General features: G+C 53.4%; 69 protein-coding genes and 1 riboswitch (1 of these 70 only partly in view). Of the genes, 46 read left to right on the forward strand and 23 right to left on the reverse strand.

The window, feature by feature from the left end; genetic code table 11:
• The 3 genes in view from secB to cysE are tightly spaced (at most 52 nt apart) and all read left to right on the forward strand, a layout consistent with a single transcriptional unit that may run on beyond the window.
• Nucleotides 1–276 carry the 3' portion of a protein-export chaperone SecB gene (secB, locus tag HB631_RS17610; RefSeq protein WP_213992481.1) on the forward strand. It extends 195 nt beyond the left edge of the window, so only the last 276 of its 471 coding nucleotides appear in the window; its start codon lies off the left edge, out of view; it ends in the stop codon at nt 274–276.
• Nucleotides 276–1295: an NAD(P)H-dependent glycerol-3-phosphate dehydrogenase gene (gene gpsA / locus HB631_RS17615; protein ID WP_213992482.1), complete on the forward strand. Its 1020-nt coding sequence runs from the start codon at nt 276–278 to the stop codon at nt 1293–1295. The genes secB and gpsA overlap by 1 nt, the downstream gene beginning before the upstream one ends.
• A gap of 52 nt (nt 1296–1347) precedes the next feature.
• Nucleotides 1348–2163 carry a serine O-acetyltransferase gene (gene cysE / locus HB631_RS17620; RefSeq protein ID WP_213992483.1) on the forward strand — a complete coding sequence of 272 codons (816 nt, stop codon included), beginning with the start codon at nt 1348–1350 and terminating at the stop codon, nt 2161–2163.
• Between the two features lie 4 nt (nt 2164–2167).
• Here cysE and trmL read toward each other — a convergent pair whose 3' ends face one another.
• The 3 genes from trmL to cpxR all read right to left on the reverse strand — a co-directional run bounded on the left by trmL (nt 2168) and on the right by cpxR (nt 4850).
• On the reverse strand, nt 2168–2635 hold the full coding sequence (trmL, locus tag HB631_RS17625; RefSeq protein ID WP_213992484.1) for a tRNA (uridine(34)/cytosine(34)/5-carboxymethylaminomethyluridine(34)-2'-O)-methyltransferase TrmL: 468 nt from the start codon (nt 2633–2635) through the stop codon (nt 2168–2170).
• 149 nt (nt 2636–2784) lie between these two features.
• Entirely contained in the window at nt 2785–4155 is a 1371-nt protein-coding gene (gene cpxA / locus HB631_RS17630) for an envelope stress sensor histidine kinase CpxA (protein ID WP_213992485.1), read from the reverse strand.
• Nucleotides 4152–4850, reverse strand: coding sequence for an envelope stress response regulator transcription factor CpxR (gene cpxR / locus HB631_RS17635; protein ID WP_213992486.1), 699 nt, complete (start codon nt 4848–4850; stop codon nt 4152–4154). Before cpxR ends, cpxA begins: the two co-directional genes overlap by 4 nt.
• A 147-nt stretch (nt 4851–4997) precedes the next feature.
• Here cpxR and cpxP point away from each other — a divergent pair, with 147 nt between their 5' ends.
• The 9 genes from cpxP to rbsR all read left to right on the forward strand — a co-directional run bounded on the left by cpxP (nt 4998) and on the right by rbsR (nt 14443).
• A complete protein-coding gene (cpxP, locus tag HB631_RS17640; protein ID WP_213992487.1) occupies nt 4998–5495 on the forward strand; it encodes a cell-envelope stress modulator CpxP in 498 nt (165 codons plus the stop codon).
• Nucleotides 5496–6255: 760 nt separating this feature from the next.
• Complete coding sequence (gene pfkA, locus HB631_RS17645; protein WP_213992488.1) at nt 6256–7218, forward strand: 6-phosphofructokinase; 963 nt, start codon at nt 6256–6258, stop codon at nt 7216–7218.
• 177 nt (nt 7219–7395) lie between these two features.
• Entirely contained in the window at nt 7396–8385 is a 990-nt protein-coding gene (locus HB631_RS17650; RefSeq protein WP_213992489.1) for a sulfate ABC transporter substrate-binding protein, read from the forward strand.
• Nucleotides 8386–8613: 228 nt separating this feature from the next.
• A complete protein-coding gene (rbsD, locus tag HB631_RS17655) occupies nt 8614–9033 on the forward strand; it encodes a D-ribose pyranase (RefSeq protein ID WP_213992490.1) in 420 nt (139 codons plus the stop codon).
• 7 nt (nt 9034–9040) lie between these two features.
• Nucleotides 9041–10552 carry a ribose ABC transporter ATP-binding protein RbsA gene (gene rbsA, locus HB631_RS17660; protein ID WP_213992491.1) on the forward strand — a complete coding sequence of 504 codons (1512 nt, stop codon included), beginning with the start codon at nt 9041–9043 and terminating at the stop codon, nt 10550–10552.
• Nucleotides 10552–11520: a ribose ABC transporter permease gene (gene rbsC / locus HB631_RS17665; protein WP_213992548.1), complete on the forward strand. Its 969-nt coding sequence runs from the start codon at nt 10552–10554 to the stop codon at nt 11518–11520. Before rbsA ends, rbsC begins: the two co-directional genes overlap by 1 nt.
• A 23-nt stretch (nt 11521–11543) precedes the next feature.
• Nucleotides 11544–12431: a ribose ABC transporter substrate-binding protein RbsB gene (gene rbsB, locus HB631_RS17670; RefSeq protein WP_213992492.1), complete on the forward strand. Its 888-nt coding sequence runs from the start codon at nt 11544–11546 to the stop codon at nt 12429–12431.
• Nucleotides 12432–12514: 83 nt separating this feature from the next.
• Nucleotides 12515–13441, forward strand: a complete 927-nt coding sequence (gene rbsK, locus HB631_RS17675) for a ribokinase (RefSeq protein WP_213992493.1) — start codon at nt 12515–12517, stop codon at nt 13439–13441.
• Nucleotides 13442–14443: a ribose operon transcriptional repressor RbsR gene (gene rbsR / locus HB631_RS17680; protein WP_213992494.1), complete on the forward strand. Its 1002-nt coding sequence runs from the start codon at nt 13442–13444 to the stop codon at nt 14441–14443.
• 213 nt (nt 14444–14656) lie between these two features.
• Here the strand turns inward: rbsR and tpiA are convergent, their stop codons facing one another.
• The 6 genes from tpiA to HB631_RS17710 form a co-directional block, all read right to left on the reverse strand.
• Complete coding sequence (gene tpiA / locus HB631_RS17685; protein WP_213992495.1) at nt 14657–15424, reverse strand: triose-phosphate isomerase; 768 nt, start codon at nt 15422–15424, stop codon at nt 14657–14659.
• A 125-nt stretch (nt 15425–15549) separates the two neighbouring features.
• Nucleotides 15550–16140, reverse strand: a complete 591-nt coding sequence (locus HB631_RS17690; RefSeq protein ID WP_213992496.1) for a DUF1454 family protein — start codon at nt 16138–16140, stop codon at nt 15550–15552.
• Between the two features lie 88 nt (nt 16141–16228).
• A complete protein-coding gene (fpr, locus tag HB631_RS17695) occupies nt 16229–16975 on the reverse strand; it encodes a ferredoxin--NADP(+) reductase (RefSeq protein ID WP_213992497.1) in 747 nt (248 codons plus the stop codon).
• Nucleotides 16976–17280: 305 nt separating this feature from the next.
• Nucleotides 17281–18291 carry a class II fructose-bisphosphatase gene (gene glpX / locus HB631_RS17700; protein ID WP_213992498.1) on the reverse strand — a complete coding sequence of 337 codons (1011 nt, stop codon included), beginning with the start codon at nt 18289–18291 and terminating at the stop codon, nt 17281–17283.
• Nucleotides 18292–18417: 126 nt separating this feature from the next.
• Nucleotides 18418–19938: a glycerol kinase GlpK gene (gene glpK / locus HB631_RS17705; RefSeq protein ID WP_213992499.1), complete on the reverse strand. Its 1521-nt coding sequence runs from the start codon at nt 19936–19938 to the stop codon at nt 18418–18420.
• 49 nt (nt 19939–19987) lie between these two features.
• Entirely contained in the window at nt 19988–20836 is an 849-nt protein-coding gene (locus HB631_RS17710; RefSeq protein WP_213992500.1) for an MIP/aquaporin family protein, read from the reverse strand.
• Between the two features lie 517 nt (nt 20837–21353).
• On the opposite strand from HB631_RS17710, the gene zapB reads away from it, so the two are divergent.
• Nucleotides 21354–21593 carry a cell division protein ZapB gene (gene zapB, locus HB631_RS17715; RefSeq protein ID WP_213992501.1) on the forward strand — a complete coding sequence of 80 codons (240 nt, stop codon included), beginning with the start codon at nt 21354–21356 and terminating at the stop codon, nt 21591–21593.
• A 66-nt stretch (nt 21594–21659) separates the two neighbouring features.
• On the opposite strand, the gene rraA is transcribed toward zapB, so the two are convergent.
• From rraA to priA, 7 genes are all read right to left on the reverse strand, one after another.
• The gene (gene rraA, locus HB631_RS17720; RefSeq protein WP_213992502.1) at nt 21660–22145 is read right to left on the reverse strand and encodes a ribonuclease E activity regulator RraA; all 486 of its coding nucleotides are present in this window, start codon (nt 22143–22145) and stop codon (nt 21660–21662) included.
• A gap of 112 nt (nt 22146–22257) precedes the next feature.
• Entirely contained in the window at nt 22258–23175 is a 918-nt protein-coding gene (locus tag HB631_RS17725) for a 1,4-dihydroxy-2-naphthoate polyprenyltransferase (RefSeq protein ID WP_213992503.1), read from the reverse strand.
• Between the two features lie 91 nt (nt 23176–23266).
• Nucleotides 23267–24598 carry an HslU--HslV peptidase ATPase subunit gene (hslU, locus tag HB631_RS17730; RefSeq protein WP_213992504.1) on the reverse strand — a complete coding sequence of 444 codons (1332 nt, stop codon included), beginning with the start codon at nt 24596–24598 and terminating at the stop codon, nt 23267–23269.
• Entirely contained in the window at nt 24586–25140 is a 555-nt protein-coding gene (gene hslV, locus HB631_RS17735) for an ATP-dependent protease subunit HslV (RefSeq protein ID WP_213992505.1), read from the reverse strand. The genes hslU and hslV overlap by 13 nt, the downstream gene beginning before the upstream one ends.
• Nucleotides 25141–25225: 85 nt before the next feature.
• Complete coding sequence (ftsN, locus tag HB631_RS17740) at nt 25226–26272, reverse strand: cell division protein FtsN (RefSeq protein ID WP_213992506.1); 1047 nt, start codon at nt 26270–26272, stop codon at nt 25226–25228.
• A 288-nt stretch (nt 26273–26560) separates the two neighbouring features.
• Nucleotides 26561–27598, reverse strand: coding sequence for a DNA-binding transcriptional regulator CytR (gene cytR, locus HB631_RS17745; protein ID WP_213992507.1), 1038 nt, complete (start codon nt 27596–27598; stop codon nt 26561–26563).
• Between the two features lie 236 nt (nt 27599–27834).
• Nucleotides 27835–30030: a primosomal protein N' gene (gene priA, locus HB631_RS17750; RefSeq protein ID WP_213992508.1), complete on the reverse strand. Its 2196-nt coding sequence runs from the start codon at nt 30028–30030 to the stop codon at nt 27835–27837.
• Between the two features lie 200 nt (nt 30031–30230).
• Between priA and rpmE the strand changes: the two genes are divergently transcribed.
• From rpmE to HB631_RS17855, 21 genes are all read left to right on the forward strand, one after another.
• On the forward strand, nt 30231–30446 hold the full coding sequence (rpmE, locus tag HB631_RS17755; protein WP_213992509.1) for a 50S ribosomal protein L31: 216 nt from the start codon (nt 30231–30233) through the stop codon (nt 30444–30446).
• A 946-nt stretch (nt 30447–31392) separates the two neighbouring features.
• On the forward strand, nt 31393–31887 hold the full coding sequence (gene tssB / locus HB631_RS17760) for a type VI secretion system contractile sheath small subunit (RefSeq protein ID WP_213992510.1): 495 nt from the start codon (nt 31393–31395) through the stop codon (nt 31885–31887).
• 28 nt (nt 31888–31915) lie between these two features.
• Nucleotides 31916–33466 (forward strand): type VI secretion system contractile sheath large subunit, encoded by a 1551-nt coding sequence (gene tssC / locus HB631_RS17765; protein WP_213992511.1) that lies wholly within the window; start codon nt 31916–31918, stop codon nt 33464–33466.
• Between the two features lie 14 nt (nt 33467–33480).
• Nucleotides 33481–34830, forward strand: a complete 1350-nt coding sequence (gene tssK, locus HB631_RS17770; protein ID WP_213992512.1) for a type VI secretion system baseplate subunit TssK — start codon at nt 33481–33483, stop codon at nt 34828–34830.
• Nucleotides 34827–35498 carry a type VI secretion system protein TssL, short form gene (gene tssL / locus HB631_RS17775; RefSeq protein ID WP_213992513.1) on the forward strand — a complete coding sequence of 224 codons (672 nt, stop codon included), beginning with the start codon at nt 34827–34829 and terminating at the stop codon, nt 35496–35498. The genes tssK and tssL overlap by 4 nt, the downstream gene beginning before the upstream one ends.
• 22 nt (nt 35499–35520) lie before the next feature.
• The gene (locus HB631_RS17780; RefSeq protein ID WP_213992514.1) at nt 35521–37197 is read left to right on the forward strand and encodes an OmpA family protein; all 1677 of its coding nucleotides are present in this window, start codon (nt 35521–35523) and stop codon (nt 37195–37197) included.
• 32 nt (nt 37198–37229) lie between these two features.
• Nucleotides 37230–37721: an Hcp family type VI secretion system effector gene (locus HB631_RS17785; protein WP_213992515.1), complete on the forward strand. Its 492-nt coding sequence runs from the start codon at nt 37230–37232 to the stop codon at nt 37719–37721.
• 171 nt (nt 37722–37892) lie between these two features.
• Nucleotides 37893–40526, forward strand: coding sequence for a type VI secretion system ATPase TssH (gene tssH, locus HB631_RS17790; RefSeq protein WP_213992516.1), 2634 nt, complete (start codon nt 37893–37895; stop codon nt 40524–40526).
• Nucleotides 40520–43021 (forward strand): type VI secretion system tip protein VgrG, encoded by a 2502-nt coding sequence (gene vgrG, locus HB631_RS17795; RefSeq protein WP_213992517.1) that lies wholly within the window; start codon nt 40520–40522, stop codon nt 43019–43021. Before tssH ends, vgrG begins: the two co-directional genes overlap by 7 nt.
• A 40-nt stretch (nt 43022–43061) precedes the next feature.
• Nucleotides 43062–44720: a DUF2235 domain-containing protein gene (locus HB631_RS17800; protein WP_213992518.1), complete on the forward strand. Its 1659-nt coding sequence runs from the start codon at nt 43062–43064 to the stop codon at nt 44718–44720.
• On the forward strand, nt 44717–45376 hold the full coding sequence (locus tag HB631_RS17805; protein WP_213992519.1) for a DUF2931 family protein: 660 nt from the start codon (nt 44717–44719) through the stop codon (nt 45374–45376). The genes HB631_RS17800 and HB631_RS17805 overlap by 4 nt, the downstream gene beginning before the upstream one ends.
• Nucleotides 45377–45894: 518 nt before the next feature.
• Nucleotides 45895–46191: a PAAR domain-containing protein gene (locus HB631_RS17810; protein WP_213992520.1), complete on the forward strand. Its 297-nt coding sequence runs from the start codon at nt 45895–45897 to the stop codon at nt 46189–46191.
• An 87-nt stretch (nt 46192–46278) separates the two neighbouring features.
• On the forward strand, nt 46279–46551 hold the full coding sequence (locus HB631_RS17815) for a hypothetical protein (RefSeq protein WP_213992521.1): 273 nt from the start codon (nt 46279–46281) through the stop codon (nt 46549–46551).
• 651 nt (nt 46552–47202) lie between these two features.
• Nucleotides 47203–48372, forward strand: a complete 1170-nt coding sequence (locus tag HB631_RS17820; protein WP_213992522.1) for a hypothetical protein — start codon at nt 47203–47205, stop codon at nt 48370–48372.
• A 343-nt stretch (nt 48373–48715) separates the two neighbouring features.
• Complete coding sequence (locus HB631_RS17825) at nt 48716–51733, forward strand: ImcF-related family protein (protein WP_255557089.1); 3018 nt, start codon at nt 48716–48718, stop codon at nt 51731–51733.
• Nucleotides 51733–53322 (forward strand): type VI secretion system protein TssA, encoded by a 1590-nt coding sequence (tssA, locus tag HB631_RS17830; RefSeq protein ID WP_213992524.1) that lies wholly within the window; start codon nt 51733–51735, stop codon nt 53320–53322. The genes HB631_RS17825 and tssA overlap by 1 nt, the downstream gene beginning before the upstream one ends.
• A gap of 30 nt (nt 53323–53352) precedes the next feature.
• The gene (gene tssF / locus HB631_RS17835) at nt 53353–55116 is read left to right on the forward strand and encodes a type VI secretion system baseplate subunit TssF (RefSeq protein ID WP_213992525.1); all 1764 of its coding nucleotides are present in this window, start codon (nt 53353–53355) and stop codon (nt 55114–55116) included.
• 14 nt (nt 55117–55130) lie between these two features.
• Nucleotides 55131–56180 (forward strand): type VI secretion system baseplate subunit TssG, encoded by a 1050-nt coding sequence (gene tssG / locus HB631_RS17840; RefSeq protein WP_255557094.1) that lies wholly within the window; start codon nt 55131–55133, stop codon nt 56178–56180.
• A complete protein-coding gene (gene tssJ, locus HB631_RS17845) occupies nt 56161–56697 on the forward strand; it encodes a type VI secretion system lipoprotein TssJ (protein ID WP_213992527.1) in 537 nt (178 codons plus the stop codon). Before tssG ends, tssJ begins: the two co-directional genes overlap by 20 nt.
• A 2-nt stretch (nt 56698–56699) precedes the next feature.
• A complete protein-coding gene (tssE, locus tag HB631_RS17850) occupies nt 56700–57137 on the forward strand; it encodes a type VI secretion system baseplate subunit TssE (RefSeq protein WP_213992528.1) in 438 nt (145 codons plus the stop codon).
• Nucleotides 57138–57168: 31 nt separating this feature from the next.
• Nucleotides 57169–58539 carry a VasL domain-containing protein gene (locus HB631_RS17855; protein ID WP_213992549.1) on the forward strand — a complete coding sequence of 457 codons (1371 nt, stop codon included), beginning with the start codon at nt 57169–57171 and terminating at the stop codon, nt 58537–58539.
• Between the two features lies 1 nt (nt 58540).
• Here the strand turns inward: HB631_RS17855 and metJ are convergent, their stop codons facing one another.
• The gene (gene metJ, locus HB631_RS17860; protein WP_132924380.1) at nt 58541–58858 is read right to left on the reverse strand and encodes a met regulon transcriptional regulator MetJ; all 318 of its coding nucleotides are present in this window, start codon (nt 58856–58858) and stop codon (nt 58541–58543) included.
• A gap of 324 nt (nt 58859–59182) precedes the next feature.
• Between metJ and metB the strand changes: the two genes are divergently transcribed.
• The 3 genes from metB to metF all read left to right on the forward strand — a co-directional run bounded on the left by metB (nt 59183) and on the right by metF (nt 63980).
• On the forward strand, nt 59183–60343 hold the full coding sequence (metB, locus tag HB631_RS17865; protein WP_213992529.1) for a cystathionine gamma-synthase: 1161 nt from the start codon (nt 59183–59185) through the stop codon (nt 60341–60343).
• Nucleotides 60344–60345: 2 nt separating this feature from the next.
• On the forward strand, nt 60346–62781 hold the full coding sequence (locus HB631_RS17870) for a bifunctional aspartate kinase/homoserine dehydrogenase II (RefSeq protein ID WP_213992530.1): 2436 nt from the start codon (nt 60346–60348) through the stop codon (nt 62779–62781).
• Between the two features lie 275 nt (nt 62782–63056).
• The gene (gene metF / locus HB631_RS17875; protein ID WP_213992531.1) at nt 63057–63980 is read left to right on the forward strand and encodes a methylenetetrahydrofolate reductase; all 924 of its coding nucleotides are present in this window, start codon (nt 63057–63059) and stop codon (nt 63978–63980) included.
• Between the two features lie 187 nt (nt 63981–64167).
• Here the strand turns inward: metF and ppc are convergent, their stop codons facing one another.
• Nucleotides 64168–66807: a phosphoenolpyruvate carboxylase gene (gene ppc / locus HB631_RS17880; protein ID WP_213992532.1), complete on the reverse strand. Its 2640-nt coding sequence runs from the start codon at nt 66805–66807 to the stop codon at nt 64168–64170.
• Nucleotides 66808–67069: 262 nt separating this feature from the next.
• On the reverse strand, nt 67070–68221 hold the full coding sequence (gene argE, locus HB631_RS17885; protein WP_213992533.1) for an acetylornithine deacetylase: 1152 nt from the start codon (nt 68219–68221) through the stop codon (nt 67070–67072).
• A 189-nt stretch (nt 68222–68410) separates the two neighbouring features.
• On the opposite strand from argE, the gene argC reads away from it, so the two are divergent.
• The 4 genes from argC to oxyR all read left to right on the forward strand — a co-directional run bounded on the left by argC (nt 68411) and on the right by oxyR (nt 72969).
• Nucleotides 68411–69418, forward strand: a complete 1008-nt coding sequence (argC, locus tag HB631_RS17890) for an N-acetyl-gamma-glutamyl-phosphate reductase (protein WP_213992534.1) — start codon at nt 68411–68413, stop codon at nt 69416–69418.
• A gap of 25 nt (nt 69419–69443) precedes the next feature.
• The gene (gene argB, locus HB631_RS17895) at nt 69444–70217 is read left to right on the forward strand and encodes an acetylglutamate kinase (protein WP_213992535.1); all 774 of its coding nucleotides are present in this window, start codon (nt 69444–69446) and stop codon (nt 70215–70217) included.
• 159 nt (nt 70218–70376) lie between these two features.
• Nucleotides 70377–71756 carry an argininosuccinate lyase gene (gene argH / locus HB631_RS17900; RefSeq protein ID WP_213992536.1) on the forward strand — a complete coding sequence of 460 codons (1380 nt, stop codon included), beginning with the start codon at nt 70377–70379 and terminating at the stop codon, nt 71754–71756.
• Nucleotides 71757–72048: 292 nt separating this feature from the next.
• Nucleotides 72049–72969, forward strand: coding sequence for a DNA-binding transcriptional regulator OxyR (oxyR, locus tag HB631_RS17905; protein ID WP_213992537.1), 921 nt, complete (start codon nt 72049–72051; stop codon nt 72967–72969).
• Here the strand turns inward: oxyR and sthA are convergent.
• Nucleotides 72952–74352 (reverse strand): Si-specific NAD(P)(+) transhydrogenase, encoded by a 1401-nt coding sequence (gene sthA / locus HB631_RS17910; protein WP_213992538.1) that lies wholly within the window; start codon nt 74350–74352, stop codon nt 72952–72954. The two genes, oxyR and sthA, sit on opposite strands and share 18 nt — an antisense overlap.
• Nucleotides 74353–74559: 207 nt before the next feature.
• Between sthA and fabR the strand changes: the two genes are divergently transcribed.
• The 3 genes from fabR (at nt 74560) to HB631_RS17925 (ending at nt 76312) form a co-directional block, all read left to right on the forward strand.
• Entirely contained in the window at nt 74560–75204 is a 645-nt protein-coding gene (fabR, locus tag HB631_RS17915) for an HTH-type transcriptional repressor FabR (RefSeq protein WP_213992539.1), read from the forward strand.
• Between the two features lie 5 nt (nt 75205–75209).
• Nucleotides 75210–75581 (forward strand): YijD family membrane protein, encoded by a 372-nt coding sequence (locus HB631_RS17920; RefSeq protein WP_213992540.1) that lies wholly within the window; start codon nt 75210–75212, stop codon nt 75579–75581.
• Nucleotides 75582–75841: 260 nt separating this feature from the next.
• Complete coding sequence (locus HB631_RS17925) at nt 75842–76312, forward strand: hypothetical protein (protein WP_213992541.1); 471 nt, start codon at nt 75842–75844, stop codon at nt 76310–76312.
• Nucleotides 76313–76447: 135 nt separating this feature from the next.
• Here the strand turns inward: HB631_RS17925 and HB631_RS17930 are convergent, their stop codons facing one another.
• The 3 genes from HB631_RS17930 to trmA all read right to left on the reverse strand — a co-directional run bounded on the left by HB631_RS17930 (nt 76448) and on the right by trmA (nt 80479).
• Nucleotides 76448–77284, reverse strand: a complete 837-nt coding sequence (locus HB631_RS17930) for an NADPH-dependent oxidoreductase (RefSeq protein ID WP_213992542.1) — start codon at nt 77282–77284, stop codon at nt 76448–76450.
• 372 nt (nt 77285–77656) lie between these two features.
• On the reverse strand, nt 77657–78985 hold the full coding sequence (locus HB631_RS17935; RefSeq protein WP_213992543.1) for an MFS transporter: 1329 nt from the start codon (nt 78983–78985) through the stop codon (nt 77657–77659).
• 387 nt (nt 78986–79372) lie between these two features.
• Entirely contained in the window at nt 79373–80479 is a 1107-nt protein-coding gene (gene trmA, locus HB631_RS17940) for a tRNA (uridine(54)-C5)-methyltransferase TrmA (protein ID WP_213992550.1), read from the reverse strand.
• 132 nt (nt 80480–80611) lie between these two features.
• Nucleotides 80612–80802: riboswitch (cobalamin riboswitch) on the forward strand.
• A gap of 72 nt (nt 80803–80874) precedes the next feature.
• On the opposite strand from trmA, the gene btuB reads away from it, so the two are divergent.
• A complete protein-coding gene (gene btuB / locus HB631_RS17945) occupies nt 80875–82752 on the forward strand; it encodes a TonB-dependent vitamin B12 receptor BtuB (protein ID WP_213992551.1) in 1878 nt (625 codons plus the stop codon).
• A complete protein-coding gene (murI, locus tag HB631_RS17950) occupies nt 82697–83572 on the forward strand; it encodes a glutamate racemase (protein WP_213992544.1) in 876 nt (291 codons plus the stop codon). Before btuB ends, murI begins: the two co-directional genes overlap by 56 nt.
• Nucleotides 83573–83692: the final 120 nt, after the last annotated feature.

The raw sequence follows: 83692 nt of genomic DNA on the forward strand, positions 1-83692 counted from the left end.
GCGTTGCTGGGGGAAGAGACCGCTTTCCTGTGTGAAGTGCAGCAAGCGGGTATCTTTACCATTTCAGGAATCGACGGGACGCAGCTGGCTCACTGTCTGGGCGCCTATTGCCCGAATATTCTTTTCCCTTATGCCCGTGAGTGCATAACCAGCCAGGTATCCCGCGGTACGTTCCCGCAGCTTAACCTGGCGCCGGTGAATTTTGATGCCTTGTTCATGAACTATTTGCAACAGCAGACCGATGGTGAAGGAAACCAAACGACCCAGGAAGCCTGATGATGCCTAAAAGTGCCTCAATGATTGTCATCGGTGCCGGCTCCTACGGTACGGCTCTTGCCATTACCATGGCGCGAAACGGTCATGAGGTGTTGTTATGGGGGCATGAACCAGAGCATATCCATGCCCTGGAGGCGGCACGGTGCAACCAGGCCTTTTTGCCCGATGTGCCGTTTCCGCCTTCACTGCATCTTGAGACGGATTTGTCGCGGACTATGCGGTTCAGCCGCGACGTGCTGATTGTGGTGCCGAGCCATGTGTTCGGCAGCGTGCTGACTCAAATCAAGCCGCATTTGCGTCCCGATGCCCGCGTGGTCTGGGCAACCAAAGGGCTTGAGGCGGATACGGGGCGGTTATTGGCGGATGTCGCCCGCGAGGTATTGGGTGAAGCGATCCCCTTGGCGGTGATATCCGGGCCGACCTTTGCCAAGGAGCTGGCGGCGGGTTTACCCACCGCCATCGCGCTGGCATCCACCGACGCGGACTTTTCGGCCGATTTACAGTATCTGCTGCATTGCGGCAAAAGTTTCCGGGTCTACGGCAACGCTGATTTTATCGGCGTGCAGCTGGGTGGAGCGGTCAAGAATGTCATCGCCATCGGTGCCGGTATGTCGGACGGCATCGGATTCGGCGCCAATGCCCGAACGGCGCTTATCACCCGCGGGCTCGCGGAAATGTCGCGTCTCGGCGCCGCACTGGGGGCGGACCCCGGTACGTTTATGGGCATGGCGGGGCTGGGCGATCTGGTCTTGACCTGCACCGATAACCAATCCCGTAACCGTCGGTTCGGCATACTGCTCGGTCAGGGTGTCGACGTACAGACCGCCCAGGACGCCATCGGCCAGGTGGTGGAGGGTTATCGCAATACCAAGGAAGTGCTGGCGCTGGCGGGACGTTACGGTGTCGAAATGCCGATCACCGAACAGATCTACCAGGTGCTGTACAGGAATAAAAATGCCCACGAAGCGGCGTTAAGCTTGCTCGGACGAGCCCAGAAAGACGAGAAAACCGGTGGCTGACATCGGTGCCCTGTCCGTCAAGAGTGTTTACATCTGCAAAAGGGTCGTGAGTATGTCCACTGAAGAATTGGAAATGGTATGGAATAACATCAAAGCTGAAGCGCGTTTGCTGGCGGAGTGTGAACCCATGCTGGCCAGTTTTTTTCATGCCACGCTGCTTAAGCATGAAAATTTGGGCAGCGCGCTGAGTTATATGCTGGCGAATAAACTGGCCAATCCCATCATGCCGGCCATCGCCATCCGCGAAATAGTGGAAGAAGCGTATAAAAACGACGAACAAATGATTTATTCGGCGGCCTGCGATATCAATGCCGTGCGGCTGCGTGACCCCGCGGTGGATAAATATTCAACGCCGTTGTTATATCTTAAAGGATTTCATGCCCTGCAGGCCTATCGCATCGGCCACTGGTTATGGGGACAAGATCGGCAGGCGATGGCCATCTATTTCCAAAATCAGATCTCGGTCTCTTTTGGCGTCGATATCCATCCGGCCGCTCAAATCGGCTGCGGCATCATGCTTGACCATGCCACCGGTATTGTCATCGGCGAGACGGCCATTGTTGAAAACGACGTTTCCATACTGCAATCGGTGACCTTGGGCGGCACGGGTAAAACCAGCGGCGATCGTCATCCCAAAATTCGTGAAGGGGTCATGATCGGCGCCAATGCGACCATCTTGGGCAACATCGAGGTTGGGCGGGGCGCTAAAATCGGCGCGGGTTCGGTGGTATTACAATCGGTACCGCCCCATACCACCGCGGCCGGCGTTCCCGCCAGGATCGTCGGCAAGCCGGACAGCGATAAACCTTCCATGGATATGGATCAGTTTTTCGGCAGTCATGGTTTTGAGTATGGCGACGGCATTTAACATTTTACCTGCCCGCGCCGGCATAACCCAATTGTCGCCAGGCTTCATACACCACCACCGAAACGGCGTTTGATAAATTCATGCTGCGGCTGCCAGGTTGCATCGGGATACGGATTTTCCGGCCCATGGGCAGATTATCCAAAATAAACGGCGGCAAGCCCCGGGTCTCCGGACCGAACAGCAAATAATCCCCCGTCCGGTATTCCACCTCACTGTGCGCCGGGGTTCCTTTTGTGGTCAACGCAAACAACGTCCCCGGCTTTTCCTGTTCCAGGAACGCCGCGTAATCATGATGGCGTTTTATATGGGCGAATTCATGGTAATCCAGCCCGGCGCGGCGTAAACGTTTATCGTCCCAGGTAAATCCCAAAGGCTCGATAAGATGCAACGCAAAACCGGTATTGGCGCACAGCCGGATAATATTGCCGGTGTTAGGCGGGATTTCCGGTTCGTATAGAACGATATTCAACATACTGCCCCCTTGAAGAGGGCGAAGAATAACAAAAAAAAGCCCGACGTGCCGCAACTCCCCACAGCCTTCGGCTTCGACTGGCTAACGATGCTGCAATTATTGCCACGTCCTCAGATCATCGATGCTGCAATTATCGCCACGTCCTCAAGTCATCGATGCTGCAATGGCAGCCACATTACCAGGCGCAACCCACCTAGCGGACTGTCCTCAGCTTTGACCCAGCCGTGATGTTGCTCCACCGCTTTTTCAACGATAGCCAGGCCCAGGCCGGATCCGCCGGACTCACGATCGCGGGCTTCGTCGGTGCGATAGAAAGGACGGAAAATCTGTTCACGATCCTCTTCGCTTACGCCGGGTCCATCGTCATCCACCTGGATGGTCACGCCTTGAGCATCGGCGCTAAAGGCCACGGCAATGCGCTGATGGGAATAACGCAACGCATTGCGCACGACGTTCTCCAGGGCGCTGTCCAACGCCGCCGGATTACCCACCAATACCCAATTGCCCGGAGGCGCGGTAATTTCCAGGGTTTTCCCCATCTGCTCGGCTTCAAATTTCGCGTCCTCCAGCACATCGTTCCATAACTCGCTGGCCTTGATGAATTCCCGCGTCAATTCGTTCTTATGCTGATTACGCGACAATACCAGCAGGTCGTTAATCATGGAGTCCAGCCGCTGGGCTTCGGTTTCAATGCGCGCCAGTTCGTTGCCTTCGCCATGCTTGCGCCGCATAAGGGCCGTGGCCAACTGCAGACGGGTGAGTGGCGTGCGCAATTCATGGGAGATATCCGACAGCAGCCGTTGCTGCGCGGTGACCATTCTTTCCAGTGCGCTGACCATTTGGTTAAAGCTGACGCCGGTGGCTAAAAATTCCTGCGGACCGGCTTCCAGCTCGGGATGCTGGCGTAAATTACCCCTGGCCACTTCATCCGCGGCGTATTTAAGTTTGCGTGCCGGTTTTGCCAGGCTCCAGGCCAGCCAAAGCAGTAAAGGTATGCTGATAAGCATGGTAACAATCAGCAGTAAAAACGGCCGATCAAACATTAAATTGATGAAATCCGACTGTGAATTGCCTGCCGGCCGGATTTGATAAAGCTGATAATTATCATCCCCGTCTCGCACCGCGAAAGGACCGACCAATTCCATGCGGCCATATTTTTTCTTTTGCGGCTGATCCGAGTTATCGGATTGGCCGATGAAATTGCGGATGACCTGCATTTCGTTACGCTGAGCGCCGATAACCCGCCCCTCGCTGGTCACCAGAATCAAACGTTGTCCCGGCGGCGCCCATTTATCGATGGCGCGAAACAACCGGCGCCACCACATCAGATCGTTGGCCGGATCAGCGGCCAGTTCCGCCTCGACATGCTGTTGCAACATAACGCCTTGACGCTGTTCACTGTCCAGCAATGGGGTCAACTGGCGGGTATCCAGTTTTGGAACCATTAACACCAGCATCAAAACCAGCGCCAGGGTTAGCCAGAAGATGGCGAATATCCTCGCGGTCAAGCTATTAATCATGCGGCGGATACCATTAAATAACCCCGGCCCCGCAGCGTTTTGAACCAGGGATGCCCGTCTTTGCGCTCCGGTAATTTACGCCGCAGGTTGGAGATGTGCATATCGATTGCCCGATCAAACGGCGTCAGGCGCTTGCCCAGGACTTCCTGGCTTAAGTGTTCGCGGGAAACCACCTGGCCTAGATGCTGAGCCAGCAGATAGAGCAGGGTGAATTCCGTTCCGGTCAGCTCCAGAGGGATGCCATCGAAAGTCGCTTCCTGCCGGCCGGGATTGAGGCGCAGAAAGTCGACTTCCAGCGATGGCGTGCCGGTATCGCCGTTTTGCAGCTGTTCCGTCCATTGGGAACGGCGCAATATGGCCCTGATTCTGGCCACCAGCTCCCGATCGTTGAACGGCTTGGGCAGATAGTCATCCGCGCCCAGTTCGAGCCCCAGCACGCGATCCAGCTCGCTGCCGCGGGCGGTGAGCATAATCACCGGCGTCTGGTGTTGCTGGCGTAATTCCTTGAGCGTATCGATACCGTTTTTTCTCGGCATCATCACGTCCAGCAGCAAGAGATCCACCGAGTTGTCCAGCATATTCAACGCCTGTTCGCCGTCATAAGCCACCAGGACGTTAAAGCCTTCCATCTCGAGCAATTCTTTCAACAATGCCGTTAATTCACGATCGTCGTCGACCAAAAGGATTTTATTCATTTTCTCACCTCCAAACGCAAAATACGTCATCAATCACTACCAATCCATGACTTTACGTAGCTTTACATCCCCTGACGCTAGTTTGCAGCGGCATCAGTAGAATGGCTTCATCGTTAAGCAACTTAGTTATGGGTGTAGGGGTTAGGGATGCACAAACTTAACGCCATGTTCGTCGCCGCCACTCTTTTCTCCGTAAACACCGTGGCGGGTGAGAATATTGCAACGGGAAGTTGGCATCAGGATGACATCGCAAACCGATGCGGCGATAGTCATTACAGTATGTTTGAAGGCGTTAGGCTGACGGAACACCAGCGGCAGCAAATGCGCGATTTGATGAGCCAGGCTCGCCTTGATATTCCCCGTATCAATGTGAGTGAAATGGAACAGTTGCATGCATTGGTAACAGCAGAAATTTTTGATGAGCCGGCTGTCAGGGCCCAAATGGAAAAAATGGCCCAACAAAATGTCATTCGTCAGGTGGAAATGGCTAAAGTGCGGAATCAAATGTACAACCTGCTTACGCCGGAGCAAAGACAAATTTTGAATCAGAAACATCAGCAGCGCCTCGCCGAAATGGCGTCGCAAATGACCGAAATGGACCCATCTTCTGCCCAGAAGCCGGTACAGAGTGTGACCCTTAAGTAAAACATCTTCATTTTTCCTTGCCATAGACACCATCCCTGTCTTCCCCCACCGAAAGGTGGGGTTTTTTTTCAAACACTTATACGTCAAATTACCTAAAAGCAGCAGATTAAAAACTGTAAGCCACCGCCGGCAATGACAAGCACGTTAGATGGCGGCCGACTAAGGCTAAATCAACATGCCCGGCAAACTTGGCAATGCTACGATATTATCGCCGTACAGCATAAAATGACTTGCAAAAGTGTGACATAAACCAAAGGATGGCTGCTTGCCGGACAGACCGGCGCAGATCTGGTTTTAGTGACGCTGAGACCTTATGAAAATAAGTCATCCATACGCCGCCGGGCATCATAAAAATGACCAGCAAAAGGCTTATCATCTTTTGAACAACCGGTGGCGCCGATTCGCGGCATTGCATTGGTTTTTGCCGGTTCGCAACATCCATTATCAACTCAGGTGCTGCATGTGCCGATGATTGGCATTATGGTAATTGCGGCATCAAGCCAGAAACATCCCTTTTCCCATCAGGTTACAAATTGTCCCGCTTACCGAGTGGTGAAAAGCTAAGACACTGGCAAATGTAATGCATTATCATTGGGCATAAACGTGACGATAGTGGGAAATTGCCTGACCTGAATCAATTCAGCAAAAGGGATTTGATATACTATTTCCACCATAAGCCATAGGTTCGGATCTCATCCGTTCCTCAAAGTTAACCGGCATAGTGTATTCTACAAATAATAGCTAAAGCTCAGAGGTAGTCATGATTAAGAAAATCGGTGTACTGACAAGCGGTGGTGATTCACCAGGCATGAATGCAGCGATCCGGGGCGTTGTGCGCGCCGGACTTTCCGAAGGATTGGAAGTTTATGGCGTCTATGATGGTTTCCTCGGACTGTTTCAGGATCGAATGAGCAAGCTCGACCGCTATAGCGTATCGGATATGATTAACCGTGGCGGCACCTTTTTGGGTTCGGCTCGTTTCCCTGAGTTCCGTGAAGAGGGAACCCGCGTCATTTCCATTGAGAACATGAAAAAACGCGATTTGGATGCGCTGGTGGTGATTGGCGGCGACGGTTCCTACATGGGGGCCAAGCGCCTCACTGAAATGGGCTTTCCCTGCATCGGTTTGCCCGGCACCATCGATAACGATGTTGCGGGTACCGATTATACCATCGGTTATTTTACCGCGCTGGAAACGGTGGTCGAAGCTATAGACCGGCTACGTGATACCTCTTCCTCACATCAGCGTATTTCCATCGTTGAGGTCATGGGCCGCTACTGCGGCGATCTTACCATGTCGGCGGCCATTGCCGGTGGATGTGAATTTATTGTCTTGCCGGAAGTTGAGTTCAAACCGGAAGATTTGGTTTATGAAATCAAAGCCGGCATCGCCAAAGGTAAAAAACACGCCATCGTCGCCATCACCGAACATATCTGTAATATCGGTGAATTGGCGCAATATATTGAAAAAGAAACCGGCCGTGAAACCCGTGCCACCGTCCTGGGCCATATCCAGCGCGGCGGCAGCCCGGTGGCCTATGACCGCATCCTTGCATCGCGCATGGGGGCCTTTTCAATTGAATTGCTGTTGCAGGGTTATGGCGGACGCTGCGTCGGGGTGCAAAACGATAAATTAGTCCATCACGACATTATCGACGCCATTGAAAACATGAAACGGCCATTCAAAAGCGATCTGCTGGAATGTGCTAAAAAACTCTACTAATCGCCGTCGTTCCCCGCCATTACAAGCCCCCGTTAACGGGGGTTTTTTATACCCCGCTTTGATTAGTTCTTTTACTTATATAAATTACGTTTTTATTCTTTAAAATGTTACATGTTTTCTGACACTCTCTGCTTAAACGATTTTCAAGTGATAAAAAGACTCTTCGGGAGAGCAACGATGTCAAAGTGGCAAGCAGGGCTGTTGTTGATTTTATTGTCGGGAAGCGCGCTGGCAAAGGATATCCAGTTATTGAACGTGTCTTATGACCCGACACGGGAGTTATATCAGGACTACAATCCGGCTTTCAGCAAATACTGGCTGGCGAAGACCGGCGACAAGGTTACCATCCGTCAATCCCACGGCGGTTCGGGGAAGCAGGCCACCTCGGTCATTAACGGCATAGATGCGGACGTGGTGACGCTGGCGCTGGAGTCTGACGTGGATGCCATCGCAGCGCGCGGGCGTATCGATAAAAACTGGATAACCCGGCTGCCCGATAACTCGGCGCCCTATACCTCCACCATCGTTTTCCTGGTGCGCAAAGGCAACCCGAAACAAATTCATGACTGGCCTGATTTAATCAAACCGGGCATCTCGATCATCACGCCGAACCCGAAAACCTCCGGCGGCGCGCGTTGGAATTACCTGGCCGCCTGGGGTTATGCGTTGCATCACAATAACAACGATCAGGCGAAGGCGCAGGACTTTGTCAAAGGGGTATATAAAAACGTCACCGTATTGGATTCCGGCGCCCGCGATTCCACCAACACCTTTGTGGAACGGGGCCTCGGCGACGTGCTGATCGCGTGGGAAAACGAGGCTCTATTGGCGGTGAACAAGGTAGGTAAAGGCCAGTTTGATATCGTTGTCCCCAGCGAGTCGATTGTGGCGGAGCCTACGGTATCGGTAGTCGATAAAGTGGTGGATAAACGGGGAACCCGTGACGTGGCTACCGCTTATTTGCAATATCTCTATTCCCCGGAAGGCCAACGTATCGCGGCCAGAAATTATTATCGCCCCCGTGACCCGGCGGTGGCGAAGGAATTTGCCGATAAATTTCCGCAGCTTAAGCTGTACAGTTTAAAGGATGTGTTCGGAAGCTGGCAGCAGGTGCAAAAAGTGCATTTCTCCGATGGCGGCAGCTTCGATCAAATCAACAAGCGCTAACCGTTATTCCAAACAAAAAGCCGATGGATGATGTCCATCGGCTTTTTTTTCCCCGATTTACTCTTCTCGCTTCACTCTCAAATGCAACTGCTAAAGCGCAGAACCCTTTATGTTGCCAGCGAAACGTTTCGATGGCGATCACAATTCCTTTGGATTGCACTTGTGCAGCTAAGCTTTTTTAACTAATTTCTTGTTCAGCGAAACGTTTCGCTGGTGGAGGCAGGAAAAATGAAGAAAGGTGTATTGCTGAACGCTGAGGTCTCCGCGCTCGTCTCCCGTCTGGGCCATACGGATCAGGTAACGATTGCCGATGCCGGGTTGCCTATACCCTCATCCAGCCAAAGAATCGATCTGGCATTGACCCAGGGGGTGCCGTCCTTTTTACAGGTAGTGAGTGCGGTCACCAGTGAAATGCAGGTGGAAAAGGCCATTCTGGCGAAGGAAATGGCGGAAAATAACCCGCAGCTATACGTGGCGCTGCTGGCGCAGTTGACAGAGCTTGAGCAACGGCAGGGGAATACCATTTCCATCGAATATATCAGCCATCAGGTATTCAAAGCCCAGACTGCATACAGTCGCGGTGTCATTCGCAGCGGGGAATGTTCACCTTTTGCCAATGTCATCCTGTGCTCCGGCGTCACCTTCTGAGGCATCTATGCAACCGTTACTGCAATTGACAGGGATAGATAAATCCTTTCCGGGGGTTAAGGCGCTCACCGGGGCGGCGCTGACGGTTTATCCCGGCCGCGTTATGGCGTTGGTGGGTGAAAACGGCGCCGGTAAGTCCACCATGATGAAAGTGCTGACCGGGATCTACAGCAAGGATGCGGGCACCCTGTCCTACCAGGGGAAGGAAGTGGCGTTCAGCGGGCCTAAGGCGTCCCAGGAAGCCGGTATCGGCATTATCCATCAGGAATTGAATCTTATCCCGCAGTTGACCATTGCGGAAAATATCTTCCTGGGCCGCGAATTCCTCAATCGGTTCGGCGGTATCGATTGGAAACGGATGTATAGCGAAGCTGACCAGCTATTGGCACGGCTCAATCTTCGTTACAGCAGCCACCGCCTTGTGGGGGAGTTATCCATCGGCGATCAGCAGATGGTGGAGATAGCCAAGGTTATCAGCTTCAAGTCCCAGGTTATCATCATGGATGAACCCACCGATGCGCTCACCGATACCGAAACGGCGTCGCTGTTCAGCGTCATAAACGAACTCAGGCATCAGGGCTGCGGCATCGTTTATATTTCCCATCGGTTAAAAGAGATTTTTGAAATTTGCGACGATGTCACGGTGCTGCGCGACGGGCAGTTTATCGCCGAACGCCGGGTAACCGATTTACAGGAGGACGCCCTGATTGAAATGATGGTGGGACGTCGCCTGGAAGAGCAGTATCCACGGATTAATGTCAGTCCCGGCGAGGAACGTTTGGCGGTCAGTCACCTTAGCGGTCCCGGCGTCCAGGATGTCAGCTTTACGCTGCGCCGCAGTGAAATTCTCGGGGTCGCGGGCTTGATGGGCGCGGGGCGCACGGAACTCATGAAAACCCTGTATGGCGCGACGAAGCGCACCGGCGGTACGGTGGTGCTGGACGGGCGCGCCATTATGACCCGCACCCCACAGGATGGACTGGCTAACGGTATTGTCTATATTTCCGAGGATCGTAAGCGGGACGGGCTGGTACTGGGGATGTCGGTGAAAGAGAACATGACTTTGACCGCCCTGCGTTATTTCAGCCGTCAGGGCGGCGGATTGAAACATGCGGAAGAACAGCAGGCGGTGGGGGATTTCATTCGTTTATTCAATATCAAAACGCCTTCAATGGAGCAGCCTATCGGCCTGCTGTCCGGCGGCAATCAGCAAAAGGTCGCCATTGCCCGCGGTTTGATGACCCGGCCGAAGGTATTGATTCTGGATGAACCGACCCGCGGCGTCGATGTGGGCGCCAAGAAAGAAATTTATCAGTTGATTAATCAGTTCAAGGAAGAAGGGCTCAGTATCATTTTGGTTTCCTCTGAGATGCCCGAAGTGCTGGGAATGAGCGACCGCGTCATGGTGATGCATGAGGGACGTTTAAGCGGCATATTCCCCATAGGGCAGGCCACCCAGGAGATACTGATGGCCGCGGCCGTCGGTAAGCAATATCGTACCCAGCAGGAGAATCAATGATGAGTACCCGGACCATTCCCGTTAAACGCGGTTTCAGTAAAACCTGGCTCTTAGAACAAAAATCATTGATTGCGCTGCTGGTGCTTATCGCCGTGGTGTCTTCGATGAGTTCGAATTTCTTCAGTCTCAATAACCTGTTCAATATTCTCCAGCAGACCTCCGTGAACGCCATTATGGCGGTGGGCATGACGCTGGTGATCTTGACCGCGGGTATCGATCTTTCCGTAGGTTCGCTGCTGGCCCTCACCGGTGCGGTGGCGGCGTCGGTGGTGGGTCTTGAAATCAACGTATTCGTGGCGGTGGGCGCCTCGCTGGTACTGGGGGCGGCAATTGGCGCCGTCACCGGGGTTATCGTGGCCAAAGGCAAAGTGCAGGCCTTTATCGCTACCCTGGTGATGATGCTGCTGCTGCGGGGCGTCACCATGGTATATACCAACGGCAGTCCGGTGAATACCGGTTTCAGCGGTGTGGCCGACGCGTTCGGCTATTTCGGCATCGGCCGCCCGCTGGGCGTGCCTACGCCTGTATGGATTATGGCGGTGGTGTTTCTCGCCGCCTGGTACATGCTGCACCACACTCGTTTGGGCCGTTATATCTACGCGTTGGGTGGCAACGAAGCCGCGACGCGCTTGTCCGGTATCAGCGTCGATAAAGTCAAGATTATTGTTTATTCATTGTGCGGGCTGACGGCGGCGCTGGCTGGCGTGATTGAAGTGGCCCGGCTCTCTTCGGCGCAGCCCACCGCCGGTACCGGTTATGAGCTGGATGCCATTGCCGCCGTGGTATTGGGCGGAACCAGTCTGTCCGGCGGTAAGGGACGGATCATGGGAACGCTGATAGGCGCGCTGATCCTTGGATTTTTAAATAACGGACTGAATTTGTTAAGCGTTTCTTCTTACTATCAGATGATTGTAAAGGCTGTCGTCATTTTGTTGGCGGTATTGGTAGATAACAAAAGCGGTAAATAACCTCCCCTGCAGGAATCATAAAGATGAAAATGAAAAAATTGGCTGTTTTGATGTCCGCCGTTGCGTTAAGCGCCACTCTCAGCGCAAACGCCCTGGCAAAAGATACAATTGCGCTGGTGGTTTCCACCCTGAATAATCCGTTCTTTGTTTCGATGAAAGACGGGGCGCAACAGGAAGCGAATAAACTGGGTTATCAATTGGTGGTCCTCGATTCGCAGAATAACCCGGCCAAGGAATTGGCTAACGTACAGGACCTGACGGTTCGCGGCGTCAAGTTGATGATGATCAATCCCACGGACTCCGATGCGGTGGGGAATGCCGTGATCCTGGCCAACCAATCCAAGATTCCGGTGATCACGCTCGATCGTAAAGCGAACAAAGGCCAGATTGTCAGCCATATCGCGTCGGACAACCGGGTCGGCGGCAAGATGGCAGGTGATTTTATCGGGCAAAAACTGGGCAATAACGCCAAGGTTATCGAACTTGAGGGAATTGCCGGTACCTCAGTGGCCCGTGAGCGTGGCGAAGGGTTCAAACAGTCCGCCGATCGGTACAAATTCACCATGTTTGCTAGCCAACCCGCCGATTTCGACCGCACCAAAGGACTTAACGTCATGCAGAACCTGCTGACCGCCCATCCGACGGTTCAGGCGGTGTTCGCTCAAAACGACGAAATGGCGTTAGGGGCGATGCGTGCCTTGCAAACCGTTAATAAAACCGATGTGCTGGTGGTGGGGTTTGATGGCACGGCGGATGGCCTGAAAGCGGTGCAGAGCGGCAGGATGGCCGCCACCGTGGCGCAACAGCCCGATCAGATTGGTATTATCGGTGTTGAAACCGCTGACAAGGTGCTAAAAGGCGGCAAAGTGGATGCCGTTATCCCGGTTGCCCTTAAGTTGGTCACTAAATAACGCCGGTTCACTTTCTACAATGAGGTATTGCGTCATCGCCCCATCGGCATGGGGCGATGACGCATCCAATCAGGATAAATGCGATGGCAACTAATAAGCTGGTGGTGCTGGGCAGTATCAATGCCGATCATATCCTCAACCTTGAGCATTTCCCCCGTCCCGGCGAAACGGTTATCGGGAAGAATTACACGGTCGCTTTCGGCGGTAAAGGTGCCAACCAGGCGGTAGCGGCCGGGCGCAGCGGGGCGAAGATTGATTTTATCGCCTGTGTGGGCGAGGACGATATCGGGCAGCGAATTCGCAGGCAATTGGCGGCGGATAACATCGACATTCAATCGGTGGAAGCCAGCCAGGGAACCACCACCGGCGTCGCGCTGATTTTTGTCAATCGGGACGGCGAAAACGTGATTGCTATCGATCCGGGCGCCAACGCCTCGCTTACGCCGGATTATCTGACCCGACACCAGAAAAAGATTATCGACGCTTCCGTACTGCTGATGCAGCTGGAGTCGCCGCTGGAGACGGTAATTGCCGCCGCTAAACTGGCAAAGCTGCATCAAACACAGGTTATTTTGAATCCGGCCCCGGCCCGTCAGTTGCCGGATACGTTGTTGGAATTGGTGGATATCATTACCCCCAATGAAACCGAAGCGGAACGCCTGACGGGGGTGTCCATCGACGATGACGCCTCCGCCGCCCGCGCCGCGCAAATACTCCATGGCAAAGGTATCTCCACGGTGATGATTACTCTGGGGAGCCGGGGCGTATGGCTTAGCCGGCAGGGCCATGGCAAACTGATACCGGGTTTCAAGGTCGACGCGGTGGATACCATCGCGGCGGGGGATACATTTAATGGCGCGCTGGTCACGGCGTTGCTGGAAGGGGAAGAGATGGATAACGCGGTGAGATTTGCCCATGCCGCCGCCGCTATTGCGGTAACCCGTTCGGGTGCGCAGCCTTCCATTCCCTGGCGCACTGAAATCGACGCCTTTTTGCAAGGGTTAGACTAGTTGTCCACCATGAAAGATGTCGCCCGTTTGGCGGGCGTTTCAACCTCTACCGTCTCCCATGTGATCAATGACAATCGATTTGTCAGCGATGGGGTGCGCGACAAGGTTCTGGCGGCGGTGGAGCAGTTGAATTATGCGCCCTCGGCCCTGGCCCGCAGTTTGAAGATAAACCAGACGCGCACCATCGGGATGTTGATAACCTCCAGTAATAACCCGTTTTATGCGGAAGTGGTGCACGGGGTCGAACGCAGCTGTTATGAGCGCGGTTACAGCCTGATCCTGTGCAATACCGAGGAGGATGCGGATCGCATGAGCCGCAGCATGGAAACGCTGCTGCAAAAACGCGTGGACGGCCTGCTTATCATGTGTACCGAAAATAATCGCCCCTCACGGCTGGCGCTTCGCCGCTATCCGTCGCTGCCTATCGTGATGATGGATTGGACGCCTTTTGAAGACGCTCTGGATATTATCCAGGATAATTCGCTGCTGGGGGGCGAGATGGCCACCCGCTATCTGATTTCCCGCGGCTATCATAAGATTGCCTGCATTGCCGGGCCCCAGGATAAAACCACCGCCCGTCACCGGCTGGAGGGATACCGTCTCGCCATGAGCCGCGCCGGTCTGGTTATCCCGACCGGCTATGAAGTGTTCAGCGATTTCGAATTCGGCGGCGGCGTGGCGGCGATGAAACAGTTGTTGACGCTGCCTGAACCGCCCCATGCGGTTTTTACCGGCAATGACGCGGTGGCGGTAGGCGTTTATCAGGCATTGTTCCAGGCCGGGCTGACAGTGCCGGCGGATATGGCGGTGGTGGGGTATGACGATATCGAGCTGGCGAAATATCTTACCCCGCCGCTGACGACCATTAATCAGCCGAAAGACTCTCTCGGCGAACTGGCCATCGATACCTTGCTCTATCGGCTGCAACATCCTGAGACCGAGCCGCAGGTACTGGTGCTGACCCCGGAACTGGTAGAGCGAGCGTCGGTGGGGCGTCGTTGAGGCTACTTGACACGGTCTCCCTTTAACACGCTCGGTTTAACCGCTGGTGATCGCGGGCCTACCGTGCCATGAGGCACTCGGTCGGCTTTCGCCGATTCGATCCGGTCCTTGGCATGCTCTTTCTTCCCTATGTTCAATAGGGATTGTCCATGGCTTGCGATTGTGCAATAAAAAACGGGAGCGCGAGGCCCCCGTTTTCCGTCCTGATGGCTATCAGGCCTGTTTGGCTTCTGCCGCGGCTTTGACGATAACGGCAAACGCATCGGCTTTCAGCGAAGCGCCGCCCACCAAGGCGCCGTCGATATCCGGCTGGGTGAAGAGTTCAGCGGCGTTGCCGGCGTTAACCGAGCCGCCGTACTGAAGAATAACCTGTTCGGCTATCGCGGCATCCTGCTTGGCGATATGGTCGCGGATAAATTTATGCACGGCTTGTGCCTGGGCCGGCGTGGCGGATTTGCCGGTGCCGATGGCCCAGATAGGCTCATAGGCGATAACGGCGTTTTCGAACGCGCTCGCGCCCAGAGTGGTTAATACGGCATCCAGCTGGCGGGCGCAAACCGCTTCGGTTTGCCCGGCTTCGTTTTCGGCTTCGCTTTCACCGATACAGAGCACCGGAATCAGTCCGGCATCTTTCAGTACCGAGAATTTCTTCGCGATCAGCTCATCGCTTTCTTTATGATAGGTACGGCGTTCGGAATGGCCGATGATGATGTATTTGGCGCCGATGTCTTTAAGCATGGTGGCGGAAACTTCACCGGTAAACGCGCCGGACAGATTGATGTCGACGTTTTGGGCACCTAAAGCCAGGCGGCTGCCGGCAAGCTGGTGTTTGGCCTGATCCAGATACATCACCGGCGGCGCAATAGCCACATCACAGCCGACAACGCCACTCAGTTCACTGCGTAGGGCAGTAATCAGATCATTAACCAAATGTTTGCTGCCATTCAGTTTCCAGTTACCCATCACTAACGGATGTCGCATTGTTATAATCTCCAATCAGGAACGCGAAGCGAAAATTGATTGCCTTTACGGCAGTCTTACCTGTTCCACAGTATAGAGATTTAATATCGTGGTGGCTTTGTTTTTTGTCATCTAACGCGGAGGGATCAAGGCTCGGCTAAAGCGAGTTTAACGGGTTCGATGGCGAAAGTAAGACCCTTAACGCCATCATCCGCCACCACATAACGCAACGGCCCCCAGGATTGCTGAAAAAAATGGGAACCCCGGCCTTTCGCCAACAAATCCGAGACCCGGGCCGAGCTTTGTTCCACGGTTAAACCGGGTTCAAACTCACGCACCAGCGCGGCCATGTAGCTGATGGCGGTGGTGCGGGCGGATTTTTCGCCGCCCACCACCGGCAAATAGGTAAGTTGCAGGGTTTTTATTTTACCGCTGCCTTTTTCCAGGGCGGTGGATGCGTAGAGGGTACTGTTAATCTTGCTGGCGGCGCGGGTCAGATTGATAAGATCATTTCGGTTGTCGATGGATCTGAATTCACCGATAGGCAAGGTGGGATTATGATCGTTATATTGTTCACGAAATTTTACGATGGTTAAATCGAACGTCGGTGCGCCGGCCAACAGATAGGGTGCCACCGGTGCTGACCCGGTGGATGTATCGGCGGCATGGACCTGTGTCCAGAGCGCGCCCAGCAGCAGACCCGTGGCGGCGAAGCGGAGATACCTGTTCTTATCCATTTACCACCCTATGCAATACCCAAGCGGATGAACCTGTCCTTATCCATTTACAAACCTATTAATTCCCATCCAGGCCGCATCCTGCCGTTTACCAGTAGTGCTCGCTGGTGATATGGCCCGGCTTGCGGCGCAGGTGTTTTCGCATCTCGCGCGTTTCTTTCAATAATTGCTGGGTATCCCGCACCATTTGCGGGTTACCGCAGAGCATGACATGGCCGTCTTCCGCGTTCAATTTTACCCCCACCGACTGTTCCAGCGAGCCGTTGGCAATCAACGCCGGAACACGACCGGTGAGTGAACCGGGCACCGTTTCACGACTGACCACGGTCTGAATATGCAGTTTGCCGTTAAGGCGCTGCTGCAGTTCAAGCATCAACGGCAGATAGCTGAGATCGCGGGCATAGCGCGCAGCATGCACCAGAACAATGTTTTTAAAGCGCTCCAGTCCTTCCCCATATTGCAAAATGGACAGGAACGGACCCAGCGCCGTGCCGGTGGCCAGCATCCACAGCGTTTCGCAGGGAGGAATTTCGTCAAGGACGAAGAAACCTGCGGCTTCCTTGGTGACCATCAGGCTGTCGCCCGGTTGCATGGCATGCAGCGGCGGGCTGAGTTTTCCTTCCGGTACCGTCACCAAATAAAATTCAAGAGTGGTGTTATTCGGCGCATTCACATACGAATAGGCGCGCTGGACGCGCTCGCCGTTGATCTCCAGGCCGAGTTTGGCAAACTGGCCTGCGGCGAAGGAATCCACCGGTGCACGAACATACAGGCTGAAAAGACTTTCCGTCCAGTGCTCCACACGTATGATTTCCCCATTAACCCATTCAGCCATAAAGCTTTTCCCCTTGGTCCTTCCAATCTATACCCGTCATAATTCAAGTTGCAGGTGCGTTGGCTTTCCTCGCTCACCCCAGTCACTTACCTGAGTAAGCTCCTGGGAATTCGCTGCGTTGCCGCCTTCCCGCGACTTGAATTATTTAGGGTATATAATTTTACCGATGAATAATATTCCACTCTGTCACAGCGGCTTTTGATCATGGCGATGGCGCCATTATCAGTTAATTTTGTCATTGCATCCAGTCCGGCTCCCGATTCTTGTTAAGAAAAAGTTGCATCCGGAGGGATCCCTTGATGTCGTTAAAGGATAAACGGATGCAGGGCAGGATCTTTACGATCAAGATAATGAGTGGACGCGATGCGTCGGATCGTCCGGCTGTTGCCGCGAATCAGCAGGGTTTCGGTGGTGGCGAGCAGTCCTTTGCGGGTAATGCCGTTTAATAAATCCCCTTTGGTAATGCCGGTGGCGGAAAAGACCACATTATCGTTACGCGCCATATCATTCAGCCGTAGCACGGTATTGGCGGCGATGCCCATGGCTGCGCAACGGGCGAGTTCATCGGCGCCAATGCGCAGGTTCATTTCGTTTTCGCCTTTCACCTGGTGGCGGGGCAGAAGCCGGCCCTGCATATCGCCATCCATGGCGCGGATTGCCGCCGCGGAAATCACTCCCTCCGGCGCACCGCCGATGCCGTACATCACATCCACCTCGCTGTCCGGCATGCAGGTAAGTATGGACGCCGCCACGTCGCCATCGGGAATGGCAAACACCCGTACGCCCAATCGCTGCAAATCGGCGATGGTTTGCTCATGGCGGGGTTTGGCCAGGATGATGACGGTTAACTGTGACAAAGGCTTACCCAGTTTGCGGGCAACGTTGCGTAGATTGTCGTCCAGGGGCAACGCCAGGTCGATGACGCCTTTGGCTGCCGGTCCCACCGCAATTTTTTCCATGTACATATCGGGGGCGTGTAAAAAGCTGTCTTTTTCACCCACCGCCATCACCGTCAGGGCATTGGGCTGGCCCATTGCCGTCATGCGGGTTCCTTCGATGGGATCAACCGCGATATCTACCGCATCGCCCCGGCCGGTGCCCACCGCTTCACCGATATAAAGCATCGGCGCTTCATCGATTTCCCCTTCGCCGATTACGATCCGGCCATCGATGTCCACCTGATTGAGCATGATGCGCATGGCCTGAACCGCGGCGTTGTCGGCGGCATTTTTGTCGCCGCGACCGAGCCAGCAATAGCCCGCCAGCGCGGCGGCTTCCGTTACCCGGGAGAATTCAATGGCTAATTCACGTTTCATGGTTAAACCTTGTGTTGCAACTTTAATTGAAGTTTGCCACAAAGTTTATCACATTCGGCACGCTTTCCGGACAGTACAAGAATCGCCGGAAAAAGTAAGGCCCATTCATTGAATGGGCCTTATGCCTTAGTCCTTCTGTTCCTCATGCTCTTCCCATGAACGGGCGCGCGCCACCGCCTTTTGCCAACCGCGATAGAGGGCATCGCGTTCCGCGGTTTCGATGGCGGGATGGAACTCCCGTTCAATCACTGATTTGCTGCGCACTTCTTCCAGGTCGTTCCAGAAACCCACCGCCAGTCCGGCCAGGTAGGCCGCGCCCAGCGCGGTCACTTCCCGCACTTGCGGCCGTTCCACCTTGGTGCCGAGGATATCCGACTGGAATTGCATCAGGAAGTTATTGGCCACCGCGCCGCCGTCCACCCGCAATGACTTCAGCCGGGCGCCGGAATCCCCCTGCATGGCATCCAGCAAATCACGGGTTTGGTAGGCGATGGATTCCAGGGTGGCGCGGATTATATGGTTGGCGTTAACCCCGCGGGTCAGGCCGAAAATGGCCCCGCGCGCATAGGGGTCCCAGTAGGGGGCGCCCAGGCCGGTAAAGGCCGGCACCACGTAGACGCCGTTGGTGTCGTTCACCTTGCCGGCGAAATAATCGGTGTCGGCGGCGTCGCTGATAAGCTTCATTTCATCACGCAGCCACTGGATAGCCGCGCCGGCGACGAACACCGCCCCTTCCAGCGCATAGTTCACCTCGCCGCGTGGGCCGCAGGCGATGGTGGTCAGCAGGCCGTGTTTCGACCGTACCGCTTCGGTGCCGGTATTCATCAGCAGGAAGCAGCCGGTGCCGTAGGTATTTTTGGCCATGCCCTTCTCGACGCACAGCTGACCGTACAGGGCGGCCTGCTGGTCGCCGGCGATGCCGGCGATGGGAATACGGGTCCCGCCTTTACCGCCGATATTGGTCTGGCCGTAGACTTCCGAGGAGGAGCGCACCGTCGGCAGCATGGAGCGCGGGATATCCAGCGCGTCCAGCATTTTTTCATCCCAGTCCAGGGCATGGATATTGAACAGCATGGTGCGGGAAGCGTTGGTATAGTCGGTTACATGCACCCGGCCCTGGGTCATGCGCCAGATAAGCCACGTATCGATGGTGCCGAACAGCAGCTCGCCGCGTTTGGCCCGTTCCCTGGCGCCTTCCACGTTATCCAGGATCCATTTGACCTTGGTGCCGGAGAAATAGGGGTCGATGACCAGCCCGGTGGTTTCGCGCACATACTCTTCCAGCCCGTCTTTTTTCAATTTTTCGCAAATATCGGCGGTACGGCGGCACTGCCAGACAATGGCGTTATACACGGGTTTGCCGGTTTCCTTATCCCACACCACCGCGGTTTCGCGCTGGTTGGTGATGCCGATGCCGGCAATTTGGTCGGAGCGGATATCGGCCTTGGCCAGGACTTCCACCAGGGTTGAACTTTGCGACGCCCAGATTTCCATCGGGTCATGCTCCACCCAGCCGGGTTTGGGATAGATCTGGGTGAATTCACGCTGTGAAACGCTGACGATATTGGCCTCGTGGTCGAGGATAATGGCCCGGGAACTGGTGGTTCCCTGGTCGAGGGCAACGATGTATTTTTTTTCAGATGGCATAATGTTTTCCTGCAAAAGTTATCGTTCTAATGGTGGATAAGGGTGGTCATTACGCTTTATGCTCGCTGCCGCTGGGGCGCGTCTCTTCCATTCCGTCTTCGATCACCGCGGAAGGCAAATGAGGACCGATAAGCGCACGGTAGCCGAACGCTCCCAGGCAGGCGCCCACCACCGGCGCAATCAGCGGCACCAGGAAGTAGGGGATATCGCGTCCGCCGGTGAAGGCCACCTTGCCCCAGCCGGCCAGATAGGCGAATACCTTGGGTCCGAAATCACGGGCCGGGTTAAGGGCGAAGCCGGTCAGCGGTCCCATGGAGGCGCCAATCACCGCAATGAGCAGGCCGATGAGCAGCGGCGCCAGCGCCCCGCGGGGAATGCCGTTGCCGTCGTCGGTCAGCGCCAGGATCAGGCACAGCAGAATGGCGGCGATAACCGTTTCCACAAAGAACGCCTGCACCACGTTGATATGCGCATTGGGATAGGTGGAAAAAATGCTGGCGAGCTGCAAACTCTGCACGCTTCCCCGCACCATATGGTTCGCCTGTTCGAAATCAAAAAACAGGCTGTAATAAAGAAAATAAACCACCGCCGCGCCGGCAAAGGCGCCAAGCGTTTGCGAGACGATATAGGGCAGCAATTTACGGCCTGCAAAATTGCCGAATAAACACAGGGCAATGGAAACCGCCGGATTCAGGTGGGCGCCGGACACCGCGGCGGTGAGATAGATCGCCATGGCGACGCCCATACCCCAGATAATGCTGATTTCCCATTGTCCGAAGCTGGCTCCCGCCAGTTTCAGTGCGGCGACACAGCCGACTCCGAAGAATATTAACAGCGCTGTTCCAAGGAATTCCGCGATGCATTGGCCTGTTAGCGTTGGCGTTTTTAATTGGCTCATAGACTTTTCCTGCTGGCGAATAGGTGAGGTCATAGCAAAGAGTGGTCTCTGCTTACCGAAATTGATTTAACCTAAAAGCATATGTAGGCATCTTGTAAATTTATCGTTAATGAGCGGAAACGAGAAATATCGAAATCGAAATGTGTGCAGTTCGTCATAAAAATGAGCGAATACGCTTAATATATGATAGAAAGGCATTCATTCAAGCCGATCTATCACTCCGGTGTTCAACTATTAATGTTAAAGATATTGGGAAATTTTAGTAAAAGGAGGTAAATCTTTCAGCGGCATAGAGGTTGTATAGCGTACAATGTCGGACGTATTCGACCTTCTGGACGATAGCGGCTGGACAGCGGGGACCGACCTACTTAAAATCCGTTCTTCGGACTTTCAACATCAACGTTATTTCGACACGCGCCGACCATGGTGTACGGTGCATGGTGCGGATGTTAACAAAGGTTACACATTAGTGTAACGCAAATTTACGATGACACCTTGTAGGCTTAAGGGGGCTGAAATGGCTTTTGAAGTATTTGAAAAATTAGAAGCGAAGGTACAGCAAGCAATTGATACCATAACGCTTTTACAAATGGAAATTGAAGAATTGAAAGAGAAGAACAACAGCCTGACGCAGGAAATCCAACAAGCTTCCAGCAATCGTGAATCATTGATTAACGAAAACGAACAATTGAAGCAGGAACAGGGTGTATGGCAAGAGCGTTTGCGCGCATTGCTCAGCAAAATGGAAGAGGTGTAACTACCTTGACCCAAAGGGCGACGACGAACCGCCCTTTGGTTATAAGAAGGGTTTTATCCGCAGCGGTTATTCCAGGTCGAGTGCCTCTTCCGAGAGGATGATACCGGTATTGTCGGCATATAAATGATCGCCGGAGAAGAAGGTGACACCGCCGAAATTGACCCGTATGTCGCTTTCACCGATACCCTCGCTCGCGGCGCCCGCCGGCGTGGCGGCCATCGCTTGAATGCCCAGATCCAGTTCTTCCAGATCGTCCACCTGGCGCACCGCACCGTACACTACGATACCTTCCCACTGATTCTGCATAGCCAGGTTACCCAGCTCGGCATTGATCAGCGCCCGCCGGACCGAACCGCCGCCATCCACAACCAGCACCCGGCCAAGCCCGTTTTCCTCGAGCACATCGTATAACAAACCATTATCCTCGAAGCATTTCACGGTAATGATTTGCCCGCCAAACGATGTCCTCCCGCCAAAATTACTGAAAAGAGGTTCCACAACATTCACGTCTTCATGATAAATGTCGCACAGTTCTGAGGTATCGTATTTCATAGGATTTACGTCGGTTTGCCGCTGGAGCCCAAAGTATATCGCTTTCTTACTCCAGTTGCCAAAATCATCAATTGCTAAGTTGATACGCATCAGAAAAATGCACGACAAATAATCAACTAAACAGTAAGCCGACAGCAAATAAAATGTTGATTAATAAGGCGCATTTTACGGTTTTTTCCAACATCGGCCGGATGCCCGACGGGTTGGTTTCATGCAAAACATAGCGCGCTTGCATATATAATGCGGGTACGGTCAAGACAAAAAGCCAGCCCACCAGGTTATGCAGTTCCAGCAGGGTAAAAATCGCCAGACAAACCACCGCGCCAGCCAGCAACAGGACGTGATAATAACGCGCACGCATTGGACCGAGCCTCACCGCGAGGGTATTCTTGCCATTGAGGCGGTCGCTTTCAATATCCCGCAAATTGTTGATGTTTAATACCGCCGCGGCTAAAAAACCGCAGGCGGTAGCGGGCAACATCACCACGCTATGAAAAGCGCCGGTTTGCAGGTAATAGCTGCCTCCCACGCTGAGCCAGCCGAAAAAGATCAGCACCGACAGATCGCCAAGCCCCATGTAGCCATAGGGACGGGTGCCCATGGTATAGGTGATGGCGGCGATAATCGACAGCACTCCCAAGACCAGAAAGCCCAGGATATCGGTGGGTTTTTCACAGGCGATCCAGATCAAAACCGCCCCGGATATCAGTGTTGAAAAGATGGCCGCCACCAGGGCGACCTTCATTTGTTCACGGGTAATAATGCCCAATTGCATCCCGCGCAGCGGTCCGATACGGCCTTTTTCGTCACTGCCTTTAACCGCATCGCCGTAATCATTGGCTAAATTGGATAAAATCTGCAGTAGCGCGGCGGTTATCAGCGCCATCAGGGCAACGACGGGTTTGAAATGACCTTGCCAGCCGGCCATGGCCGAGCCGGTGACAATGGAGGCTAACGCCAACGGCAGAGTTCGCAGGCGCAGGCTGACCATCCAGGCTTTGGCAGGGCTTAAGGTGACGGTTTGGCTCATAATTAACGGATCTTTATGTTAATACCCGGTTTTAGTGAAAAAAAAAGGAGGCCGCAGCCTCCCGTTTCGGATGTCATCTATCCCATCGCGATTAGAGAATAAACCGGCTCAAATCTTCATCAGATATTAGCTCATCCAAATGACTACGAACATAATCTGCATCAATTGAAATAGTTTTACCATCCCATTCACTGGCATCATAAGAAATATCCTCCATCAGCCGTTCAAGAACGGTATGCAGCCGACGGGCACCAATATTTTCGGTGCGCTCATTGACCTGCCAGGCCGCTTCCGCGATACGGCGAATACCGTCGCCGGTGAACTCGATGTTCACCCCTTCGGTGGCCATCAACGCTTTGTACTGAATGGTCAGCGACGCGCTCGGTTCGGTAAGGATACGTTCGAAATCATCTGTGGTCAGGGCTTCCAGCTCAACCCGGATGGGTAAACGGCCTTGTAATTCCGGAATCAGATCGGACGGTCTGGACGTCTGGAACGCGCCGGAAGCGATAAAGAGGATATGATCGGTCTTCACCATGCCGTGCTTGGTGGAAACGGTACAGCCTTCCACCAGCGGCAACAGATCCCGTTGCACCCCTTCCCGAGAAACATCCGGTCCGGAGGTTTCTCCACGTTTACAGATTTTATCGATCTCGTCGATAAACACGATCCCATGCTGCTCAACGGCTTCGATGGCCGTCTCTTTCAGCTCTTCCGGGTTTACCAGCTTGGCCGCTTCTTCTTCCACCAACAGTTTCAGCGCTTCTTTGATCTTTATCTTGCGGGGCTTTTGTTTCTGTCCGGCCAGATTTTTAAACATCGATTGCAGCTGATTGGTCATTTCTTCCATGCCGGGGGGCGCCATAATTTCGACCCCCATCGGCGCGGCGGCAAGATTAATCTCTATCTCTTTCTCATCCAGTTCGCCTTCACGCAGTTTTTTGCGGAAATTTTGCCGGGCAGCCGAAGGTTCAGCCGACTCTTCCGGCTGGCCCCAGTTGTTTTTGGCCGGCGGGAGCAGGACGTCAAGCACCCGTTCCTCCGCCAGTTCTTCCGCGCGGTGGCGATTTTTATCCATAGATTGCAAACGCACCATCTTGACGGCGGCATCGGTGAGATCGCGGATAATTGAATCCACTTCCTTGCCGACATAACCCACTTCGGTGAATTTGGTCGCCTCGACCTTAATGAAGGGCGCGTTGGCGAGTTTCGCCAGACGGCGGGCAATTTCCGTTTTCCCGACGCCGGTGGGCCCAATCATTAAAATATTTTTGGGCGTGACTTCGTGGCGCAATGCTTCGTCCAGTTGCATGCGGCGCCAGCGGTTACGTAATGCGATAGCCACCGCTCGTTTCGCATTATGTTGGCCGATGATATAACCATCGAGTTCGCTGACGATTTCGCGTGGGGTCATTTCGGACATATTATGGATCCTTGCGCTTCGTACGTTAATTCTTCAATAGTATGGAATTGGTTGGTATAAATACAGATATCTCCGGCGATGGACAACGCTTTCTCAACGATATCCCGCGCTCCCAGGTCGGTATTATCCAACAAAGCCCGTGCGGCTGCCTGGGCGTAAGGCCCGCCGGAACCGATTGCAATCAGATCGTTTTCCGGCTGGATCACATCGCCGTTGCCGGTAATAATGAGCGAGTGTTTTTTATCCGCTACCGCCAGCAGCGCTTCGAGTTTGCGCAACATCCGATCGGTACGCCAATCCTTGGCCAGCTCCACGGCAGCCTTCATCAGATGGCCCTGGTGCAATTCCAGTTTACGTTCAAATAATTCAAATAGCGTAAAGGCATCGGCGGTGCCGCCGGCAAAGCCCGCGAGCACCTGATCATGATGCAAGCGCCGGACTTTGATAACATTGCCCTTCATTACTGTGTTTCCCAGAGTGGCCTGGCCATCGCCACCAATTACCACATGGCCGTTGCGGCGTACGCTTACGATTGTTGTCACGAGCAACTCTCCGGTAGAGATAGATTGAAGCCCTGACATTCATCCAGGGCATTTGAAGTTATAAATGGGGCGGGATTGGGGTTTTTCAACCCCCGCTAGCAATGGGAATACAATTTGATACCCCGGAGCCACGCAGATTTTGCAGAGATTTGTCTGCGCTGGCGCGGTTGGGATAGGGGCCTAACATCACACGATTCCAACCGCCACTGGTGGCGATGCGGCTTTCAACACCGCCGAACGCCAACTGGGCACGGACAGATTCAGCTTGATCCATCACCTTGTAAGAACCGCATTGAATTACCCAGCGCTGGGATTTTTCCTTCGCCGCGCTCTCCGTCTTGGCCTCGGCTTTCGGCGTTGGCGACGCCTGTACCGGCGGACGGGATTGTGTTAAGGCGGTAATCGGCGCTTGGCGCGGTTGCTCAGAGGCGACGGGCGGTGTCTGGCGCGGTTGCGTGGCGGCGGACGGAGCCTGGCGCGGCGCGGTCAGGGCGGTGGAGGGCGTCTGACGCGGCTGTGGGGTTGCGGATTGCACTTGCCGTGGCGTGACAAGGGTAGTGGCAGGCGCTTGACGCGGCTGCGGGGTAGCGGGTTGCACCTGGCGAGGCGTAATTTGAGTGGCGGAAGGCGCCTGGCGCGGCAATGGCTGTGCCGAGAACGGGTTTGTCGAGGACCGGCCGGTATTGGCCGCGGCGTTCCTGGTTTGATCGTTATAAGGCACTTCATTCAGATGGGTGGGCTGCTGACGCATATCCGCCTGCATTTGTTCAAGCAATTGACGCTGTTCGTCGGTCAATTGCGCCGGCGATTGCACTTCCCCCCCGGCAGTGGGTTCGGTGGGCGTCTGCACGCCTATCTGACGGTTTTCCAGCTCTTTGATATATCGCCAGCGCTCTTCGGGTTTAGGCGGCAGGCCGTTATTGGTGTGATTACCGTGACTCGGTAAAATTACCGCCTCTTCCGTTTTATTGTGTGCAATAAAATAGAGACCGCCAATAAACGTTATCAATACGGCAACCGCCAAAGCGATCATGGTTTTTGAAATGCCGGAAGACGTGCGTTTTTTTCGACTGCTTGGTTTTCTGCGCCGCGTATTGGTCCTTCCACGGCTTACATAGTCTCTTTGTGCCACTATTATTTCGCTAAGTTTGAGAAAGTAACCAGCCCGTCATGTTACTGAAGGCAATATTATTTGACCAGCGCCTGCATTCCTAAAGAAGCATGTTATGTTTTTATCCCCGTCATACTTCAAGTTGCAGATGCGTTGGCTTTCCTCGCTCACCCCAGTCACTTACCTGAGTAAGCTCCTGGAGATGAATGAACCTCTTCCCTGAGGTTCACCCTGCGGGCCAGCGCAAGCGCTGTTCAAATCTGTTCCAGACAGATTTGTCGCTGCGTCGCCGCCTTCCTGCAACTCGAATTATTTTGGGTATATTCGAGGCGCCGCGGTGCTGCCCCTGACGATCAATTTACTGTCCAATAGCAACGAGGTATTCGTCATCTGATGCTGCCGGACCTGCTGCAAGAGCAACAGCGTCGCTTCCCGCCCTATCTGAAAACTCGGTTGCGCCACGGTGGTCAACGGCGGGTCGCAATAATTTGCCAGCGCAATATCATCGAATCCAATCAGGGACAGATCGTTTGGCACATTCAAGCCGATTTTCCTTGCCTGCGACAATGCGCCGAACGCAATGATATCACTGTGACAAAAGATAGCAGTTGGCGGATTGGTTTGCGATATTAATGCATTTAGACCCGCCGCGCCGGTCTGATAACTGATATCACCTCGGAAAACCATGTGTTCACCGGCGGGAATGCCGTGGCGGCGAAGCGCCTGGATAAATCCCTGGACCCGGTATTGGCACAGAGTTAAATCCGACGGACCGCTGATACAGCCAATCCGCCGATGTCCGAGTTTAAACAGATAATCCGCCGCTTCATAGGCCGCGGTAAGATTATCGATATGTACGGTAGCCAACTCAAGCTCGGGCACAAATTCATTTGCCATGACCATCGGCGGCAGATTCTGTTGCTGTGATTTATCAATGGCGAACGGCAGAACGGAACCCAGAAGCAACATACCATCGATTTGCCGGGCAATGATCAAATCACTAAAGCTTTTTTTATCCGGATGTTGATGTGCGCAATCGGCTATGAGAACCAGATATCCTTGTTCATCGGCGGTCTCTTCAATGCCCCGCAGCATTTCGGAAAAAAAGGGATCGCAGATATCAGGCACCATAACCAATAAATTGCGGGTTTCATTGCGTTTAACCTGACGGGACAGGGGTTGCGGATCGTAACCGACAGATTGTACTGCAATCTGGACTCTTTTCCGGGTCTGGGCGGAAACCTTTTCAGGATTCATCAATGCCCTGGAAACCGTGGCTGTAGATACCCCTGCCTTTTCCGCCACATCCTTCATGGTAGCCATGACGGTAGGCCTTTTAAGTTCCACATTTCTCTCCTGATGTCAGGTTAACTCAGACGAATTAACCCACTATCCCATTTTACGTCGCCGGGTCATTGTTGCACCGTCCCGGTCACGGGTAGCTGTTAAAAGAACAAGTAATAATGAATCTTGTCCTTTCTATCAGATTGTGAGGGACTTGGGGTATTTAAAAGGCCGATGATGTCGAATCTTTCAATATTATTCGAATGACAATCACAAAAAATCGGCGAGACAAACCACAGTCAAATGTCGATGGGGTCAACATCCAGCGACCATTTGACTTTTCGCGCCGGGGTCAGAGCGTTCACCAAGGGCAGGCTGGCGGCCACTAATCGCTGTAATTGCGCACGGGAAGGATGCTGAAGCAGTAGCTGCCAGCGAAAGCGCCCGCCGCGTTTAGGCAGGAGCGCGGGTATCGGACCCATCAGCCACAGCGCATCATCCCGCAACGGACTGGCATCAAGGAGTTGACGCAGGCGTTCTAAAAACTGTGCGGCCTGCCGATTATCAAGGTCTTCGGCCCGGAACAGGATATGGCTGGTAAAGGGCGGTAACGACACAGCCTGCCTTTCGGTGAGAGCTTGCTGCGCGAAAGCCATATAGCCTTCATGCAGCAGGACTTGCAGCAGGGGGTGGTCCGGATGGTGGGTTTGCAGGAAAACCTCACCCTGTTTACCCGCCCGTCCCGCCCGGCCGGCAACCTGGGTATACAGCTGGGCGAAGCGTTCCGCGGAGCGGAAGTCCGCCGAAAAAAGCGCGCCGTCCACGTCCAGCAGCGAAACCAGGGTGACATCGCGGAAATGATGCCCTTTCGCCAGCATCTGTGTGCCGATTAAAATGCGGGCCCCTCCTTGATGTACTTGGGCAAGATGGTACTCCAGGGCGCCTTTGCGCGCGGTGGTGTCGCGATCGATACGCGTGATGGGCGTGGAGGGAAACAGCGCGGTCAGCGTCTCCTCAAGCTGTTCAGTGCCCAAACCGACGGGTATCAACTGCGTTGAGCCGCATTGCGGGCATTGATCGGGGATTGGCCGCTGGCTGTCGCAATGATGGCAACGCATCTGCCTTTGCTGCTGGTGGAGGGTATAAAAATGATCGCAGCGTGGGCATTCGGCAATCCAGCCGCATTCATGGCATAACAGCGCCGGCGCGAATCCCCGGCGGTTGAGAAATAACATCACCTGGTTGCCGGCATCCAGATGGATCCGCATTTTCTGCAGCAGAGGTTGCGACATGCCGTTGGTAAGCGACAGGCCCTTTAAATCCTGAAGCTGTTCATGGGCCGGCTTGGCAATGCCGGCGCGTTTGCCAAGCGTGAGATAGCGGTATTTTTTTTGCTGGGCATTATAAAGGGATTCCAGGGCCGGCGTGGCCGAACCCAGAATGATGGGAATATTTTCCTCCCTCGCGCGAAATACCGCCAAATCCCGCGCATGGTAACGCCAGCCTTCATGCTGTTTATAGGAACTATCGTGCTCTTCATCGATAACGATGACGCCAAGCCGGGCAAAAGGGGTAAACAGAGCCGAACGGGTGCCGATAACAATCGCCGTTTCGCCGCTTCCGGCCTTGAGCCAGACCGCAAGGCGTTCGCCGTCGTTCAAACCGGAATGCAACACGTCCACCGGCGCATGGAAACGTTCGCGAAAACGGCTGATGGTCTGCGGCGTCAAACCGATTTCCGGCACCAGGATCAGTGCCTGCTTGCCTTTTGACAAAATATTTTCCAATACGGTCAGGTAAACCTCGGTTTTACCCGAGCCGGTCACGCCGGCCAATAACCAGGCGGCAAACTGCTCATCATCGCCGCGAATAGCCCCCACGGCGGTGGCCTGCTCGGTATTCAACCTGAGCCGCTCGCCCTCCACGCGAAAATCCCGGCGCCAGTCAGCACCGTCGGCCCGGGTGGCCCGAAGATCGCATAAGCCCTTGGTACGCAAGGCCTGCAATGCGCTTTCGGTCAACGCATGTTCAGCCACTTCATGGCGGTAAAGTGGACCAGTCAGCAAGGCCGCCAGCGCCTGCTGCTGTTTCGGTGCCCGTTTAAGGCTATCCAGGGGGGTAACCCGCCCTTGTTCAGTGGCGAACCATTGCCAAAGCGGCGTCATTTCGGCGGCTTTACCCTGGCGAAGTAAAACCGGCAGAGCATGAAACAAGACTTCTCCCGCCGGGTAATGGTAATAGCCGATTGCCCAGTTGAGAATACGCCAAAGGCTGTCGGGAAACAGCGAGTGCTCATCAAGCACCCCGTTGATGGTCTTGAGTTTGTCCGGCGCCAGCGTACTGCTCGCGCTGATGCCCGTGACAATGCCGATGGCGTTACGCTGACCGAAGGGAACGCGAACGCGTCCGCCGATAACCGGACGCGCGTGGGCGGGGTAAAGGTAATCAAACGTGCGTGCCAATGGCACCGGTAGCGCAACGTGAACAACAGGCATCGAATAGTCCAGGGAGAAAATAGCGCTGATAGTGTACACTGTGTCGACTTCAATGCACGGATGTGTTTGCAAAGGGCCGCGACATTCTGTATGATTCGCCGCCTTTGGTATCATCCGATATCAGAGAAACGACACACCCTTCGCGTGGTGTCCGGCGCAAGCAGACCGGATAGCGACGCGGCCTTACGAAGAGGTTTTCCATGAAAAAAGATATACATCCGAAATATGTAGCAATTACTGCAACCTGTTCTTGCGGTAATGTTATCAAGACCCACTCCACGCTGGGCCACGACCTGACTCTAGACGTTTGCGGCGCATGCCATCCGTTCTATACCGGTAAACAACGTGTTGTTGATACCGGCGGACGTGTTGATCGCTTCAACAAACGTTTCAGCATTCCGGTCGCTAAGAAATAGTATTCCCGCTGGATTAGCCTGCGTCCCATGGACATAGGCTACCGTATGGCAAAGCCCCGGCCTGTCGGTCGGGGCTTTGTGTTTTTAACACCGCTAAAACAGTCCATGTCATCTCTTTATTGCCTCTGATAACCCTATCGCTTTTCAGAAAATATTTTTATCCGATACTATCCTGCTTTCCTGCGTTCTCCTTAAAAAAACCAAATTGCTTATGGACTATCTTTTGATGGCATTCTGTCTCGATGCGGAAATAATATCTGAACGGCTGTCCCGCAGGCTGTTAATAAAGCTAGTATGCCTGATGACATCTATAAAGGAATAAGTTTTCGGAAAGTGAGTGACGTCTTTTTTCGATAATAGCGATAGCCTGCTTATTGAGGTTATTGAACCATTGTCTGAAAATTAACTAATAAAGGCTCGTTTGATTTTTTACCCCGTGAAATAATTATCTTACGAAAATAATTACCGCTGCTCTATCTAACAAAAACTAAATAATAGAAGTTAGAGTGTCGTTAGCTTAGTAATTTTTTTTGGAATTAATTGAATGTATTCCCCTGCAATTGTCGGGGCTTCCGCCTATTGGCCTAATGATAGAGTGCAATTTTGTGCATTATCCCGCAAGCTGACAGGGTTGCTTAGAGTGCCTCCTCAATTTTTTAGAACTCACAATAATAACTCGGGTTTTCCCTATTTATTATGGGTGATTAATATCGCTTGATATTTTTTATCTGTGGTTTATATACTCTGAGTACACCTCCAGGAAAATAGTTGTTGCTAGTCTGGCATGTTTATAGTTTGAAGTGGATATATATGAATGAGATTACAAATATCTTGGTTTCATTATTTTATGGATGAGTATCGGCATGGTTCCGTTATTTGTACCCGGCCGAATGTATGTATATAGCTGTTAATTATTTCTTTATTAATAAATTTATAAGGCTGGCTTATGGCTGATAGTTTCCAACATGAAGTACCCAAAGCGCGAATCAATATTAAATTGGATCTCCATACCGGCGGAGCCAGAAAAAACGTTGAACTGCCTCTTAAGCTATTGGTCATGGGGGACTATAGCAATGGCCGGGAGCAGCGCCCGTTGTCAGAACGTAACAAAGTTTCCGTTGATAAAAACAATTTCAACAGCGTACTGGCTGATTTGCATCCAAGCCTAAAGCTCTCCGTGCCTGACGCGCTGGCGGAAAACACCGAGACGGCGGTGGCCCTTACATTCCGGCATATGAAAGATTTCGAACCGGAACAGGTGGCACGCCAGATTCCGCAGCTGCGCGCCCTTTTGGCGATGCGTAACCTGCTACGGGATCTTAAATCTAATTTGCTGGATAACGCCACCTTTCGCCGGGAACTGGAACTCATCCTGAAGGATGAGGCATTAAGCCAAGAACTGCGTATGGAATTAGCCGGTCTGGCCCCGAAATTTATTTAACCGCTACGGAAAAGGAGGGAATACGCTTATGTCAGTACAGGAAAACACCGTTCGGGACCCCGCAACCAGCCTGGCCCAAAACCATCCTGCCCATGGGGAGAAAAGCGTCTATGCGGCCCTGTTTGAGAAAATCAATCTCAGTCCGGTGACCTCCATAACCGGTATCGAGGCATTTCAGAATAGCGATGCCCTATCCGAGGTCTCCACCGATGAACGGGTAACGGCGGCGGTGCGAGTATTAATGGATTTGCTCGGACAGTCCCGTACAAAGGTGGAACGGCTGGATAAAACGCTTTTGGACGGTCATATTGCCGCCCTGGATGACCAAATCAGCCGGCAGTTGGACGTGGTGATGCATCATCCGGACTTCCAACGTATTGAATCCACCTGGCGCGGAGTGAAATCCCTCATCGACCAGACCGATTTTCGCCACAATGTGCGAATCGAGCTTCTGGATATCAGTAAAGATCATCTGGTACAGGATTTTGAAGATGCGCCGGAAATCGTCCAAAGCGGTCTCTACTCCATTACCTATACCCACGAGTATGATACGCCGGGCGGTGAGCCTATAGCCGCCGCCATTTCAAATTTCGAGTTCGATCGCGGTCCGCGGGATATCGCCTTGCTGCGTAATATCTCCAAAGTGGCCGCCGCCGCCCATATGCCGTTTATCGGCTCCGTTGGGCCGGCCTTTTTCGGTAAACAGACCATGGAAGACGTGGCGGCCATCAAAGACATCGGCAATTATTTCGATCGCGCCGAATACCTGAAATGGAAGGCATTCCGAGACAGCGATGACGCCCGCTATATCGGGCTGACCTTGCCGCGCGTGCTGGGCCGGCTGCCCTATGGGCCCGATACCGTACCGGTACGAAGCTTCAACTACATTGAACAGGTAAAAGGGCCGGATCACGACCGTTACCTTTGGACCAATGCGTCTTTTGCCTTTGCCGCCAATATGGTGAAAAGCTTCATCAAAAACGGCTGGTGTGTACAAATCCGCGGGCCGCAGGCAGGTGGGGCGGTGACCGACCTGCCGATCCACCTTTACGATCTCGGCACGGGCAATCAGGTCAAAATCCCTTCGGAAGTCATGATCCCGGAAACCCGGGAGTTCGAGTTCGCCAATCTGGGATTTATCCCGCTTTCCTATTATAAAAATCGGGACTATGCCTGTTTTTTCTCCGCCAATTCGGTACAAAAACCGGCGTTATACGACAGCCAGGCCGCCACCGCCAACAGCCGCATCAATTCCCGTCTGCCCTATATCTTCCTGCTGTCGCGTATCGCCCATTACCTGAAACTTATTCAGCGTGAAAATATCGGGACCACCAAAGATCGCCGCCTGTTAGAGCTGGAGCTGAATAACTGGATCCGCGGTCTGGTAACGGAAATGACCGACCCCGGGGACGATTTACAGGCGTCTCATCCTCTGCGTGATGCAAAGGTGACGGTTGAAGATATTGATGACAACCCGGGTTTCTTTCGGGTCAAGCTCTATGCAGTGCCTCATTTCCAAGTGGAAGGTATGGACGTCAATCTTTCATTGGTATCTCAAATGCCGCGGGCCAAGGTCTGAGACGAGGAGACGCCATGAAAATTTACCGACCTCTCTGGATTGCAGGAGCCTTTCTGGCGCCACAACAATTCCAGCAGCAGGCGCGTTGGGAGGCTTTTCATCGTAGCTGTCTTGATCGCCTGTGCCTGCGGCAACCCTGGGGCATACTGGCCGCCCGGTTCGATATCGATGCGCTAAGGCTGAACCGGTTAAAAGCGGAGCAGCTCCATGTTCGTATGGCCGATGGGACCTTAATCGATACCGATCGCTGCGATACGTTGCCTCCCGCCTGCGACCTTGCGCAAGTTCTTCCCACCGATCTTCGTCGAGTGGAGGTGATGCTGGCATTGCCGCTGGAGCATGCCAACGGCGGTAACTGCCGCCGGCAAGGGGAGGTCACCGGGCATCCGGTCCGGTACCGCCAGGAATGGGCGGAGGTACAGGATGTTTTAGGCGATGACTCGGAATCCATGGCGGTGGAGCGCTATGAACTCTCTCTGCGTTTTGATTTTGACGTTAACGGCGAATATTTGACCTGTCCGGTGGCTCGACTGGTACGTGACGGGCGCGGTGATTGGGAATTGGATCGGCAGTTTATTCCGCCGTTATTATCTTTTGGCGCCAGTGAAGGGATGTTCCGCGCGTTAAGCCTGTTGATGGGCCAGCTCCAGGCCAAGCGTCGCCGCCTGATGGGAATGCGCCGGGAAAGCAACCAGCGGATGGCCGATTTTGCCGTGGCGGATGTGTCGTTGTTCTGGTTGCTCAATGCGCTCAATTCCAGTGAACCGGTGCTGGCGGATTTACTCAGAGACCCGGCCCTGCATCCAGAAATGGTTTATCGCGAACTGATAAAACTGGCCGGTTCGCTGCTGACGTTTTCCCTGGATCAGGATATAGAGGCTATTCCCCCCTATGACCATGGACGTTTGGAGACGGTATTCCCACCGTTGTTCGGCCTTATCGGAACATTGCTTGAAGCCAGCCTGCCTTCGCGGGTGCTGACGCTGGCGCTTGAGAGTATCGGCCCCCACTATTGGAAAGCACCGCTGAATGATGGCCGCCTGCGCGAAGAAGCGGATTTTTATCTTTCGGTACGCTCCGGTGTGCCCGCCCATCGTTTACAAAGCCAGTTTCCCGCCCTATGCAAAATCGGTGCGCCGGACGACGTGAACGAACTGGTGAATACCGCCCTGAACGGCGTCCCCCTGGTCTCCCTAAGCCATGTGCCTGCCGCGATTCCTTTACGGCTGGAAAATCAATACTTTGCCTTGGATTTAAACCATCCCTCGGCAAAAGCCATGCTGGCCGCCGGGTGCTGCTTTATTTATGTGCCGGGCTCGTTGCCTGAGGTGCAACTCGAACTTTATGCGGTACTACGCACATGAAAATAACGCTTTCCATCGATAACCTGCTGCGCGACACCTTCCTGACGGTAATCCAGCTGCGCAACGGGGCGGCTGCCGAACAAGGGGAAGCGCTCTATCAACTATGCCAGGGGCAGGTTGAAGAGGTGCGGCGGCAATTGCTCTCGGCGGAGTATTCCGACGAGAGCATCGATCATATTACCTACGCGCAGTGCGCTTTGCTGGACGAAACCGTAATGGGGCGCAGTTTTGTACAGGATATTCCTGATAACGGCCATCAGATATGGCTGGCCAAACCGCTGCAAGCGCATTTCTTCAATAACCTGCAGGCCGGCGAGCATTTGTATGTTCGGATACGGACGGTGTTAAACCAGCCCGCACCAGATGAAGCGGTATTAACCTGTTTTCACCGGATTCTGGTGCTTGGATTTCAGGGCCGCTATCGCAACCAGCAGCAAGGGCCGCGGGATCAATTGATTGCCATTCTGGAGAGCAAAGTCCCCGCCCTTGAAACAATACCGGCATCGGTGTTAATGAGCCCGGACGCCGATCGCTGTTATGGATTCTTCGGCAGGCGCTCTTTATGGTATTGGGGCGGTATCTCCCTCCTGGCGGTGGCCGGGCTTTGGTGGGGACTGAACCATTATCTTCACATGCTGCTGGCGGATCTGCTGCCGGGGCCCCGATAAAATGCGAATCACGACGCTCCACATGAAACGAGGATTCTGGCTGCTTTTTGGCGGTCTGACATTGATTTTATGTCAGAGCATCCTGCCCTGGGGGATGATGGCGCGAAGTCTCAGCGGTGTGATAACGCTGTTGGCCATGGGCGGGGCTTGGATAGTCTGCGGACGGGCGGCGTTTTCTGTCTCCGCCGATGCTAATCATCTGCTGGCGGCGTTGCCCTGGGAGTGTTCCAGACCCATAGTGCTGGTTTGTGGTGACAGTGGCGATTTAGACAGGCTGTTCGGCCCTTCGTTAGTACGTGAAATTTCCCACGGCTGCTACGTGCGGCTTGGCACGGCCAAAGAGCTGGCCAGATTAACGCCCATCCTCCTCGCACAGCGTCCGGCATGGAGTCGGCAACTGGCCGTAATGTTTTTTTTGTCTCCGCAATCGCATACCGATCAGGGTGTCCTCCGTGTGATTTTGCGGGGCTGGCATCACGAATTGGCGGTGATATCCCGCATCGTCGGCTACAGGTTACCGGCAAGGATATGCCTGTTTCTAAACGGCAAAGACAGCCCCTGGTATATCGGTTCCTCAGGTGGATCCCTCGGCATAACCGGGGAACAGGATGCGTCCGGACAGGTATCAGACGACGGGTTGTCCTTGAAAAGGGACAATCGGCATACCCAACACTGGTCCCAGGCAATAGAAGCAAAGGTCTTGTTGAGCTGGTACCACGATACGTTGATGGCGGATAAATCCGGCACCACCCAAGCTCGCCCGTCCCGCTTCCGGTCGGATCTGGCGGTGCGCTTTACCTCAACGTCCGTTTTAAGCGGCAATGTCTGGCAGCTTTATCTTGCGGCCAGGACACAGTTGCGTCCCATGCCGTTTTCTCCAATGGAGGAAACTCGGTTGCCTTTTCCCGATCCCCTGCTTTGGGCGCTGGCCCGGCCACAAGAATTGAGCGCCGGTCAGCGGGCGTTGGCGTGGGGAATGGCGTTGCTGACCGGATATTGTCTTGCCGTCCTGTGCATTGTGGCTTGGAACAATCAGCGTCTGCTGACTCGCGTTGCCACCGACTTGCAACGCTACCACGCCATCCCCTCGATAGCGCATGTCCCCAAGGCGTCCGCCCTCACGGTACTGATCAATGATGCACGGGAACTGGAGCTTTACCACCGCCAGGGAACACCGCTGCGCCTTGGGCTGGGCTTGTATTCCGGTTCCAGGCTTTATGCAGTGCTGCTGGCGGCCATTGACGGCTACATACCGCCCGTATCCGAACCGGACCTACCGCAAGCCCATGCGCCGGTTCCACATAGCCTCAATCTTAACAGCCTGTCGTTATTCAATACCGGCAGTGCCAGTCTTAAACCTGATGGCACCAAGGTGCTGGTTGCCGCCTTGATGGATATCAAGGCTCAACCGGGCCGGCTGATTGTCGTTTCCGGGCACACCGATGACACCGGCAATCCACGGCGCAATCAGGCTTTGTCGCTGGCTCGCGCCGAAGCGGTACGCGATTGGCTGCGAACTATGGGCAATATTCCTTCCGGCTGTTTTGCGGTACAGGGCCACGGGGCCGCCCGGCCTCTTATGAGTAATGACACTGCGGCCGGGCGTGAGGCTAACCGCAGGGTCGACATCAGACTGATACCGGAGCCGGGGGCATGTCAACCCACGGCTAGGGTTCAGGCGCTACCACTTCGCCAATGAAGGCGATATCCATCTATAACAGGAGTTAACACATGGCAATTCCCGCATATCTCTGGCTGAAAGACGACGGCGGCGCAGACATCAAAGGGTCTGTAAACGTCCAGGGTCGTGAAGGCAGCATCGAAATGACGGCTCTGGAACATAGCCTTTATATCCCCACGGATAATAACACCGGCAAGCTGACCGGTACCCGCATCCACACACCCCTGGTTTTCACCAAGGAGGTCGATGCTTCCAGCCCCTACCTTTATAAAGCCGTCACCTCCGGCCAGACCCTCAAATCGGCTGAAATCAAATGGTACAAAATCGATGATGCCGGACAGGAAGTGGAGTATTTCAACACCCGGTTGGAAAACGTCAAGGTAGTGAAAGTCGCCCCGCTGATGCACGACATCAAAGATCCGGCCAAGGAGAGACACAACCACCTGGAACGGGTGGAATTCCGTTACGAGAAAATTATCTGGACCCATAAAGACGGCAACATTATTCATTCCGATTCCTGGAACGAACGGGCTTCCGCCTGATAACCCGGCTTGCAGGCGGACAACCCGCCTGCGGCCATCGTGGCGTTATCTGAACGGCGTTCGGAACGCTTTTCAGCTAAGACCATACATATCGCTTTCCCCGCCGGACCGGAACACGGGCCGTGCGGTAGCCATCGCCCTACAAAGGCCCTTGAGACGAGACCTGACAACATGGATAACCACTGTGCCCCGTTATTGCGCCGCCTTAATCCTTACTGCGCCGAAGCCTTGGCCGCCGCGGCCTCCTTATGCCAGACCCGAGCCCATGGAGAAATTACCGTCGAACACTGGCTGCTCAAACTGTTTGAGCAGGGGGAAGGGGATATTACGGTGATTGCCCGCCGCTATGAGGTGGATTTGGACGGCCTGTGGCAAGGACTGTTATCACAACTTGATAAGCTGCCCCGCAGCATTCATGGCAAACCACAGCTTTCCAATGGATTGTGCCGGTTGATTAAAACAGCCTGGCTCGAGGCTTCGCTACAAGAGAACATTGAGCAAATACGCTCTGTGCATTTACTGCTTGCATTGATATCCGTCCCCTCGTTGCTGCAAGCCGAAACGGCCTGGCCGCCGCTTGGCCTGTGCGGTGTTCAGCTCAGACGTCTGCTGCCGCTGCTGGATGCGCAGTCGGATGAACGGCCGGAGCGCCGGTCCCAACTGCCGGACATTTCGGCCATGATGTCTTCATCGCTTCCAACGGGCTCCCCGTCTTTACCCCAGACACAGCAGGTATTGGATAAATTCACGCTGGATATCACCGCCAAAGCCCGCGCCGGGTTGATTGACCCGGTATTCGGACGCGATGCGGAAATCCGGCAGATGATCGATATTCTGTCGCGGCGACGCAAAAACAATCCGATTCTGGTGGGTGAACCCGGCGTGGGTAAAACCGCACTGGTTGAAGGACTGGCGCTGCGCATTATCAGTGGTGAGGTGACAGATAGCCTGAAGTCCGTCAGCGTGCGTACCTTGGATTTGGGTCTGCTACAGGCCGGCGCCGGAGTAAAAGGAGAATTTGAACAGCGTCTGAAAAATATTATCGAGGCCGTACAGCATGCTCCAGACCCGGTGCTGTTGTTTATCGACGAAGCCCATACCCTGATCGGCGCCGGTAACCAGGCCGGAGGCGCCGATGCGGCCAACCTGCTGAAACCCGCCCTGGCCCGCGGAGAACTCCGCACTATCGCCGCCACCACATGGGGGGAATACAAACAATACTTTGAACGCGACGCCGCCCTGGAACGGCGATTTCAAATGGTGAAAGTAGCCGAGCCGGATGATGACACCGCCTGCCTGATGCTACGGGGTTTAAAAGAGCGCTACGCCGCCCATCACGGCGTGCATATCCACGACGACGCCATACGGGCCGCCGTCACCTTGTCCCGCCGTTATCTCACCGGACGTCAATTGCCCGATAAAGCCGTAGATCTGCTCGATACCGCCGGAGCGCGGGCACGCATGAGCCTGGATACCCGGCCGGATAAACTCACGGAACTGCAAAACCAGATTACCGCCCTGGATATCGAACGGGAGGCGCTGGTACAGGATGCTGCCATCGGTTTATCTTTCGGCAAAAATCGGCTGCCTGCCATTGAAATCTGCCGTGAAAAGCTATTGGAAAGACTCAACGCAGCCCATGGGCGTTATCAACAGGAGAAGGATCTGACGGAACAACTGCTGGCCGCCAGGAGTAATAACATCCCCTGCGGGCATGCCGACGCGATACAGCAACAGCTGGCGCAGTTGCAGGGTAATTCGCCCATGATATCGCCGGATGTGAATGTACGTATGGTGGCTTCGGTGGTGGCGGATTGGACCGGGATCCCCCTCGGCAGCCTGATGAAAGATGAACAGGTTAATTTGCTGGGGCTGGAAAACACGATGACGCAAAGAATCATCGGACAACATAGCGCCCTCTCGGCCCTGGCGCAAAGGCTAAGGGCGGCAAAAACCGGATTGACGCCTGAAAATGGCCCATTAGGCGTATTCCTCCTGGTGGGGCCGAGCGGCACCGGCAAAACAGAAACCGCATTGGCGCTGGCCGACGCTCTTTTTGGCGGAATCCGCTCCCTGACAACCATTAATCTTTCCGAATATCAGGAACCTCATACCGTTTCACAGCTTAAGGGATCCCCGCCGGGCTACGTCGGGTATGGTCAAGGCGGCGTACTCACCGAGGCGGTACGTAAACGTCCTTACAGCGTCGTGCTGCTTGACGAGGTGGAAAAAGCCCACCGTGACGTACTTAATCTGTTTTATCAGGTCTTCGATCGGGGCGTGATGAGAGATGGCGAAGGGCGGGAAATTGATTTTCGCAATACCGTTGTCCTGATGACCGCCAATCTTGGCAGCGATAGGTTAATGACTCTGTTGGAACAGCAACCGGACGCGCCGGATTCCATGCTACACGAATTGCTGCACCCCATATTACGCGATCATTTTCAACCGGCCCTGCTGGCGCGTTTCCAAACCCTGATTTACCGCCCGCTTAATACCGATGCCATGAAGCGCATCGTCAACATCAAACTGCGGCAGATGGCACAGCGACTTCTCCAGCATTACGGTTTGCATTGTGAGATCACTGAAAACCTGACGGAAGCGCTGGCGACCGCCTGCTTATTACCGGATAGCGGGGCGCGCAATATCGATAGCCTGCTGAATCAGCAAATTTTACCGGTGCTGAGCCAGCAGCTATTGCAGCGCCAAGCCGAGTTGCGAAAACCGCACGGAGTGAAGCTGGATTACAGCGTTGATGAAGACATTACCCTGACCTTTACCGACGAGGAGCTGAGCCCATGTTAAACGCCGTGGATTCCCTGCTGTTTGATCACAGCCAGCATAAGCTCCATGTGTGGGACAACAGTTCGCCGCTGGTGGTTTTGGCATTTACAGGTGAAGAGCATCTCAGCCGTCCATTTTGCTACCGTATCGAGTTTACCAGCCCGGCAAAAGACATCCCGCCGACGCGGATGCTGATGCAGGATGCCTCCTTCACCCTCAATGCCCCGCCTGTCACATTGCCGGCGTTCGGCCTGCCGGCGGCGCCGACGGTGCCGTTACGCTCGGTTCACGGCGTGGTTGCCGGATTCAAACGTCTCGCCGCCTCAAGGGACGAAAGCCGCTACGAAGTGACTCTGGTCCCGCGTCTCGCCCTGCTGAAGAACAGCCTACAGCACCGTATTTATCAGCATTTATCGGTGCCGGAGATTGTGGAGAAGGTGTTGCGGGACCGCCATGGTTTCAAGGGGCAGGACTTTTTATTCACCCTGGCCCACAGTTATCCGAAACGCGAACAGGTGATGCAGTACGGCGAAGACGATTTGACCTTTATCAGCCGCCTGCTGGCCGAAGTGGGGATCTGGTTTCGCTTCACCGCCGACTCACGGCTCAATATCGATGTGGTGGAAATGTATGACGACCAGCGCCATTATCAGTCCGGCACCCTTTTGCCGCTGCGCAATCCTTCAGGCTTGGATTCCGGCGGTGTTTCCTGCGTCTGGGCCTTGCAAACGGCGCACCAGGTGGTGGAGGGCCGGGTCAGTGCCCGCGACTACAACTACCGGGATGCCTCGGCCTCAATGGACGGCGAGGCGGATGTGGCCCGCGGCGACAAGACTACCTACGGCGAATCCTATCATTATGCGATTAATTATCTCGCTATCGGCGACAAATACGCGCAGGACCCCGAGCCTGAAAGCGGCATGTTTTACGCCCGTCTGCGCCATGAACGCTACCTGAACCGGCAAACCGAGTTAAAAGGTTTTACCAGCTCCGCCAGTCTGGCTCCCGGCCAGGAACTCAAGGTTCAGGGCGAGGATGCGCCGAGGATATTCCAGGACGGCGCGGTGATAACCGGCATCCGCAGCCGCGCGGCGCGAGACAGGAGCCTTGAGGTGGCGTTCACCGCCATTCCCTATTCGGAAATTGTCTGTTTCCGCCCTGAGCCGACGGCAAAACCGATGATGGCCGGCACTCTGCCGGCGCGCGTAACCAGTACTCGCCTGAACGACACCTACAGCCATATCGACAATGACGGACGCTATCGCGTGTCGTTCAACTTCGACCGTGATGAATGGCAACCAGGTGCCGAGAGCCTGTGGCTACGCCAGGCGCGATCGTACGCCGGCGACACTTACGGGTTGCATATGCCGCTGCTGGCGGGCACCGAGGTTGCGATTGCCTTCGAGCAGGGTAATCCGGACAAACCCTATATTGCCTACGCTTTGCATGATTCTAAACACCCGGACCTCGTCACGCTGCAAAACTACAAGCGCAACGTGCTGCGCACGCCGGCAAATAACAAACTGCGTCTGGACGACACCAAAAATCAGGAGCATATCAAGCTCAGTACCGAGTATGGCGGTAAAACCCAGCTCAATCTGGGGCATCTTGTGGACAGCCGAAAGCAGCCGCGCGGCGAAGGTTTTGAGTTAAGAACCGACCTGCACGGGTCGATACGAGCGGCAAAGGGCATATTTATCAGCGCGGATGCGCAGCCCAAGGCTAACGGGGATCAACTGGATATGCAGGCGGCCATTGAGCAGTTAGATAAAGCATTATCTATCGTTAAATCGCTATCACAGGCGTCAGAACTCGCTCAAGCCGAACTGGCAGAGGAATCAGGACAACAGCGGTTAACTTCAGCACTTCATCAATTGGCCGAGGCAGGACTTGTCATACATGCCCCTTATGGTGCGGCTGTGCTCAGTCCGGAGAATGTACAGCTTTCCTCTGGGCAAGGCTCGGTATCGCTGACCGCGGGGAAGAATGCCGATATCAGCGTGTTGAAAACCTTTACGGTTGCGGCTGGTGGCGCAATTAGCATGTTTGCTAAAAATAGCGGGATGAAACTGTTTGCCAACCGTGGGAAAGTCAATATTCAGGCACAAAATGATGCGTTATCCGTTTTAGCAAAACAAAATGTCGAGATCACGAGTCAAGAAGGTAAAGTACAAATCACAGCTCAAAATGAAATCGTACTGAACTGCGGAGGTGCTTATATTCGTATGAAGGGCGGAAACATTGAGCTGGGGTGCCCTAACAATATTCTACTGAAATCAACAAGTGTGCAAAAAATGAATCCCGCCAGTTACAGTGCTTCGGCTGTCATGTTGCCTTCTGGCTTTAGCGAGTTTTTTATCGCCCATGATGAAACTACGGGTGAAGTGCTGGCGAATAAACGTTATCGCATTACTACCGCTGAAGGTAAAATATTCGAGGGTGTGACGGATACGGAGGGAAAAACGATGGAAATTTCGACCTCCTCTCCGGAAAAGATAGACATTGAGTTTTCTTGATTTTACAGACTAACCATTTATCAAGAATTGATGCAGCATAATGGCAATAATAAGGCCTCGTCCGTTTTTTGCCGTTGGGGAAATATTCGACATTCATAGTGACGATATGACAGATAATCATCAAGCCAATAAGCAAGAAAACAACATAGAGGCAATAGATAAAGGTTCGGGCATCACTGCGCCTTTTGCAAAAGGTATCCCGGTGGCATGCGCGGTAAAACCAGTAAGAAAAATAACCTTGACGTTAGGAGTATTTTTTGACGGTACCGGTAATAATGCATTTAACTCAGGTCTGCGCCTAAAAAGCTGTTTGGCTGAGTCGGAAGGATATAATAATAGCCAAGTTAAAGGCATACTGAATGCCTGCGAGGTAGACCGTTTTGGTCTGCAGGGAGATATAGCGCGAACCAGTTATGATGGTTCTTATACCAATGTTCAATGTTTATACAATTTATACCGGGATGATGGTAACCCGCAATTTTCAACGCCAGAAGATAATATACAATTTAGGTATTATGTGGAAGGCATAGGCACTGTCAATGGAGAAGCTGACTCCAGCGTGGGGCTGGCTACCGGCAAGTACGGTACCGGTATTATCGCGAAAACAGACCGGGCGATTGAGATCATAAATAAGACCTTATTAAACTCGATAAAACGTTTTCGCGGTATAGAAATCGAAAGTCTGCAATTTGATATTTTTGGTTTTAGTCGGGGAGCTGCCGCCGCACGTCACTTTTCCAACAGAATTATGAAACATGATGACGGATTGTTTTCCACATTAACGAATATTTTTCAAAGCGCTGATATTGTTTGGACAAATCATGCCAATCTCTTTATACGTTTTCTAGGGTTATTTGATACCGTTGCCGCTGTCGCCACACCTGACCCGAGCAGCGCGGATACCGGTGATGTCAATATTTATCTTCCGGTAGGCTTAGCGAAAAGAGTTTTTCATATTACCGCTGAGCATGAGTTTAGATACAACTTTTCCTTAAACAGCGTGAAACCGGGTTATCCGGAACTCTCTCTACCAGGTGCGCACAGTGATATTGGCGGCGGTTATCATCCAATAGAAACAGAAGACTATTTTATCAACCGTCCGGTATACAATACTGTACCAAAATCCATGGAAAATATGGCTACAAGCGCTTATAAACAGGCAGATCAAGAAAGACAGACGCGTCTTGCGGACCCAATATGGGGACCGATGTTACAAAAAGCGGACACCTGGATTCAACTTTGGGAGGCGCCAGTACCCACTGAAAAACAATCCGGTAGATTGAAGTATGTTGGTGCGGCAATACGCATGCAACGTAATGTGTCTAATGGGTGGTCTTTAGCCATAATGCGGGTGATGCTCGATGCCGCCGAAGAGGCGGGGTGTGAATTTGACAAATCGGAAATAGATATTGACTATCCGGTGCCGCCGGAGCTTCACCCTTTAATGTATAAAGCGCGTGCACAGGGCAAGGCAACACGTAACGGTGGAGAAATTATCCCCTTTACCGCAAAAGAAATAGCTCAACTAGCTGAGACATTTATACATTGCTCTGCGAATTGGAAAGCCATCAAGAAAAATAGCAAAACTCAGCAAGACATCCTGGATGATGATGCTATTTACGCTAATATTTTTTTTCCTAACCGCCCTACTTCAAATGGCAAAAGAACAGTCTATGACCTACAAGGGAAACAAATATGACTTATCCATTAATAATGTTCAGTATGCTATTACTTGTTTCCTGTAAGGTTAATAATAAAACATCTACTACACCCATATCTACGCCTTCAGGATGGCCAGGGGAATGGTATTATTCTATTGTGGACCCCTATAAGCTACCTGCTAAACCTTTTATGGCAAGAATGATGAATACCAAGGGCGAATTATATGAATCCAGGTTGATTTTAAAGGGTGTCGGCGGTCTTAACCCCGCCAGTCAGGGTAAGTGGGGCGATAATGCTTTTGCGAGTTTAAGTACCAATGACGCTGTACCGGGTCTGCCCTGGATTTTCAGCATATGCTGGTTCTCGGTGGTTGAGCAAAAAACCTATGAAAGCACCATTTTCATTCCGAAAGAGGGGGTTGATCTGATGCAGGAAGAAATTTTTTATCCTTTGCATACGGGTCGCATAATAGGTGATTATCGGGATGTGGTTTATTTCGGCCTGGCTCCCGGGGGTGCAATAAGGGCTTGGCTTAGAAATCCGGGTCCTGATGGGAAGAGGGTTGTTATTGCTGAAGGGAGCAGCGTTTCTGGAAATGAAATGAAATGGTGCCCGGAAGTTACTGGGCATGGTGTATCGGAGAGAATTAAGGAATTTATAAAAGATAAACAGTTTCCTTATGGGGAATGGTAAGTTATAACTTCAGAAACATGATTGTCGTTTTAGCATAATATATACTCCTGGGTTAAGATGCTGCTATACTATTTTAGTCTTAGATGAACTTTATTACGTCGATCAATATATAAACCTTAAATACAAACTTTTTTGTGCCGGGGTTCGTCAGTAAATAATAAAAATAAAAAATGCTAATGCAACCATTCCTTAAAGAATTTAGATGTCAATGGTTAGGTCGTCAATCATAACGCGGATCATAATTAATTTGCCTATTACGTCAAAGGCCAGCAGAATGCTTTTTGTTAAGGGCGACAATTTCGCTTATATTTGTCCCTGACAGTCCTACATATTTCTTTGCCATTAGATCATTTATAGCGGATTACTTTTCCTTCCTTATCCTGATTCTTAAAATTAGGATGTGCTTTTATGTTATCCTGACAGCCATATCGATTTTTCAAATTTAGGGAATGTGTCTTGTTGATAAACACGGTTAAATAATGGACGCAGTTAAATAACAATGGAGTTCTTAAAGGATTATGGCAAGAGCATTGGTATGCCTGGGTGATAAAACCAGTTTCGGGGAAGTGGTATCCGCAACCGCCACAGGGTATGAGGGAGATAAACCCATTGCGCAGAGCGGTGATAAGGCTACATGCAGTAAGTGCAACGGAGACTATCCAATAATTGCCTCAGCGGTTGGCTGGGGTGAGACGCAGCCTTATGCCGCCACCGGCGACCGGGTGGCCTGCGATTGCTCAGACCACTATGTATTTGGGTCTGCCTCACAGTACACCATTACCGGCGCGGGTTCTGCGCAATCTGGCACGCAGTGAGGGCTGTCAGCATCCTCAAGGTTCTTTTTACGATAGCAGAGGTTCTTCACGAGTTTCCAGGCTGGACTGGATGATGCTGGCTGTGCTATGGGACTCGGGAAACGCATTAAGCGTCACGATAATATCGATGATTATGTGGCCGGGATTACCTTATGGGGAAAGCTGATGCATGGTTTGAAAAGGTCGGCTGTCATAAGGTACTGGCGTGGGGTTGAAAAATCAATTTACGATAAGGGATTTTTGTGTAAAAACTTTAGGAGAATTGGTTTTTATACTAATATCTTGATTATGAAACACCACTTTATTGCCGTATCGCTGATTTTTTGTGGCGGCTTGCTCTTCGAGCAAGATAGATTTTAAACCAGCGGAAATTTACTTGCGTAGTGCAAAACTTAATCAATATTACTTCGGTATAGTATGAGCAAACTTTCGTAATAGTGGTGAGTTCTTGTTTTTATTATAGAAAAACACAGGTGTAAAGATAACTCCCCTCGATTTAGGTTTATATTCTGAACCAGATTTTCAAAATTTCTTTAATACGGATAAATTCGAGAGGTGTGAATATCATGACTATGTTTTGGTTAAAGGTATGCCACGCAAACGTGGAAATGTGAAAGTAGTGGTTATCGTGCTTACACCACAAAATATGTATACATGGGCTGGATATTTTATAAAAAATTATATCATAAAAATAGAATAATAATCTGTAGCCAAGTTTTATGTGCTTAGTCATATATAAACCTGACCGTTGGTATTCGGTCATAAATTTATCATGCATTTGTATATATCTCTTTTTGAATCTGACGTCCCCCATTTCAGGCTAATGAAAGAAAAGTTGCTTTTACACGAAATACCATCAGTTAATTAAGGAAGGGTCATGGCAGTAATCCTATCGCCATAATCTCCTCCGAGTGGTTCTCAGATGGATTGTGCATCGTCGTGTATAGTTTCATTGTGTCTGTGGATATGCGGTAATCGCAAGTAAGCCCAGCGTTAATATAGGATGATAAGATGGCATGGAACAATCTTGCCTTAACCGATTCAAAGATTCCTGCTTCACCAGTGATATGGCTTTGGGGAGGATTATTAGGCATAATAACTATGATTTGTCTGGCGGGACACTTTTTCTCGCCAAAGGGATGGACTGAACAAAGCGGTCCTATTTTTTGGTTGTATGCGTTCGGTCTGTTGGTATTAATATGGGCGGGGGCGTTTGGTTTAAAACTACTGTTATATGATAAACAGATTGGCCAATATAATCTGACTAAAGTAATAAATAATCATGCATTAGCATCTCGACAAAGCTGGGCAAACCGATATCTAATGGTCATTGACAGCACAGTATATCTACCTGAAGAATTGACCACATCTTGTATTGTCAATTCTGAAAATTCATTGGAACTTCGATATGGTCAAGTCATAAAGTTTACACAATTTTCGGATTTAACGATGCGAAAAATAATCTCTTTATTGTTTTTTTCAGTCTCATATGCATTAAAAAATTTACCTCATTCACTCAATTTTAACATTACTGTCGTTTCTTCTGAGAAAAAATATGATGCTGAGCTGCTTGACGCCATCCATTCTAACTGGATTGACATAAGGGGTGATGAATTGGATATACTCTCCATTAATATTTTCAGGACGCTTTCCCAAACAATCCTGAATGACTGGATAAAGTCTACTGATGAAATTGTAAATATATTGCTTGTGCTTCAGTTTCCCGCAACTAAAAATTACTCAGAGTTGGCGGCAATATTTATTCTCGTTTCTGACGATTGGTCGGATCATCATCAATTGTCAGGTAAGGCGCGGGTATATCGCACTATGGACGCTAACAGCGATGACTTCCCAGAAAAATATGCAGTTATGCTTGCTCTACAAACTGAGTCCAGAATGGCTAATCAAACTTGGCTAACAGGCAGTAAAAGTAATGAAGTAAAAATCTCGATGCTTAACGAGCATAAAAAATATAAAGCAGACTTTATGCCGGAAGTTATTAAAGATTTTGAAAGGTTTGTTGGAAAAACAGGGCCATTAGGGGGGTGGATCGCGTTAGGTATAGCAGCTGATATTGCTTATTATCGGAATGAGAATCAGATAGTGGTCGGAAGATGGGAAGAACAGTGGGTCGCTAATACGATTCATTCTTCAGGGACGGAGTGTAAGGATGCTGGCTAACCCATGGAAATTTTTAGGTTATAGTCTTTTTTTTGTTGCTGTAGCTGCTGGAGTTTGGTTACTCATTGAGCACTTCGGCGATAGTCTAGGGATAGTCGGCCGAGCACGTAAGTTAGCCCTGTGGCTGATTGTTCTGGCCCTAATGCTTCTAGCCCGCTTACTGTCAATCATGGCCCCTCTGTACTTAATTAAGAAGCAGCAACATGCTGCAGAAAAAGCGGGAGCATTTCCCAATCAAGAAAAGCGGCTTGCTCAATTAAAAGCCCAAGAAAATGCTCTTCGTCCTGCAATTGAATACCTCCTCCTGCGCCATGGCCCTTTTTGGCGTCACAAGATTCGTATCATGCTGGTTATCGGCGAGCCTGAACAAGTCGAGGCCATCACACCCGGTCTCACATCCCGTCACTGGATGGAAGGCAATCGTACCCTATTGCTGTGGGGCGGCAGCGTGCAGGCCGATCTGGATGAAGGCTTGCTTGCCCGGCTTCGTGCACTGCGTCGGCGTCGTCCGCTGGATGGCGTTGTCTGGGCGCTAACCGAGTCCCAAAGCGTGCAGCCGGCGCACATGGATAAAGGCCTTCGTCAGCTCCAGCGGCAGGGACAGCGGTTAGGTTGGCAGGCACCCCTATATTTGTGGCAGATGTGCGCCAGTGCCTGGCCGCAGGAGGATCGCCAGAGTGCCCCGGTGGGATGCCTGTTGCCGCCAGCCTGTGCCCCTGAATGCTTATCCGCCCGTTTGCAAGATCTGGTTGCGCCGCTGCGCCGCCAGGGCATGAACCAGGTGCTGGCCGCCAACGGGCATGATTTCCTGCTGCGCCTGTCACAGTACTTGGAGCAGTGCGGTATAACACACTGGCAGCAAGTACTGACTCCGTTGTGGCGAGACTTTTCTGCCATTCTGTCGCTGCGCGGCCTGATGTTCAGCCTGCCGGTCAATGAACAAGAGGCCGGGGCGGAACACTGTTGGTTGCCGGACCCGGCATGGCAAGGCATCTTGAACGATAGAATGGCCCGCGGTCGCCGCGTCGGTTTCCCATGGGAGCAAAGCGCTTCTTGCGCGGTGCTGGGGTTGGCCCTGCTGTGGGGGTGCGGCAGCGTGCTCTCTTATTTCTCCAACCGCGGTCAGATGGCCACGGTTCGGCAGCAACTGACGGCATTGAAGGTAAACGCTCCGCAAAGCGAACAATTGAAGGCGCTTCGTCAGCTTGGCAGTGAACTGGGGCGGTTGAAGTACCTTTCCGCGCACGGCGCGCCCTGGTATCAACGTTTTGGATTAAATCAAAACGATATGCTGCTGGCCGCCTTATGGCCGCACTACGGCGCCATTAATAATCGCCTTGTCCGTGACGTCGCCGCAAAGCAGCTGCACAGACAGCTCAGTGCGCTGGTTGCCTTGCCGCCGGACAGCCCACAACGTACCAAGCTAACACATATCGGCTACGACCAGCTCAAAGCTTACCTGATGCTGTCTTATCCGGAAAAAGCCGATGCGGCCTTTTTGACCCGTGTTCTCAGTGAAAATGAACCAGCCCGCGCCGGGGTCGATCTTGGGTTGTGGCAAAGTCTTGCGCCGGGGCTATGGGGTTTTTATACCGGGAATCTGGCTGGACATACGGAGTGGCGTATCGCACCCGATATGGAATTGGTGGCGCGGGTACGTCGGCTGTTGTTGGCGCAAATAGGGCAGCGCAACGCCGAGGCGGCGCTTTATCAGAAAGTGTTGCGGTCGGCGGCGAACAGTTACGCGGACCTGGGTCTGATGAACATGGTGGGGGATACGGATGCCCATGGATTGTTCAGCTCCACCGAAGTGGTGCCGGGGATATTTACCCGTCAAGCCTGGGAGGAGCAGGTACAAAATGCCGTAGATGAGGCCGTTGCTTCACGTCGTGAGGAAATTGACTGGGTGCTCAGCGACAGTAAACAGCCGGTTGCGGCCGAGGTGTCACCGGAAGCGCTTAAAGCTCGCCTAATCGAACGTTACTTTACTGATTTCAGCGGTGCCTGGCTTAATTTTCTCAATAGTCTGCGATGGAACCACGCTAAAAATCTATCGGATGTGGCCGATCAGTTCACCTTGATGGCCGATGTGCGTCAGTCCCCGCTGATTGCGCTGATGAACACCCTCAGCTTCCAGGGACAGACCGGTCAACGGGGGGAGGCATTGTCCGATTCGCTGGTGAAGTCCATGCAAAGTCTGATGCATAAAGACACCCTGCCCGTCATTGACCAGCGCCCCGCGGGGTCAACGGGTCCGCTGGACAGCACCTTCGGCCCGCTGTTGGCAATGATGGGGAAGGGAAATCAGGCGGGTGTGATGACCGGCGACAGCTCGCTCAGCCTGCAAACTTTTCTCACCCGTATCACCAGGGTGCGCCTCAAGCTGCAGCAGGTGGCGAACGCCAATGACCCGCAGGAAATGACCCAGCTACTGGCACAGACGGTGTTTCAAGGCAAAAGCATTGATCTGACCGACACCCAGGAATACGGCAGCCTGCTCGCCGCCAGCCTGGGGGAAGAGTGGAGCGGTTTTGGCCGGGCGATGTTCGTCCAGCCGCTGACCCAGGCGTGGCAAAGGGTACTGCAGCCTTCCGCCGCCAGTCTGAACGTTCAATGGCGAAAGTCGATAGTGGATAACTGGAATCAGGCTTTCACCGGGCGCTACCCGTTTGCGGACACGCGCGGCGACGCATCTTTGCCGATGCTGGGGCAGTTTGTTCGCGCTGAATCCGGACGTATCGAACAGTTCCTGACACGTCAGTTAGGAGGTGTGCTGCACAAAGAGGGCAACCGCTGGGTGCCGGACAAGGTGAACAGCCAGGGACTGAGGTTTAACCCTTCCTTCCTTCAGGCGATGAATCAACTCAGTCAGCTCGCCGACATTTTATACAGCGACGGCGGTATGGGCATGCATTTCGATTTGATGGCGAAGCCGGTGCGCCATGTGGTGGAGACCACCTTCAATCTTGACGGGCAGAAGCTTAGATACTTTAACCAGCAGGAAAGCTGGCAGAATTTTCAATGGCCCGGTACGTCGGACAAACCCGGCGTGATGCTGAGCTGGATCAGTGTGAATGCCGGCCCGCGTCTGTTTGCTGATGAACAGGGCAACTGGGGACTTATCCGCCTGCTGGAGCAAGCCAAGGTCACGACGCTGGATGACGGCGAAACCCTCTACCGTCTGGTCTTGACCGCCCCGGATGCCTTACCGCTAACCTGGAATTTGCGCAGCGAGCTGGCCGAAGGGCCGCTGGCGATGCTGAAGCTGAGGGGCTTTTCGATGCCGACGCGAATATTTGATGTGGACGCCGGGGGCAACGCAACATCATTGGATGCCTTCGCTTTGAGGGAGAATGAGTGATGTTGCAAACATTAATCAGCACCTGTCTGGCGGAACGGGATGCGTCTGAATTGGCCCGCGGGCAAATTAACCTGTGGGAAAAGTGGTTGTTGCCTGTCTCTACGGATAACCCGGTAGGAGATGACCCGGCTTATGCCGATGATTTCCAGCGCATGCGCGAAGAGGTCAATAAAACCACCGGGGCGGATACCGGCCTCATCTGCCGGTTGGCCGAGACATTGTTGACGACCACCTGCAAGGATGCCCGCGTTGCCACCTATTATCTGTGGGCGCGCCTGCATCGTGACGGTGAGGCCGGTCTGGCTGATGGCTTGACGCTGCTGGCCGGGTTGGTTGAACGTTTTGGCGAACGGTTGCTGCCGACACGTCCCAACAGTCGCCGAGTGGCGCTGGAATGGCTGGCGGGTAGCAAAATCTTGGACAGTCTTGCACGCTATCCGGAAGTGGTGAAGACAGAACTGGTACGCATCGTGGCGGCATCGGCGCTGCTGGAGCAAACTTTCGGCTCATGGCCCGAGCTTGACCGGCCTGCATGGGATGCGTTGTACGACGCACTGGAATTGCGTCTGGCCCAATCGGGCGGGCTTGAGGCGGTAGTGCCGCAACACAGCGCCGCGGATGGCGCGAGACTATTGTCACCTTCCGCCCGGGAGGGTCAGGGCTTGGGGCAAATCCAGTCGGGCCGCGATTTGTTGGAGCAGGGCAAAGCACTTTCATGCTACCTACGCGAACAGCCGCAGGGCTGGCTGGCAAGCCACCGTTTGATGAAGTGCCTGCGCTGGGATACGGTGCATCTGTTACCTCGGCAGGAGGCGGCGGGCAATACCCGTCTGGCCGCCCCGCGCGGTGACTACCGCGCCCAGCTCAAACGGCTCTATCTTCAACAGAGCTGGAGCGAACTGCTGGATCAGGTTGAGCGAATGTATGCAGAAGGTGTTAACCACTTCTGGTTGGATTTGCAGTGGTATGCCTGCCAGGCATTAAGCAAGCAAGGACAGCCGTTCGCCGGTTGGGCGGATATCGTCAAGCAAGACCTGGGGATGTTGCTGACGCGTCTGCCCGGATTGGAAAATCTGAGCTGGAACGACGGCACGCCATTTGCCGACGATGTGACGCGTGGCTGGATAGCCCAGCAGGTTAGCGGTAATCCTGAGCTTTGGACCTCCGTACCGTCAGTGACAGCCTCGGAAGACGAAAATGACATTCTTGCTCTGGAAAGCGAGGCCCTGGCACAGGCCGACAGCGACGGAGTGGACGCCGCATTGGCTTGGCTGGCGGCCCGACCCGGTATTCAGACGGTCCGACAGCGCTGGTTATTGCGCTTATTGATGGCGAGGGTAACCGAGCAGTACGGCAAAAATGACCTGGCTTTGCACCTGCTGGATGAGCTCGACAGGACTCCCGGCGGTTTGCCCTTAGCTGATTGGGAGCCGGGACTGAGTTTTGAGGTCAAGGCGCGATTACTGAAGCTACTAAGACTCAAAGCTCAGCGCAATGATGCCGACAAGACGGCGCTGGCGCTGCGTATGGATGCCCTTCTGTCTGGTCTGGTGTCCATCGATCCGGTGCGGGCCGCCATCCTTTGTTGATGGTGACCTTTCTAATGAGAATTTTTCCCCATGGATGACTTAACCCTGCGTTATTATGACGCCGAAATGCGCTACCTGCATGAAGCGGGCAAGGAATTTGCCGAAGCGCACCCTGACCGGGCGGCGATGCTTAACCTGGATAAGGTGGATACGCGTGATCCCTATGTAGAGCGCCTGTTTGAAGGTTTTGCCTTCCTGATGGGCCGGCTGCGTGAAAAGCTTGATGATGACCTGCCGGAACTGACCGAAGGTTTGGTGAGTCTGCTGTGGCCGCATTACCTGCGTACCATTCCGTCGCTATCGATTGTTGAATTGACGCCCGACCGACGCCTGATGAAGCACAGCGAGACCGTCGGCCGTGGGTTCGAGGTGATGTCCGGGCCGGTGGGACCGCAGCGGACGCGCTGCCGCTATACTACCACCCAGGACATGACGTTAACCCCGCTGTGCGTGGAATCAGCCCGCATTGTTACCGAACCGGACGGTCGCTCGGTCATCCGGCTGCGATTCGGCTGCGGCGAACTGGCAGACTGGATTCAGACTGACCTGCGCCGCCTGCCGTTATATCTCAATGCCGAGAGTGCGGTGGCCTGCGCGCTGCACCAGGCGCTGACGCTGAAAACCCAGGCAATGTACCTGCGACTGCCAGGCAACCCGGATCGCCTGCCGCTGGATGGTTTTTTTTCACCCCTGGGGTTTGGTGATCGGGACCGGCTGTGGCCGAAAGGAGACAGTGCCTTCAGCGGCTATCAGTTGTTGCTTGAGTACTTCACTTTCCGAGAAAAATTCATGTTCGTAGCCTTGAATGGGCTGGAGCAAGCGCTGTTTTCGCCGGGAATGCCCTGGTTTGAACTGGACGTAGTGCTTAGCGAGCCGTGGCTTCATGATTTACAGATTAATAGCGCGAGTATCCGCCTGCACTGCGTGCCGGTGATCAACCTGTTTCCTCTCGAGGCCGATCCGTTGACGCTCTCCCCGTTGGCTACCGATTACCTGTTGCGGCCCATGCGCATACAGGACGGCCATACCGAAATCTATTCGGTGGACAGCGTGATTTCTTCCAAGCACACAGGACATCAACAGTATGTGCCGTTCAGCAGCTTTCGCCATAAGGGGGGTATGCTGCGCGCAGAGGCGCCGGAGCGCTATTTCCATTCTCGCGTCAAACGCGGCGCCAGTGGTCTGCATGATACCTGGCTGATATTGGGCGGCGAGGCTTTCGACAGTGACAAACTCAGTGCAAATGAAAGCCTGTCCCTGACGTTGACCGGTACCAACGGACAATTGCCCCGCAAAGCGTTGCAAAGCACCCTGCTGGATACGGTGGTGCAGTCTACTCAAATAGGCCTCGCCGTTCGCAATCTGTGCGCACCCACACAGCCTAGCTATCCTCCGAACCGGGATCGTTTCCAATGGCGGGTTTTGAGTCATCTGGGGTCGAATTTCCTGTCGATGATGGACAACGCAGAGGTGCTTCGCGGCACGCTGGCGCTGTATGACTGGACGGAAAATGAGCTTAACCGCCGTCGCCTGGCCGCCATAGTTGATGTGAAACACCATTTGATACAACGATTTGAAAAAGGTTTCCTGCTGCGCGGCGTCGACATCGAAATCACTCTCGATAGCAATGGTTTTGCCGGCGAAGGAGATATCAGCCTGTTCGGCGAGATGCTCAGTCGTTTCTTTGCGCTGTACGCCGATATCCATCTGTTTACCCAGCTTACGCTGCACCTGCAACCCTTAGGAAAATGTCTGAGATGGAAAGAGAAACACCGTCAGCATATACCCGGCTGAGGGCAACCCGCCTGATGGAAGCGATGGCCGATCGGATGCCGATGGTCGACGTATACCGTTTTTGTCAACTGCTGGAGCTGGCGGTGCCGGAAAGCCAACCATTAGGGAGTACCGCCAATCCGGCAAACGATCCGGTACGTTTTCGGCCGCATCCCGGCATGGGCTTTCCCGTCAGCGAACTTAAAGCCATTGAAGACGAGGGAGAATACCCTGAGCGACCGGCCACGGTAAGAACCACTTTTCTCGGATTATACGGCGTGAACTCGCCGTTGCCGACACCGTATCTGGATGATATCAGCCAGCAGCGGGAAGGGCATCAGGCGCTTGAAGCGTTCCTCGATATCTTCAACCATCGTATTTTTACTCAGTTCTACCGTATCTGGCGGAAGTACTCCTATCCGGCCACGTTTACCGCCGGCGGTACGGATGCCATTTCCCAATGTCTGCTGGGGCTGGTTGGCCTGGGAATCCAGGGGACGGCTGGGCATATCGCCACACCGATGTCGCGTTTTCTGGCGTTGCTTGACGTGATGCGTCTGCCGACCCGTACGGCGGAAGGGGTGGTCGCGCTGGTGGCTTTGCTTGCACCTGACACGGTTGCTACGGTGACGCCCCACTGCCCGCAAAAGATTGTCATGACGCCCCCGGCGGGTCTGGCTAAAAACCGGCCGGTAAATTTATCCCAAAGGGCAATGCTGGGAGGCGTGGGCGCTGACGTCAACAGTCAGCTGTTGCTGACGTTAACAACGGAAGATCCCAAGGAGGCGCAAGGTTGGCTACCGGGCGGGCCTTTGCATACCGATCTTTTGGTATTAATCAGGGTGTATCTGGGCTGGCGTTGTTCGGTCCGCCTACAGCTGACGTTGCCCATAATCTGTTTACCGGCGCCGGTATTGGGTGAAAAGCAGGTGCAGCTGGGTCTAACGGGTGTGCTGGGGCTGAGGGCCGACGCGCCGCTGACGCCGGCTATGCCTGCCGCCATCACCATAGGTCTGGGGCGTTATCAAGGGTTACAACAGAATACAGTCGCAATGGAGTGTCAGAATGTCCGTTATCGCTTTTAGATCGCCGCTGATATTGGCTTTAATCATTTCTCCGCTGAGTGGCTGCGGCCTGACGCAAAGCGTGGTGGACGGCACGGCGTCGGCTACTAAAGCCATTTTCTATAAACAAATTAAGACCCTGTATCTGGATTTTAGCGCCCGGACGGCACTGAACACCGATGAAACGGACATGGCCACCCTGTCGGTGCCGGCCATGGTGCGGGTGTATCAGCTTCGCGACGGTAAAGCGGTGGCGAAAGCGACTTACCAGAGCCTGTTGACCCATGGCGAATCCGTGCTGCAGGACGACCTGTTATCCTGGCTTGAAGTGGTGGTAAAGCCGGGGGAGGGAGCGCGGCTGGATATGCCGATGGAAAGAGAGGCGACGTGTGTGGCGGTGGTCGGGTTATTCCGGTCGCCGGATACGGTAAAAAACACCTGGCGAATCGTTATCTCCCGTGAGCAGTTGGATCCTGATAACCCGCGCGTGATTGAACTGGCAGAGAATGCCCTCGTTCTGAAACCGCCGAAGGAGTGAAAATGCAACATCAAAATCTTTCACTCTATGAAATGATTACGCAAAACTTCGGCGGCGACATGGAGTTGTATCAAGTGAGTGACAACGACCAGGTCATTCTCTCCGTTCTGGATAATCTGCAGCGCATCCTTAATTGTCGGGCAGGTACTCTCAGTCATTTGCCGGATTACGGTCTGCCGGATATGAGTCAAATCCTGCAAGGCATGCCCGGTTCGGCGCATAGCTTGATGACCACCATGACCCTGGTACTGATGAAGTACGAGCCGCGCCTGGAAGGCGTTGCCATTACCCTGTTGCCGCAACGTCTTTCGGGGCAGTTGGAATATTCCATGGAGGCGGAACTGAAAGGCACCGGGCCGTTCACCTTCGGCACCACCTTTACCCCTGAAGGTAAAATTCTTTTGCGCCATCTTAGGCAACAACGTCATTTAAGCACGTAAAATCATATAAAGAGGGAGGCGTATGTCGGCTATGACAACCGGCCATAGGGTTAGCACCGGCGGCGATCCCCGTGGTTTTGCCGAATTTACCGCGTTGCGCGATGAATTGAGTAAATTACATCATCCCGCCCGCCCGGATGTGGACTGGCCGCGCATAGAACAACTTTGCCTGGGGTTGTTTCGCCGTAACGGCGTTGAATTGCAAACCGCGGTGGATTTCACGCTGGCGCGTATCCGGCTGGCGGGGCTGGCGGGTTTGTGCGAGGGTGTCGAACTGATAGCGGCATTGGTCACCCATCAGTGGGCGGTTTTTTGGCCCAGGCCGACCCATGCGCGGGTGGCGCTGCTGGCAGGACTCAGCGAGCGGTTGCAGCAGGTCTGGCGAACGTTCCAAGTGGACTATGGCGATTTGGCCCTATTATACCGTGCCGGGCGGGGGATGGAGACGATCTGCGACGCGTTGCGCACCCTCGAACTCAATCATCTGTGCAAATTGGATACCTTGCGACAGACCCTCAATAATACCGCGCTACGTCTGGAGAATACTGGTGATGACCCCATAAGGGAGGCTCTCCCGCCCCTGCCCGACGGGTCAAAGCAACTTCCGGCCTTGTCGCCTATGGCCGGGGTAGATACTGAACCCCTGATCTATATTGCCGATATCAAAAATCAGGGGCATCCGCGGATTCAGGTCGCTGAAGCCCCGCCGCCGCGCTGGAAGGCCTGGCAAGGTTTTGTGGCTGGGATCTCCCTCACTGCCTTGGCCTTCGGGGGATTTATGCTGGTCCAACGGTCCGCTGGCGAATCTTTTGATCAAATCCTGCTGGCAACAACCCAACCCTTGCCGACCGCATTATCGCCTCGCCGGGTTAATGCCCTTGAGCAACAGTATTCGCCGGCGAAGCGGGCGCAGATTAAACCGGCTTTGATTCAGGCCACTCGCGGACGATTGGAACAGCTGGCGGGGTTATCTCCCTTATGGGCGCACCATCATGGCGACGGATTATTAGCGCAGGCCCGTCAATTATGGCCCTATAGCGGGGGGATCAATGCTATGTCCGCTGATTGGCATGGACAACGATTGGCCAATGCCACGCCGGAAGAAGATTTGGCGAATTTTTTTTTGGCGCAAACTCGGCTGGAACAGCTGGGACAACGACTTAAGGTGCTGGAGCAGTCCAAAGGACGCTATATGACGGTGTCGGCGCTTAAATCCGCAGTATTCGAAATTCAGCAGCCATTACTTCGGACCCCGCCGTTGGAAGAACTGTTGCGACAATATCATGAACAGACCCAGGCGGGAGGGGAACCGTCACCTATATTGCGTCAGCAAATCGAACGGCGTTTTAGCCAGTTACTCAATCGCTTCGCCTTGATATCAACTCATCAGGGCATTAAATAGGTTAATAATCCCACGTCTCGGGATCGATTCCCATTTCGCGCATCATCTCCTTGGCTACTTCCGGTATTTCATCGTTACGCTCTTTGCGAAGATCGTTATCATCGGGCAACGGCTGACCGGTAAAAGCGTGCAAAAAGGCTTCGCATAACAGCTCACTATTGGTGGCGTGACGTAAATTATTGACTTGCCGCCGGGTTCTTTCATCGGTAAGTATCTTTAGAACCTTCAGCGGAATGGATACCGTGATCTTTTTGACCTGCTCACTTTTTTTACCATGTTCAGCATAAGGGCTGACATATTCGCCTTTCCATTCCGCCATGGGATACCTTAATTTCTCATAAAATGATTAAAATTCGCTGAAAACGAGCCAATTATGCCGGAACTTCGTGTTACTCACTACTCCATGCCCGCTTATTTTGCGACTTATTAACTTTTCATATTATAACGTCCTCGACCGCCGCTATCGCCTGCGGTAAAAGAGGAGTTAGATTTTAACACTTTAAACCCGCATAATTTTAGCTGTTATTGATAATTTGCTCAATCTATACGCTAAGAAGTTTAGATGTCCAGATGTATTGACGTCTATCTTGCGGAAGGTTACTCTTTTACCTCCACTCTCCAGCACTTACCAGGATGCGAGTACATGACGCGCAAACAGGCCACAATCGCAGTTCGCAGCGGGCTTAATGATGATGAACAATTCGGTTGCGTAGTTCCGCCAATCACTCTTTCCAGCACCTATAACTTCGTGGATTTCAACCAACCCCGCGCTCATGACTATTCCCGGCGGGGCAATCCGACCCGTGATATCGTGCAGCGGGCATTGGCGGAACTGGAGAAGGGTGCCGGCGCGGTCCTCACCAGCAGCGGTATGTCGGCGATACATTTGGTTTGTACGGTGTTTCTACAGCCTGGTGATTTGCTGGTGGCGCCTCATGATTGTTATGGCGGAAGTTATCGCCTGTTCGATAGTCTGAGCAAACGCGGCGCGTATCGGGTAAAATTTGTCGATCAGGGTGATGAATCGGCGCTGCGATCGGCGTTGGCTGAAAAACCCAAGCTGGTGCTGATTGAGACGCCGAGCAATCCGTTGCTGCGTGTGGTGGACATTGCCGCGATATGCCGGGCTGCACACGAGGTCGGGGCTATCTGCGTGGCGGATAATACTTTCATGAGCCCGGCGCTGCAGCAGCCGCTCACATTAGGCGCCGATCTGGTGGTGCATTCCTGTACCAAATATCTGAACGGCCATTCCGATGTGGTGGCCGGCGCGGTGATTGCCAAAGATGCCGCCCTGGCCACCGATCTGGCATGGTGGGCCAATAATATCGGTGTCACCGGTGCCGCTTTCGACAGCTACCTGTTATTGCGCGGAATTCGCACCCTCAATCCCCGCATTCGGCAGCAGCAGAGCAACGCCCAGGATATCGTGGCCTATTTACAGCAGCAGCCGCTGGTAAAAAAACTGTATTATCCCGGGCTGCCCGGTAATCCGGGGCATGAAATCGCCTGCCGTCAACAGTCAGGCTTCGGCGCTATGCTGAGTTTTGAATTGGATGGCGATGAAGCCGTGTTGCGGCGCTTTTTGTCCAGCCTGGAATTGTTCACCCTGGCGGAATCCCTTGGCGGTGTGGAAAGCCTGATTTCTCATGCGGCAACCATGACGCATGCCGGTATGGCACCGGAAGCGCGCGCGGCTGCCGGTATCGGCGAAACCCTTTTGCGTTTGTCGGTAGGTATCGAAGACGGTGAAGATTTGATAGCTGATTTGGAGCAGGCTTTCCAGGCAGCGACTAAGAGGTAAGTATGAGTGCTTTTGGGACGATTGGACGCCCGATCGGCAGGCAGCTGCATAAATTTGGCGGCAGCAGCCTGGCGGATGTGAAATGTTATCAACGGGTGGCGGGCATTATGGCCGAATACAGCCAACCCGGCGATCTGATGGTGGTATCTGCTGCGGGCAGCACCACTAACCAATTGATTAATTGGCTAAAGTTCAGCCAAAGTGACCGTATCTCCGCGCACCAGATCCAGCAAACCTTGCGCCGTTATCAACATCAGTTGATAAGCGGCCTGCTGCCGCCTGAACAGGCGGATGTGATGATCGCGGAATTTATTCGCGATCTCGAGCGCCTGGCGGTATTGCTGGACGGGAAAATGACCGATGCCGTTTATGCCGAAGTGGTGGGGCACGGTGAGATCTGGTCGGCGCGATTGATGGCCGCGGTGCTTAACCGGCAGGATATAGACGCGGTCTGGCTTGATGCCCGGGATTTCCTTCGTGCTGAATATGCCGCGCAGCCGCAGGTGGACGAAGCCGGTTCCTGGCCGTTATTACAGCAAATACTCACTCAACATCCCAATAAACGTCTGGTGGTAACCGGCTTTATCAGCCGTAACCAAGCGGGGGATACGGTATTGCTGGGGCGTAACGGCAGCGACTATTCCGCCACCCAAATCGGCGCCCTTGCGGGTGTAACGCGAGTTACCATATGGAGTGATGTGGCCGGGGTATACAGCGCCGATCCGCGCAAGGTCAAGGATGCATGCTTGCTGCCGCTGCTACGTCTTGATGAAGCCAGCGAATTGGCGCGTTTGGCCGCGCCGGTCCTTCACACCCGGACCTTGCAGCCGGTTTCCGGCAGCGATATTGATTTGATGCTGCGATGCAGCTATCAACCGGAACAGGGATCGACCCGTATTGAGAGGGTCCTGGCCTCGGGTACCGGTGCGAAAATTGTCACCAGCCATGATGATGTCTGCCTGATTGAGCTGTCGGTCGCGCCGCAACATGATTTTAGCCAGGCGCAGTTAGCGATCGATGGGGCATTGAAACGCACGCAAATCAAACCATTGGCCATGGGAATTCATCGCGATCGCCGATTGATACAACTCTGCTATACCGCCGAGGTGGTGGGCAGCGTTTACCAGATGCTGGAGCAGGCGGCGTTGCCCGGACAGCTGCAGTTGCGCGAAGGTTTGGCCCTGGTGGCGATGGTGGGGGCGGGCGTCGCCAAAAACCCGCTGCATTGTCATCGTTTTTATCAACAGCTTAAATACCAGCCGGTGGAGTTTTTTTGGCAGGCGGAAGACGGCATCAGCCTGGTGGCGGTATTGCGTGTCGGTCCTACCGAGCATGTTATTCAGGGACTGCATACCTCGCTGTTTCGCGCCGAAAAGCGTATCGGCCTGGTGCTGTTCGGCAAAGGTAATATCGGCTCACGCTGGCTGGAGCTGTTTGCCCGAGAGCAGGAAAGCTTGTCAGCCCGCACCGGCTTTGAATTTATTCTCAGCGGCGTGGTGGACAGTCAGCGTAGCCTGCTGAATTATGACGGACTTAACGCCAGCCGGGCGTTGGCCTTCTTCAGCGATGAAGCCGTTGAGCAGGACCCGGAAGATCTCTTTCTTTGGATGCGTGCGCATCCCTATGATGATCTGGTGGTGCTGGATGTTACCGCCAGCGAGATCCTGGCGGAGCAATATCTGGATTTCGCCAGCTACGGTTTCCATGTGATCAGCGCCAATAAACTGGCGGGGGCCTCCAGCGGGGATAATTATCGTCAAATTCGCGACGCTTTTGCCAAAACCGGGCGGTATTGGCTTTATAACGCCACGGTAGGCGCCGGTTTGCCGGTTAACCATACGGTGCGCGACCTGCGTGACAGCGGCGACAGCATTCTGTCCATCAGCGGCATTTTTTCCGGCACACTGTCCTGGCTGTTTTTACAATTCGACGGTACGGTGCCCTTTACCGATTTGGTGGAGCAGGCCTGGCAACAGGGCCTGACCGAACCCGATCCCAGGGTTGACCTGTCCGGTCAGGATGTCATGCGTAAGCTGGTCATTTTGGCGCGGGAAGCCGGTTACGATATCGAACCGAATCAGGTTCGGGTTGAATCATTGGTTTCCGTGAGCAGTGAAAAAGGTTCGGTGGACCAATTCTTCGAAGATGGCGATGCCCTGAACGAAGAAATGACCCGCCGACTTGAAGCGGCCAACGAGATGGGGCTGGTTTTGCGTTATGTGGCGCGCTTTGATGCCAACGGCAAAGCCCGCGTCGGGGTCGAGGCGGTACGCCGGGAACATCCGCTGGCGGCACTGTTGCCCTGTGATAATGTGTTTGCCATCGAGAGCCGCTGGTATCGGGATAACCCACTGGTGATTCGCGGGCCGGGGGCGGGTCGGGATGTTACCGCCGGCGCTATCCAGTCGGATTTAAACCGGCTGGCGCAGCTGTTATAAAATATCTGGCCGGGAGGTTATCGTTTCACGGATACCTGCCCGGCCTGATATTTGCAGACGGTGTGTGTTTTGCGTAATAACAACAAATGAATTTTTTTCAACATCCGTGAAGATTACTCCCCATCATGGCTAACGATTTTATTGACTCTACTAACGATTTCCGTCAAATTCTATTTAGACGTCTAAACGTATAGATGCATATCAATATGAGATCGCGACGCACTATCATCAGCGCACAGTCTTCAGTAACAATCACCAGCGTAAGAGGAAAAGGTATGAGTTTTTTTCACGCCAATCAGCGGGAAGCCCTGAACCAGAACCTGGCCGAATTACAGGGCAATATCAACGTCTCGTTTGAGTTTTTTCCTCCCCGTACCAGTGAAATGGAGCAGACGCTGTGGCACTCCATCGACCGGTTGAGCATTCTTAAACCGACCTTCGTCTCGGTGACTTACGGCGCCAACTCTGGTGAGCGCGATCGCACCCATAGCATTATCAAGGATATCAAGGAGCGCACCGGCCTGGATGCCGCGCCGCACCTGACCTGTATCGATGCGACGCAGGAAGAGCTGAAAAAGATTGCCGAAGACTATTGGCACAGCGGCATCCGTCATATCGTCGCGCTGCGCGGTGACCTGCCACCCGGCAGCGGTAAACCGGCCATGTATGCCGCCGATTTGGTGACGTTGCTGAAAAAGGTCGGCGATTTTGATATTTCCGTGGCCGCCTATCCGGAGGTACACCCGGAGGCCAAAAGCGCCCAATCGGATTTGATCAACCTGAAGAAGAAGGTGGAAGCCGGCGCCAGCCGGGCAATTACCCAATTCTTTTTTGATGTGGAAAGTTATCTGCGTTTTCGCGACCGCTGTGTCGCCGCCGGGATTGAAACCGAAATCGTGCCCGGCATCCTGCCGGTATCCAATTTCAAGCAGCTGCAGCGCTTCGCCGCCATGACCAATGTAAAGGTGCCGAACTGGATGACCAATATGTTTGACGGCCTGGATAACGATGCTGAAACACGCAAAATGGTTGGCGCCTCAATTGCCATGGATATGGTGAAAATCCTCAGCCGGGAAGGGGTTAAGGATTTTCATTTCTATACCCTGAATCGCGCCGATTTGACCTACGCCATTTGCCATACTCTCGGCGTGCGGCCGCAGGTCGCCGCCGAACAGACTATCGTTCAGACCGTCCAATAACGACAGCCCGATCCCTTCCGCCTTAGTAATCCCGGGAGGCGCCTTGGCGGCGAGCCGCCATAAAAAAACCGGACCCGAGGATCCGGTGGGCTTGTTGACAAAGTGCCCCGCCTTATCGACTCCGAGTACGTTTGTCAGCAGCCTGAACCGGACCCGAGAGTCCGGTTTGAATCTGAACTCTCTCCTGCTAACCGGTATTGCGCATTCCCGCCGCCACGCCGGCGATGGTCACCATCAGTGCTTGTTCCACCCGCGGGTCGGGCTGTTCCTGCTGGCGCGAACGATGCAATAATTCCGCCTGCAGTACGTTCAACGGGTCGGTGTAGACGTTGCGCAAGGCGATGGACTCCGCGATCCACGGCAGATCGGCCATTAAATGATCGTCATTGGCAATGGTGAGCACCACGTTAATATCATCCGCCAATTGCTTACGCAGCTGTTTTCCCAGCGGCCATAACTTCTCTTCCACCAGGCGCTGGTCGTAATATTCCGCCAGCCATAAATCCGCTTTGGCGAACACCATTTCCAACATGCCGATACGGGTGGAGAAAAACGGCCAATCGCGGCACATGGCTTCCAACTCATCCTGTTTGCCTTCATCGACGGCTTTTTGCAAAGCGGCGCCGGCGCCCAGCCAGGCCGGCAGCATCAACCGGTTCTGCGTCCAGGCAAAAATCCACGGAATGGCACGCAGGCTTTCCACGCCGCCGTTGGGCCGCCGTTTCGCCGGACGCGATCCCAACGGTAATTTACCTAACTCCTGCTCCGGGGTAGCTGAACGGAAATAAGGCACAAAATCGGCATTTTCACGCACATAACCACGATACATATTGCATGATGTAGTGGAGAGATCGTCCATCAGCGTGCGCCACTCCTGCTTCGGCTCCGGCGGCGGCAGCAGATTGGCTTCCAGAATCGCGCCGGTGTAGAGCGCCAGGCTGCTAATGGCCACTTCCGGCAGACCGAATTTGAAACGGATCATCTCGCCTTGTTCAGTCACCCGTAAGCCTCCTCGCAGGCTTCCCGGGGGCTGCGACAGTAACGCGGCATGGGCCGGCGCGCCGCCACGACCGATGGAGCCGCCGCGTCCGTGGAACAGCGTCAGTGCGATGCCGGCTTTTTCACAGGTTTTAATCAACGCGTCCTGCGCGCGGTACTGCGCCCAGGATGCCGCCACAACCCCGGCGTCTTTGGCCGAATCGGAATAGCCGATCATGACCATCTGCTTACCCTGGATAAAGCCGCGATACCAATCGATATTCAGCAATTGGGTCATCACGTCATCGGCGTTATTCAGGTCGTCCAGGGTTTCAAACAGCGGTGCGACCGGTAGCGGGAACTGGCAGCCGGCTTCTTTCAGCAATAAATGCACCGCCAGCACATCGGAAGGGGTTTTCGCCATGGAGATGACATAAGCGGCAATGGATCCTTGCGGCGCATCGGCTATCACCCGGCAGGTTTCCAACACTTCGTGGGTTTGGTCGCTGAGCTGATAGTAACGCGGCAGCAACGGCCGTTTGGAGTTGAGCTCGCGAATCAGAAAGGTCTGTTTATCGGCTTCGGACCAGCTTTCATAATCCCCTAGCCCCAGATAACGGGTGATTTCACTTAATGCTTCGGTATGACGGGTGCTTTCCTGGCGAACATCGATGCGGACCAGCTGAATACCGAAACATTTAATACGGCGCAGCGTATCGAGAAGCTGGCCGCTGGCGATGATATTCATGCCGCAGGCTTTCAGCGATTGGTAGCAGGTATACAAAGGCTGCCAAAGCTGATCGTTGCTTTCCAGCAAATCGTCCGGCGGCAATTGATGTTCACCTTTAACCTGCGCGGTCAGCCAGTTTTGGGTAGCGACCAATTGCCCGCGCAGGCGCTTCATCACCACGCGATAGGGTTCCAGCACCTCGTCGCCGCCCGCCAGAGCCCGCATTTCAGGCGTGCATTCCGTCATGGACAATTCGGAAACCAGGACCTGTATATCACGGAGAAACAAATCCGCGGCTTTCCAGCGGCTGAGCAACAAAACACGGCGGGTGATGTCGGCGGTGACATTCGGATTGCCGTCGCGGTCGCCGCCCATCCATGAGGTGAAGCGCACCGGTACGTTTTCCACCGGCAGGCTGAATCCGAACACGCTTTCCAGCTGTTCATTCAACTCCCGCAGATATTGCGGCACGCCTTCCCACAAACTGTTTTCCACGTTGGCAAAACCCCATTTGGCTTCGTCAACGGGGGAGGGGCGGTTATGGCGTATTTCATCGGTATGCCAGTATTGCGCCACCAGTTGACGCAGCCGGCGCATGATTTGCTTCCGCTCATAATCCGCCAAGTCATTGTGATCTAATTGTTTCAGGCAGTTATTGACTTCAACCAGCATATGGATCAGGGTACGGCGCGCAATTTCCGTAGGATGGGCGGTCAACACCAATTCAATGGAAAGGGACTCCACGGCGGCGCGGATTTCTTTGTCATCCAGCTCTTTATTATCTTTCAGGCGGGCAAAAACCTTACCTAATCCTTCCGGATTATTAAGGGCTTCCCCATGGGGGGAAATGGCATGAAACTGTTCCGCGGTGTTGGTCAGATTCAAAAACTGGCTAAAAGCACGCGCCACCGGCAGCAATTCGTCATTGGACAGGTTCTGCAACGTGGTTAGCAATTCCCGGCGATGCGTCTCGCTACCCGCTCGGGAGGATTTGGACAGCTTCCGGATGGTTTCTACCTTATCCAGGATATTTTCACCCATTGCATCTTTAATGGTGTCGCCCAGAAGCTTCCCGAGCATACTAACGTTGCTGCGCATTGCCGAATATTGTTCGTTCATAAGGACCCTGATCCAACTTACCTGAAAGTTTGTTTCACCCGAATGACGTAGATCACCCGCCATTATCTAGCCATGTATCGATTCATTCGTCAAATGACATCATTTCACGGCATAAAACCGCGTATTCACGTTAATTCGTGAAAGTTAATTACATGGGCCCGATATAAGTAATACTTATTTTATAGTACAAATATGACACAATTTGAGCGCATTTATCCCCTTCCGGCGTGAAGATGACGGAAAGGGGAGGCAGTTAAAAAATTTACTGCAGACAAAAATGTTGTACCACTTGGGAAATTAGCTGCCGCGTCGGTTTAATAAATGCGGTATCGAGATATTCATCTGGCTGATGCGCCTGATTGATTGACCCGGGTCCCAATACCAGCGTAGGACAGACTTCCTGGATAAACGGCGCCTCGGTACAATAGTTAACCACGGCGGTCTTGGTGCCCAGCAATTTTTCCACCACGGCCACCAAACGGTGGTCCGCCGGGCATTCATAGCCGGGGATCGGTGGGTGAAGGGCTTCGATAGTCAGCCGGCCCGGCCATTTTTCGCTTACCGGCGCCAATGCTTCTCCCAGCAGTCCGTTCAGGTCGCTGAGGGTCAAGCCCGGCAGCGGCCGGATATCCATATGCAATTCGCAGAAGCCGCAAATACGATTGGAGGCATCTCCGCCATGAATATGGCCGAGGTTCATGGTGGGGTAGGGAATGTCAAAAGCGGCATGGTGATAACGCTGCTGTAAGGTGTTGCGCAATACCAGCAGATGAGAAATCGCGTCATGCATGAGTTCAATGGCATTGACGCCGCGGCTCGGATCGCTGGAATGGCCGGATTGTCCGACGATGCGGATGGCGTTGGACATATGTCCTTTATGGGCGCGTACCGGCTGCAGGGAGGTCGGCTCGCCTATAATGGCGCAATCCGGTCGTAATTGGCTGGATGAGGCGAAATAACTGGCGCCGGCCATGGTGGTCTCTTCATCGGCGGTAGCCAGGATATACAGGGGTTTTTTCAATTTACTGCCGTCGATATCCCGCAGGGAGTCGAGTATAAAAGCAAAAAAACCTTTCATATCCGCAGTGCCCAGTCCGTATAGCTTGTTATTATGTTCGGTAAGGGTAAAGGGATCACGGGTCCAACGCCCATCGTCAAAAGGCACGGTATCGGTGTGACCCGCCAGCAATAAACCGCCGGCGCCGCTGCCGATACTCGCCAGCATATTGAACTTGTTCCGGGTACCGGGGACCGGCTGGATCTCGACCTGAAACCCCAATGTGCTAAACCAGCCCGCCAATAAATTGATTAGCGTCTGATTACTCTGATCCAGCGCGCTATCGGTGGCGCTGATTGACGGAGTGGCAATCAGGGCACGGTATAACTCAATAAACGGAGGCAAAATATTCTTCACTGTTAAAAGCCTTTGGGTTGGATAGTATCAATATTCATGCAATAATAGTGAATAAAAATACACTAACGTTGAGCGTTAAGTAAACGGATTATTAACAGATTACTACGCTTGGCCTCGCGGGTGAACAGCGAATAAACGCTGGAGAACCATTATCGTTGTTAACATTGATTAAGAAGGTGAACATAAGTCATGCTGAATACGCTGATTGTCGGTGCCAGCGGTTATGCCGGAGCTGAGCTTGCGGCCTATGTGAATCGCCACCCGCAGATGAACATAGCCGCTTTGGCGGTTTCAGCGCAAAGTGCGGATGCGGGAAAACGTCTGTCCGATATTCATCCCCAACTCAAAGGTATCGTTGATTTGCCGCTGCAGCCCCTGGGGGATGACGTGAGCGAATTGGCGAAAACCGTGGATGTGGTGTTTCTCGCCACCGCCCATGAAGTCAGCCATGATCTGGCGCCGGCATTCCTGGCCGCCGGCTGTGTGGTTTTTGATCTGTCCGGGGCTTATCGGGTGAACCAGGCGGAATTTTACAGCCGTTATTATGGTTTTGAGCATCAGCATGCCGATTGGCTGGCGAAGGCGGTTTACGGCCTGGCGGAATGGCAGGGCGAAGCGTTGAAACACGCACAGCTGATTGCCGTCCCGGGCTGTTATCCCACCGCGTCGCAGTTGGCGCTTAAACCTTTGGTGGACGACGGCCTGCTCAACGACGGGCAATGGCCGGTTATCAATGCCGTCAGCGGCGTAAGCGGCGCGGGGCGCAAGGCGTCATTGGCGAGCAGCTTTTGCGAAGTCAGTTTACAACCCTACGGGATTTTCACTCATCGCCATCAGCCGGAAATCGCCGCTCATCTGGGGATCCCGGTAATCTTTACACCCCATCTCGGCAACTTCGCCCGGGGTATCCTGGCCACCATCACCTGTCGGCTGAAGACCGGCGTCACGGCACAAGATGTGGCCGAATGCTATCACAACGCCTATCAGGATAAACCGCTGGTGCGGCTGTATGATAAAGGTGTGCCGGCGCTGAAAGCCGTGGTGGGGCTACCGTTTTGCGACATCGGTTTTGCGATGCAGGGCGAACATCTGATCGTCGTGGCCACAGAAGACAATTTATTAAAGGGAGCGGCGGCGCAGGCGGTTCAGTGCGCTAATATCCGGTTTGGTTTCGCACAAACCCTGGGGCTGCTTTAACGGCAAACAACGAGGCACAAAAACAATGAATCCGTTAATTGTAAAATTAGGCGGCGTATTGCTGGACAGTGAAGAAGCCCTGGAACGGCTGTTCAGCGCGCTGGACAGTTATCGCGCTCAGCACCAGCGCCCGCTGGTGATCGTCCACGGCGGCGGCTGCCTGGTGGATGAGCTGATGAAAAAACTGGCATTACCGGTGATCAAAATTGATGGTCTTCGGGTAACTCCGGCGGATCAGATCGACATTATCACCGGCGCGCTGGCCGGCACGGCGAACAAAACCCTGCTGTCCTGGGCCAAGAAACATGCTATTCCGGCGGTGGGATTATGCCTGGGCGACGGCGATAGCGTTAAAGTGACTCCTTTGGATGCCAAACTGGGCCATGTGGGCAAAGCGCAGCCGGGGTCACCCGCGTTATTGAACTCGTTACTGAGCGCCGGCTATTTGCCGATAGTGAGTTCCATCGGTATCACCGACGGGGGCGAACTGATGAACGTCAACGCCGACCAGGCCGCCACCGCCTTGGCGGAGACCCTGGGCGCCGATCTGATTCTGTTGTCCGACGTCAGCGGCATCCTGGACGGTAAAGGACGGCGTATCGCGGAAATGACCGCGCATAAAGCCGAGCAGCTGATTGCCCAGGGGATTATTACCGAAGGCATGATCGTAAAAGTCAATGCGGCGCTGGATGCTGCGCGCACGCTGGGCCGACCGGTGGATATCGCCAGCTGGCGCCATGCCGACCAGCTCCCGGCACTCTTTAACGGCGTCGCCATCGGTACCCGTATTCTGGCCTGATGTTTTCAAAAAATAGAATACCCAAAAGCTTTCAAGCTGCGTCAAGGCGGCGAGTCCGTGAACACCCAGGAGCTTAGATAACTAAGTGACTGGGGTAAACGGGTGCAGCCAACACAGCTGCAACTTGAAAGATGACGGGTATAGCGAAGGGAGTAAGATATGGCACTTTGGGGTGGACGGTTCAGTCAGGCGGCGGATCAACGCTTTAAACTTTTTAACGACTCGCTGCGGTTTGATTTCCGGCTGGCTGAGCAGGATCTTATCGGTTCGGTGGCCTGGTCCAAAGCGCTGGTGACCGTCGGTGTGCTGACCACCGACGAACAGCGCCGTTTGGAAGAAGCCTTGGCGTATATCCTGGAGGAAGTTCGCGCCACGCCGGAAGCTATCCTCTCCAGCGATGCGGAAGACATTCACAGCTGGGTGGAACAACGGCTGATCGATAAAGTAGGGGATTTGGGTAAAAAACTGCATACCGGACGCAGCCGCAATGATCAGGTGGCTACCGATCTGAAACTGTGGTGCAAAATGCAGGTGCCTGAACTGATTTCCGCCGTTCGCCAACTGCAGCAGGCCTTGATTGTTACCGCCCAAGCCACGCAAGATGCCGTCATGCCCGGTTATACCCATTTGCAACGAGCCCAGCCGATAACCTTTGCCCATTGGTGCCTGGCGTATACCGAAATGCTGGCGCGTGACGAAAGCCGTCTGCAGGATACCCTGAAACGCCTTGATGTCAGTCCCCTGGGTTCCGGCGCGCTGGCCGGCACCGCTTATGCCATCGATCGCGAACAGCTGGCGGATTGGCTGGGGTTCGCCTCGGCGACCCGCAATAGCCTGGACAGCGTTTCAGACCGCGATCACGTGCTGGAGCTTTTGTCGGATGCCGCCATCAGCATGGTCCATCTCTCGCGTTTTGCGGAAGACCTGATTTTCTTCAACTCCGGCGAGTCGGCGTTTATCGAATTATCGGATCGTGTCACTTCCGGCTCTTCGCTGATGCCGCAAAAGAAAAATCCGGACGCGCTGGAGCTGATTCGGGGAAAATGCGGCCGGGTACAAGGCGCGCTCACCGGCATGTTGATGACCCTGAAAGGATTGCCGCTGGCCTATAACAAGGATATGCAGGAAGACAAAGAAGGCTTGTTCGATGCCATGGATACCTGGCTGGACTGCCTGCACATGGCGGCACTGGTATTGGATGGCCTGCAGGTCAGGCGTGAACGCTGCCGGGAAGCGGCCCAGCAGGGTTACGCCAATGCCACCGAACTGGCGGATTACCTGGTCGCCAAGGGCGTGCCTTTCCGTGAAGCCCACCATATCGTCGGTGAAGCGGTGGTGGAAGCGATTAAAAAGGCCATTCCTCTGGAAAATATGCCGCTGGCGTCATTGCAGGCATTCAGTTCGGTAATTTCTGAAGATGTCTATGCGGCGCTTTCGCTGCAGTCCTGTTTGGATAAACGCTCGGCACAAGGCGGCGTGTCTCCCCGGCAGGTATCCTTCGCCATTGACGAAGCGCAAAAGCGCCTCGATTCCCTATAAAAATCTCTCCAATCAGCCGTAAATAGCGGGCGTAAGCCCGCTCAAACAAACTCATGCCGGCTGCGGCAGGCAGGATTCCAGCTCTTCGCCGCCGCCGAGATGACGTCCGCCGATAAAGACCCGCGGCACGATTTTACCTTCGCGGGCATTTATCATAGAAATCCCTTACTAAAAAGAGCAAACAGCATGTCATACTGCGTTGGGGATAATATTGATATTAACTATTGATAGGTATAATCGTTGATTGCTATCCTATCTATCGACGCGAACTATCGCGGATTGGAGGGTGTTAATGAATATTCGCGACCTTGAGTATCTGGTGGCCCTGGCTGAGCATCGTCATTTTCGACGGGCCGCCGATGCCAGCCATGTCAGCCAGCCCACCTTGAGTGGTCAGATTCGTAAGCTGGAAGATGAACTGGGCGTAATGCTGCTGGAGCGCACCAGCCGGAAAGTTCTGTTCACCCAGGCCGGACTTTTGCTGGTGGAGCAGGCCCGGACGATATTGCGCGAAGTGAAAATCCTGCGTGAGATGGCCAGTCAGCAAGGTGAGTCCATGTCCGGTCCGTTGCATATCGGTCTGATTCCGACGGTGGGACCCTATCTGTTGCCGCATATCATTCCTACGCTGCATGAGACCTTTCCCAAGCTGGAGATGTATCTGCATGAAGCGCAGACCAGCCAACTGTTACTGCAACTGGATAGCGGCAAACTCGATTGCGCAATCCTGGCATTGGTAAAAGAATCGGAAGCTTTCATCGAAGTCCCCTTGTTCGACGAGCCGCTGCAATTAGCCGTCTACGCCAGCCATCGCTGGGCTGACCGGGATCGGGTGCCGATGTCCGACTTGGCGGGGGAAAAACTGCTGATGCTGGAAGATGGCCATTGCCTGCGGGATCAGGCACTGGGATTCTGTTTCCAGGCCGGTGCCGATGAAGATACTCACTTTAGGGCCACCAGTTTGGAGACACTGCGTAACATGGTGGCCGCCGGCAGCGGCATTACCCTGCTGCCCGCGCTGGCGGTACCCAACGAACGCAAACGCGACGGCGTGTGTTATCTGCCATGCTACAAGCCGGAGCCAAAACGCACTATTGCCCTGGTATACCGTCCCGGCTCACCGCTGCGCGCACGCTATGAACAGCTGGCCGAGTCCATTCGCGATCATATGCAGGCTTATATGGGCACCAACCCGCTAAAAGAGGCGGTTTAATCCGTTCAAGGCCGCGACCCGATAAGCTTCCGCCATGGTGGGGTAGTTGAAGGTAGTATTCACGAAGTAATCGAGAGTATTGCCTTCACCCTTTTGTTCCATAATGGCCTGGCCGATATGGATGATTTCCGCCGCACGTTCGCCAAAGCAATGGATACCCAAAATTTGCTTGGTATCCCGATGAAACAGGATTTTCAGGCTACCCACGTTCATACCGACTATTTGCGCCCGCGCCAGATGTTTGAACTGTGCTCGTCCCACTTCGTAAGGAACTTTCAGCATCGTCAGCTCCTGCTCGGTTTTACCCACGGAACTTATTTCTGGAATGGTATAAATCCCGGTAGGGATATTTTCAATCAGCTGTACGTTGGCCTGTCCTTTGATAATAACCTGGGCCGCGATGCGTCCCTGATCATAGGCTGCGGATGCAAGGCTGGGATAACCGATGACGTCGCCGACGGCATAAATATGTGTTATTGCGGTCTGATACATACTATTTACTTTGATCAGGCCACGGCTATCCGCTTCCAGTCCGATATTTTCAAGCGCCAGCGAGTCGGTATTTCCGGTACGGCCGTTGGCAAAAAGCAGGCAATCGGCCCGCATCCGTTTTCCTGAGCGGAAATGGACCTCAACGCCTTGGTCAGTGCCTTCAATTTGTTCATATTCTTCATTATGGCGAATGACTACGCCGTTTTCCCAGAAATGATAAGAAAGCGCATCCGACATTTCCTGATCAAGGAAGGCAAGCAGCCGATCGCGGGTATTAATTAAATCGACTTTAACGTTTAATCCCCGAAAAATAGACGCATATTCGCAGCCGATCACCCCGGCGCCGTAAATAATCACATGCTGGGGGTCGTGTTTCAAATCCAGAATGGAATCGCTGTCATAGATGCGTGGATGATTAAAATCGACATTCTGCGGATGGTAAGGGCGGGATCCGCAGGCGATGACTATATGTGCCGCGCTGAGCATTTCCACCGAGTTATCAGGATACTGCACTTTCACCGTATGGGCGTCGACAAAACTGGCGTCACCGGTAATGATCTGGCACTGGTTGCGCTCATAGAACCCTTGCCGCATGCGTATTTGTTGTTTGATAACCATATCCGCATGATGGAGGATATCGGCGAAACTTGCCCGGGGCAGGTGGGTGCTGCCGCTGTACAGCGGGTTCTGGTTGAATTCGATAATACGGCTCACCGCTTGACGCAGCGCTTTCGACGGGATGGTGCCCCAGTGAGTACATCCGCCGCCGACGCTGTTATAGCGTTCAATCACCGCAACACGGGCGCCCTGTTTGGTTAATCCCATGGCGGCACCCTCGCCGCCGGGACCTGAGCCAATAATAATGGCATCATAATCGTATTCTGATTGCATTCGGGTCAAACCTGTCATTAAACAAATTCACAACGTTAATGTAACATTGTAGACCGAATATCCCAACGCCCGCAGGCTTTTTCTTCGACTAGTTGTTACTGGGCGCGGGGTTAGGGCGTTTTTGCGAAAATTCAGATTTTGTATCAACGCGGTTGCAACAAATTTTGATATAGTGGGTCTTTATGGGTATGAGGGCTGGATTGAATTATGGGCGTCAGAGCGCAACAAAAAGAGCGGACCCGACGTTCTCTTGTCGAAGCGGCGTTCAGCCAATTAAGCGCCGAGCGTAGTTTTGCCAGCCTGAGCCTGCGTGAAGTCGCCCGTGAGGCCGGTATCGCGCCCACGTCTTTTTATCGCCATTTCCGCGATGTGGACGAACTGGGCTTGACCATGGTGGATGAAAGCGGTCTGATGCTGCGTCAACTGATGCGCCAGGCGCGCCAACGTATTGCCAAAGGCGGCAGCGTCATTCGCACCTCGGTGGCCACCTTTATGGAATTCATTGGCAACAATCCCAATGCTTTCCGCCTGTTGCTTCGTGAACGGTCGGGCACGTCCAGCGCCTTTCGTGCCGCCGTCGCCCGTGAAATTCAGCATTTTATCGCGGAACTTGCCGATTATCTCGAAATCGAAAATCATATGCCGCGCAGTTTTACCGAAGCTCAGGCGGAAGCTATGGTCATCATTGTCTTCAATGCTGGCGCCGAAGCGCTTGATGTGGATATTAACCAGCGGCGTGAACTGGAAGAGCGCCTGGTATTACAGCTGCGTATGATTTCAAAGGGGGCCTTTTATTGGTATCGCCGGGAGCAGGAAAAGGCGACCGCCCTCTCTCTTGATGAAAGCAGGTAGGTAACATGACGAATAAACCTCTCGGCGAGAAAGGAACGCTAGCCTTGGCATTGATTGCCGGCTTATCCATTAACGGTACCTTTGCGGCCATTTTCAGTTCCATTGTGCCTTTTTCTATTTTTCCGATTATATCTCTGATTTTGTCGGTGTACTGCCTGCATTACCATTATCAAGATTGTGCCATGCCCCAAGGGTTCCCTTCCCTGGCGGCGGCGAGCTTCCTGCTGGGACTGTTGCTTTATAGCGCCATTATCCGGGCGGAATACCCGGTCATCGGTTCCAATTTTGTGCCGGCCATCCTGGCGGTGGTGCTGGTGTTCTGGATTGGACGAAAATTAAAACGTCTTGACCGGTCGGGCCGGGACCAGGATATTTAATTATCGTTACGCTTTCCATAGTTAATATATAATTAATTTTAAGCGTATATTAATTGTCAATGAGAAAACCAAAAAAAATATCATAGCATCGTGAGATTAGACCCTTTGCCTAGATTATTTAGAATTCGTTTCAACAAAAAGGCGTATTCTATATAAGATAATTTGCAACACAGTAATGATGTTACAGTCCTAAAGAATTCGAAAGACTATAATATGATTATAGTTAATATGGTTCAAGATAAATTATTGCAGGGAAAATAATGTGTATATCTTCTTCTTATAATTATAGCGACGTACAAATTATTCCCCAACAGCCGACTCATATTCACCAGCAGCCAATTCAGATTGACTGGGATGGCACTTCTCCCCGTTCCCCATCCGGGTTAGCCGCTTCGCTCAAACGTGCCGCAAATATTGCCATGTCGTGGTGTGCAATGGCGACAACTGTGGGGCTTGTAATGGGTGCTCTGGCTCTCATGGAATATCTGAGTACTTATTCATTACGCGAAATAAACAATGTCTCCTCGGAGCTAGAATCTGAACTATGGCAAGCAAAGCGGAAATATCAAAGACTCGCGCTTTGTGTGGGTGGGCATATTGGTTTAGTCAGCGGTATGCTAATTGGCGCCAAGCTTCCACCTTGCCTAGGTATCCCACATCCTTTTCAGTTAGTTCCTGTAGGCATCATAGGGTTATATATCGGCGTAATTACCGGATTTGTATTCTTGTAAACTACCTATGACAGATAGGATAAACTCATAAACGACATTTTTCACTTTAACCGAGCATCCTGAAGGCACTTATCTTACGGGCGAGAACCGCCGCCCTTACATTAGCCCGTGTTTCCTATATTTATTCTCATGCGGTTATTCCAGAGGGAATCCCAGCGCACGTAACGCAGCAGCCAGTCTATCCCGCCCCGCCATCGCCTTGAGCTCTTTGGTGCGCGCAATCACCCGATCGGTCCAATTACTGACCGACATTTCATTTCGCCGGCTGAACTCGGCCAGGTCCTGGTCGTAGATGTCCAACCGTGCCGGCTCGCCCGAAGTATCATATTGTTCCCGATGAACCACCACCGATTGGGGCAAGCGCGGTTTAACCTCGGCGGGAGCGCTGTGATCGGCATATCCCACACATAAGCCGAACACGCCTACCGCGCCGGCCGGCAAATTCAGTTCAGCGGCCACCCGCTGGGTGTCGTTGCGCAATGCGCCGATATAGACGGTTGATAATCCCAGGGATTCCGCCGCCACTACGGCATTTTGCGCCGCCAACGCCGCGTCAATGGTGGCCACCAGCAGCATTTCGAGGTAATCAATCGCCGCTAATTGCTGTTGTTTTTGTTCGCCAACGCGGCGCAGCCTGGATAAGTCCGCGACCCACACCAGAAAAAGCGGGCATTCGGTGATGTGTTTTTGCCCGGCGGCAACCGCGGACAAACGTGCTTTGCGCGCCGGGTCTGTCACGGCAATCAGCGACCAGGTTTGCAGATTGGACGACGTAGCGGCCGATTGCGCGGCGGCGGCGAGCGTTGTCAGCGTACCGTCCGGTAACGCTTTGGGCAGATATTTTCGCACTGAGCGGTGGGAAAGCAAGGCGGATAGAGTCTCGTTCCACGGCCCGCCTTCGTGCGGCAGTTCCGAGCCGTAACGAGCCGCTAACGCGGCAAGCTGTTGATCAGCGAGTGTTGAAGTCTGCATTGTCGTTACTGCTCCGGGAGAGATGACATGAGATATCTTAATGCATACTCATTTCTCTCACAGGTGTCAACGCAACGATAGAAACCAAATATTTATCTGATGCATCAACGGTAATACAGACCGTCCTTATGGCGGCGATACAGGTTTTTTTTAGCAGAAGAATGGGTAAAAGCATCAGCGGCAGGATGTTATATGTTACTCATCCAAACTGCCGCGGTGAGACTGGCCGGAAGATATGCTTTATAAAACGGAATATCAGCGGTGTATCCTCCGGCCACGGTACACCTCATACCGGCTAAACAGGATTATATTGTGCCGGCAAATAATATTTATGACAGGAATGATTTCCAGTCGAAGTATTGTTCACCTTTATCAGATTTGATTAAATTCAATGACTTTAAATCTGGGAACTAACGTTTTCATCAATCCCCAGGCAATCAGGTAAGCTAATCCGCAAAATACAAACATAATGCTATAACCCACGTTAATTTCCCCTAGCGCTTGATAATGATCGAACAGCGCGCCGGCAACCTTGGTAACCGCCACGCCGCCGAATCCTCCCGCCATGCCGCCGATACCAATCACCGAGGCAACGGCTTTGTTAGGAAACATATCGGATACGGTTGTGAATAAATTTGCAGACCATGCCTGATGGGCAGAGGCGGCAATACCAATCAGGATAACCGGCATCCAGAATCCCGCATGACCCAATGGCTGGGCGAATAAGGCGGAGAGCGGAAACACGGCAATAAACAGCATGGCCCGCATACGGGCAACATAAGGATTAAGGCCTTTTTTCATAAACATCGCCGGAAGCCAGCCACCGCCGATACTGCCCACCATGGTCATACAGTAGATGGTGGCGATAGGCAGCATCATCTGCGTCCCGCTCATCTTGTATTGCGCGCTCAGATAAGCCGGCAGCCAAAACATGAAAAACCACCACACTCCATCGGTCAAGAATTTACCGATGGCGAATGCCCAGGTTTGGCGATAGGCCAATAAGCTGAACCACGATATCTTTTCGTGCTCCTGTTCCCGGTTCTGCTGGGAGTCCGCATCCTCGGAAATGTAATTATATTCCGCTTGATTCAATTTGCCTTTAGTAAATAATTTTAATGGTAAATCGAACAATCCTTTCCAAAAGAACAAACAAATAAAGCCAATAGCACCAACAATGGCAAACGTCGATTCCCATCCCCATTGGGCGGCTAACCATGGCACGGCCAAGGGTGCGAGGATAGCACCCACATTTGCACCTGAATTAAATATGCCGGTGGCGAAAGAACGTTCTTTTTTAGGAAACCATTCGGCGACGGCTTTAATGGCACAAGGGAAGTTTCCCGATTCTCCCAACCCTAAAACCAGTCGGGCGAACATGAATCCGGCGATCGTTATCGGCACCGAAATGCTTAATGAAGACAGCATGGCGGATATCCCGCCCCCTATCTGCGCCACAAAGGCATGCAATACCGCCCCAAGAGACCAAAGGCCCAATACCCAGGAGTATCCGACCTTGCTACCGGTAAAATCGACAAACCGTCCGGCAAACAGCATCCCGATAGCATAAGTAAACTGAAATACAGCTGCAATATTCGCATAATCACTATTGCTCCAGCTGAATTCTTTGGCTAATGCCGGCTCTAACAAGCTCAGCACTTGCCGGTCAAGATAATTTATGGTTGTGCCAAAAAATAACAATGCGCATATAACCCATCGATAGTTGGTCCGTGACATCCTTCACCCCATTGTAAAAATAAAACATTATTTTATTTAATATGAAAGTATATTTTAAATTTACATTAGATTTTTGATATGATGCGTGTCACATATCGATCATGGCGACAAAAAAATTTATGTAAGCCCCACGGGGCGGGGCAGATGCGGGGGAGGGGAAATGGGGAACGCGACGGCTCTATGGAGCAATGGTCCCAAATCAACCCCGGCGGTAAGGGAGGAATACGCCAGGCGCGCCCGCATGGGGCGGCAATGGCTCGAAAACGTTGTGTGTAGCGTTAAAGGCGCAGGGAAGTGTCTGGTTTAGCCGATGGCCGGCTTCGTAAAGCGCCTAACCTCTGGGACCGGATTTTAAGGCTTTTTTGCCGTTAACAGCACGCCGCATTCCATATGTCGGGTATAAGGGAATTGATCAAACAGCGCCATCCGTTCGATGTCGTGGGTTAGGGAAAGAGTTTCCAAATTACGGCACAAAGATTCGGGATTACAGGAAATATACAGGATGCTGGGATAGGCTTGCACCAGCTTTACCGTGGCGTCATCCAGCCCGCTGCGCGGCGGGTCGACAAAAATAGTCTCGCAGCGGTAGCTCGCCAAATCGATATCTTTCAGCCGGGTAAATTCACGCACGCCCTGCATCGCCTGGGTAAATTCCTCCGCCGACATGCGAACGATTTGTACGTTGTCGATATGATTGGCGACAATATTGTACTGCGCTGCTTCCACCGAGGGCTTGGCGATTTCCGTCGCTAGCACCCGCTCGAAGTTCCGCGCCAGCGCCAGCGAAAAATTTCCATTGCCGCAATACAGTTCCAGCAAATCCCCCCGGGCGTTTTGCGTTGCCGCCAATGCCCATTCCAACATATGGATATTGACGGCGGCGTTAGGCTGGGTAAAACTGTTTTCAATCTGCCGGTAGATCAATTCCCTACCCGACACCGGCAACCTTTCATCCGCATAATCCCGATCCAGGCAAATCTTGGTCTTGGCGGCGCGCCCAATAAGATTCACCGCAAAACCCTGTGCCCGCAGCTCATCCCGCAGCGCTGTGGCGGACTCTCGCCATTCGTCGTCCAGCGGCCGATGGTAAATCAGGGTGATGACCGCTTCATCGCTCATGGTGGTGAGATAATCAAGCTGGAAAAGCTTACGCCGTAAAACCGTCGAGAGGCGCAAGGCTTGCATCATAGCGGCCATTAACCGATTCATCAGCTCGCTGCCGGCGGCAAAAAAATCGATGCGGATACGCTCTTTGGTGAGGGGGTCAAACATGATGTGGTAGAGGTCTTGCTCTTCGTGCCAAACCCTGAATTCGGCTCGCATCCGGTAATGATTTGCCGACGAACGGAATATTTCCGGCTCCGGCGCCCGGTAGGCTGCCATCATCGCATTTAGTCGGGCGGCTTTTTCAGCCAGTTGCTTTTCATAGATGTCGATAGGCAACGTTTCGGTAGTCATCATGTTTTCTCGTCGGTATGGGCCGATTTTATCGGTTTGTGGGGGATTGTAGGGGATAAACGGATGATGTCCAATGCTGTTCAATTTATAATTTCTTACCTAATGGGTGCTATAGACATAATTATCCCTTTGATTGTAGGATATTTGCCCGGTCTCTTGTGAGTTAAAAGGGAATCCAGTTCTAAGCTGGAGCTGACGCGCAGCGGTGAGGGGACGTCAGGGCGATTGCGAAAGCAGACACTGTCTATTCGACGGGAAGTTGTCGCCTGGTGTTGAATGACACATCCCAAGCCCGAAAACCTGCCGGTATTTCGTCGCAATATCCCTGTTTATCGCGTGCTATCAAACACGGAACCTGCGGCATCCTGTTTTATCTATTGGATGCTATGTCAATGTTGACTATCAAAAAAACCGTTCTGGCGGCGTTGTCCGTTACGACATTCTCTGGGTGGGCGCAGGATAACAGCGCACAAAACGGCAATGGCGATACAGAGATTGTTTCGGCGGATCGTTTTCCACAGCCGGTATCGTCAGTACTGGCGCCCACCAGCGTCGTGACCCGCGAAGATATCGACCGCGGTCAAATCAAATCGGTGGCTGAAGCGCTGAGCCGTTTACCGGGTGTGGATATCGCGCAAAACGGCGGCTTGGGGCAGCAAAGCTCGCTGTTTATCCGCGGCACCAATTCCAGTCACGCCCTGGTGCTTATCGATGGCGTGCGTTTGAATCAGGCGGGCATTTCCGGTTCGTCCGATCTCAGCCAAATTCCCATCTCGCTGGTTCAGCGCATCGAATTTATCCGCGGCCCGCGATCCGCCGTTTACGGCTCGGATGCCATCGGCGGAGTGGTGAATATCATTACCACCCGCGAAAAGCCCGGAACCACCCTGAGTGCCGGCATGGGGTCAAATGGTTACCAAAGTTACGACGGTTCCACCCAGCAGCGGCTGGGGGATAATACGGTTGCCACGGTGGCGGGAAACTACACCTATACCCGCGGATTCGATGTGAAAGCCAATTTGCCCGACCCTTATGGCGATCCGGCGCAGCCCGACCGCGACGGATTCATGAGCAAGACCCTGTTTGCTTCGCTGGATCATGCGTTCAATCAACAGTTCAGCGGCTTTGCGCGGATGTACGGCTATGACAATCGTACCGCTTATGATGGTACCTATGCCTATACCGATCCGGAGCACTACGATGCGCTGCCCGATACCCGCCAGTTATATAGCCGGACCTATGATACCGGATTACGTTTCCAGGACGGTATTTACGCATCCCAGCTCTCGTACAGTTATAGCCACACCAAAGATTATAACTATGATCCCAAATACGGCCCGTATTCGGCGTCCGCTACCCTTGACGATTCCGATCAATACAATGTGCAATGGGGCAATACCCTTCATGTCACCCACGGCTTGGTCAGCGCCGGGATGGACTGGCAAAAGCAGACCACCGAACCCGGTACTGATTACCTCACCGAAGGCTACGAGCAGCGCAATACCGGCGTTTATGCCACGACACAGCAGCTTTTTGGACCGGTAACCTTGGAAGGGGCGGTGCGAGGAGATGACAATTCGCAATTCGGCTGGCACGGCACCTGGCAAAGCAGCGCCGCCTGGGAATTTATAGAAGGCTATCGCCTGATCGGCTCTTACGGTACCGCCTATAAGGCGCCTAACCTCGGCCAGCTTTACGGTTCCTATGGCGGTAACGCCAATCTGGATCCCGAAGAGAGCAAACAATGGGAAGGCGGGGTGGAAGGATTGACCGGCCCGGTGGACTGGCGTATCTCGGCTTATCGCAACGATATAGACAATTTGATCGATTACGACACGGCTAATGACACTTACTACAATATCGGCAAAGCCCGTATCAAAGGGGTGGAATGGACCGGCTCGGTGGATACAGGTCCTTTCCGGCATCAATTAACCCTGGAGTATCTTGACCCCCGCGACGCCACCACAAACCAGATCCTGGCCCGCAGGGCCAAGCAGCAGGTCAAATACCAGTTGGATTGGCAAGTGGCGGCTATCGACTGGTCCCTTAATTACCATTACCTCGGCCAGCGTTACGACACGGATTATAATACCGGCGAACTGGTGAAGATGGGCGGCGTCAGCTTATGGGACATTGCCGCTTCTTATCCGTTAACCCCACATCTGACGGTTCGTGGTAGAATAGCCAATCTGTTTGATAAAGAGTATGAGACAGCTTATGGCTACCAGACCGCTGGACGAGAATTTTATCTCACGGGAACCTATTCCTTCTGACGGTAGCAAGACAAAACGACCCACCATTCTGATTTTCGATTCGGGGGTGGGCGGTTTATCCATTTATGATGAAGTACGGGAATTACTGCCGGATCCGCATTATATCTATGTTTTCGATAACGAAGAATTTCCCTATGGCGAAAAGCCGGAAGACTTCATTGTCGAGCGGGTGGTCAATATCGTCGCCGCCGTTCAGCAATTGCACGCGCTGGATATGGTGATAGTGGCCTGTAATACCGCCAGTACCATCTCCCTGCCCGCCTTACGTGAGCGCTTTGCTTGTCCGATTGTCGGCGTGGTGCCGGCGATCAAGCCCGCCGCCAAGCTCACCCGCAACGGCATAGTCGGCTTATTGGCCACCCGTGCCACGGTACACCGTACCTATACCCATGATTTGATCGCCAAGTTTGCCGCCGACTGCCATATCATCACGTTAGGTTCAGCCGAACTGGTGGAATTGGCGGAAGCCAAACTGCATGGCGAAACCATCGCATTGCCCGTATTGCAAAAAATTCTGCGGCCGTGGCTGCGGTTAGTGGAGCCGCCCGATACTGTGGTGCTGGGCTGTACTCATTTCCCCCTTTTGGCGGAGGAGCTCAAAGCGGTGTTGCCCGACGGCACCCGGCTGGTGGATTCAGGTTCCGCGATCGCTAAACGCGCGGCTTGGCTCATAGCTCATGAAATCACCGGCACCGGCTCGACGAGTGAAAATAAAGCCTATTGTTTAACCATGACGCCGCAATCGATGGAATTATTGCCGGTGTTGCAGCGTTACGGCTTCTTTTCGCTGGAAAAATTGCCGATGACGGCGCCTTCTTGAGTAATAATTAGTCTGTTGGTCAAAAATGTGCAATAAGCGCTTGCCACGCCTCGGGAAGTCCCTATAATGCGCCTCCACTGACCGGGATTAACCGCTGCGACGGACCGGGTCGGGAAGGGA

Source organism: Sodalis sp. dw_96, from assembly GCF_018449575.1.
Classification (GTDB): domain Bacteria; phylum Pseudomonadota; class Gammaproteobacteria; order Enterobacterales; family Enterobacteriaceae; genus Acerihabitans.

What these genes read in the sequence shown, in the direction of transcription:
- gpsA (WP_213992482.1), top strand. Translation starts at nt 276, where the DNA reads ATGATGCCTAAAAGTGCCTCAATGATTGTCATCGGTGCCGGCTCCTAC.
- cysE (WP_213992483.1), top strand. Translation starts at nt 1,348, where the DNA reads ATGTCCACTGAAGAATTGGAAATGGTATGGAATAACATCAAAGCTGAA.
- trmL (WP_213992484.1), bottom strand. Translation starts at nt 2,635, where the DNA reads ATGTTGAATATCGTTCTATACGAACCGGAAATCCCGCCTAACACCGGC.
- cpxA (WP_213992485.1), bottom strand. Translation starts at nt 4,155, where the DNA reads ATGATTAATAGCTTGACCGCGAGGATATTCGCCATCTTCTGGCTAACC.
- cpxR (WP_213992486.1), bottom strand. Translation starts at nt 4,850, where the DNA reads ATGAATAAAATCCTTTTGGTCGACGACGATCGTGAATTAACGGCATTG.
- cpxP (WP_213992487.1), top strand. Translation starts at nt 4,998, where the DNA reads ATGCACAAACTTAACGCCATGTTCGTCGCCGCCACTCTTTTCTCCGTA.
- pfkA (WP_213992488.1), top strand. Translation starts at nt 6,256, where the DNA reads ATGATTAAGAAAATCGGTGTACTGACAAGCGGTGGTGATTCACCAGGC.
- HB631_RS17650 (WP_213992489.1), top strand. Translation starts at nt 7,396, where the DNA reads ATGTCAAAGTGGCAAGCAGGGCTGTTGTTGATTTTATTGTCGGGAAGC.
- rbsD (WP_213992490.1), top strand. Translation starts at nt 8,614, where the DNA reads ATGAAGAAAGGTGTATTGCTGAACGCTGAGGTCTCCGCGCTCGTCTCC.
- rbsA (WP_213992491.1), top strand. Translation starts at nt 9,041, where the DNA reads ATGCAACCGTTACTGCAATTGACAGGGATAGATAAATCCTTTCCGGGG.
- rbsC (WP_213992548.1), top strand. Translation starts at nt 10,552, where the DNA reads ATGAGTACCCGGACCATTCCCGTTAAACGCGGTTTCAGTAAAACCTGG.
- rbsB (WP_213992492.1), top strand. Translation starts at nt 11,544, where the DNA reads ATGAAAATGAAAAAATTGGCTGTTTTGATGTCCGCCGTTGCGTTAAGC.
- rbsK (WP_213992493.1), top strand. Translation starts at nt 12,515, where the DNA reads ATGGCAACTAATAAGCTGGTGGTGCTGGGCAGTATCAATGCCGATCAT.
- tpiA (WP_213992495.1), bottom strand. Translation starts at nt 15,424, where the DNA reads ATGCGACATCCGTTAGTGATGGGTAACTGGAAACTGAATGGCAGCAAA.
- HB631_RS17690 (WP_213992496.1), bottom strand. Translation starts at nt 16,140, where the DNA reads ATGGATAAGAACAGGTATCTCCGCTTCGCCGCCACGGGTCTGCTGCTG.
- fpr (WP_213992497.1), bottom strand. Translation starts at nt 16,975, where the DNA reads ATGGCTGAATGGGTTAATGGGGAAATCATACGTGTGGAGCACTGGACG.
- glpX (WP_213992498.1), bottom strand. Translation starts at nt 18,291, where the DNA reads ATGAAACGTGAATTAGCCATTGAATTCTCCCGGGTAACGGAAGCCGCC.
- glpK (WP_213992499.1), bottom strand. Translation starts at nt 19,938, where the DNA reads ATGCCATCTGAAAAAAAATACATCGTTGCCCTCGACCAGGGAACCACC.
- HB631_RS17710 (WP_213992500.1), bottom strand. Translation starts at nt 20,836, where the DNA reads ATGAGCCAATTAAAAACGCCAACGCTAACAGGCCAATGCATCGCGGAA.
- zapB (WP_213992501.1), top strand. Translation starts at nt 21,354, where the DNA reads ATGGCTTTTGAAGTATTTGAAAAATTAGAAGCGAAGGTACAGCAAGCA.
- rraA (WP_213992502.1), bottom strand. Translation starts at nt 22,145, where the DNA reads ATGAAATACGATACCTCAGAACTGTGCGACATTTATCATGAAGACGTG.
- HB631_RS17725 (WP_213992503.1), bottom strand. Translation starts at nt 23,175, where the DNA reads ATGAGCCAAACCGTCACCTTAAGCCCTGCCAAAGCCTGGATGGTCAGC.
- hslU (WP_213992504.1), bottom strand. Translation starts at nt 24,598, where the DNA reads ATGTCCGAAATGACCCCACGCGAAATCGTCAGCGAACTCGATGGTTAT.
- priA (WP_213992508.1), bottom strand. Translation starts at nt 30,030, where the DNA reads ATGCCTGTTGTTCACGTTGCGCTACCGGTGCCATTGGCACGCACGTTT.
- rpmE (WP_213992509.1), top strand. Translation starts at nt 30,231, where the DNA reads ATGAAAAAAGATATACATCCGAAATATGTAGCAATTACTGCAACCTGT.
- tssB (WP_213992510.1), top strand. Translation starts at nt 31,393, where the DNA reads ATGGCTGATAGTTTCCAACATGAAGTACCCAAAGCGCGAATCAATATT.
- tssC (WP_213992511.1), top strand. Translation starts at nt 31,916, where the DNA reads ATGTCAGTACAGGAAAACACCGTTCGGGACCCCGCAACCAGCCTGGCC.
- tssK (WP_213992512.1), top strand. Translation starts at nt 33,481, where the DNA reads ATGAAAATTTACCGACCTCTCTGGATTGCAGGAGCCTTTCTGGCGCCA.
- tssL (WP_213992513.1), top strand. Translation starts at nt 34,827, where the DNA reads ATGAAAATAACGCTTTCCATCGATAACCTGCTGCGCGACACCTTCCTG.
- HB631_RS17780 (WP_213992514.1), top strand. Translation starts at nt 35,521, where the DNA reads ATGAAACGAGGATTCTGGCTGCTTTTTGGCGGTCTGACATTGATTTTA.
- HB631_RS17785 (WP_213992515.1), top strand. Translation starts at nt 37,230, where the DNA reads ATGGCAATTCCCGCATATCTCTGGCTGAAAGACGACGGCGGCGCAGAC.
- tssH (WP_213992516.1), top strand. Translation starts at nt 37,893, where the DNA reads ATGGATAACCACTGTGCCCCGTTATTGCGCCGCCTTAATCCTTACTGC.
- vgrG (WP_213992517.1), top strand. Translation starts at nt 40,520, where the DNA reads ATGTTAAACGCCGTGGATTCCCTGCTGTTTGATCACAGCCAGCATAAG.
- HB631_RS17800 (WP_213992518.1), top strand. Translation starts at nt 43,062, where the DNA reads ATGGCAATAATAAGGCCTCGTCCGTTTTTTGCCGTTGGGGAAATATTC.
- HB631_RS17805 (WP_213992519.1), top strand. Translation starts at nt 44,717, where the DNA reads ATGACTTATCCATTAATAATGTTCAGTATGCTATTACTTGTTTCCTGT.
- HB631_RS17810 (WP_213992520.1), top strand. Translation starts at nt 45,895, where the DNA reads ATGGCAAGAGCATTGGTATGCCTGGGTGATAAAACCAGTTTCGGGGAA.
- HB631_RS17815 (WP_213992521.1), top strand. Translation starts at nt 46,279, where the DNA reads ATGGGACTCGGGAAACGCATTAAGCGTCACGATAATATCGATGATTAT.
- HB631_RS17820 (WP_213992522.1), top strand. Translation starts at nt 47,203, where the DNA reads ATGGCATGGAACAATCTTGCCTTAACCGATTCAAAGATTCCTGCTTCA.
- HB631_RS17825 (WP_255557089.1), top strand. Translation starts at nt 48,716, where the DNA reads ATGCTGGTTATCGGCGAGCCTGAACAAGTCGAGGCCATCACACCCGGT.
- tssA (WP_213992524.1), top strand. Translation starts at nt 51,733, where the DNA reads ATGTTGCAAACATTAATCAGCACCTGTCTGGCGGAACGGGATGCGTCT.
- tssF (WP_213992525.1), top strand. Translation starts at nt 53,353, where the DNA reads ATGGATGACTTAACCCTGCGTTATTATGACGCCGAAATGCGCTACCTG.
- tssG (WP_255557094.1), top strand. Translation starts at nt 55,131, where the DNA reads ATGGAAGCGATGGCCGATCGGATGCCGATGGTCGACGTATACCGTTTT.
- tssJ (WP_213992527.1), top strand. Translation starts at nt 56,161, where the DNA reads ATGTCCGTTATCGCTTTTAGATCGCCGCTGATATTGGCTTTAATCATT.
- tssE (WP_213992528.1), top strand. Translation starts at nt 56,700, where the DNA reads ATGCAACATCAAAATCTTTCACTCTATGAAATGATTACGCAAAACTTC.
- HB631_RS17855 (WP_213992549.1), top strand. Translation starts at nt 57,169, where the DNA reads ATGACAACCGGCCATAGGGTTAGCACCGGCGGCGATCCCCGTGGTTTT.
- metJ (WP_132924380.1), bottom strand. Translation starts at nt 58,858, where the DNA reads ATGGCGGAATGGAAAGGCGAATATGTCAGCCCTTATGCTGAACATGGT.
- metB (WP_213992529.1), top strand. Translation starts at nt 59,183, where the DNA reads ATGACGCGCAAACAGGCCACAATCGCAGTTCGCAGCGGGCTTAATGAT.
- HB631_RS17870 (WP_213992530.1), top strand. Translation starts at nt 60,346, where the DNA reads ATGAGTGCTTTTGGGACGATTGGACGCCCGATCGGCAGGCAGCTGCAT.
- metF (WP_213992531.1), top strand. Translation starts at nt 63,057, where the DNA reads ATGAGTTTTTTTCACGCCAATCAGCGGGAAGCCCTGAACCAGAACCTG.
- ppc (WP_213992532.1), bottom strand. Translation starts at nt 66,807, where the DNA reads ATGAACGAACAATATTCGGCAATGCGCAGCAACGTTAGTATGCTCGGG.
- argC (WP_213992534.1), top strand. Translation starts at nt 68,411, where the DNA reads ATGCTGAATACGCTGATTGTCGGTGCCAGCGGTTATGCCGGAGCTGAG.
- argB (WP_213992535.1), top strand. Translation starts at nt 69,444, where the DNA reads ATGAATCCGTTAATTGTAAAATTAGGCGGCGTATTGCTGGACAGTGAA.
- argH (WP_213992536.1), top strand. Translation starts at nt 70,377, where the DNA reads ATGGCACTTTGGGGTGGACGGTTCAGTCAGGCGGCGGATCAACGCTTT.
- oxyR (WP_213992537.1), top strand. Translation starts at nt 72,049, where the DNA reads ATGAATATTCGCGACCTTGAGTATCTGGTGGCCCTGGCTGAGCATCGT.
- sthA (WP_213992538.1), bottom strand. Translation starts at nt 74,352, where the DNA reads ATGCAATCAGAATACGATTATGATGCCATTATTATTGGCTCAGGTCCC.
- fabR (WP_213992539.1), top strand. Translation starts at nt 74,560, where the DNA reads ATGGGCGTCAGAGCGCAACAAAAAGAGCGGACCCGACGTTCTCTTGTC.
- HB631_RS17920 (WP_213992540.1), top strand. Translation starts at nt 75,210, where the DNA reads ATGACGAATAAACCTCTCGGCGAGAAAGGAACGCTAGCCTTGGCATTG.
- HB631_RS17925 (WP_213992541.1), top strand. Translation starts at nt 75,842, where the DNA reads ATGTGTATATCTTCTTCTTATAATTATAGCGACGTACAAATTATTCCC.
- HB631_RS17930 (WP_213992542.1), bottom strand. Translation starts at nt 77,284, where the DNA reads ATGCAGACTTCAACACTCGCTGATCAACAGCTTGCCGCGTTAGCGGCT.
- trmA (WP_213992550.1), bottom strand. Translation starts at nt 80,479, where the DNA reads ATGACTACCGAAACGTTGCCTATCGACATCTATGAAAAGCAACTGGCT.
- murI (WP_213992544.1), top strand. Translation starts at nt 82,697, where the DNA reads ATGGCTACCAGACCGCTGGACGAGAATTTTATCTCACGGGAACCTATT.